Origin of the sequence: Streptomyces sp. NPDC087215 (genome assembly GCF_044744885.1) — a bacterium.
Classification (GTDB): Bacteria; Actinomycetota; Actinomycetes; order Streptomycetales; family Streptomycetaceae; genus Streptomyces.
Genome location: NZ_JBIUZD010000006.1, coordinates 229,678 through 345,020, shown reverse-complemented (window position 1 = coordinate 345,020; position 115,343 = coordinate 229,678). Strand labels below are relative to the sequence as shown.

Genomic DNA, 115,343 nt, shown 5'->3' with positions numbered 1-115,343 from the left:
CAGGAGCCGGGCGTCCACCCACGCCGTCCAGCCGTTGGAGCAGAGGACGCGCCCCCAGTCACCGGCCCGCTCCTCCAGGCGCACGGGCAGGAACGCGTCCAGGGGTGCCGTCGGAGCCCCCGGGTCCGGGGCCTCCCACGCGTCGAGCCCTTCGCGCGGCACGACATGAGTGGGCCGGAAGTCCGGCTCGTACGCGGGTACGGGGACGTTCACGGCCCTACCTCCGCATCACGACCGGCTCGTGGCGGCGCAGCAGCCGGGCGACCACGAGTCCGAGGACGAGACAGAGCACGACCAACATGCCCATGTCGAACAGCCAGGCCTCCGCCGTGTGCCGCATCAGGGGGTCGGCCGTCCGTTCGCCGGGCACGAGCCGTGCGATGCCGACGGTCGCGCCCATCGCCGCGAACGCCCACCGGGAGGGCACCAGCCAGGCCAGCTGTTCCAGGACGGGCGTGCCCCGCACGGTCAGGAGGGCCCCGCAGAACACCACCTGCACGATGGCGAGGAGGACGAGCAGCGGCATCGTCACCTCCTCCTTGCTGACGAGCGCCGACACGAACAGGCCGAGCATCATCGCGGTGAAGGCGAGCAGGGCGACGGCGAGGGTGATCTCGACCAGCGGTGGCATGAGCACGCCCTTGCCGCCGGGTGCGTTCAGGGGCACGCCGATCAGGGCGACCAGGGTCAGGACGACCGCCTGCACCACGGTGACGGCGCCGAGGACGACCACCTTGGAGGCGAGGTACGCGGAGCGGGACAGGCCGACGGCCCTCTCGCGCCGGTAGATGGTGCGTTCCTTGACCAGTTCGCGCACGGCGTTCGCCGCACCCGTGAGGACTCCGCCGACACAGAGGAGGAGCAGGACGTTCATGGTCGACTCGGGGTTGAGGCGGCCCTCGGAGAGGGCACGGGCCATCGCTCCCATCACGAACGGCAGCGCGATCATGATGACGAGGAAGGTGCGGTCGGCGGAGAGCGCCGCCGCGTAGCGGCGCACCAGGGTCCGCAGTTGCGACGACCAGCTCTGGGGTTTCGGCGGCGGTCCGGGCCGCCGCTCCGCCGGGCCGGGCGAGGGGCCGGGCCCCGGGAGGTCCCGGGGTCCGGGGGCCGTCGCCTCGGTGACGTACCGGTGGTGGAACCGGGAGGCGGCGTACTGGCCCGCCCAGTCGCGGTCCCGGTCGTTCTCGAAGGCTTCGAACGCCTCGGGCCACTGGGCGAATCCGAAGAAGCCGAGGGCGTCCTCCGGGGGTCCGTAGTAGGCGATCCGGCCGCCGGGCGCGAGTACGAGCAGCCGGTCGCACACGTCGAGGCTGAGCACGCTGTGGGTGACGACCACGACCGTCCGGCCGTCGTCGGCGAGCCCGCGCAGCATGTGCATCACGGAGCGGTCCATGCCGGGGTCGAGGCCGGAGGTCGGTTCGTCGAGGAAGAGCAGCGAGGGCTTGGTGAGCAGTTCGAGGGCGACGCTCACCCGTTTGCGCTGGCCGCCGGAGAGGCTGTGGATCGACTGGTCGGCGCGGTCCGCGAGCCCGAGTTCATGGATCACCTCGTCCACCCGTGCCCGGCGTTCGGCGGGGGCGGTGTCCTGGGGGAAGCGCAGTTCGGCGGCGTATCCGAGGGCGCGGCGCACGGTGAGCTGGAGGTGCAGGATGTCGTCCTGGGGTACGAGCCCGATGCGCTGCCGCAGCTCGGCGTAGTCCCGGTACAGGTCGCGGCCGTCGTAGAGGACGGTGCCCCGGTCGGCGGGCCGCTGGCCGGTGAGCGCGCCGAGGAGGGTCGACTTCCCCGCGCCGGACGGGCCGACGACCGCGAGCAGGCACTTCTCGCCCACGGGGAACGACACGTCGTCGAGGAGCGTGCGCCGACCGTGGTCGACGGTGACGGCGAGCGACCGCACGTCGAGGGAGACCTCGCCGGTGTCGGTGAACTCGACGAGCTGTCCGCCGACGAGGCAGAACGCGTGGTGGCCGATGCCGACGATGTCCTCGGGCGTCACCCTCGCCTCGACGACGGGACGCCCGTTGAGGAAGGTGCCGTTGTGGCTGCCGAGGTCGTGGATCGCGTAGGTGCCGTCCGGGTGGGCGCGGAGTTCGGCGTGGTGCCGGGAGACGGTGAGATCGGCGACGACGACGTCGTTGTCGGTGGCCCGGCCGATCCGCACACCGCGCGCGGGCAGCGGGCGCACGGAGGTGGGCCGCCGGAAGGTCCCGGTGGCGGCGGGCCGGGAGACGGCGGAGGGCGCGGGGGAGGACCGCGCCGGGGGTGGTTCCCCCGGCGGTGGGGTCAGGGGCACGGGTACGGGTTCCACCGGCGGTGGTGCGACGGACGCGGGTACGGGTTCCACCGGGCCCACGGGCTTCTCCGGCTCCCCGGTCCGCGCGCGCCCCGCCGGTCCGTCGGGTCCCCCGGGCCCGGCCGGTGCGGCGGGTCCGGCCCGTACGGGGGTCACGGGCTCCGCCGGGCGTCCGGACGCCTCCGGCTGCCGCGGTTCCGGCGGCTCGGCGGGAGGGGCCGCGCCGGGGGCGGCGGACTCCGCCGGTTCGCCGGGGGGCTCCGGCTCCCGTACTTCCGGGGCTTCGGCCGGGTCCGGGTCCGGGCCCGGGCGTACGGGCTCCGCAGGGTCCCCGGACGCCTTCGGTGCCTCCGGCGGCGAGGGTTCCGCCAGGGCCGGGGCCACGGGTACGGGCTCCGCCGCGCCTCCGGGTTCCCCGGGCCGTACCGGTGCGGGGGCGTCCCCCGTATCCGGCCGTACCGGTGACGGCGTCGGCCCGGGGGCGGGAACCGGCCGCGCCGACAGGAGCCCGAGCGGGCCGTCGGCCGGATGGGCGAACCGTACGACCGTCCCGGGGCCCACCTCCCGTGGCCCGGTCATCCGAGAGCCGTCGGTGAACGTGCCGTTCGTACTGCCCTCGTCCGTCAGGGTCCAGCACCCGTCGACGACGGCGAGCACCGCGTGGTGCCAGGACGCCCGCGCGTCCGCGAGGACGATCTCACCGGCGGGGTCCCGTCCGACGTGGTACTCGCGGCCCGGACGCAGCAGGGTCTCGTCCCCGTCGATGTCGAGGACGAACTCGGGCGTCGCGGGTGCGACGGGCCGCTCTCCCATGGCTGAATTTTATCCGCCGGGGCTCGACCCCGCCCGGGACGGGGCCGCCGGTAGGGTGGGCGTCCGCCGTGGGGACGCGGCCAGGACGAGGGAGGACCACCGTGCCCAGAGGCGTCACCGGGCGGCGGCCCCGTACCCGCGCGGCGCTGCTGGGGGCGGCCCTGGAGACCTTCGCCGAGCACGGCTTCCACGCGACGACGATCGAGCAGATCTGCGAGCGCGCCGGGTACACGCGGGGCGCGTACTACTCGAACTTCGCCAGCAAGGAAGAGCTCTTCCTCGCGCTCTTCGAGGAGCACGGGGAGCGGACCGTGCGGAGGCTCGCCGAGGCGATCGACGGGCTGACCGCCGAGGAGCACACGCTGACCCGGATCGCGGAGCTCGCCGCGCGCGTGGAGCCGGACGAGCGGGACTGGTACCTGGTCACCACCGAGTTCACCCTGCACGCCATCCGGGACCGGCAGGCCGCGTGGGTGCTCGCCCGGTACGACGAGCGGCTGCGGGCGGAGATCGCCCGTGGGCTCACGCTGGTGCTGCGCAGGGCGGGACGGGAGCTGACGGTGGAACCGGACAGGTTCGCCCGGCTCCTCATCGCCCTGCGCGAGGGCGGACTCGCGCAGAGCTATGTGGAGCCGGTGGCGCTGCCGCCGGGCAGTCTCGAACTCCAGTTCCTCGCCCCGCTCCTGGAGGTGTCGACCCGGGAGGTGTCCGGGGCGGGAGCGGGGGATCAGCCGCAGGGGCCGGGGTCCGACGCGGCGATCTGATCCCGGAGGGGGACGCGCCCGGACCCGGCCGCTGAGGTGACCGCCGATCCGGCCCCGGGCGAGGAGGGTCGTCTCGCGCTCGATGCCGGGGCGGGGCGCCCCCGCCGCCGCGAGGAACCGGCCTGGCGGGAGCGCTCCCCGGTGACGAACCACCGGAGAGCTCCGGCGGCGGCGCGGCCGACGTGGGCAGGCCGTGGCCCTCGGGGAACTTCCTTGTGGCGGCCGAGGGCCACCGAAGCGGTGGAAGGAAGCCGCTGCGGGCGAACGCGGGCTTGCGGCCCCGTGGCACCCCCGCTACGGTCGCACCGCCGATCCAGAAAGCGCTTTCCCCGCTGTCGTGGCCCATGAACCGGAGACCGCCGAGTGCCGACCGCCCCCGACGTACTGATCTACACCCGCACCACGGGCTACCGTCACGCCTCGATCCCCGACGCGGCCGCCGCGCTCACCGAGCTGGCGGCGGAGCTGGGCCTCGCGGCCGAGGTCACCGAGGACCCGGAGGCCTTCACCCCCGGTGGTCTCGCGGGGCGCGCCGCCGTCGTCCTGCTGTCCACGACGGGCAACGTCCTCGAACCGGCGGGGCGGGTCGCGTTCGAGGCGTACCTGAGGGGCGGCGGCGCCCTCCTCGCCGTGCACGCGGCGGCCAACGCCGAGCCCGACTGGCCCTTCTACGGGGAACTGCTCGGCACCCGCTTCGCCGGACATCCGGAGATCCAGCCCGGTACGGTCCTCGTCGACGACCGGACCCATCCGGCGACGGCTCCGCTGCCGGAGCGCTGGGAGTGGACGGACGAGTGGTACGACTTCACCTCCCTGCCCGAAGGGCCCGTGCGGGTCCTCGCCCGCGTCGACGAATCCACCTACCGGGGCGGCACGCACGGCGCCGACCACCCGCTGGTCTGGTGCCGGTCCGTCGACCGAGGCCGGGTCTTCCTCACGGCCCTGGGCCACGCCCCGGAAACCTACCGATCGCCCCTCTTCCGGGCCCACTTGAGCGGCGCGCTGACCTGGCTGACGGACGACCGACCGGACCCCGCCTGAGCCCCATGGCGCCTCCCGGGTCCCCCAGGTCCGGGAACGCCCTCCGGCGGGGCCGATGCCTTCCGGTCACCCCACCGCCCCGCCCCTGTTGCGAGGCCCCCCGCTTCGCGGAAGGTTACGGACGGGGGACCACGGCAGGAGCAGGAGGAAGCAGGCCATGGGCATCGCCACCGTGAACCCCGCGACCGGCGAGACGCTGCGCACCTACGAGGCCCACGGGCCCGAGGAGGTCGAGCGCCGGATCGCCGCCGCCCACGACGCGTACCGCCAGTACCGCACCACCTCCTTCGCCGACCGCGCCCGGCTGCTCCGCGCCGCCGCCGCCCTCCTCGACGAGGACAACGAGGACATCGCCCGCACGATGACCCTGGAGATGGGCAAACCGATCGCCGCCGCCCGCGCCGAGGCCGCCAAGTGCGCCAAGGCGATGCGCTGGTACGCGCGGCACGCCGAGGAACTCCTCGCCGACGAGCACCCCGCCGAGAGCGACGTCCAGGACTCCGGCGCGGACGTGGCCCGCGTCCACTACCGGCCCCTCGGCCCGGTCCTCGCCGTCATGCCGTGGAACTTCCCGCTCTGGCAGGTCGTCCGCTTCGCCGCGCCCGCGCTGATGGCGGGCAACACCGGCCTCCTCAAACACGCCTCCAACGTGCCGAGGACCGCGCTCTACCTCGGGGACCTGTTCCGCCGCGCCGGATATCCCGAGGGCTGCTTCCAGGCCCTGCTGATCGGCTCCCGCGAGGTCGAGGCCGTGCTGCGGGACCCCCGGGTCGTCGCCGCCACGCTCACCGGCAGCGAGGCCGCCGGACGCGCGGTCGCGGCCGTCGCGGGCGACGAGGTGAAGAAGACCGTCCTGGAACTCGGCGGCAGCGACCCGTTCGTCGTCATGCCCTCCGCCGACGTCGTCGCCGCCGTGAAGACCGCCGTCACCGCGCGCGTGCAGAACAACGGCCAGTCCTGCATCGCCGCCAAGCGGTTCATCGTCCACCAGGACGTGTACGACGACTTCTCCGAGCGCTTCACCGCCGCCATGAACGCCCTCGCGGTCGGCGACCCCTTCGACGAGTCCACCGACGTCGGGCCCCTCGCCACCGAGCAGGGCCGAAGCGAGCTGGAAGCGCTCGTCGACGACGCGGTACGGCGGGGCGCCACCGTCCTGTGCGGCGGGCACCGGCCCGAGGAGCCGGAACTGCGCAACGGCTGGTACTACCGGCCCACCGTGCTCACCGGGATCACCCCCGAGATGCGCGTCCACCGGGAGGAGGCCTTCGGACCGGTCGCCACGGTCTACCCGGTGAGCGACGCCGAGGAGGCCGTGACCCTCGCCAACGACTCCCCGTTCGGGCTGAGTTCCAGCGTCTGGACCCGATCCCCCGAGGACGTCGCGCTCTTCGTCCGCGACCTGGAGGCCGGAGGGGTCTTCGTCAACGGCATGACCGCCTCGCACCCCGCGCTCCCCTTCGGCGGGATCAAACGCTCGGGATACGGCCGCGAGCTCTCCGGCCACGGCATCCGGGAGTTCTGCAACGTGACCACGGTCTGGCAGCGCGCCTGACGGGCCTCGCGTCTCCGGCGGCGCGCCCGTCGGGCGGGCCCGGAGGCCTGCGGAACGGGGGCGTCCTCGGACGGCGCCCCTGCCGGAAGGCGCCCCTTCCGGTGGCGTGCGCGTCTGCGGGACCCGCCCCCTGGCGATGCCTGCCGGAAGGCCCCGTCCCGATGGCGCGCGGATCGGCGAGAGCCGTCTCGCGGTGCGTCCGCCGGAGTGCTCGCGTCTCCGCCGACGTGCCCGACGGAGCTTCCCCGCGGCGCACTTCCCGGCTGCGGGCCCGCTCCCCGCCCGCCCGGCGGCTGCGGGGCCCCACCCTCCCCCGCGGTGTGCCCGGCGACCGGGCAGGCCCGCGTCCGGCGGCGGAAAGGTCCTCCCGCACAGCGCGCCCGCCCGCCGGGGGAGGACCCGCCCTCACCCCCGCGTCCACTCCAACAACCGCTCCACCGTCCAGGTGTTGACCACCCGGGCCTCCGGTACCCCGCACTCCTCGGCCCTCGCACAGCCCAGGATCTGCCATTCCAACTGGCCCGGCGCGTGCGCGTCCGTGTCCACGGCGACGTACGCGCCCGCCGCCACCGCGAGCCGCAGCAGCCGACGCGGCGGATCGAGCCGCTCCGGACGACTGTTGACCTCCACGGCCGTCCCCGACTCGGCGCACGCGGCGAACACCCGCCCGGCGTCGAACTCCGACTCGGGCCGCAGCTTTCCCCCCGCCACAAGACGCCCCGTGCAGTGCCCGAGGACGTCGAGGCGCGGATCGCGCACCGCCCGCTCCAGACGGCGGGTCATCGGCCCCGCCGCCATCCGCAGCTTCGAATGGACCGAACCCACCACCAGATCGAGCCGGTCCAGCAGCTCGGGTTCCTGGTCGAGCGAACCGTCCTCCAGGATGTCCACCTCGATCCCGGTCAGCAGCCGGAACGGCGCCCACTCCTCGTTCAGCCGTGCCACCACGTCCAGTTGCTCCCGCAGCCGCTCCGGCGACAGACCGCGCGCCACCGTCAGCCGGGGCGAATGGTCCGTGAGCACGGCCCACTCGTGCCCCAGACCCGCCGCCGCACGGCCCATGTCCTCGATCGACGCCCCGCCGTCCGACCAGTCCGAGTGCAGATGGCAGTCGCCGCGCAGTGCCGCCCGCAGTGTCTCGCCCCCGCCCGTGGGACCTGCGCCGGTCCCCAAGGACTCCTCCAGCTCGGCCTCGAGGCGCGCCAGATACTCCGGCACGTGACCGCCGAGGGCCTCGCTCACCACCGCCGCCGTCTTCGGCCCGAGCCCCTTGACCGCCTCCAGGGTCCCCGCCGCCGCCCGCCGCTCCGCCTCGCCCGGAGGCAGCGCGTCGAGCACGGCCGCGGCGGTCCGGAAGGCCCGCGCCCGGTACGTCGGGGCCTGGGCGCGCTCCAGCAGGAACGCGATGCGCCGCAGCGCTGCCACCGGATCCACCGTCCAACCTCCTCAGCAACCGCCCGCGAGGACGCCTCGCGGCCACCGTCCCGGGCCCGCTCCCCGGCCGCCGCCGGTGGAGACGTATCCCGGCCACCGCCGGTGAGCCCGCTCCTCGGACCGCCGCCGGAGACGCTCCTCGGACCGCCGTCCCCCAGGGGGACGCCCTTCAGCCACTGCCTTCCACGCCTTCCACGCGCACACTGCCCGGCACCGGTACCGGCAGCGCGATCGGTCCGATCTCGCACCACACCGCCTTGCCCTCGCCGCGCGGTTCCACCCCCCACCGCGAGGCCACGGCGTCGAGCAGCAGCAGGCCCCGTCCCGAGGTCGCCGCCTCGCCGGGGGTACGCCGACGGGGCCACACGCTCGACCGGTCCTGCACCGAGAGCCGTACCCGCCGCACCGGCTCGGGCAGCACCTCCAGGGTCAGTACCGCGCCGCCCTCGGTGTGGAGCAGCACGTTGACGAGCAGTTCACCGGTCAACAGCTCGGCGTCGTCGGAGAGTTCCGGCATTCCCCAGTCCCGCAGGGCCTGCCCCACGGCCGCGCGCGCGTCGGACAGGCCCTGCGGATCGGCCTGGTGGATGTACTGGTGGATGCGGGGCGCCCGGTGCGTGCCCGGGTCCGGGCTCCGCCGCAGCACGAGGAGGGCCACGTCGTCGCCCGAACCCCAGCGCTCCCACAACTGCTCGGACAGATGGTCGGCGAGCGCCTCCGCCTGCGGAGGACCGCTGCTCACCGCCTCCGACAGGGCGGCGATACCGGTGTCGATGTCCGCACCGGGCTGTTCGACGAGCCCGTCCGTGCACAGGACCAGCGTCTCCCCGGGCACCAGGTCCAGCCTGGTCTCGGGGAACTCCTCGTCGCCGAACACGGTGGCGAGACCCAGCGGAAGCCCGCCCCGCAGCTTGGGCTGCCCGACCCGGCCGTCGGTGTGCCGGATCAGCGGCCCGAGGTGCCCGGCCCGTACCGCGCGCAGGGTGCCCCCGGCCAGGTCCACCTGCGCGTACGTACAGGTGGCGAAGCGGTTGGTGTCGAGGTCGGCGAGGAACCGCGAGGCGCGCGCCAGGACCGTGGACGGGGCGTGGCCCTCGCCCGCGTACGCGCGCAGGGCGATCCGCAGCTGCCCCATGATGGCGGCGGCGTGCGTGTCGTGGCCCTGGACGTCGCCGACCACGATCCCGATCCGGCCGCGCGGCAGCGTGATCACGTCGTACCAGTCGCCGCCGACCTGCCGCCCGCTCCACGCCGCGTGGTAGCGCACCGCGATCTCGCCCCCGGAGATCTCCGGGATGCGGCGCGGCAGCATGGTCTCCTGGAGGCCCGTCGCCAGCTCCCGCTCCTCGTCGAAGAGGATGGCCCGCTGGAGGGACTGGGCGACGATCGCCGCGAGACCGAGCGCGAGATTGCGCTCGTCGGGGTTGAAGGACGTACGGCCCCGGTAGAAGAGGGCCATTCCGCCGAGGGACCGGGCCTGCGCGACCAACGGCAGGTAGCAGGCGGACCGGAACTCCAGCCGTTCCAGGTACGGGGCCAGCTCCGGGAAGTCCAGCCCGAGCGAGGGGAACGACGACACGAACCGGGGCCGTCCGCTCAGCACCGCCTCCGCCAGCGGCATCCCCCGGTCGAGGCGGCGGAGGCGCAGGTCGTCGAGGACGTCGAGGGAACCACCGCTGAGCGCGATGATGTCGAGCGCGCCGTTCTCGACGAGCCCCAGCGCGAGACCGTCCGCGCCGAGCCGGGCCAGCCCGCCGGGGCCGGTGAGGGCGGCCGTCACGTCGTCCACCGTCACCGCCCGCGACAGCGCGTTCGTCGTCCGCTCGACGATGCTGGTCTGGAGCTCGCGCTGCTTCTCCAGCTCCCGCACGAAGGCGAACCGGGTGACCTCCGCGGTCGTGTCCCGCACGACACCCACGATCCGGCGGGCCCGCCCGTCCGGCGAGCGCAGGATGCGTGCCTGGACGTGCGTCCAATGGGGTGAGCCGTCGCTCTGCGGGATGGGGAAGTGCGCGGTGTACGAGACCTCCCCGCCGGTCACGGCCACCCGGATGATCTCTTCGAGACGGATGCGTTCGGCGGGGGTCAGCCGGGCCAGGAGCGACACCGGGCGCCCGTCGAAGGCGCACGGGTCCACCCCGAAGACCAGCAGCCCGGACTCGTCGACGTCGATGGTGCGCCGGTCGAGGTCCCAGTCGAAGCTGCCGGTCCTGTTCATGGCGAGCCATTCGGCGGGCTCGATCACGCCCCTGCGCGTGCGCCGGTCTTCCTCGGTCATCCCCCCCATTGTCGAACCCGGGCCCCGCCGACGCCATGGCGACGGCCCGGCGTGGCGCGAGTTCGCCGCGCGGGCGCCGGCGGTCGTGGTCCGCCCCGGACCCGTTCGGGCCCCGCCCCCTCGTCCGTCTACGGGCCCGGCGCCTGCGGGCGGTCCGCGGTGGTGCCGTCGGGCTTCCGGCCGAACGCGGCCTCCAGGACGGCGGGCAGGTCCGCCTCGGCGACCGTGGCGCGCACCTCCGCCAGCACCCGGCGAAAGTCCTCGTCGGCGATGACGCCCAGGTGCTCCTGGCGGAGCCGGTGGACGATCGTGACCAGATCGGGTCTCAGCCCCATCCAGGCACGGGAGGTACGGATCTCCTCGTCGACCTGACGCATGAACCAGCGTATGACCTCGTAGGGGACGTCCGTGTGCTCCGCGTGCTGGTTGAAGCACACCGTCGGCTCCCGGGCCGGATCTTCGTCGGGGACGATCGCGGTCATGAGGGTCCGTCGCCCGGAGACGAGGTCCAGTTCCAGGTACCAGGCGTCATCGGGCACGGAGTACGTCACGGTGATCGCGAAGTCGTGGTCGGGGTGTCGCAGGGCCATCGGCGCATGTTGCCACGCCGGACAGGGGAGCCGCCTCCCCTTATCGTGCGGCTCGATGCGGCTCGATGCGGCTCGATGCGGCTCGATGCGGCTCGATGCGGCCAGGTGCGGCCCGTGGGCGGCGCCCCCTTCCCCCGGCGCCGGGGGCGGGCCCGGTCGGCCCGGAGGGCGCGCGGACCACGGACACCGTCCGGAGGGAAGTCAGCCCAGCCGCCCCCCCCCGCTCGCCCTCCCCGCCCGCCGCGCGCCCTCCGCGAGGCAGAATGGCCCGGTGCAGCCGCCCTACCGCGTCCTCGGCCCCAGTCAGGTCCTCCGTGCCGACGACGGGACGGAGGCGCCCCTGAAGGGGGCCAGGCTCCGGGCGCTGCTGGCCGCGCTGGCCGCGACGGGCGGCCGGGCGGTCGGTGTCCGCGCGCTCGGCGCCCAGATATGGGCCGACGACGACCCGGGCGCCTCCTCCGGGCAGGACCGCACGGCGGCGCTCCAGGCCCTCGTCGGACGGTTGCGCCGGGCTCTCGGCCGGGACGCCGTCCTCTCCGGGCCCGGCGGCTACCGGCTCGCGGCCGAACCGGACGACATCGACCTGTACCGCTTCGAACGGCTGGCCTCCGAGGGGGCCGGGGCCCTCGCCGCCGGGTGCCCGGAGCGGGCCGCCGTCCTGCTGGACGAGGCCCTGGGGCTGTGGCGCGGGCCCGCCCTCGCCGACCTCCCGGGCCGGGACACCGACCCCCTGGTCGTACGGGTCGAGCAACGGCACCGGCAGGCCCGGCGCGACCGGCTCGCCGCCGAAGTGGCCCTCGGCCGGTCCGCCGGGGCCCTCGCGCCCCTGGCCGCCCTCGCCGCCGGACAGCCGCTCGACGAACCCCTCCAGGCCCTGCGGATGAGAGCGCTGCGGGCCGCGGGCCGACCGGCGCAAGCCCTGGCGGCGTACGAACGGGTCCGCGCCGACCTCGCGGAGCGCCTCGGCACCGACCCGGGGCCCGAACTGCGCGCCCTGTACACCGAACTCCTGGCCGCCGGGGCCCCCGGGCCCGACGCCTCCCCGCCGCCTGCCCCCGGCGCCCCGCCCCGGCAGAGCCTGCCCGCCCCGCTCACCTCGTTCATCGGACGCGACGAGGAACGCGCGGAGCTCGCCGCCGCGTGGGACGGCACCCGGCTCGTCACCCTCACCGGTCCCGGAGGGGTGGGCAAGACCCGGCTCGCCCTGGAGGCGGCGGGGACGTACGCGGGCCCGGCGCACCTCGCCGAACTCGCCTCCGTACGGGAGGAGTCCGGTGTCGCCGCCGCCGTCCTCACCGCGCTCGGCGGGCACGAGACCCTGCTCCGGCACGGCCCGCCCGTTCCCGGGACCGCGCGGAAGGGACCGTACGCCGAACTGGTGGAGAGGTGTGCGGGGCGGCGGATGCTGCTCGTCCTCGACAACTGCGAGCACGTGGTGGGCGCCGTCGCCCCCCTCGTCCACACCTTGCTGGCGCACTGCCCCGGGGTGACCGTCCTCGCCACGAGCCGGGAGCCGTTGGGGGTGCCGGGCGAGGTGGTACGGCCGCTGGGGCCGCTGCCGCCGGACGCGGCGCTGCGGCTCCTGGGCGAGCGGGGCACGGCGGCCCGGCCGGGCTTCTCGGTGGAGGAGGACCGGGTGGCCGCCGAGGAGGTGTGCCGACGGCTCGACGGGCTGCCGCTCGCCCTCGAACTGGCCGCGGCGCGGCTGCGGGTGCTGTCGTTGGGGCAGATCGCCGAACGTCTGGACGACCGGTTCCGCCTGCTGACCTCGGGGGCGCGTACGGCACTGCCGAGGCAGCGGACCCTGCGGGCGGTGGTGGACTGGTCGTGGGACCTCCTGGACGCGCCCGAGCGCGCGGTGCTGCGACGCCTCGCGGTGTTCACGGGCGGCGCGGACCTGACGGCGGCGGAAGCGGTGTGCGGGGGCGTCGGTACGGTCCCGGCGGCGGAAACGGGATCCGGGACGGGCGTGAGCCTCGCTCCGGACACCGTCGGCGGCGTATCGGCAGCCCCCGGCGCACGGGGAACGGGCGGAGTGCCGACCGGGTTCGAGGTGCCCGGGGCGTCGTCCGAGGCGCCGGAGGCGTCCGATGGCCGGGCGGCGCACGGCGTACCGGAGACGTCCGGCCCACCGGCGGGTCACGAGTCGCCCGAGCTTCCCGGCGTACCGGTGGCGTCCGGCGTACGGAAGGCACTCGACGCGACGGACACGCCCCGGGTCCCCGAGCTCTCGGGCGTATCGGCGCTGGAGGGTCCCGCTGCCGGAATCCCGGAGGGCGACGGGCCCGGGGCGTCCGGTGTGCTGGACGTCCTCGCCGCGCTGGTCGACAAGTCGCTGGTGGTCGCGGGACCGGCCCGTGACGGCGGCGGAACGCGGTACTCCCTCCTGGAGACGATCGCCGAGTACGCGCGCGAGCGGCTGGCCGGGTCCGGCGAGCGCGCGGCGGTGGAGCGCGGGCACCTGACCCACTACCGGGAACTGGCCCGACGCGCCGAACCCGCGCTGCGCGGACCGGAACAGCTCGCCGCCATCGAGCTGCTGGAGCGCGAGCACGGCAATCTGCGGGGCGCCCTGCGGACCGCCGTCGCCCTCGGCGACGAGCAGGAGGCGCTCTGCCTGGTCCACTCGCTCAGCTGGTTCTGGCAACTGCGCAACCACCGCACGGACGCCAGGACATGGGCGGCGGAGGCGGCCCGGCTCGGCCCCGACCCCTTCGCGGAGCCCGTACGACCGGCCGGACCGCTGCACGGGCGCTGCGTGGACGTGCCACCGCCCTGGTCGGGGGAGCGCCTGCGGGAAGCCCGGCGCGGCGGACACCTGTACGCCCTCGCGACCCAGAGCGACGGGGCCACCACCGCCCTCGAACGCCCCGGGGCCCGCGACCGGCTGGCCGCGCTCGTCACCGCGTACCGCCCGGGACTTCCGCAGACCTGCCGCCAGCCGGGCACCATGTGGTACTCGGCCCGGCTCATGACCGGCGAGTTCGCCGGTCTCGACGAGACCCTCGCGGCCGTCGTCCGGGACTGCCGCGACCACGCCCCCGGCTGGGACCTGGCCTTCGCCCTCCTCACCCGCGCCAGACTCGGCGGCCACGGTCCCGACGCGGCCGAGGCGCTCGCCCTCTTCGAGGCGGCGGGCGACTCCTGGGGCGTCGCGGAGTCCCTCGCCGCCCGGGGCGAGGCCCACGAGCGCGACGGACGGACGGCCGAGGCCGCCGCCGACTTCGCGCGCGCCGCGGACGCCGCCGCCCGCGTCGGCGCGCGGTCCCAGGTCCCCGTCTTCACCGCCAGGCTCGCCGCCGTACGCCTCCGGCTCCGCCCGGACGGCGACCCGGCGGCCGAACGCCTCCTCGCCGAGGCCGCCGAAGCGGCGGGGGAGTGGGGCGCCGAAGCGGCGGGCTCCGCCCGGCTGCTCCTCGCCCAGCACTACGGAAGCACCGGGCGAACCGCTCTCGCCAGGACTCAACTCACTTACCTGGAAAGGGAGTTCGGTGAGGTGACCCCGGCGCTCTTCTGGGGCCTCGTCGGCGGGACGTGGGCCTGGCTGGACTGTACGGACGGGGCGTACGACCGTGCGCTGGAGCGGCTCGCCCGCGCGGTCCGGGACGTGGAGACCCTCGCCCACCAGGTGGCCCCCCGTCTGGTCGTGGCCCCGTGCGCGACAGCCGCGTGGGCCCTGGCCGGGCGAGGCGGCCCCGGTGACGCCGAGACCGGGGCGCGGCTCCTCGGCGCGTACGACGCCCACGCCGACTCCGGGCGGGACGGCGGCTTCCGGCCCTTCACGCCCGACACCGAGGCACTGATCAGGGCCCGCGCCGAGGAACACCTCAGGGGCGCACTGACCCCGGAGGCGTACGGGCGCGGCCGGGAGGCGGGCGCGGCACTCACGCTCAGGGCCGCGGCGCGGCTCGTCCGGGGCGCGGGAGGCGGGTCCCGGTCGGAGGAGCGCTCGCCTTGACCGGAGCGGTCGCCCCGGCCTGATCCGTCGCCTCGGTCCGAGCGGTCGTGTCGGTCCGGGCGATCGTTTCTGTGGGAGCGCCCGCCTCGGCCGGAGCCCCGGTGGGGGCGGAACCCCTGGTCCCTGACGGGCCCGGTCGGCCCGCTGCGCTCCGGGCCGGACGGTCCGTCCCCCCCTCCTGGGCCCGTCCGGTTCGGCTCATCCGGCTCATCCGGCCGAAAGTCGTTCCCGGGCCTCCGCCAGGTCCTCGGGGGTGGGCGCGTCGTCCTGGGTGAGCCTGCGGCGCCAGTATCCGGAGAAGTGGACCGAGCCTCGCTCGACGCCCCGCTCCTCCACCAGGTGCCGACGCATCGCCCGTACGGCCGAGGCCTCGCTCGCGAGCCAGGCGTACGGGCGGCCGTCCGGCCACGGGTCGGCCCGCAGGGCGTCCACCGGCGACGCGGCGGCGGGCAGCGGGCGCACGGTCAGGTCGGCGGCCGTCGGCAGGGCCTGTTCCTCGGCCGGGTCGGGGAGGTGGAGGTAGGCGACGGCCCGGCGACCGGGCGGGAGGGCGGCCACGACCGTGGCGAGCGCGGGCAGGGCGCAGGCGTCGGCGTACAGGAGGGTCCAGTCGCCCGCGGCGGTGTCGACGGGCACCGCGAAGGCCGGGGAGGGCCCGAACATGCCCAGCACGTCCCCGGGCCGCGCGGCCCGCGCCCAGCGGGTGGCGGGCCCCTCGGCCCCCGCCCTCTCCTCGGCCCCCGCCCCCTCTGCGGTCCCTGCCCTCTCTTCGGCCCCCGTCCTCTCCTCGGCCGCGTTCCCGTGCAGGAAGAAGTCGACGTCGACCGTCCCGGCGGCCGGGTCGTGGGCCCGGAGGGTGTAGCTCCGCATCCAGGGGCGCCGGTGCTCGTGGAGCGCCGCGTAGGCCGCGTACCAGCGCATGACGTCCCCGTCCGGCCCGGCGTCGGGCAGTACCGGACCGGACTGGCCGGGCCGTGGGAAGAACAGCTTCACCTGCTGGTCGGGCCCGGCGAGCGCGAACCCGTCGAGATCGGGGCCGCCGAGGGTGATCCGGCGCGTACGGGGGGTGAGGGACCGGGCGGCGGTCACGTGGAGCCGGCGGAGGGGGAGTGGTTCGGGCACGGATGCTCCTCAGGAAGTACGGGTCGGGTGGACCGGGCGCGCATCGGCCACGCGCCCCACTGTCCCCACCCCTGTCGACACGGCACCGACACGCCGCCGACACCGGGACGGCCCGGCGGTGGCGGTGGCGGACCGGGTGGCGGGCGCGGTCTCCGCCCGACGGCGGACGGACGGCCGCACGGGGCCGGTGCCGGGCCGGTCCCGGATGCGCCGTGCGGGGCCGGACACCAGAATGGCGAGTGCCGGAAGAACTCGTAGGAGGCGGCATGAACGCTGAGCCCGACAAGACGTCCCCGGGGGAGCACCCGACGCCCGACCGGCTGCTGCACGCCGGGTCGGAGGGCGAATTCACGGCGGAGGACCTGGTCCTCGCCTCCGGGCGGGACGTGAACCCGAAGAACCTGGCCTGGGCGGAACGACGGATGGCGGAGAAGGGACGCGCCTCCATGGACGAGCTGCTGCCCTGAGGCGGCGGGCGGATCCGCGTCACCCGGAGAACCAGGCACTCCCCGGAGAACCAGTCACCCGGAGGGCCCGGCGTCATCCGGCGGCTACCGCCCGGTGGTCCTGACCACCGGGCGGTAGCGGCTCGGCGCCGCCCGGCCCCGGGTGTCACCCTCCCCCGGAGGCCCCGGTGCGGCACGACCGTGCCGGGGTCCCGGGCCGTCCGGGGCCGCCCCGAGGCTTCCGCATTTGTGGAACACGTTCTACCGTGGCCGCCGTCGCGCGTCGCACCGCACGGAGGACGCCGCAGGACCGCGCCCCGGGAGGCCCCCATGCACCTCGAATACACGCCCGCCCAGAACAGCCTGCGCGCCGAACTGCGGGCCTACTTCGCCGAGCTGGTCCCGGAGGACGTCCACACCCGGTACGGGGACCCGGCCGCGCAGAAGCGCTTCTACCGCGAGACCGTGCGACGGCTCGGCACGGACGGCTGGCTCGGGGTGGGCTGGCCGACCGAGTACGGCGGGCGCGGGCTGACCCCGATGGAGCAGTTCATCTTCTTCGACGAGGCGGCCCAGGCGGGCGTACCGCTGCCGCTGATGGCGCTGAACACGGTCGGCCCCACCATCATGACGTTCGGCACCGACGAGCAGAAGGCGTACTTCCTGCCGCGCATCCTCTCGGGCGAGCTCGACTTCGCGATCGGGTACAGCGAACCGGACGCGGGGACCGACCTGGCCGCCCTGAAGACCCGCGCGGTCCGGGAGGGCGACACGACGACCGGGACGTACACCGTGAACGGCCAGAAGATCTGGACCACGAACGGCGACACCGCCGACTGGGTCTGGCTCGCCGTCCGCACCGACCCGGACGCCCCGCCGCACAAGGGCATCACGATGCTGCTCGTGCCGACCGGCGACCCCGGCTACTCCTGCACCATCATCAACACCCTCGCCTCCCACGACACCACCGCGAGCTACTACGACGACGTGAAGGTCCCCGCCTCGCACCGCGTCGGCGAGGAGAACAAGGGCTGGCGCCTCATCACCAACCAGCTCAACCACGAGCGCGTCACCCTCGCCGCGCACGGCACGATGGCGATCCGCGCGCTCCACGACGTCCAGCGCTGGGCCGCCGGGACCCTCCTCACCGACGGACGGCGGGTCATCGACCTTCCGTGGGTCCGCCGCACCCTGGCCCGCACCCACGCCCGCCTCGACGCGATGAAACTCCTCAACTGGCAGATGGTGAGCGCCGTCCAGCGCGGCACGCTCACCCCCCAGGACGCCTCGGCGGTCAAGGTCTACGGCTCCGAGGCCCGCCGCGACGCGTACGCGGCCCTGATGGAGGTCGTGGCGGCGGCGGGCGCCCTCAAGGAGGGCTCGGCGGGCACGGTCCTCCACGGCGAACTGGAACGCGGCTACCGCTCGGCGGTCATCTTCACCTTCGGCGGCGGCAACAACGAGATCCAGCGCGAGATCATCTCCTGGATCGGCCTCGGAATGCCGAGGGTCCGCCGCTGAGGCGGTGGGGCGGGGCTTCGCGGTCGGCACGGACGCGGGACGACCGGCACCGGCCGGATCCCGCCGGGGGCGTTCTTCCAGGGTGCTGACTCGTGGGACTCCAGGGTCGTCACGGGTTCTCCGCGCTCTACGATGCGGCCACGCCTGATGGACGAGGGTCGACCGAGGGGGAGATCGTTGTGACTGGCCGTGTGAGGGTGCGTCGGGTACTGATGGTCAACGCGGCTCTGGCCGGGGTGGTCTGGCTGGTCTGGGCCCTGGTGTGGGGTGCGGAATACTTCGACGTCCTCGCGGAGAACTGGCGCGTGGCGGTGACGATGGTCTTCGGCTCCCTGGTGGGCGGCGGGACCAGTGAGGGCGGGGGCGCGGTCGCCTTCCCGGTGATGACCAAGGTCCTGGTCGTTCCGCCGGACCAGGCCAGGATCTTCACCTTCGCCATCCAGTCGATCGGCATGTCGGCCGCGTCGCTGTCGATCCTGCTGTGCCGGATTCCCGTCGAGAAGAAGGTCATCCTGTACGGCTCGGTCTCCGGGGTGGTGGGAGTCGTGCTGAGCGCCACGCTGATCGCCCCGAACGTGCCGCTCCCGGTCGTACGGGCGCTGTTCACCATGCTGCTCGTGGCGCTGGCCCTCGCCCTGGCGGTGCAGCTGAAGCAGCGCGGCTACCGGCGCAATGCGAGGATCCCGGCCTGGAGGCCCCGCGAGAAGGGCGTGGTCCTGGGAGCGGGCTTCTCGGGCGGGCTGCTCAGCGGTGTGGCGGGCGTGGGCGAGAACTGCGTGATGTTCCTCCTGCTGGTGCTGCTCTTCCGGGTCTCCGAGAAGGTCGCCACCCCGACCACCGTGATCATGATGACGGTCGTGTCCATCGCCGCCTTCCTCACCCATGTCCTGGTGCTCCGCGACTTCACCGGACCGGTCGTCGGGTACTGGACGGCGGCGGCTCCGGTGGTGGCGGTGGGCGCTCCGCTCGGGGCGTGGATCTGCACGCGGCTGTCGCCGCTCACCATCAGGGCCGTTCTCTTCGTCCTGATCGCGGCCGAACTGATCAGCACCGTACTGCTGGTCCCGTTCACCCCGTTCATGGTCGTGGCCAGCGTCGTCCTGCTGGTGCTGTTCACCGCCGGGTGCGTGGCCCTCGTCCGTATCGAGCGCTACGCCGCCCCGTCGCCGGAGCCCGAACAGGAGCTGGCTCCGGCGAGGGTGTGAGCCCCGAGAGGACGCCGCGGGCACCCGGCCGGCTCGACCGGGTGCCCGCCCCGCCCTTCACCGTCCTTCAGCCGGGCAGGGGCCGAAGACCCCGTGCGACCCGCACGGTCCGGGACGGCGCTGGACGGCTCGGGACCGCTCTGGACACGGCTTCCCGGCCGAGGCGCGGATCGCGCTCAGCCGGTGCGCAGGACCGCGTGCATCGCCCCGGCTTCGAAGGCGTGCGGGTTGGTGTGGCTGGCATCCGACATCAGGTGCGCCTTGAGCGCCTCGCGCGCGGCGGCGATGTCGCTCTTGCTCGCCAGCTCGTCCACGACCAGACAAGGCAGCCCCGAGGTCTCCCTGAGCCGCGCCGGGTCGGCGTCAAGACCGGCCCGGACCAGCGCCGCGTGGCGATCGCCCTTGAACAGTTCGCGGAACGCGTCGTCGGTCGCGAGCAGCTGGAGCAGCCGGTCGGCGACCTCGGGCGGGATCCGCAGCTTGGTGTCGGACACGGTCGGTGGCATGGTGTTTCCCCCTGACGGGTCGTCACGGAAGGTCAGTTGAGGCGCAGTACCGCGTGCGTCGCCCCGGACTCCAGGGCGTGCGGGTTGCTGTACGCCGCGTCGGCCAGGAGGTGCGCGCGCAGTTCCTCGCGAGCACCGGCGATGACTTCCTTGCTGGCCAGCCGGTCCACGGCCAGACAACTGAACGGCGAAGCCGCGCGCAGTCGTTCTTCGGACAGGGCGCAACCGGCCTCGACCAGGGCCGCGTGGCGGTTCCGCGCGAACAGACGGCGGAAGCGGTCGTCGGTGCTCAGCAGATCGAGCAGACGATCGACGACATCGGCCGGAAGGTGCAGCTTCTCGTTCCCCACTACCTGAGTCGGCATGATAAAAACCATAGCCGACCATCGTGTGGCACGGGAGCCTTGCCGTGGCGCCGTCGACACCGGATCCCGCACTCCGGATCCGCCATCAGCCGAACGGATCCCGATGCGCATTCGCCGTTGTGCCGTGCTGTTCCTGGAGCCCCGCGAAGACGTGCGCTTCGACCTGGACTCCCTGCTGACCGGAGGCGCCGGACTGAGCCGCACCCGGCGCTGGCTGGCCCTGGCCGCGCATCTCGACGCGGAGGTCGAGGTCGACGCGCCGCACCGCGAGCTGCTCGGCAGGCTGAGCCCCGGCGCGTGGCACGAGACCGACGCACTGGACGCCGAGGAATCGGCCCTGGTCCCCGAGTTGATCGACAGCGGCCTGGTGATCTCCGACGACGAACGCCACACCGCCCACCGCGAACGCGACGACGCACTGCGCGCCGGTCACTGGTGGCCGCCCGCGGCGATGATGCACCGGCTCGCACGGTGGGAGGGCCTGGACAGCGTCAGCAGCATGGAAGCCAACGAGATGACCACCGCCGCCGATCTGCGGCGCAAGCTCGGCCCGCCGCCCACGCACGCGCTCGGTCGCGGGGACGCGGCGGACCGGGTGCCACTGCCCCGCATCGACGGCAACGAGTTCGACGCGATGCTGGCGCGGCGCGCGACCTGCCGGAACTTCGACGGCGAGCGGGCGTTGCCGCTGGCGTTGTGCGCGCACATGCTGCAGCGCGTGTTTGCCGCGCGGTCGCAGGTGCGCATCGACGACGACACCGTGTTCCTGAAGAAGCACACGCCCTCCGGGGGCGGTCTGCATCCGACCGAGGCGTATCTGATCGTGCAGAACGTCGAGGGTCTCGCGCCAGGGCTGTACCACTACCACGCGGTCGATCACGCTCTGGAGCCCCTGCCCGCCCCGGACGAACCGCTGGAGCGGTTCGCGCGCCGCGCCCTGGCCGGTCAGCACTGGTTCTCCGACGCACCCGTGCTGGCGGTCCTGGCACCGCGATACGCGCGCAGCTTCTGGAAGTACCGCCACCATGCCAAGGCCTACCGCGCCCTGGTGCTCGACAGCGGGCACCTGTCCCAGACCCTCTGTCTGAGCGCGACCGAACTCGGTCTCGGCGCCTTCGTGACCTCGGCGATCAACGAGATCGACATCGAGAACGGATTCGGCCTGGACCCGCTGGCCGAAGGGCCGTTGGCGATCTGCGGCTTCGGCTGGCGCGCGCACAGGATGACCACCAGCGAGTTCGATCCGGCCGGGGAGGTCTGGCTGCGAACGGCGGACGAGGCCGAGGAGGGCTGAGTCCGGGATCTTCGACGGGCCGCTCCCCCCGGGGTGTCCGACCGCACCCGCCCCCTGACATGCTGGGCCGTACGGCCCCCGCCGCGCCCGCCGCCGTTCGTCCTTCCGGCGAGGACCGGAGCCACCGTGGTCGGTGCCGCGTGCGGCGCGGAGCCGCACCGGGCGCCGGGAGCTGTCGAACGAGCAGGCGCCCGAACCACCCCCGGCACATGTCCGTCCACGACGGCCTCGGGCCGGGACGGCCGATCAGCGAACGTCGCCCCTGGAGGAGTCAGCCGGATGACCGACAAGACCGATGGACTGTTACCGGAAGCCGTCCACCACCTCACCTACCGCGCCTGCCGGGAGAACATCACCCGGCTCGTCACCCCGGACCCCCAGGTCGCGGAGCTCCTCGTCCCGGCGTGTCCCGGCTGGAGCGTGCGCGATCTGGTCGGACACCTCGTCGAGGTCTGCCGGATGGCCGTCGACGAGGACCCGGGTGAGATCAGCGAGCCACCGGCCCCGCCGCCCGGCATACCCCTCGACGAACTCCTCGCCACCTGGGCCGAGTTGGATGATCAGCTGCCACGGGTGCTGCCGGGCATGGACTGGCTGCGCCGCCGTGTCCTCCCGCTGGACGCGCTCTCGCACGAGCTGGACATCCGTGCCGCCCTCGGCATCCCCCTGCCCGATCGCCACCCCGCCCTCGCCGACGCGCTGGATCTCGCCGTCATGGGCTTCACCCTGTCGCTGGACGAGCACGGACTTTCGGCGTTGCGCGTGGAGACGCCCGATCGGGTGTGGTCGGCCGGGCAGGGCGAACCGGCCGTCACGCTGAGCGGAGAGAGCCCGGAGATCTTCCGCGCGCTGACCGGGCGGCGTACGGTCCGGCAGCTCGGCGAGCTGTCCTGGAGCGTCTCACCGGCGACCTGGCTGCCCGCTTTCACCTGGGGCCCGTTCGCCCCGCCGGCGCAGCCCGTGGAGAGGGCGGCGCCCACCGGCCCGGCGCTCCCGTGACGACGGTCGTCGCCGCCCGGGACGCCGGGTGGCGACGACCGCCGGAGCGGGCCGTGTCCGCTCCGGTCTCCGCTCAGACCGCCGTCTCCAGCCGACGGCGGCGCTCACCGGCGGGGCGGCCCGACGCCGCACGGAAGACGATGGGGCGGGCGATGGCCTGGAAGTCCACGTCGGGGTCGAGGCGGCGCACCGTCTGTTCCACCATGAGCAGGGCGAGGAGCGGGAACACGAACTCCGACGAGGCGTAGATGCGGTGGCGCCGCTGGCTGGCGAACAGTTCGGTGGAGAACGCGATCAGGTCGAAGTCCCGGGCGGTGGTGCCGCCGAAGCGGTCGACGAGACGGGTCATGTCCGCGGTGAAGGCGGCGGTGTCGCTGTGCCGGTCGACCTGTTCCGCGCTGGCCAGGACCGCCTCGGCGCAGCGGGGGCCGTTGCGGAAGCCGAGGTTGAGGAAGAACAGGGCCAGGTTCTCCCGCACGACGTCGGGGACGCGGTAGACGAATCCGGCGTCGAGCACGACGACGGAGCCGGTGGGGGTGAGGCGCAGGTTCCCCGGGTGCAGGTCGCAGTGGACCAGGCCGGTGCAGAAGAGCATCTCGAAGACGGCTCGGAGCGTCTGGTCGGCGAGTGCCCGGCGGCGCTCGGGGCTCAGCCGGGTGACCTCGACGTGGGTGCGTACCTCGGGGACGAAGTCCATGACGACACAGGACTCTCCGCACAGTGCCGGTACGGGGGCGGGCACGGTGATGAATTCGAGGGTGGAGAGGTCCTCGTGCAGAAGCGCGAGGTTCCGCGCTTCGATGTCCAGGTCGAGCTGACGGAGCACGCTCGCGCCGACGGCCCGCGCCATCTCGGCCAGGGGGGCTCCGCGCAGGCCCGGCAGGCGGCCCGCGAGCGCGAAGACCGTGCACAGGATGGCGACGTCACGGCGGACCGTGTCGGTGAGCCGGGGGCGACGGAGCTTGACGGCCACCTGACGGCCGTCCCGCAGACGGGCCGGGTACACGCAGGCGATGCTTCCCGAGCCGAGGGGTTCGGTGCGCAGGTCCGGCAGCGACTCCGCCCAGTCGGGGCCGAAATGCTCCACCAGGGCCTGGTGGACGTCCCGCGGCCGCATGGGTTCGACGCTGTCGTGGAGGCGTCCGAGCGCGGCGCAGGCGCGTGGCGGCAGGACGTCCTCGCGGGTGCTCGCGATCTGCGCGAACTTGATGAACGCCGGGCCCAGCCGCTCGATGATCCGGGAGAGCTCCTCGGGCCACTCCTCGGCGGTGGCCCGACGGCCCCTCAGACGCTGCCAGTTGCGCCGGGCCAGGTGGCGGGCGGTGCCCGTGGTGACGGTCGACAGGATCCGGCCGAGACGCAGCAGGGCGGCCGTGGTGGTCACGGGCAGATCAGCGGGATGGGCTCGTTCCATATGACCACACGTTCCTTAAGTAGACGATCTAGTTCTCTGTCTCCAGTCAGGGTTTCACGGCGGCACCCTGCTTGACAGGGTCCATCTTGCTTAGTTTTTATATAACTACCTCGCATGGGGTGCACAACCTAACTGCGGAGGAAACATGACGCAATCGATCGAATCCAGGCTGCAGGAAGGCCTGGTGGCGCTCACGCCGCCGCCCCCGAGCCGGTACAACGACCCGGCGGAGTACCTGGACTTCGCCCGGCCGATCACCGAGAAGTTCCTGCCGTACGACACCCGGAGCGACAGCGAGCTGCGCGAGGTCTCCGAGGGTCACGAGAGCCCCCTGGAGCGCGAGCGCGCGCTGTGGGAGCTCGCGGACCGCAGCCCGGAGGAGAGCCTGGCGTTCATCGACCAGGTGATCGGCACCGAGACGGACCGAACGGTCCGCTCGGGCGCGCTGTGGCTGGCCCTGCGGTCGGCCGGCCCCAGGGCCCTGAACGTGTTCGAGAAGTACGCGACGGACGAGGACCGCGAGGTCGCCGACTGGGCCCGCGTGCTCACGGGTGACATCACGGGCGCGAAGCCGCGGCGCCTCTACGACGAGGCGGAGGTCGAGGAGACCGGGTACTTCGACCAGACGGTGCCGCTCATCATCGGCGGCCGGGTCGTCATCGTGACGCCGGGCGTCGGCGCGGTGCGCGCGGTGCTCTCGCCGCTGTGGTTCGACTCGATCCTCGGCCGTGTGCTGGCGAGCACCAACGTCTCGACGATCCGGACCGACCTCACCGTCGAGAAGGAGCTGAAGGGCCTCAACGCGGACGGCTCGAACCACTACGAGATCTTCCCGTTCCGCGGGCTGAGCGTCGAGTACGACGGGCGCAACCTGGAGCACAACTACCTCTCCGAGACGCTGCGTCCGTTCTACCCGAGCGGCTTCGTCGGCAAGGGCGAGATGGTCGAGGTGCCCGTGTCGCTCGGCCGTATCGCGCTCACCTCACTCGCGCACAAGGGCGAGGTGGCCATCCACGGCGACGGTCCGCGCGCGCAGCGCCTGCGCGAGGCCGACATGCCGTTCGTCCAGAGCGTGCGCGGCCGGTACTACGGCTGGGCCGCCGTCAACCTGGACCGCACCTTCGACCGTGGCATCGTCGGCGCCGGCGACGTGCAGCTGTCGAACCCGACGGACCCGATCGCGGGCCCGATGACCAACGCGAAGCTGTACGGAACGTTCCGCGGCAAGTCCGGCGACTACAGCGGCGCGGGCCGTTACACGCTCAACTCGATCAAGTGCCACGGTCGCCCCGACGGCAAGATCGACGTGGTCGGGAACGGCGCCGAACTGGCCGCCGAGTGATCTGACCCCCTGATACGGCGGTGCACCCCCACGACCCGTGGGGGTGCACCGTTCGTCGTCGCCCCCTGGTCCAGGCCGGGCGTCGCCGCCTCGGATCGAGCCGAACGTGGTGGTCGCCGCCTCAGCTCAGGCCGAGCATCAGGGAGCAGCGGAGCACGGCCCCCGGATCGCCCTTGACCCGGACGTCACCGGTGGCGATGGCCTGGAACGGGGACAGGATCCGTGCGCCCACCCGGACGAACGTGCCCGCGTCGCAGGAGATGGTCAGCGCGGGTTCGGCCACCGAGCCCCGCTCGAAGGACACCTTGCCGTCGCGCACCAGGATCTGGAAGATCTGGTCACCGACCTCGAACTCGTAGGTCTCGTCCACCTCGGGGACGGCCTCGTCGATGACCAGCGCCTGCACGGCGAGGAAGCCCCACTCGGCGCGGGTGGCCCCGGCGGTGTCCGACTCGTCGAGGAACTTCAACCCCCAGCGGGCGAGCGCGAGGACGGACTCCCGGAGCTCCTGCCCGGCCTCGGTGAGACGGTAGAGCCGGGCGCGTCCGTCGTCGGCCACGGACGTCTGCTCCACCAGGCCGTGCTCGCCCAGCATCCGCAGCCGGTCCGTGAGCAGGTTGGGGCCGATCCCGGGAAGGTTCTCCAGCAGGCTCTTGAAGCGCGCGGGGCCGATCAGCAGCTCGCGCACGATGAGGAGCGTCCACCGTTCGCCGATGACGTCCAGACCGACCGCGAGGCCGCAGAACTGTCCGTACTCACGCTTCATTTCGGCCTCCTTCACTCTCTTTCTCGATAGTAACATTCGCACTGCTATGCGGAGATCGAGAGGCTGGCACGAGCGGTGGCGGCGCGGGGCCTAGCGGGCCCGGCGGGCGGCAGGCGGGTGCCAGGAGATCGCTGAGGTCGCTGCGGGCGTGGTGGCGGGGCCGGACGTGTGGGGCGAGGTGTCGTCGGAGCCCGCATCCGCGGACGTCGTCGCCGTCCTATCCGGCAAGGTCGGTTTCACGTCATCTCGGCTGCTCCGCATGGCGGTTCAGGGAACATCCGGAGCGCCGTGGGTCCCGATGGCCGGTGCTCCCGGCGTCGAGTCGTGGAGCCGGGACGGCGGCCCGGGTCGTACCGAGGGTCAGGGCCGCGCGATGGCGCCGCTTCGACCCGATGTGCCGGGTCGTCGCGGTCGTGCCGCCGTGACAAGGGGCGGGGTATCTGCGCGGATCTTGCCAAGTTACTATGCAATCCTATAGCCTCCCCACGGTCAGCTCGATTCGCAGGCCCCTTTCCGGGGCTCAATCTCGCTGGAATGGTGGATTCTCGTGTATCTCATCTGGTTCCTGCATCGAGTGCCCAAATCGCGCGAAGAGGAATTCCTCACCGTCGTCCACGACGCCATCGAGGTCTTCCGGCGGAACGGAGCCATCGGCGGAACCGTGATGGAGGTCAGCGACCCGGCGGCCAAGTACGGCTGCTCGGACATCGCCTCCGGGGTCGACGTGGCACCGGACGAGGTGCTCTACGCCGAACTCACCTACTTCCACGACCGTACGCACTACGACGAGGTCATGCCGAGGGTCGACGCCGACCCCGAGCTGATGGACCTCTACGAGAAGCTCGTGCGGACGGTCGACATCTCGCGAATTCTGCGCGCCGAATTCAGCACGGTGTACGAGCTGTTGAACACCGAGGAGCACGCCCGGTACCGGCGGACTCCGCACAGGCAATGGCATCCGGCACACCGGGAGACAGCGTGACGACTGAACGACAGAGCGGGAACGAGCCGGCGGCCGCCGAGCCCTCATGGAACTTACGGGCCGTCACCTGGCTGTCCGGTGCCCAGTTCTTCATGTTCGGCATCGCCATCGGAGTCATGACGGTCGCCTGGGCGGAAGTCATCCGCTCCCTGGACCTGAGTGACGGGTTCTTCGGCACCGCTCATCTGCTCCTGCCGGTCGTCGGCCTGCTGACCCTGCTCTCGGCCAAGCGGCTCTACCGCCACCTCGACCACCGCCACATCGGCATCTACGGCCAGCTCTCCCTCATCGGGCTCCTCGTGATGCTGGCCGTGAGCCGGCACTTCGTGGCCCTCCTCGTGGCCTTCGTCCTCGCCGGTCTCGGGTCCGCGCTGGTCGACACCGCCACCAACAGCGTGTTCATGGAGATCCAGGCCCGCAGCGGCCGCGAAGTGATGAACATGATGTACGCGATCAACAGCGGCGGCACGGTCATCAGCGCCCTCGGCGCGGGCGCGCTGATCAGCCTGGGCATGGACTACCGCTGGGTCGCCGTGCTGTTCGCCGTCGTCATGGCGCCCGTGCTCATCGCCTCGTTCGCGATCAGGTACCCGCCGGTGAGCCCGGAGGAGCCCGAGGAGGCGCCGGGCGGAGCGGCGGCCGAGGACGACATCGGCATCATCAAGCTGATGCGCAACCCGCTGTTCCGCGTGGTCTTCGTGATGACCGTGCTCGGCATCGCGGTCGAGAGCATCGTGCAGGTCTGGTCGGTGATCTACGTCGACCAGCTCCTCAACGCCCCCATCGTCTACGGCGGCGCGGCGTTCGCCCTGTTCAGCCTCACGATGATGATCGGACGGATGATCAACGCCGGTCTGGTCGCCGCACTCGGCATCCGCAAGTCCTTCCTGATCTCCGCGGTCGGGACCGCGATCTCCGGGGCGCTGCTGATGGCCGGCACCCATCTGTGGCTGTCCGTCTTCGCCTTCCTCCTGATGGGCATCGCCATCGCCGGTGTACAGCCCACCTGCCTCAGTGCCGCGGCCCGGGTGGCGCCGAGCCGGGTCAACATCGTCGCGGCAGCCATGATGGTCCCCGCGTACGCCGCCTTCATCGGGACGCCGACCGCCTACGGCTGGCTCTCCGACGCCACCTCGCTGAACACCGCCATGGTGATCGTCGTGATCGCGGGCGTCGGGATCGGGGTGCTCGCCCTCGGCCGCCCGGTCGCCGAGGCCGATCGGGCGGCCGAGCCGACCGAGCCCGAAGGGACCGAGCTCACCGCCCAGTCCTGACCGCCCCCTTCGCGTACCTCCCCACCACGCCCGGCCCCGCGCACCGCCCGCCCCCGTCCTCGCACAGAAGCGGAGTTCATGATGAGCGGATCGCTCAGCGCCCTCGGAACGGCCTCGCGCACGGCACGCACCGCCCGGCTGGACCGGGTCATCGAGGCACCGCCCGCCGACGTGTGGCGGGCCCTGACCGAACCGGAGCTGCTGCCCCACTGGTTCGGCCCGGTCCTGCTGGGCGTGCCGGGACCCGGGGAGGAGTACGTCCTCGAAGGGCGCGGCGCGCACGGGGACACCATCGTCTGCCGCGTCCTCGCCTGGGAGCCGTCCGCGCGGCTGCGGGTGACCTGGCGCTACACCGGCGAGACCGACTCCGAACTGTCCCTGACCCTGTCGCCCACGGACGACGGCACCCGGCTGGTCCTGGAACACACGGGATTCGGACCGGAAGCCGACCCGGTCGACTACGCGGCGGGCTGGCACATGTACACCGACAACCTGGAAGCGCACCTCACCGGAAAGCCCGGTGTGGCGGACTCCGACGCGCGCTGGATGGAACTGATGCCGGTGTACGCCGCTGCCGCCGTCGACTGAGCCCACGAAACGGGCCGAGGAGAGAGCACGGCGTGAGCATCACCGAAGCGAACGGCGGCCGGGACGCCGTTCCGGTCCCCGACATCCTGCACTCCACCCTGGTCCGCGCGGCCCCCGGGGACGTGTTCGCCCTCCTGTCCAGCGGTACGGGCTGGGACACCTGGTTCACGGACGGCTCGGCCTTCGAGCCGTCCGTGGGCAGCCCGGTGCGTCTGCTCTGGCGTCGCCCGAGCGAGGACGGCGGGGACGTCACCGACGAAGGGGTGGTCACGGAGTGCGTACCGGGCGAGCGCTTCGCCTTCACCTGGGGCTCGCCGCCCTCACTGGTCACCTTCACCACCGCCGGGCACCCCGAGGGGACCTGGCTCACGGTGCTGGAGACCGGGCTGCCGCAGACCACGGACGGGCTCGCCCGGTTCGGGGACCGCGCGCCCGGATGGGGCGAGGCCCTCACCCTCGTCCGCTGCTACGCCGAACACGGAATCCGTCTGTCCACCTGAGCGGGCACCCTCCCGCCGACACAGGAGCTGATGTTCCATGACGAACCCCCTCAGACCCTCGCGCGTCGCTCTGCTCACCGGCGCGAGTACGGGGCTCGGCGAGACCCTCGCCGAGTTCCTCGGCGATGCCGGCTGGCGCCTCGTCCTCACCGCACGCACCGAGAGCGATCTGACGGCGGTCGCCGAGCGGCTCACCGGCCGGGGCGTCGTCGTCCGCGCGGTGGCGGGGGACGTCGGCGAGGCCGCGCACCGAGCGCGGCTGATCACGGAGGCGAGCTCACTCGGCCGCCTCGACTGGCTGGTGAACAACGCCTCCCAGATGGGGGTCAGCCCCATCCGCCCGCTCCTCGACCATCCCGTGGACGTGTTCGAGAAGGTGCTCCGCACCAATGTGATCGCCCCCGTGGCGCTGGCGCAGCTCGCGCTGCCCCTGCTGCGGGAGACCGACGGTCTGGTGGTCAACGTGTCCAGCGAGGCGGCCGTGGACGTGTTCCCGTGCGCGGGCATCTACGGCGCCAGCAAGGCGGCGCTCGACCAGGCGTCGCGCATCATCGCGGCCGAGCTGGCCGACACCGGTGTGGGCGTCACCTCCGTCGACCCGGGCGGGATGCGCACCCGCGGCTACGCCGAGGCCGAGCCCGGCTTCGACCTGTCGACCGTGCCCGCCCCGGACGTGACCCTGCCGTTCTGGAAGTGGCTCGCGGAGGTGTCGTCCCGCGAGGTCTCCGGTCGGCGGTATCTGGCACAGTCCGGGCCCTGGGACACCGAATGAGCCCCCGGCCGGGAGCGGAGAGCGGGTACGGGGCCCCGTACAGCGCGCTCGCCCGGGTCTACGACCAGTGGATGGCCGCGGACCGCATCCCGTACGACCAATGGATCGCCTTCACGGAGAAACGATTCCACGAGGCCGGATTCGAGGTGCGGACCGTACTCGACGTCTGCTGCGGCACCGGCATGGGGATACGGACCCTCCAGGAGCACGGCTACGAGGTCACCGGGGTCGACGCGTCCGAGCAGATGCTGGACATCGCCCGCGCGCGCACCGGCCCCGGGACCGAACTGCTGTGCCTCGCCCTGCCGGACGAACGGATCTCGGCCCTGGGCCCCTTCGACGCGGTCCTCATCTGCTTCGACGGGGCGAACTACCTGGCGGGCGACGGCGCACTGGCCACCACGCTCCACCAGCTCGCCCGGACGCTCCGGCCCGGCGGCCTGCTCCTGTTCGACCTGAGCACCCGGCTGAGCTTCGAAGCCATCGCCGCACTCGGCGAGTTCGGCGAGGACTTCGGTGACTTCGCCTACATATGGAACACCCGGCACGAACCGGACACCTCCTCGTACGAGTACCTCGTGTCGCTGTTCGTGCCCGAGGGAGAGCTGTACCGGAGGTCGGTCGAGCGACACCCGCAGCGCTGCTTCACCCGTGACGAGGTCGAGAACGCGCTGCGCGGCGCCGGGTTCACCGGCATCGCCGTCTCGGACAACTACGCCGAACGCGGCGTGACCGACGACACCCGGCGGGAGACCTGGACCGCCCGCCTCACGACCGGTTCCCTTCCACGATGACGCCCAGGGGGCTTTGATGCTGCGCCGTCTGTACACCGCCACGCTCGCCACCGCCGTGCTCTGCGGACTGATGACCGCCGCCGCCTCGCCGTCCGCGTCGGACACGCGGCTCGACGTGGTCGTGGAGAACCTGGTGACCCCGCGCGGGCTCACCTGGGACGCCCGTGCCGGGCGCGTCCTGGTCACCGAGGCCGGCAGGGGCGGACCCGCCCCGTGCGCGCCCGGTGTGGGAGGGTATCCCGCCTGCTTCGGCGCCAGCGGGGCCATCACCTCGTACACCCCGGGCAGCGGCAGGACCGAACGGATCGCCACCGGACTGCCTTCGGTGATCAACGAGTTCAGTGTGCTCGGACTGCACGACATCGACGCGAGCCACGGACGCGTCTCCGTGGTATTCGGCCTCGGCGGGCAGATGTCCACGCGCGACGGTCTGGGCACGGCGGCGCGCGGTCTCGCGCAGACCGGCACCATCGACCGCCACGGCAGGCTCCGCCCGGTCGGGGACCTCCTCGCCTTCGAGGAGCGGTACAACCCGCACCGGGCGGACGTCAACGCCAACGCGTACGGGATCGCACGCGTGCCGGGCGGAACCCTGGTGGCGGAGGCCGGCGGCAACGACATCCTCATGGTGTCCGACAGCGGTGCGGTCCGCATGGTCGCCCTGCTGCCCGACCAGATCGTCGACGGCAGCCCGTCCGAGGCCGTGCCGACGACCATCGTGCGCGGGCCCGACGGCGCCTTCTACATCAGTGAGTACGGCGGCGAGCCGACGCGGATCGGGAAGGCCCGGATCTGGCGCCTCGTGCCCGGGAAGACGCCGACCGTCGTGACGAGCGGGTTCACCGGCGTCATCGATCTCGCCTTCGACCGCCAGGGGCGGATGCTGGTGCTCGAACTGGCCGAGCGGGGCTTCGACTCGCCCGACCGGACCGGGCGGCTGGTCCGCGTCGAACACGACGGGCAGCGTACGGTCCTGGCCCGCGAGGGCCTGGAACACCCCGGTGGGGTCACCGTCGCTCCGAACGGCGACATCTACCTGACCAACCGGACGACCTCGCTCGGCGAGGCGAACGGGCAGCTCCTGCGGCTGCGTCCGGGCCGGTCGTGAACCAGGGGCCGCCGGGGACGCGTGAGGCGTCCGCGACGGCCCCCGGGCCCGGCCCGTGTCAGGTGCCGCAGTGGCCGCAGCCGTCGTCCCCGCTCCGGCCGTCGCGGTCCCCGTAGTCGTCGTGATGACGGACCCAGTTCATGATCCCGGCCTCCTCCTGGCGCCCCAGAGGGGTCAGGTCCAGGTAATTGAAGGAGCCGTTGAGGAGATCGGTGCCACGCGAGTACGTCGAGTAGGTGTGGAAAACGCGGGTGCCCTCGCGGAGGAAGACGCTCAGACCGTGTTGTTCGCCGCTCAGGGCCCAGGAGCCGATTCCGGCATCCTGCAGTTCTTCCTTCGTGCGGAAGTTGAAGAGGACGGGTGCCACGGATTCGTCCATGGTGACATGGAAGTCGTAGTTGAACGACGTGTCGTGGGAGGAGAACCAGGGAAAGGTCCACCCCATGCGTTCACGGAATTTCGCGATGTTCGCGAACGGTGCGCGCGAGACCACGGCGAAAGACGTCCGGGCCGCGTGCAGGTGCGCCAAGTGCCCTACGTTGTCGGCGAGGAGCGAGCAGCCGGTGCAGCCCGCGTCCCAGTCGGGGTCCAGCATGAAGTGATAGACGATGAGTTGACGGCGGCCGTCGAACAGGTCGACGAGGGATGCCGGTCCGTCCGGTCCCTCGAAGACGTACGGCTCGGTGACCTCGACCATCGGCAGGGCCCGGCGCCGCGCGCTGAGCGCGTCCCGTTCCCGGTCGAACTGCTTCTCCCGCACCAGCAGTTCCTTCCGGGCCGCTAACCACTCTTCCCTCGACACAATCGCAGGAACGTTCATTTCCGGGCCTCGCCTTCGCCGTGCCTTCCCAGCAGTCGGAACCCTACCGGAAGGGGGCAGGCCGCAGTGGACGGCGCGCGACCCATTCACGCCCGCGCCCGGCACCGGAATCACGTTCCCGAGACCCGTCGAACGGAACCGGAATGGGGGAGCGCACATTTCGAGTGGACAACGGCCCGGAAGCTCCCGGTACATTCGGCATGGCTTTGCAGTACAACCCGAATCACTTGACGAGGGGATACCGCACGGTGACGGCTGGATTACGTGCGCTCCGGCGCCGCATACTGACCCCCGCGTCCTCCAGCACCAGTCTGGAAGTACGCGGATTCCACAGGAAGAACGCGACGGCACAGGAACTGCTCGAAACCATCGGGCACACTTTCCTCGAAGGATACGGGCAGTTCGTCGAGGCGCCGGACCAGCACACCGCCGAGTCCCGACTGGAGCGCATTCCACCGCAGTTCCGGGGGTTCGCCTATGAGGGCGCCGCCATGGCCTGCTCCGTCCTGGACGCGCTGCCCGGCAGCAAGGGGCAACGCCTGAGCGGGCTGCTGGCCGGACGCGGCGCCGCCCACGCGTACATGGCCTACGTGGGGCTCGGCTGGGCCATGGCACGGCTGCCCCGGATGCTGCGCCCGGACACGACGGGCGCGGACCCGCTCCTGAGGTGGCTCGTCCTCGACGGATACGGCTTCCACCAGGCGTACTTCCACACCGACCGCTATGTCCACCGGCAGTACCGCGACCCGAGACTGGCGTGGCCGCGCGACCCGGCCTCCTACGCGCACCGCGCGGTGGACCAGGGGATCGGCCGGGCGCTGTGGTTCGTCGGCGGCACCGACGTCGACGCGGTCCTCGCCCTGGTCGGGGCCTTCCCCCCGGCCCGGCGGGGCGACCTGTTCGGCGGGGTGGGCCTGGCCGCGACCTACGCGGGCGGGGCCGACGCGGACGAGCTCACCCGTCTGCGGGAGAGCGCGGGGGAGTACCGACCGCAGCTCCTGCAGGGTTCGGCGTTCGCCGCGGAGGCGCGGGAGCGGGCCGGTCTGACGGTGGAGCACACCGAACTCGCCACCGAGGTGCTGTGCGGCCTGGACCCGCAGGGCGCGGCCCGCGTCTGCCGGGAACTGCGGCCGACCGCGCCCGACCGCGCGGACACGCCCGCGTACGAGACATGGCGGCAGAGCATAGCCGGAGCACTCGTTTCCGAAGGAGGGCGTTGACCCCGTGACGACCACGCGATCCAGGCTCTACCCCAAGCTCCCGGGAATCATCGCCGTCCTGCTCATGGCGGTCACCTACGTGGTGGTCCGCCCGGCGTCACCGTCCGCCGCGCAGACGGCCGAACTGGCGAACTCCTTCGCGTTCACCCCGAAGACCATCGCCATGCCCGCCGGTTTCGACCAGCAGGAGATCCGCCGGGTCAACAAGGACTACCAGCACATCGAGGCGTGGATCTCCTCGGTGGGCGCCGGAATCGCGATGAACGACGTCGACGGCGACGGCCTCCCCAACGACCTGTGCGTCACGGACCCCCGGATCGACCAGGTCGTCATGACCCCCGTGCCCGACGAACGGGGCGGCCGCTACGCGCCGTTCGCCCTCGACCCCGCCCCGCTCCCCATGGACGACAAGATGGCCCCGATGGGCTGTGTCGCCGGTGACTTCAACGAGGACGGGCGCATCGACCTCCTCGTCTACTACTGGGGGCGCACACCGGTCGTCTTCCAGGCCAGGACCGGCCAGGACACCATGACCGCCGCCTCCTTCGAGCCCGTCGAGCTGGTCGCCGGGGTCGGGCAGGCGCGCTACACCGGCCCCCGGTGGCACAGCAACGCGGTGACCGTCGCGGACTTCGACGGCGACGGCCACGAGGACGTCTTCATCGGCAACTACTTCCCGGACAGTCCCGTCCTCGACCCCTCCGTGCGGGGCGGAGTGGTCATGAACGACTCGCTGTCCAACGCCCTCAACGGCGGCGAGGACCACATCCTGCGATGGACCCCGAAGGGATTCGTGCAGGCCGAGAACGTCATGCCCCACGACATGCGCGTCGGATGGACACTGGGCGCCGCCGCCACCGACCTCGACGGCGACCACCTGCCCGAGCTGTACGTCGCCCACGACTTCGGGACCTCTCGGATGCTGCACAACAGGTCGAAGCCCGGCGAGATCAAGTTCGCCGAGGTGAAGGGCGCGCACAGCCCGCTGGTGCCCAAGTCCAAGCGCGTCGGGGCCAGTTCCTTCAAGGGCATGGGGATCGACTTCGGGGACCTCGACCAGGACGGTCTCTTCGACATGTTCGTCTCCAACATCACCACCTCGTTCGGCCTGCAGGAGAGCAACTTCGCCTTCCTGAGCACCGCCGACGGCGTGGACGACGTGCGCGCCCGGATGAGCAGGGGCGAGGCGCCGTACGTGGACCGCAGCGCTCCCCTCGGGCTCGCCTGGTCGGGCTGGGGCTGGGACGTGAAGATGGGCGACTTCGACAACGACAGCCGACTGGAGATCACCCAGGCCACCGGCTTCGTCAAGGGCCGCAACAACCGATGGGCCCAGCTGCAGGAACTGGCCACCGCCAACGACGGGCTGGTCGCCGACCCCGGCTGGTGGCCCCACGTCAGGAAGGGCGACGACCTGGCCGGTGACCAGACCATGCGGTTCTTCGCCAGGACCCCGGACGGGAGTTACGCGAACCTGTCGGACCGGCTCGGCCTGGCCGTGCCCATCCCCACCCGCGGCCTGGCCGTCGGGGACGCGAACGGCGACGGCAGGCTCGACCTGGCGGTGGCACGGCAGTGGGGCGAGCCGGCCTTCTACCAGAACGACAGCCCCGCCACCGGCGACTTCCTGGGCCTGAAACTGACCCACCCCTCCGGATCACCGGTCGTCGACGCCCAGGTGACCGTGACCCTGGCCGACGGCACCCGCCGGATCAGCCGGGTCGACGGGGGCGGCGGACACTCCGGCAAGCGCAGCCACGAGGTGCACATCGGTCTCGGCGAGCAGGGCGACACGCCCGTACAGGTACGGCTGAAGTGGCGTGACCGCTCCGGCCAGACCCACGAGAAGGACCTGAGGCTGGCCCCCGGCCGGCACGCGCTGGAGCTTTCCTCCGACGTCAAGGAGAAGTGACGGAGATGACCGAGGCCCCCCTCGCACCCCGACGGCACGACCCGAAGATCGTCACGGCGCTGCGCCGGTTCGCCATCTCGATCACGATCCTCAACATCGCCGGATACACCCTGCTCGGATTCGAACAGCCCTGGCTGTGGCCCTTCATCGCGGTCGCCGTCGGCTACGCCGTCGAAACGGTCCTGGAGTACGTCGGGGCCCGGGTCGAGGGACGCGGACCGCGCTACGCCGGGGGCGGAGCGAAAGGCGTCCTGGAGTTCCTCTACCCCAGCCACATCACCGCGCTCGCCGTCAACATGCTGCTCTACGTGAACGACCGGCTGTGGGTGATGGTCTTCGGGGTCGTCGTCGCGGTCGCCACCAAATGGGTCCTGCGCGCACCGGTACGGGGCAGGCAGCGCCACTTCATGAACCCGTCGAACTTCGGCATCGCGGTCGTGCTGCTGCTGTTCCCCTGGGCCAGCATCGCCCCTCCGTACCAGTTCACGGAGTACGTCGACGGCCCCGTCGACTGGATCATCCCCGCGGTGATCGTCGTCCTGGGCACCCTGATCAACGCCAAGCTCACCGGGCGGATGTGGCTGATCGGGGGGCTGCTGAGCGTCTTCGTGCTCCAGGGCGTGCTGCGGGGGGTGCTCTTCGACACCGCGATCCCGCCGGCCCTGGGCATGATGACCGGCGTCGCCTTCGTCCTGTTCACGAACTACATGGTCACGGACCCCGGCACCACGCCGTCCCGGCCCGTCGCCCAGTTCGCCTTCGGCGGCGGGGTCGCCCTCACCTACGGCGTCCTCACCGCCGCGGGCATCGCGTACGGCCTGTTCTTCGCCACCGCCGTGGTCTGCCTGGTCCGAGGCTGCTACCTCTGGCTGGTGCACCTGCGTGCCGCAGAGGAGACGGCGGGCCCGGCGCGGACACCGGCCACCAGTGCCAGGGACGCCTCCTCCGAGACCGGGAAGGAACCGGTGGCGGCATGACCCGCGTGGCGATCGTCGGCATGGCCTGCCGCTTCCCCGACGCGGCGAGCCCCCGCGAACTGTGGGAGAACGCGGTCGCCGGCCGACGTGCCTTCCGCCGCATCCCCGACGTACGGATGCGCCTGGAGGACTACTGGGACCCCGACCCGGCCGCCCCCGACCGGTTCTACGCGCGTACGGCCGCCGTACTGGAGGGCTACGCCTTCGACCGCGTCGCGCACCGGATCTCCGGCAGCACCTACCGCTCCACCGACCTCACACACTGGCTCGCCCTGGAGACCGCCGCCCGCGCACTGGCCGACGCCGGTTTCCCCGAGGGCGGCGGACTGCCGCGAGCCCGTACCGGTGTCGTCGTCGGCAACACCCTCACCGGCGAGTTCACCCGCGCGGCCGGAATGCGACTGCGCTGGCCGTACGTCCGCCGGGTGCTCGCGGCGGCGCTGCGCGACCAGGGCTGGGACGACGACCGGCTCGCCGCGTTCCTCGACGGCGTGGAGAAGTCCTACAAGCAGCCGTTCCCCGCGATCGACGAGGACTCGCTCGCGGGCGCCCTGTCGAACACCATCGCGGGCCGCATCTGCAACCACTTCGGACTGGGCGGCGGCGGCTACAGCGTCGACGGCGCCTGCTCCTCCTCACTGCTCTCGGTCACCACCGCGGCGGGCTCACTGCTCAACGGAGACCTCGACGTCGCGGTCGCCGGTGGTGTCGACCTGTCCATCGACCCGTTCGAGATCATCGGATTCGCCAAGACCGGCGCCCTCGCCCGGTCCGAGATGCGCGTGTACGACCGAGGATCCAACGGGTTCTGGCCCGGCGAGGGCTGCGGCATGGTCGTGCTGATGCGCGAGGAGGACGCGCGCGCGGCCGGCCTGCGCGTCTACACGACGATCGCGGGCTGGGGCATCTCCTCGGACGGACAGGGGAGCATCACCCGCCCCGAGCCGGGCGGCTACCGGCTCGCCCTGGCACGGGCCTACGAGCGGGCCGGGTTCGGGATCGAGACGGTGCCGTTCTTCGAGGGACACGGCACCGGCACCCCGGTGGGCGACGCCAACGAACTCGGCGCGCTCACCGAGGCCCGCGCGGCGGCCGACCCCGCCGCCCCGACGGCCGCCATCGGCTCGGTCAAGGCGATGATCGGACACACCAAGGCCGCCGCCGGGATCGCCGGCCTCATCAAGGCCGTGATGGCCGTCGACACGAGCCTGCTGCCCCCCACCATCGGCTGCGTCGAACCGCACGAAGCACTCAGCGGCCCCGGAGCGAGACTGCGCACACTGCGCACCGCCGAGCCCTGGCCGCGGGACATGCCGCTGCGCGCCGGGATCACCGCGATGGGCTTCGGCGGCATCAACACCCATGTCGTACTCGACAAGGAGACGCCCCCGCGCCACCGGCCGCCCAGCCGACGCCACCTCGCCCTGGCCGGTTCCCTCCAGGACTGCGAACTGCTGCTCCTGGACGGCGACTCACCGGCCGCGCTGCGGGACCGCCTGACGCGGGTGGCCGCTCTCGCACCCCGGCTCTCCTACGCCCAACTCGCCGACCTCGCCCACACGCTCCAGCGCGACCTGCGGGAACTGCCCTGGCGCGCCGCCGTGGTGGTGTCCTCCCCGGACGACGCGGAACGACGGCTGCGACAGCTGACCGACGCCCTGGAGCGGGACGAGGGCCCGCTGGTCTCGATCGACGACCGGGCGTTCGCCGGACGCGCGGGAGACGAGGGCGGGCGCATCGGCTTCCTCTTCCCCGGCCAGGGGTCCGGCCGGGGCACCGACGGCGGTGCGCTCCGACGCCGCTTCGCCCAGGCCGCCGACGTCTACGAGCGGGCCGGGCTGCCCACCGACGGCGACCCGGTGGCGACCGACGTGGCCCAGCCGAGGATCGTCACCGCGACCGCCGCCGGACTGCGCGTCCTCGACTGGCTCGGCGTGGAGGCCGAGGTGTCGCTCGGACACAGCCTGGGGGAACTCTCCGCCCTGCACTGGGCGGGAGCCCTCGACGAGGCGCGCCTCTCGGAGGCGGCCCGGGTGCGCGGCGCGGCCATGGCCGCGCACGCCGAGCCGGGCGGCGCGATGGCCTCCCTGTCGGCGGACCCCGAGCGGGTACGGGGGCTGACGGACGGCCTCGACGTGGTCGTCGCCGGGTACAACGGCCCCCGGCGGACGGTCGTCGCCGGACGGGACGACGCCGTGCTCGCCCTGCTGGAGCGGGCGGCCCGAGCGGGCGTCGGAGGTACGCGGCTCGCCGTGTCCCACGCCTTCCACTCCCCGCTGGTCGCACCCGCCGCCGACGTGTTCGGGGGCTGGCTGGCCGACACCCGGTTCGGGCCGGTACGGGGCAGGGTGCTGTCCACCGTGACCGGGCGGGAACTGGCCGAGGACACCGACGTGTGCAAGCTGCTGCACCGGCAGATCACCGATCCGGTGCTCTTCGCCCCGGCGGTGGAGACGGCGGCCCGGGACGTCGACCTGTTCGTCGAGGTCGGTCCCGGCCAGGTGCTCTCCACGCTCGCCACCGGGGCGACCGGCGTGCCGTCCGTGGCGCTGGACACGGACGAGGAGTCCCTGCGCGGTCTGCTCCGGGTCGTCGGAGCCGCGTACGTGATCGGCGCTCCGCTGATGCACGAGCGGCTGTTCGCGGACCGGCTCACCCGGCCCCTGGACCTCGACGCCCAGTTCGACTTCCTGGCGAGCCCCTGCGAGAACGTCGCGCCGGACGGGCTGTCGGCGCTCTCGGCGCTCTCGTCTCCGGGACCGTGGGCCGCCCGGCAGGACAGCCCCGTGCGGTCGTCCGGGAGCGAGGATCCGTCCGTCGGCGGGGACGCGCGCGCGACCGGTGACGAGACGGCCGGGGGCGCTGAACCGGAGGGCGGCGAGCGGCGGGAGGCCGCGAAGTCGGCCCTGGAGGTGCTGCGCGAGCTGGTGGCGGAGCGGGCCGAACTCCCCGTGGACCTGGTGCGGGACGACTGCAGCCTCCTGGACGACCTGCACATGAGCTCCATCACCGTGGGACAGATCGTCAACCAGGCGGCCACCCGCCTCGGTCTGGCCACGGCCCACGCCCCGGCCAACTTCGCCACCGCCACCCTGGCCGAACTCGGCGAAGCCCTGGAGTCGTTGGCGCTCACCCACCCGGAAGACGGTACGGTCACGACGCCCGCCGTCCTCGGCGCGGCCCCGTGGGTACGGGCCTTCTCCGTGGACCTGGAGGAGGAGCCCCCGCCATCGGCCCGGTCCGAACCCGAGGACGGGGCATGGGAGTTGTTCGCGGAGGACGCCCACCCGTTCGCCGGGGCGCTGCGGCGCGCGCTGGAGAGCGCCCGGGTGGGGCCCGGAGTCCTCGTGTGCCTTCCGCCGCGATGCCCCCGTGACCGGCTGGCACTGGTCCTCGACGGCGCGCGCGGGGCCCTCGCGGGCACCGGGCGACGGTTCGTCCTGGTCCAGGAAGGACTCGGCGCGGCCGGTCTCGCCAAGTCCCTTCATCTGGAGGCCCCTCAGCTGCGGACGACCGTCGTGGACACCCCGGCCGGGGACGGCGTCGTCGACCGGGTCGTCGCCGAGGTGGCGGCGACCGTCCGGTTCACGGAGGCGCGCTACGACGCGGCCGGGACCCGCAGGACACCCGTACTGCGCGCGCTGCCGGTACGCGGCGAGCGCACCGACGAGGTGCTGGACTCCTCCGACGTCCTCCTGGTGACCGGAGGCGGCAAGGGGATCACCGCCGAGTGCGCGCTGGAAGTGGCCGCCCGGAGCGGGGCCGCCGTGGCGGTCGTGGGCCGCTCCGATCCCGCCCTGGACACCGGCCTCGCCGCGAACCTGCGGCGGATGGCCGACCGGGGCGTGCGCGTGCGGTACGCCCGCGCGGACGTCACGGACCCGGAGCGGGTCCGCGCGGCGGTCGCCGAGCTCACCGCCGCACTCGGCTCCGTCACGGCGGTGCTGCACGGCGCCGGTCGCAACGAACCGGCCGCACTGACCGACCTGACCATGGCCGACTTCGACCGTACCCTCGGGCCGAAGGTCGACGGGCTGCATGCCGTCCTCGCGGCGGTCGACCCGAGCGCCCTGAAACTGCTGGTCTGCTTCGGCAGCGTGATCGGCCGTACCGGACTGCGCGGTGAGGCGCACTACGCCACCGCCAACGAACGGCTCACCGATCTCGCCGAGCGGTTCGCCGACGCGTCGCCGCACTGCCGTGTGCGCTGCGTGGAGTGGTCGGTGTGGTCCGGCGTCGGCATGGGCGAGAAGCTGTCCGTCGTCGAGTCCCTGGCCCGCGAGGGCATCACCCCGATCTCCCCGGACCAGGGCGTGGAGGTGCTGCTGCGCCTGATCGCGGATCCGGACGCCCCGCCGGTCGCCGTCGTCACCGGCCGTACGGGGGAGATCGACACGCTGCGCCGGGAGCGGCCACCGCTGCCCCTGCACCGGTTCACCACCGCACCCCTGGTCCGCTACCACGGTGTCGAACTCGTCACGGAGGCCGAGCTGAACGTGGGCACCGACCCCTACCTCGGCGACCACCTCCTCGACGGCAACCTGCTGCTCCCCGCCGTGATCGGCATGGAGGCGATGTGCCAGGTGGCGGCCGCGGCCACCGGGTGGGGCGGTGTCCCGGTCCTGGAGGACGTACGGTTCCCGAGACCGGTGGTGGTGCCCCCCGACGGCACGGCGCGGGTGCGGATCGCCGCCACCGTCACGGGCCCGGACACGGTGGAGGTCGCCCTGCGCGCCGAGGAGTCCGGCTTCGTCGCCGAGCACTTCGGGGCACGGCTGGTCTTCTCCGGCGCACCGGTGCCCGAAGGGCCGCCCGCACCGTGCGGGCCGGGCCTCGGGGACGTGCCGCTGGACCCGGCGGCCGACCTCTACGGCGAGGTGCTCTTCCAGGGCGACCGCTTCCGGCGGCTGCGCCGCTTCCACCGCGTCTCGGCGCGGCACGTGGACGCGGACCTGTCGGTCGCCGAGGCGACGGACTGGTTCGCGCCCTACCTCCCGGGCGGGCTGCTGCTGGCCGATCCGGGGATGCGGGACGCGCTGATGCACGGCAACCAGGTGTGCGTGCCGGACGCCACCCTGCTGCCGTCGGGCATCGAGCGGCTGTACCCGCTCGCCGCCGGCCCCGGAGTCCCCGAGGAGGTCCGCTACTCGGCGGTCGAGCGGGAACGCGAGGGCGACACGTACGTGTACGACGTCGCCGCCTGCGCCCCGGACGGCCGCGTCGTGGAACGGTGGGAGGGGCTGCGTCTGACGGCGGTGCGCAAGGGCGTCGGCGGCGGCCCGTGGGCCGCGCCCCTGCTCGCGTCCCACCTGGAACGAACCGTCGAGGAGCTGACCGGGCGGCGGGCGGCCGTCGCCCTGGAACCGGACGGGGGGCAGGAACCGGGCGGGGCGTCGGCGGAGGGCTCGGACCGGCGTTCGGCGACGGCGCGGGCCGCGAGCCGTGCGCTGGGCGCGCCCGCCGTCGTCACCTACCGGCCGGACGGGCGGCCCGAGCTTCCCGGGGGCCTGGCCGTGTCCGCCTCGCACGCCGCCGGATGGACGCTGTGCGCGGTGGCCGACGCCGCCGCCGTGGGCTGCGACATCGAACGCGTCGTGGCCCGGCCGACAGCCGAGTGGGAGGGGCTGCTCGGCGATCACGCGCCGCTGGCCGCGACGGCCGCCAAGGAGACCGGGGACAGCTACGACACCGCGGCCACCGCCGTGTGGAGCGCCCTGGAATGCCTGCAGAAGGCCGGTCGGACCACGCACGCCCCGCTGTCCCTGACACCGCGCACCGTCGAGGACTGGACGGTGTTCGCCTCGGGAGGGCTGCGCGTCGCGGTCCTGGCGACCCGGCTCAAGGGCACGGCGGACCCGGTGGTGATCGCGGTCCTCGTCGCGGCGGAGCCGGACTCGTGACGGCCGCCCCACGTCCCCGCGTGCCGCCGCGCCCGCGCGGTCGGCTGCGCCCCGCTCCGTCTGGGAGGACCGTGTCCATGGCAGACCATTTCGAGTACCGGCATGTGGTCGGCTTCGAGGAGACCAACCTCGTCGGGAACGTCTACTACGTCAACTACCTCAGCTGGCAGGGGAGATGCCGTGAGATGTTCCTGAGGGCCCACGCGCCGGAGGTGCTGGCCGACGTCCTCGGGGATCTCAAGCTGTTCACGCTGAAGGTCGACTGCGAGTTCTTCGCCGAGATCGGCGCCTTCGACGAACTGTCCATCAGGATGCGGCTGACCGAACTCCACCAGACGCAGTTGGAGTTCACCTTCGACTACGTCCGGCTCGACCCGGAGGGACCCGAGCGGCTGGTGGCCCGGGGCAGACAGCGGGTCGCGTGCATGAGGGGTCCCAACACGGCCACGGTCCCGACTCCCGTGCCCGAGTCCCTGGTCCGGGCGCTGGAGCCGTACGCTCCACCGGCCCTCGCGCGGACCCGGTGGAGCGCGTGACCGGCCCGCGCGAGGCAGCCCTCCCGTCGCCGGTGCGCCGCGACTCGGACGGGAGGGAACTGCGGCGCGCTTTCGCGGAGTTCGCCACCGGGGTCACCGTGGTGACGGTCGGCGGGCCCTCGCCGCGCGGAATGACGGCGAACTCCTTCACCTCCGTGTCCATGGATCCGCCGCTGCTGCTCGTCTGCGTCCACAACGACGCCGTCATGCGGCGGACGCTCCACCCCGCGCGTCACTTCGGGGTGTCGGTGCTCAGCGCCGACCAGGAGGGCGTGGCCCGGTGCTTCGCCGACGACTCCCGCCCCGCGGGCCTGCCGCAGTTCGACGCGGTGGGCTGGACCCCCGGCGCCACCACCTCGGTCCCCCTGATCGACGGCGCGCTGGCTCGCTTCGAATGCGAGAAGTGGCGTGTGTACGACGGCGGCGATCACACGATCGTCGTCGGTGCGGTGCTCGACTGGGACCGGCGGCCGGTGGCGGACGCCGGGTCCACGGCGTCGGGGACGGCCGAGGACGCCCTGCTGTTCTTCCGGGGCCGGTTCCGGGAGCGGGGCCCGCGGCCGAGGGTGCCGCCCCGGTGAAGCGAAGTCCGGGGCGGTCCGTGCCGCGCACCGGCCAGGGGCCGGTGCGCGGCCCTCAGCCGGACACCGAGCAGAGCCGGAGGGCGGCCCGGTCCGCCCGGTGCAAGCGGATCACGACCGGCTCCAGCGGACGGCCCGCCGACGCGGTGATCGGCCCGAAGCCGCCGACCACCGGTGTGGGACCGGCCTGACGCCCCCCCTGCGCGTCCTGTGCCACGGAGCGTGCCAGTACGTGCCAGTTCCCCGTCGGCACGTCGTCGAGGACGAAGGCCCCGGGGCGGGGCAGCACCGTGCAACGCACCGGGTGCCCCTGCGGGAAGGGGCCGGGGAAGAGCCCCACGAAGACGAATCCGGAGCGGTCCGTGGCGGGTGCCTGCACGTGCCCGTGAAGCGGCGTCGGCGTCGGCGAGGGCGGAGCGCCGACGTCCTGCCGCTGATCCGCTGCCGTGACGCCGTCCGCCGAGTGGAGCCGCCGGTACGCGGACGGCGTGATGCCCGTACACGCCTTGAAGCACGAGCTGAAGGTCCCGACGCTGCTGTACCCGATGGTGTGGCTGATCTCCGCCACGTTGAGCGGGGAATCCGAGAGGAGCCGCTTCGCCTCCTCGAACCGGATGGCTCTGAGGAAACGTCTGGGAGACACCCCCGTCAGGTGGGTGAACTCCCGGGTGAAGTGGAATCTGCTGAATCCGGCTACCTGGGCCATGTCGTCTATGGTCAGGTTCTCCCTGAAGTTGTGGTGCATGTCGGCGATCACGTGAACCACGGCTCGCGTAATTGCAGTCTCCATAACCTCTCCCTCATCAGGAATCGCAGTCGTCGAAGAACTCGGTGCGCGGGCAAAGGGGTTGCGCGAGCGGGTGTACGACCGGAGTCCGCCGGTCGCACCGGAGTCGGCGCCGGGTCACGGCCGGCCGGCCGCCCCGCCATCCACGGGTGAGAGAAGAGAAGGGTGAATGCCCGCTCCTCGGCTCGAAAGAGACGGAGAGTTTCCAGCCGATACCCATCTCCGCATCGCGGCTCCATCGGCCTGCATCGACGTGATCACTCGAATGCCCTGACATCGTGACCGGATCTGATCGTCGGCGACAGTCCGCCCCTTGTCCGTCGGCTGGTTCTGACAGGTTCTGTGCCCGTCTCGCCCCGATGCATGTCGTAAATCGGCTGGAAATAACCGTGATGGAAGGGTCACGAAAGCTCTGTGCCGATGTGTCAGGAGTGGCCGATGTGATAGGTGGGGAAGAGGGGAAAGGAGGAGCCGAAGCGGACCGCCGGGCCTTCCCGGGCCGACGAGCAGACGGCCCCGGCCCCGGTGGCCCGCTCGGCCGAAGCGTTCGAGCCGACGACAGCTCCGCGGAAGGGTGGAACGGAAACGACCGATGACGTCCGGAGGAGGTCCCGAGGAGGCCGGAACGGACCGGAAGCGGAACGGAAACGGACCAGAAGCGGACCAGAAACGGACCGGAAGCGGAAATGGATCGGAAAGCGGATCGACGACGAGATGTACGCGACCGCCACCCACCGCCGCACGTGCGGCAGCGGCCGGGCCCGCCTCCCCGGGGTGCCGTCACTCACCGGCCCGGCCACGCGCGAGCGGGTCCTGCGCCTGGACCCAGGCCTGTGGGCGACGGCGGACTGCCTTCGCGGGCGGCCCCTCATGGAACCGGCCGTGGTGCGGGCGTGTGCGCCCCCCGGCGGAACAGGTCTCCCCGGAGACGGTCACCGCGCGCACCACCGCCTCGCGCGAAGAACACGAAGAACGCGAAGAGCGCGAAGAACCCGTGTGCACCGCCCGCCTCGCGCGGAGCCCCGCCCGTCGTAGCCTGGGGCCCCACGAGGGAGGAGCCGGATGGCAACGGAACGAGACGCCGACCCCGGGCTGTTCGGGCCCCGCTCCGTGACCTGGCAGCTCCACAGCGACCCCGTCATGTGGATCGCGGGCGTACGGGCCCTCTGGCTCCAGGCGCTGCACCCCGTCGCCGTACGCGGTGTCATGATCAACAGCGGTTTCCGGCAGGACCCCTGGGGCCGTCTCCTGCGGACCGCGGACTTCGTCGGGACCCTCAGCTACGGGACGACCGGGGCCGCGGAGGCGGCGGGCGCGCGCGTGCGGGGCATCCACCGCAGACTCGGCGTGGACGATCCGGAACTCCTCCTCTGGGTGCACTGCGCCGAGACCGACTCCTACCTCACGGTCGCCCGCCGCTCCGGCATCCCGCTCAGCGACGCCCTCGCCGACCGGTACGTCGAAGAGCACCGGACCTCGGCCCGTCTCGTCGGTCTCGACCCGGCGGAGGTCCCCGGCTCCGTCGCCGGACTCGCCGCCTACTTCGACGCGGTCCGCCCCTCGCTCGCCGCCGGACCCGACGCCCGGACCGTCGAGGACTTCCTGCGCCGACCGCCCGTCAAACCCGTTCTCGTACCGGCGCGCGAAGTGATCTGGCGGCGCGTGACGGCGCTCGCGTACGACACTCTGCCCCCTTACGCCCATGCGCTCTACGGGCGTCCCGCGCCTCCCCCGGACGAGGTGACCCACCGGCTCGTCGCCATGGCCAACCTGCTGCGGTGCGTCCCGGCCCGTCTGCGCTGGCGGCTGCCGCCCCGGCACATCCTGCGCGCCATGGACCGGCTCGGCCGCGGGACCCGGCCCGACCCGTACGCGTACCCCGCCCCGTACCCACTGTCAGCACCGGCGTCCATACTGGAGGGGCCGGGGAAGGCATAGGAAATCGACGGGGGCGACAGCACACGATGGGGGAATCCAGACTCATCCAGGGCCGGTACCGCCTGCACGAGGTCATCGGCCGAGGGGGCATGGGCGAGGTGTGGCGCGCCACCGACGAGGCACTCGGGCGCGGCGTCGCCGTCAAGTGCCTCAAGCCGCTCGGACCGCAGCAGGACCCACAGGTCTTCACCGTGGTCCGGGAACGGTTCCGGCGCGAGGCACGGGTGGCCGCCGCGCTCCAGCACCGGGGCATCACCGTGGTCCACGACTTCGGCGAGTACGACGGGGTGCTCTTCCTCGTCATGGAACTGCTCGAAGGACGCAATCTGAGCCAGCTCCTCGCCGCCAACGAACAGGAGCCGCTGCCCGTCCACGACCTCGTCGAGATCGCCGACCAGGTCGCCGACGCCCTCGCGTACACCCACGGCCACGGGATCGTGCACCGCGACCTGAAGCCCGCGAACATCATGCGGCTCAAGGACGGGACGGTGAAGATCTGCGACTTCGGGATCGCGCGCCTCGGCGCCGACATGGGCTTCACGTCCAAGCTCACCGGCACCGGCATCGCCATGGGCACCCCCCACTACATGTCGCCCGAGCAGATCGGCGGCGGCGAGATCGACCACCGCAGCGACCTCTACTCGCTCGGCTGCGTGCTGTACGAACTGGCCACCGGCGTCCCGCCGTTCGACCTGGGCGACTCCTGGGCGATCCTCATCGGCCACCGGGACACCGTGCCCCGTCCACCGCGCGCGCACCGCGCGGAACTCCCCGACTACTTCGACCGCATGGTCGTCGACCTGCTCGCCAAGGTGCCCGAGGAGCGTCCCGCCGACGCGGGCGACCTGCGCCGCCGCATCGGGACGGGCCGGGTCCCGCCGACGCCCTTCCCGCCCACCGTCGTCCCGGGCCCCGGACCGGCGCCCGCCGCGCCGCCCGGGTGGGTCCGGGGGATGACCGGCGGTCACCGGCCCGCCACGGCCACGCCCCGCACGGTCGCCCACGACCCCGCCGCCGTGGTCCTCACCACGGAGTGGACCACCGCGACCCGGCCCACCACCCCCGTCGACGCGCCCGCCACCGGCCGGACCACCGTCCCCGGACCGGGCGCGCCCCACGCCACCGCGCGCGCCTGGGCGTCCGCCGTCCCGGGAGCGGAGCCCGGACCGGCGCGGCCCCTCGCGGCCCCCTCCGCCGAACTGATCGCGGTCCTCGCCGGGCGGTACCGGGCGGGCATGGGCCTCGGCCGCCTCGGCCGCTGGGACGAGGCCGAGGCCGTGCACCGTTCCGTCGCCGAGCACCGTACGGCCGTCCTGGGCGACGACCACCCCGACACCCTGGCCAGCCACTACGAGGTCGGCTTCGCCCTCGCCCGGCTCGACCGGCCCGCCGACGCCCTGCACGTCTTCGACCGGGTCGCCGCCGCCCGCGCCCGCGTCCTCGGCGACGACCACCCCGACACGCTCGCCGCCCGGCAGGAACGGGCGTACGCGCTGGGCCGCCTCGGCCGCCACTCCGAGGCGTACGACGGCTATCTCGCGGTGCTCGCCGCCCGCGAGCGGACGGTGGGCCCCGACCACCCCGACACCCTGCGCTGCCGTCACAACCTGGCGTTCACGCTCGGCCGCCTCGGCCGCCTGGAGGAGTCGTACCGCACGGCCCACGAGGTCGCGGAGGCCCGCGCCCGGCTGCTCGGCGAGGACCATCCCGACACCCTCCTCACCCGGCACGAGGTGGCGTACGCCCTCGGACGGCTCGGGCGCGGCCGGGAGGCGCTCGCCGAGTACAGCGCCCTCGCCGCCGCGCGCGCCGCCGCCCTGGGGCCCGACCACCCGGACACCCTCGCCGCCCGCTACGAGACCGGTGTCCACCTCGGGCGCCTGGGCCAGGCGGCCGACGCCCTCGACGTCTGCCGTGACCTCGTCGCCGCCCGTACGCGCGCCCAGGGCGCCGACGGGCCGGAGACCCTCCGCGCCCGCCACGCGCTCGCCGTCAACCTCGGCAGGCTCGGCCGGTGGGCGGAGGCGCTCCGTGAGTCCGAGGGCGTCCGCGCCGACCGGGCGCGGGTCCTGGGGCCGGACCACCCGGACACCCTGCTGAGCCGCCGTGAGACGGCCGTCGCCCTCGGGCGCCTGGACCGCGAGGAGGAGGCCCTGGGGGCGTACCGGGCCATCGCCGCCGCCCGTACCCGGGTCCTCGGCGCGGCCCACCCCGACACCCTCGCCGCCCTGGACGACGAGGCCCACTGCCTGGAGCGCCTCGACCGCCCCGCCGAAGCCGCCGCCCTCCACCTGAGAGCGGCCATGCCGACGGAACTCTGAGAGCCGACGCCCCGGCGGACCCGCCCACCGTGCGGCGGCCTGTCCCCACCGCCTCGGCGGGGCCGCGCCGACGCTCATCCGACGCGGGCCTCGGACCTTGGTTCTCCGCCTTCGGCCGGGGCCGTCCGCCGGGTGCGGGATCTCGGACGCCGTTCCGCCGCACAAGCCCCGCCGGTTCGTTTCCGTTGTCGGCTCCCTCGGCTCCCTCGGCTCCCTCGGCTCCCTCGGCTCCCTCGGCTCCCTCGGCTCCCTCGGCTCCCTGCCCCACCGGTCCGCCCGGCCGCCCGGTGGGGCAGCCGGAGCCGTTTCCGCCGCACGCGAGCCCCGTGCGGCGGCCCGCCCGCCCTCGTACGCGGGCTTCCCCCGGTACCGGAGCCGTGTGAGCATGAGCCATGACCGAGCCCGCGCCGCAGCCCCGCGTTCCCGGACCCTCCGCCTCCTACGACGCCGTGATCGTCGGCGGCGGCCACAACGGGCTGGTCGCCGCCGCCTATCTGGCGCGCGCCGGGCGGAGCGTGCTCGTGCTCGAACGGCTCGGTGCCACGGGCGGCGCCGCCGTCTCCACCCGTCCCTTCGCCGGGGTGGACGCCCGTCTCTCCCGGTACTCGTACCTCGTCTCGCTCCTCCCGGAGAAGATCGTGCGCGAGCTGGGACTGCGCTTCGCCGTCCGCAAGCGGTCCGTCTCCTCGTACACCCCCAGAGGTGACGGAGGGCTCCTCGTCGGCGGCGGGCCCGAGCGGACCCGGGCCTCCTTCGCCGCGCTCACCGGCTCCGACCGCGAGTACGAGGCCTGGCGGGACTTCTACGGCCGGACCGGCCGCCTGGCGCGGCGGATCTTCCCCACCCTCACCGAGCCGCTGCCCACCCGCGACGAACTGCGGGCCCGCGTGGACGACGCCGAGACCTGGCGGGCGCTCTTCGAGGAGCCCCTGGGCCTCGCCGTCGAGCGGACGTTCGCCGACGACCTCGTGCGCGGGGTCGTCCTCACGGACGGCCTCATCGGCACCTTCGCCGACGCCCACGACCCCGCGCTCCCGCAGAACCGCTGCTTCCTCTACCACGTGATCGGCGGCGGCACCGGCGACTGGGACGTGCCCGTGGGAGGCATGGGCGCCCTCACCGACGCCCTGGCGGGTGCGGCCCGCGCCGCCGGAGCCCGGCTCCGCACCGGCCACGAGGTCACCGGGATCGAGACCGACGGGCGCCGTGCCGAGGTCCGCTACCGCACCGCCGAGGGCGAGGGCACCGTCGAGGCGGGCCACGTCCTCGTCAACGCCTCCCCGAGCGACCTCGCCGCTCTCCTCGGCGAGACGCCCCCGCCCGCCCCCGAGGGCGCCCAGCTCAAGGTCAACATGGTGCTGACCAGGCTGCCGAAGCTCCGCGACCGCTCCGTGGACCCGCACGAGGCCTTCGCGGGCACCTTCCACGTCTCGGAGGGGTACGGGCAACTGGCCACCGCCCACGCCGAGGCGGCGGCGGGCCGCCCGCCGTCCGCGCCGCCCTCCGAGATCTACTGCCACTCACTGACCGACCCCGGCATCCTCGGCCCCGGACTCGCCGCCACGGGCCACCACACCCTCACCCTGTTCGGCCTGCACACCCCCGCCCGGCTGTTCGCCGCCGACAACGACGGCACCCGCGCCGCACTCCTCGCCGCCACCCTCGAACAGTTCGACACCCACCTGGACGAGCCGATCGCGGACTGCCTCGCCCTCGACGCGGACGGCAGACCCTGCGTCGAGGCGAAGACCCCGCTCGACCTGGCCCGCGACCTGCGCCTGCCGGGCGGCCACATCTTCCACCGCGACCTGTCCTTCCCGTACGCGGAGGAGGGCGGGGGCCGCTGGGGAGTGGGGACCGGGCACGCCAACGTGCTGCTGTGCGGCGCGGGCGCCGTCCGGGGCGGGGGAGTCAGCGGCATCCCCGGCCACAACGCGGCGATGGCCGTCCTCGGACGCTGACGGTCCGCCCGCGCCGAAAAGGGTTCCCGCGTACCGGTCGGGTCCCCGCGTACCGAGGGAGTCCGCGCGGTGGATCTCCGGGCGCCCGCTTCGCCGCTCCCCGTGCGGACGCGTTGACGTCGCCGTGCCCCCACCGGCGGTGTGAAGCTGATCTGCGAGCGCGCTTAAGAAAACCTCGATGGACCGCGAGCGCTCCGTAAGGAAGATTTCGTTCCAGGGATCTTGGGCGCTGAGCCGTGCCCGCAAGCCCACATCACAGGACACGCACGTCGGGAGCCATTGCATTGAAGGCGCTGGTCAAGCTGAAGGCGGAGCCGGGACTCTGGCTCACGGACGTGCCCGAGCCGGAGGCCGGCCCCGGGGACGTACTGATCAAGGTCAAGCGGACCGGCATCTGCGGGACCGACCTGCACATCCGCTCCTGGGACGGCTGGGCGCAGAAGACCATCGCCACGCCGATGACCGTGGGACACGAGTTCGTCGGCGAGGTCGCCTCCGTCGGCCGTGACGTCACCGACATCGCCGTCGGCGACCTGGTCAGCGGCGAGGGCCACCTCGTCTGCGGCAAGTGCCGCAACTGTCTCGCCGGGCGCCGCCACCTCTGCCGCGCCACCATCGGCCTCGGGGTCGGACGCGACGGCGCGTTCGCCGAGTACGTGGTCCTGCCCGCGTCCAACGTGTGGGTGCACCGCGTCCCCGTGGACCTGGACGTCGCCGCCATCTTCGACCCGTTCGGCAACGCCGTGCACACGGCCCTCTCCTTCCCGCTCGTCGGCGAGGACGTCCTCGTCACCGGCGCCGGCCCGATCGGCATCATGGCCGCCGCCGTCGCCAAGCACGCGGGCGCCCGGCACGTCGTCATCACCGACGTCAGCGAGGAGCGCCTCGCCCTGGCCCGCAAGACCGGCGTCACCCTCGCCCTCAACGTCGCCGAGCAGACCATCGCCGACGGCCAGCGCACCCTCGGACTCAAGGAGGGCTTCGACGTCGGCCTGGAGATGTCCGGCAACCCGCAGGCCATGCGCGACATGGTCGCCAACATGACCCACGGCGGCAAGATCGCCATGCTGGGCCTGCCCAGCGAGGACTTCGCCGTCGACTGGTCGAAGATCGTCACCTCGATGATCACGGTCAAGGGCATCTACGGCCGCGAGATGTTCGAGACCTGGTACGCGATGTCCGTGCTCCTGGAGGGCGGCCTCGACCTCGCCCCGGTGATCACCGGCCGGTACGCGTACACCGACTTCGAGGCCGCGTTCGACGACGCGGCCTCCGGCAAGAGCGGCAAGATCATCCTCGACTGGACTGCGGGAGCCTGACCCATGTTCGATTCCGTACGCGACGACGTCCGCGCCACCCTCGACGAGATCAGGGCGGCCGGACTCCACAAGCCCGAGCGGGTCATCGGCACCCCCCAGTCGGCCACGGTCGAGGTCACCTCGGGCGGCCGCCCCGGCGAGGTCCTCAACTTCTGCGCCAACAACTACCTGGGCCTCGCCGACCACCCCGAGGTGGTCGCCGCCGCCCACGAGGCCCTGGACCGCTGGGGCTACGGCATGGCGTCCGTCCGCTTCATCTGCGGCACGCAGGAGGTCCACAAGGAACTGGAGGCGCGCCTCTCCTCCTTCCTCGGCCAGGAGGACACGATCCTCTACTCCTCCTGCTTCGACGCCAACGGCGGTGTCTTCGAGACGCTCCTCGGCCCCGAGGACGCCGTCATCTCCGACGCCCTCAACCACGCCTCCATCATCGACGGCATCCGCCTCTCCAAGGCCCGCCGCCTCCGCTACGCCAACCGTGACATGGCCGACCTGGAGCAGCGCCTGAAGGAAGCCGCCGAGGGCGGAGCCCGGCGCAAGCTCGTCGTCACCGACGGCGTCTTCTCCATGGACGGCTACGTCGCCCCGCTCGCCGAGATCTGCGACCTGGCCGAGCGCTACGACGCCATGGTCATGGTCGACGACTCGCACGCCGTCGGCTTCGTCGGCCCCGGCGGTCGCGGCACCCCCGAGCTGCACGGCGTCATGGACCGCGTCGACATCATCACCGGCACCCTCGGCAAGGCCCTCGGCGGCGCCTCCGGCGGCTATGTCGCGGCCCGCGCCGAGATCGTCGCCCTGCTCCGCCAGCGCTCCCGCCCGTACCTCTTCTCGAACACCCTCGCCCCGGTGATCGCCGCCGCCTCCCTCAAGGTCCTCGACCTGCTGGAGTCCGCCGGTGACCTGCGGGACCGGCTGCGCGCCAACACCGAACTGTTCCGCACCCGGATGACGGCGGAGGGCTTCGACATCCTTCCCGGCGACCACGCCATCGCCCCCGTCATGATCGGCGACGCGTCCGAGGCCGGACGCATGGCCGAACTGCTCCTGGAGCGCGGGGTGTACGTGATCGGCTTCTCGTACCCGGTGGTCCCGCAGGGCCAGGCCCGTATCCGCGTCCAGCTCTCCGCCGCGCACTCCACGGAGGACGTGAACCGGGCCGTGGACGCGTTCGTCGAGGCCCGCGCCGCCCTGAACGCCTGACCGGCGGGGACGGGCCGCGCGGCCTGCGAGACTAGGAGCATGATCGAAGCGCGGCGGTTGCACATCCTCCGTGCGGTGGCCGACCACCGCACGGTCACGGCGGCGGCCGCCGCGCTGTACCTCACCCCCTCCGCCGTCTCCCAGCAGCTGGCCGCCCTGGAGCAGGAGACCGGCCACCGGCTGGTGGACCGCAGCGCCCGGGGCGCCCGCCTCACCCCGGCGGGCGAGATCCTGCTCAGCCACGCCAACGCCGTCCTCGCCCAGCTGGAGCGCGCCGAGTCCGAGCTGGCCGCGTACGGCTCCGGCGAGGCGGGCACGGTCACGGTCGCCGCCTTCGCCACCGGCATCGGCCTGGTCGTCGCCCCCGCCCTCACGGCCCTGGCCCGTACGGCGCCTGGCATCCGGGTCCGGGTACGGGACGCCGAGGGCGACGAGAGCCTCCTCATGGTCCTCGACCGGCAGGTGGACGTCGCCGTCGCCGTCGAATACCGGGGCGCGCCCGGCGAGGACGACGCCCGCCTCACCCGCGTCCCGCTCTACGCGGAGCCCTTCGACGTGGTCCTGCCCCCCGGCCATCCGCTCGCCGGGAGCGAGCGGATCGCGCTGGGCGACCTCGCCAAGGACACCTGGATCGGGCAGTCCACCGGCAACCCCTGCCATGACGTGACCGTCCTGGCCTGCGAATACGCCGGATTCGCGCCCCGCTTCGCCCATGTCTCCGACGACTTCAGGGCCGTCGTCGCGCTCGCCTCGGCCGCCGCCGGGGTCGCCCTCGTACCGCGCTCGGCACTGCGCGGGGCGGACCTCGGCGGGGTCGAGGTCCGCCCCGTGGACGGCGTCGCGCCGACCCGCAGGGTCTTCGCGGCGGTACGCAGGGGAGCCGAGGAACACCCACTGATCAGCCCGCTCCTCCTGGAACTCCGCACCGCCGCAGAACCGGAACGCGCGGACGCGCGGGGCTGAGGACACCGGACCGCGCGGGGCCCGAAGAGGACGGGCGCGAGGATCCGACCGGCGGAGGGCCGGACGCGGAGGGCCGGACGCGGAGGGCCGGACGCTGAGGGCCGCGCCGGACCGCGCGACGCGGTGACGGGCGGGCCGGATGCCGGGGGAGAGACGCTGATCCTCCCGCAGGTGGGGCCCGCCGGGTTCGGGTACGGACCGCCGGGGCCCGCCCGGCACGGGTCGGTCCACCCTGCCCGTCCGGGTCCGCTCCGTCCCGCCCCGGCCGGGGCGGGACGCTCCCCGTCTCAGTCCGCCGACCGGCTCCACCCCGTCGCCCCGATCCGGGTCCCGTCCAGGGGCCGCGTCTCGTCGAAGAGGGGGCGGCCCGCCGTGTCCAGGACCCGCATCCCGGTCACGTACACCCCCCGGCCGACGTACCGCTCGTCCGTCGTGTACCGCCAGCGGAGCCGTACGGCTCCGTCGGCCCGGCCGGGCAGCTCGGCCGTCAGCCGGTGCCAGACCCGGCCCGACCAGCCTTCGACCGTTCCGGACGGGTGCCGGACCCGGCCCGACCGGTCCTCGGCCACCCCGGACGGACGGCGGTCCCGGGCCGACCCGGTACGGAAGGTCGTGAACGGCACCGGTTCCCAGCCGCCCGTCCCGCCCTCCGCGCGGGCCTCCAGGAAGGCGCGGCCCGCGCCGGGCACGGTGTCCCACCACAGCGCGCACTCGAAGCGCGCCGCGCCCGCCACCGGGGGCAGGGCGAGAGTCCCCGTCGCGCCGGGCGTCATACCGGAGAACCAGGCGGTACGGCCCCGGGGCGGCCGGACGGGAACGGCCCTGGCCAGCCGGTTCGCGGCGGCGGCGCGGGGCGCGGAGCCGGAGCGCCAGGAGCGGACCGGGTGCACCGAGTTGCCGAGGACGACGAGGAAGGTGTCGGTCGTCGGGTCCAGGACGAGGCTGGTGCCGGTGAAACCGGTGTGCCCGGCCGTCCGGGGCGTCGCCAGGGCGCCCATGTACCAGCGCTGGTCCAGTTCGAAGCCGAGTCCGTGCCCGTCGCCGGGGAAGGCCGTGTTGAAGTCGGTGAACAGCAGCTCGACCGAGGCGGGGGAGAGGACGCGGGTCCGGCCGTACGCGCCGCCGTTGAGCAGGGTGCGGGCCAGGACGGCCAGGTCCCAGGCGCGGGAGAAGACCCCGGCGTGGCCCGCGACCCCACCCAGGGCATGGGCGTTCTCGTCATGGACCGTGCCGTGCACCATGCCACGGTCGAGCCCCGACCACGGCGGCCGGGCGTCCTCGGTGGCGGCGATGCCCTGGCGCCACGAGAGCGGTGGTGCGAACCGAGTGCGGTGCATTCCGAGTGGAGCGGTGATCTCGTCGTGGAGCAGGACATCCAGACCGAGACCGGTGATCTCCTCCAGGAGCAGTTGGAGCGCGATCAGATTCAGGTCCGAGTAGAGATACGCGGAGCCGGGCGGGTGCAGCGGCTCCTCCTCCCGGAGCCGTCGGCGCTCGCCCTCCCGCGTCGGCTCCTCGTACAGCGGGATCCAGGACCGCAGCCCGGACGTGTGCGTCAGCAGCTGTCGGACCGTCACCTCCCGCTTCCCGTCGCCGCCGAACTCCGGCAGGTACACCGCCACCCGCGCGTCCAGGACCAGTCTCCCGCGCTCGATCTGCTGCACCGCGAGGAGCGAGGTGAACAGCTTGGAGACCGACGCCAGGTCGAAGACGGTGTCCCTCGTCATGGGGACCCGCCGTCCGGGCGGCAGCTCCACCCCGGTGTCCGTCGTGGCGTCGTACGCCGCGTACCGCACGGCCGAACCGATGGCCCGGTGCAGGGCGACCGTCCCGCCGCGCCCGGCGAGCAGCACGGCGCCCGCGTACCAGGGACGGACGGGGGAGGGGCCGAGGAAGCACTCGGCCTCCGCGACCAGCCGTTCGAGGGGGCCGGGGAGCAGCCCGGCCCGCCGCGCCGACCCGCGCCGCAACGTGGTCCTGCGCGCCGCGCCCGCGCCCGTACCGCTCGTCACCACCACACCTCCCCGAGCCGCGCCGTTTCCGGCCCCCGTCCACCTTCTCGTACGGCCGCCACCGGCGGAACCACGACAGGCGAGGCGGTGACCGGGCAAAGAATCTGACGATGCATCAGAAAAGCTCTTCCCTCCGCCGCGCCGCTGCGGCATCCTGCCGCCCATGGAGACGGAGCTGAGTCGCACACTGGGGATCGAGCACGCCATCTTCGGCTTCACGCCCTTCCCCGCGGTGGCCGCCGCGCTCACCAGAGCGGGCGGCCTCGGAGTCCTCGGCGCGGTCCGCTACACCGCCCCCGACGACCTCGCACGTGACCTCGACTGGATGCAGGAACACACCGACGGCCTGCCCTACGGCCTCGACGTCGTGATGCCCGCCAAGAAGGTCGAAGGGGTCACCGAGGCCGAGGTCGAGGCCATGATCCCGGAGGAACACCGGGCGTTCGTCCGGGCCACCCTCGCCAAGCACGGGGTGCCCGGACTGCCCGAGGGCGAGGCCTCCGGCTGGCGCATCACCGGCTGGATGGAGCAGGTCGCCCGGGGCCAGCTCGACGTGGCCTTCGACTACCCGATCAAACTCCTCGCCAACGCCCTCGGCTCCCCGCCCCCCGACGTCGTCGCCCGCGCCCATGACCACGGCGTCCTCGTCGCCGCCCTCGCCGGAAGCGCCCGGCACGCCCGGCGCCACGCCGAGGCGGGCATCGACATCGTCGTCGCCCAGGGGTACGAGGCGGGGGGTCACACGGGAGAGATCGCCTCCATGGTCCTCACCCCCGAGGTGGTCGACGCCGTGTCCCCGCTGCCCGTCCTCGCCGCGGGCGGCATCGGCAGCGGGGAGCAGATCGCCGCCGGACTCGCCCTCGGCGCGCAGGGGGTGTGGCTCGGCTCGGTCTGGCTCACCACCACCGAGGCGGAGCTGCACTCCCGCGCCCTCACCGCCAAACTCCTCGCGGCGGGCTCGGGCGACACGGTCCGCTCCCGCGCGCTCACCGGCAAACCCGCCCGGCAGCTCCGTACCGAGTGGACCGACGCCTGGGACGACCCGGCCGGCCCCGGCCCCCTGCCGATGCCCCTCCAGGGACTCCTGGTCGCCGAGGCGGTCTCCCGCATCCAGCGCCACGAGGTCGAGCCCCTCCTCGGCACCCCCGTCGGCCAGATCGTCGGCCGGATGAACTCCGAGCGCAGCGTCCAGCAGGTCGTCGACGACCTGACCCGGGGCTTCGAGAAGGCCGTGGACCGCGTCAACCGGATCGCCGGACGGAGCACGTCATGAGCGAACGACGGGACGGGGCCGCGGAGACCGGTACCGACACGGGCTCCGCTACCGGGCCGGGCGGGGGCACCCGCTCCGGCAAGGGCACGGCCCCAGGCACCGGCACCGGACCTGGCATCGGCACCAGCACTGGATCCGGCACCAGCACTGGACCTGGCACCGGAACCAGCACCGGCTCCGGCGGGCCCGGCGCCCGCGCGGCCGGGCAGTCGCCGCCCGGCTTCTGGGCGCAGGCCGCCGCCGACCCCGGCCGTACGGTCCTGGTCGCCCCCGACGGCGAGGAGTGGAGCGCGGGCCGACTGCACGCGGCGGCGAACCGGCTCGTCCACGGACTGCGCGCCGCCGGGCTCGAACGCGGCGACGCCTTCGCCGTCGTCCTCCCCAACGGCCCCGAGTTCTTCACCGCCCATCTCGCCGCCACCCAGGCCGGGTTCTACCTGGTCCCGGTCAACCACCACTTCGTCGGCGCCGAGATCGCCTGGATCGTCGCCGACTCCGGCGCCAAGGTCCTGCTCGCCCACGAACGGTTCGCCGAAGCGGTGACCCTGGCCGCAGACGGGGCGGGCCTCGCCGCCACCCACCGGTACGCCGTCGGTACGGTCCCGGGCTTCCGCCCGTACGCCGAACTGCTCGCGGGCCAGGACGACACCGCACCCGCGGACCGGACCCTCGGCTGGGTCATGAACTACACCTCGGGCACCACCGGAAGGCCCCGGGGCATCCGGCGTCCGCTGCCCGGGAAGCTCCCCGAGGAGACCCACCTCGGGGGCTTCCTCGGCATCTTCGGCATCCGCCCGGCCGACGGCAACACCCATCTGGTGTGTTCGCCGCTGTACCACACGGCCGTCCTCCAGTTCGCCGCCGCGGCCCTCCACATCGGGCACCCGCTGGTCCTGATGGACCGGTGGACGCCCGAGGAGATGCTCCGGCTGATCGACCGGCACGGCTGCACCCACACCCATATGGTCCCCACCCAGTTCCACCGGCTGCTCTCCCTCCCCGAGGAGGTGCGGGGACGGTACGACGTCTCCTCGATGCGCCACGCCATCCACGGCGCCGCGCCGTGCCCCGAGCACGTCAAACGGGCGATGATCGACTGGTGGGGCCGGTGCGTCGAGGAGTACTACGCGGCCAGCGAGGGCGGCGGCGCCTTCGCCACCGCGGAGGAGTGGCTGAAGAGGCCGGGCACGGTCGGCCGCGCCTGGCCGATCAGCGAACTCGCGGTCTTCGACGACGACGGCGTCCGGCTGGGTCCCGGCGAACTCGGCACCGTGTACCTGAGGATGAACACGGGCGGCTTCCAGTACCACAAGGACGAGGCCAAGACCGCGAAGAACCGCATCGGGGACTTCTTCACCGTCGGTGACCTGGGCGTCCTCGACGAGGACGGCTATCTCTTCCTCCGCGACCGCAAGATCGACATGATCATCTCGGGTGGGGTGAACATCTACCCCGCCGAGATCGAGGCGGCGCTGCTCGCCCACCCGGCGGTCGCGGACGCCGCCGCCTTCGGCATCCCGGACGCCGACTGGGGCGAGGAGGTCAAGGCGGTCGTGGAGGCGGCCGAGGGGCACGCACCCGGACCGGTGCTCGCCGCGGAGATCCTGGCGCACTGCGCGGACCGGCTCGCCGGGTTCAAACGCCCGAAGTCGGTCGACTTCATCGAGGTCATGCCCCGCGACCCCAACGGCAAGCTGTACAAGCGGCGTCTGCGCGACCCGTACTGGGAGGGCCGCGAACGCCCCCTCTAGACCCTGCCGGTTCCCCCGGTGTGCCCGGTTCCAGGTGCGGCTGGAACCGGGCACACCGCTGTCTTCGGGTAGGATCACCTCCGTAGATCTCTTTGCTTTGAAAGCAAATCAAATGGGGAGGGCGGATGCCGACCGCGCACAGGGAAGACGGGACCGACGACCGGCCGGAAGCCGGTGAGACCGAGGACGAACCGGAGCACGAACCCGAGGGTCACGACGGACCCGAGGACGAGAACGGGCCCCAGGTCGACGAGGCCGTCCGGACGCTGCTGCTGCTCATGCCCCGTATGGTCGGGCGCATCCGGCGGATGAGCGTTCCCGACGAGCTCCAGTCGCTCACGCTCGCACCGCGTCACCTCTCCCTCCTCGCCTACCTCCTGTTCGACGGGCCGCTGAGCGTGAACGAGCTCGCCGCCCGCCTGGAGGTGGCCCCCACCACCGTGAGTCTGATGGTGGGCGACCTGGTGAAGAAGGACGTGCTGGAGCGGGTCGAGGACCCCGTCGACCGGCGGCGGAAGATCCTTTCCCTCGCCGAGGCGCACCGCGCCGAGATCGACGGCTGGCTCGGCCGCAGCGCCGCCGCCTGGCGCGCCGCCCTCGCTCCGCTGAACGCGTCCGAACGGCGCGTGTTCGTCGAGACCCTCACCGCGTACGAGCGCGGCCTCAGCGGCCCCATGGATTGACCGAATCGGGCGAAAGCCCCCTTTGTGGCAGGATGCGGATCATGAGTTCGAGTACGAAATCGATCGCGAAACAGTGGACGACCTGGGCACCGGTGATCGCGGCGCTCGACCTCACCGTGGCCTGGGGCCGCGACCTGCAGGGCGTGGCCGTCGTACTCATCGCGCTCTGTCTCGTCGCCGCCGTCCTCGCGGCGGTCCACCACGCCGAGGTCGTCGCCCACCGGGTCGGCGAACCCTACGGCTCGCTGGTCCTCGCCGTGGCCGTCACCATCATCGAGGTCGGACTCATCGTCACCCTGATGGCGGGAGGCGGCGAAGGGACCTCCACCTACGCCAGGGACACCGTCTTCGCCGCGGTGATGATCACCTGCAACGGCATCGTCGGCCTCTCCCTGCTCGTCGGGGCGATCCGCAACCGCGTCGCGGTCTTCAACGCCGAGGGGTCGGGCGGCGCGCTCGCCATCGTCTGCACCCTCGCCACGATGACACTGGTCCTGCCGACCTTCACCACCAGCCACCCGGGCCCCGAGTTCTCCACCGCCCAACTGGCCTTCGCCGCCGCCGCCTCCATCTGTCTGTACGGCCTGTTCGTCGCCGTCCAGACCGTCCGGCACCGCGACTACTTCCTCCCCGTGCCCCGGCCCGACCAGGACTCGGCGGACGACCACGCCGACCCGCCGACCGACCGGCAGACCTGGTTCAGCCTCGGCCTGCTTCTCCTCGCGCTCGTCGCCGTCGTCGGCAACGCGAAGCTGATCTCGCCCACCATCGAGAACGGCGTCGAGTCCGCCGGCCTGCCCAAGGCCGTCGTGGGCGTCATCATCGCCCTCATGGTGCTGCTGCCCGAGACCCTCGCCGCCGTCCGAGCGGCCCGCCGGGACCGTATGCAGACCAGCCTCAACCTCGCCTACGGCTCCGCCATCGCCAGCATCGGCCTCACCATCCCGGCCATCGCGCTCGCCTCCATCTGGCTGTCCGGACCCCTCGTGCTCGGCCTGGGCCCGATCCACATGGTCCTGCTCGTCCTCACCGGTGTGGTGAGCGCCCTGACCCTGGTGCCCGGACGGGCCACGCTCCTCCAGGGCGGCGTCCACCTCTCCATCTTCGCCGCCTTCGTGTTCCTGTCGTTCAGCCCCTGACACCGGGCCCGGAGAACCGCCCGCCCCGTGGGGCGTGACCGAAGAACCCTTCGGTCACGCCCCACGGGGCTTTCCGCCGCTCAGCCCCTGACCACCACCACCCGCAGCGCGGGCGAGCTCAGGATGTCCTTCTCGCAGAACCGGGACGTCACCCAGCGCCCGCCCGCGTACAGCCGGGTCTGGTCGGCGTGGTGCGGCGACGCCGGGTTCGACGACTGCGAGTACGAGAGCAGGGTCCGGGCCACCGGGCACCGGCCGCCGTCCCAGCCGACCGCCTGCACATGACTGGTCCCGTGCGCGACCTCGGTGTAACCGCCGCCCGCCGCGTTCCACACGGGCTCCGTCTTGTTCCAGACGCCCAGCGACTCCGTGCCGCCGCCCACCGGGATCCGCTGCCCGTTCCGCACGACGAACTGGTGCGCGCCGAGCGGCGCGTCCAGCGCGATGCCCGCCGCGCGCAACTCCGCCACCGCGTCGCCGAGCGCCTTCGCGAAGCCCGCCGCCCCCGTGTTCACGGTGTGAGGGGTACGGACGGGGTCGGCCGCCGAGAACGGCACCTGCCACTGCTGAGCCGACGGCACCGTCGCCGTGAACCTGCGCCAGAAGCGGTCGAAGAGCAACGCCCCCCGGCTGTCCGTGTTCATCGTGCGGTCCCAGGCGCCGATCACCCGGCACGCCTCCGTGTCGTCCGGAAGCGCCGCGGGACAGGCCCGTGCCACGTCCGCCGCCGCCAGGTCACCGATCGGTGCCCGGTTGGCGAACTGCTGCCGCTGGAGGTCGGCCACCCTCAGACCGCCGCGCGCCGCCATGGCCGCCACGTCCTCGACACCGCCCCGGGTGCGCGGCGAACGCTGGGTCCCGATCGTCCCGAAGACCCGCTCGTAGCCGGTCAACGGCCGCTCGGCATGGGTCAGCCAGGCACTGTCGTTGGAGTTCACCACGTACGGGGTGTCCCGGAGCACCGGCATCCTCGCCGGGCCGAACACACCCGGCTGCACCGCGTCCGGATCGGAGCCGAGACCGCACTCGGCGCGCGAACCGTCGAGCACCGCGACCCCCGAGGCCGGATAGGTCACCCGGCCGAGCGGGGTCGAACAGCGCGCCGCGAGATCGTCGGTGATCCGGGGCAGCACCTGCGCCTGGGTGAACAGGGAGCGGCCCGCCGAGTCCGCCGCGACCGTGTTGACCCAGGGCAGCCCCTGGGTCCTGCGCAGCACCTCCGACAGGTCCCGGGTGGAACGCGCCTTCCCGAAGCCCAGCGCGGTGTCGGAGCCGCGCAGGTTCGCCGCGTTGGGGTCGTTGAGCGCGTACGCCGTGGTCGTCGTCCACGGCAGCGGCAGCTGCGGCCCGAGCCCGCCGACCACCGGTCCGTACCGGGTCCACCACTGGGTACGGGAGACCGGCGTCCCGTCCTTCACGGCCACCGTCACCCGGCGCTCGGTCATCCGCTCGGGACGGCCGTCCACCAGATACGCGGTGGGGTCGCCCGGCACGAGCGCCAACTGGTGCAGATTGAGCGGGACGCCGGTGGCGACGGTGTGGCTCCAGGCGACCCTGTCGTTGAAGCCGATGTTGACGACGGCGGTGCCGAGGAGCGAGGCACCCGAGACGTTCAGCTCGCCGGGAATGGTCTGCTGCGACTGCCAGAAGCGGCGTCCGCCCTGCCAGGGGTAGTGCGGGTTGCCCAGGAGCAGCCCGCGCCCGTTCGCCGTCGTGGCGCCCGAGAAGGCGACGGCGTTGGAACCCATGGTGGCGTTCTCGGGGGCGAACAGGGCCCGTGCGGCCTCGGCGGTCCGCTCCGGGTCCGGCCCCTCGCCGGACCCGCCCGCCTCGCCCGCGCCCGGTGCCGTCCCGGCGCCCGCGGCTGCGGGCGGCCGGGCGGCGGTGATGCCGTCGACGGCCCGGCCCTGTCCGCCGAGGACGGAGACGGCGAAGCTCCGCCGGGCGACGTCCAGCGCGGTCACCGGACGGACCCAGTCGGCCCCCGCGCAGGCCGGGTCCGTGATCCGGTTCCCGCGCAGCCAGGCGTTGTACCCGGCGGCCCAGCCCCGCATCAGCTCCTTGACGTCATGGCCCGGCCCGGCGGGCGCCGGGGTCGCGAGCAGGCCCTCGACCGTCCCCGCGTCCTTGACGCCCCGGAAGTACAGGTCGCTGGAGAGGTTCGTGGCGGCCGAGGAGAGCGAGCCGTCCGGGGCGGCCTCCGGGCCGAAGTGACGGGAACGGTCCCCGTTCACGGTGAGGAAACCGTCCGCGAGCACACAGACCTGGTCGGCGGCCTGTGCCCACCCCGTGCCGAAGCCGAGGTCCGGGTAGCTCCGGGCCACGATGTGCGGGATGCCGTATTCGGTGTACCGGATGACGGCCGACAGGCCCCGGTCGGACGGCCGGTGGTCCCGGCCTCCGGGATCGGCGACGGCGGAGCCGGGAGCCGTGGCCGTGACCACGGCGACGGCGGCGCAGGCGAGCGCCAGATGTTTCAGACGCGTGCGGAGGTGCAACGTGCCTCCCAACGGAAGGATGAACACTGCCGGTCGGCCCCATGCACCCAGCCCCGCGCCCCCCGTGTCAACAGGACGTCCGGCGTCCGAGGCGTGACGTCCGAGGAACGATGCCGGAAGCACGGCCGGGCGGTTCCTTCCGGATGACGCCGGTCGGGCCCGCCGCACCCGGTGCGGTGCGGTGCGGTGCGGTGCGTCGGGTGCGGCGGGCCCCACGGATCACTCAGGAGTCGGCGACGACGGTCCGGTCGTGGCGTGCCGCAACCCACTTGACCTTCCGTCCGCCACCCGCCGAGGATCAGCGCATGGACCGACTCATCAGCCGTACCGTCGACGGTTTCGTGCGGGCCAGCGCCCGGCGCGTACCCGACCGCGTCGCCGTCCGGTACGCCGACCGGAGCTGGACGTACGCCGAGCTCGACGCGGCCGTCTCCACCGCCGCGGCCGTCCTGCGGGAACCGGAGCACGGCCACGGACTGCCCGAGTACGCGAGGGTCGCCACCTACGGCCACAACTCGGACGTCTACCTCGTGGCGTTCCTCGCCTGTGCGCGGGCGGGCCTGATCCATGTGCCGGTCAACCACCACCTGGTGGGCGAGGACCTCGCCTACCTCCTGGAACAGTCGGACACCTCCCTCGTCCTCGCCGATCCGGCCCTCGCCGACCGGATTCCGGACGGCTTCCCGGTCAAGGCACTGCGGGACGCGCCCGGTTCGCTGCTCGACGCACTCGCCGAACCGGAGCCGTTCTCCACCGACCGGGACGCCCGGGACCTGGCCCAGCTGCTCTACACCTCGGGCACGACCGCACGGCCCAAGGGCGCGATGATGACCCACCTCGCCCTCGCCCACGAGTACGCGAGCGCGATCGAGGCCCTCGACCTCAGCGAGGACGACCGGCCGGTGCACGCGCTGCCGCTCTACCACTCCGCCCAGATCCATGTCTTCCTCCTCCCGTACCTCGCCGTCGGCGCGGAGAACACGATCATCGACGGGCCCGACCCGGCGGTCCTGTTCGACCTGATCGAGGCGGGCCGCGCCGACAGCCTCTTCGCCCCGCCCACCGTGTGGATCGGCCTCGCCGACCACCCCGGCTTCGCGGAACGCGACCTGTCCGCCCTGCGCAAGGCCTACTACGGCGCGTCGATCATGCCCGTGCCCGTCCTGGAACGGCTCCGCGCCCGGCTGCCCGCACTGCGGTTCTACAACTGCTTCGGCCAGTCCGAGATAGGCCCCCTGGCCACCGTCCTCGGCCCCGACGAGCACGAGGGCCGGATGGACTCCTGCGGCCGTCCCGTCCGGCACGTCGAGGCCCGGATCGTCGGTGAGGACGGCGAGGACGTCCCCGACGGCACACCCGGCGAGATCGTCTACCGCTCCCCGCAACTGTGCTCGGGCTACTGGCGCAAGCACGAGGAGACGAAGGCGGCCTTCCGGGGCGGCTGGTTCCACTCCGGCGATCTCGCGGTCCGCGACGCCGAGGGCTACCTCACCGTCGTGGACCGGGTGAAGGACGTCATCAAATCCGGGGGAGTCCTGGTCGCCTCCCGCCAGGTCGAGGACGTGCTCCACACCCATCCCGCCGTCGCCGAGGTGGCGGTCGTCGGCCTGCCCGACGACCGCTGGGTCGAAGCCGTCACGGCGGTGGTCGTCCCGCGCGGCGAGGTCACCGAGGCGGAACTCCTCGCCCACGCCCGGGAACGGCTCGCGGGCTTCAAGACCCCGAAGCGCGTCCACTTCCTGTCCGAACTGCCCCGCAACGCGAGCGGCAAGATCCTCAAACGCGAACTCAGGAACCGCTTCGCTCCCCACCCCCCGACCTGACCTCCACCCCCACCACCGGGGGAAAACCCTCCGCGCGACGGCCTGCCGCCCCTCCGCGCGACGGTCGGCCGCCCTCCGCGCGGCGGGCGGACCGATCTTCCCCGGACCCTCGCCCGCGGGTGCTCCCCGAGGGTGGAGACGGCCCACCAGCCGGACCAGTGCCCAGGCCCCCGTGCCCCTCGCTCGTCGTGACCGGCCGTTCCTCCGCGTGGTCGTCCGCAGGAGGCGTCCCCGGGCTCCCCCGATGGCGGTCTCCGGAGGGAGGAGCCGGGGGAGGCACCCTTCCCGGGCTTCTCCCGAAGCCGCCACCGCCGCCCCGCCACCGCCGCCCCGAAGCCGCCCCCGCCGCCCCGCGCCGCTGTCCCCGCCGTCTCCCTCCGCCGCCCCGCGAGGAGTGCGTCCCATCCGCTTCGGCAGCTCCTCCCGCGCCCTCCCGCTCACTCCCTCCGCAGGTCCACGATCCGCTTGATCTTGCCCACCGACCGCTCCAGCGTCTCGGGGTCCACCACCTCGACCCCCACCGACACCCCGACGTCGTCCTTGACCGCCGCCGCGATCCCCCGGGCCGCCTCCGCCCGCTCCTCCGGCGTGGCCCCGCGCCGGGCCTCGGCCCGTACCGTCAGGGCGTCGAGGCGCCCTTCCCTCGTCAGCCGCAACTGGAAGTGCGGGGCCACCCCCGGTGTGTGCAGCACGATCTCCTCGATCTGGGTGGGGAAGAGGTTCACCCCCCGCAGGATGATCATGTCGTCGCTGCGCCCGGTGATCTTCTCCATCCGCCGGAACACCCGTGCCGTCCCCGGAAGCAGCCGGGTGAGGTCCCGGGTCCGGTAGCGCACGACCGGCATGGCCTCCTTGGTGAGCGAGGTGAAGACCAGCTCGCCCTCCTCCCCGTCGGGCAGGACCTCGCCGGTGAACGGGTCCACCACCTCCGGGTAGAAGTGGTCCTCCCAGATGTGCAGCCCGTCCTTGGTCTCGACGCACTCCTGGGCCACACCGGGGCCGATGACCTCCGACAGGCCGTAGATGTCGACCGCGTCGATCGCGAAGGCCTCCTCGATCTCCTTCCGCATCGCCTCCGTCCACGGCTCCGCACCGAACACCCCCACCTTCAGGGACGTCGAGCGGGGGTCCACGCCCTGCCGCTCGAACTCGTCGAGGAGGGTCAGCATGTACGAGGGGGTCACCATGATGATCTCGGGCCGGAAGTCCTGGATCAGCCGCACCTGCCGGGCCGTCATGCCGCCCGACGCGGGGATCACCGTACAGCCGAGGCGCTCCGCGCCGTAGTGGGCGCCGAGCCCGCCGGTGAACAGGCCGTAGCCGTACGCCACGTGGACCTTGTGGCCGGGGCGGGCCCCGGCGGCGCGCAACGAGCGGGCCACGACATCGGCCCACATGCCGAGGTCGTTCTCCGTGTAGCCGACGACGGTGGGCCTGCCGGTGGTCCCGCTGGAGGCGTGCAGCCGCCGTATGCGGGACTGGTCGACGGCGAACATCCCGAAGGGGTAGTGGTCGCGGAGGTCGGCCTTGGTGGTGAACGGGAACCGGGCCAGGTCCGCGAGGGTGCGGCAGTCGTCGGGCGTGACCCCGGCGGCGTCGAAGGCGCGCCGGTGGAAGTCCACGTTCGCGTAGACGTGACGCAGGGTCGCCCGCAGCCGCTCCAGTTGGAGGGCCGCCAGCTCCTCGCGTCCGAGCCGTTCGCCGCTGTCCAGCAGTTCCGTCATCACGTCACTCCTCCACGGTCGTAAAACGGGCGACCGATCATTCGGTAGATGCGCTCACGGCCAGTAAATCCGGAGGTACCGGGGGGTTGGCAAGGGGTCACGACCCTGATCTGCGCCGGGGGAACCCCGACAGGGGCGCGCGAACACCCGTGCGACCCGTTCTTTTCGCTTCCGGATCACACCTTTGTGTGCTTTCCGTGCCGAGCAGGCGTCGGCCGCGGAGCACGGGGGGAAGACCTCGAACGCATCCAACAACGGAGACAGGTCCCCCCCTTCATGCTCGACACACACGTCCCCGGCGCGGCGGACACCCCGCACGTCCACTTCTGGGCCGTGCCCGATCTCACCGGGCTCGACTTCGACCCCCTGCTGGCCAAGCTGCTCCACGAGGACCCCGTCACCCGGGTCCGGCTGCCGCACGGCGAGGGTCACGCCTGGCTCGTCACCCGCTACGAGGACGTCAAGTTCGTCTCCGTCGATCCCCGCTTCAGCCGCCAGGCCGTGTGGGGCCGCTCGGTCACCCGCGTCGCCCCCCACTTCATCCCGATGGAGGGCGCCGTCGGGTTCGCCGACCCGCCCGACCACACCCGGATGCGGCGGGTCGTGGCCCGTGCCTTCGGCGCCCGCTCCCTGCGGTCCCTCCGCGACCACGCCCAGAACGTCATGGACGGTCTCCTGGACCGCGTCGAGGAGGAGGGCGCCCCCGCCGACCTGGTGGAACTGGTCAACCGGCCGTTCCCGCTCGCCGTGGTCAGCGAACTCATGGGCGTTCCCGGGGGCGACCGGCCGCTGATGGCCCACTGGTCCGACACGATCATCTCGGCCGCCGCCGGGCGTGAGGCCAGCGAGCGGGCCAAGTCCGACATGGGCCGCTACTTCACCGAGCTGGTCGGCCGCAGCCACGGCACCGGCAAGGAAACTCTCGCGGCCGTCCTCGCCGACGCCGTCGACGAGGACACCCTCACCGAGCACGAGGCCGTCGGACTCGCCGTACTCATCCAGATCGGCGGCGCCCACGCCGTCCGCAACAACAGCGCCAACATGGTGTACGCGCTGCTCACCCACCCCGAGCACCTCGCCCGGCTGCGCGCCGACCCCGGACTCGTCCCGCACGCCGTCGACGAACTCCTCCGCTACATCCCCCACTGCAACGCCGTCGGGCTCTCCCGGATCACCCTGGAGGACGTCGACGTCGGTGGCGTCACCATCCCCGCCGACGAGCCGGTCTACGTCTCCTACCTCACCGCCAACCGCGACCCCGACGTCTTCCCCGACCCCGACCGGCTCGACTTCGACCGCGGCTACAACCCGCACGTCGCCTTCGGGCACGGCCCCCACTACTGCCCAGGCTCCGCGCTCGCCCGCATCGAGGCCGAGATCCTCGTCGAGTCCCTGTGGGACCGCTTCCCGGACCTGCGGCTCGCCGTCCCCGAGGACCAGATCCGCTGGCAGCGCGGAGCCCTCATCCGCGGCCCCGAGACCCTTCCGGTCACCTGGTGAGAGGAACACACACCCCGTGACAGCCACCGCGATCGGACCGGGCGGAGGCCTCATCGTGCCGCCCGGCCACGGCAAGACGCTGACGACCGCCGCCCAGCACGTCACCTTCAAGGTGACGGGCGAGCACTCCCGTGCCGCCTCCACCTTCGAAGTCGTCGTGCCCCCGGGCTTCGACGTCGGCGCCCACGCGCACGGACGCAGCGAGGAACTGTTCTACGTCCTGGAGGGGGAGCTCGACGTCCTCGCCTTCGAACCGCTCGTCCGCACCAAGGACAGCTGGCGGGAATGGGAGTCCGCGTCCGGACAGCGAGCCGTGCGCGCGGCCCCCGGCACCCTGATCCTGGTCCCGCCGGGCTGCCCCCACGCCTTCGCCAACCCCACCGGAGAACCCGTCCGCATGTTGTTCCAGGCCTCGCCGCCGCCCGACCACGAACGCTACTTCGAGGAACTCATGGACATCCTCGGCTCCGGCGGCGAGGTCGACCACGCCGCCGTCGAAGCGCTGCGCGTCCGCTACGACATCGACCAGATCACCCCGCTGCGGCACGACGCGGGCCGGAGCGCCGCACCACCGGCCCCCGCGACGACGGCCCCCGTCCCATGAGCCCGCCCGACCGCCCCGGCCCGCCGGACCCTTCCGGCCCACGCGACCGTCCCGGCCAGGCCGACCCGCACGGTCCGCCCGGCCGCGCCGACCGGCCCGACCGGCCCGGCCCTCCCCGCCCGCCCGACCGTCCCGCTCCACAGGGCCGACCCGACCCGTACGACCGCCCCCACCCACCCGACCGGAAGGGCCCTCCCGGCTGCCCCGTTCCGTACGACCCTCCCGTTCCGTACGACCGTCCCGGTGCGGTCGTCCACGACTGGGCCGTGGACCCGCTCCCCGGCACGGTCTTCGACCCCTTGCCGCACCGGCTCCTGCGCGAGGAGCCGGTCGCCCGGGTCCGGCTCCGTCACGGCGAGGGCGACGCCTGGCTGGTGACCCGCTACGAACACGTGAAGCAGATCGCGGCCGACCCGCGCATGAGCCGTGCCCTCACCGTCGGGCGGCCCGTCACCAGCATGACCCCGCACACCCTCGCCCCGGCCGGTGGAGTCGGCCGCGCCGACCCGCCCGAGCACACCCGGCTCCGCAGGCTGATCGCCCCCACCTTCGGACGCCGCCGTATGCGCGCCCTGCGCGACCACACCCGTGAGCAGGCCACCGAACTCGCCCGCCGCACCGCCGAGGCGGGCCCGCCCGCCGACCTCGCCGAGACCTTCATCGGCCCGCTCTCCTCGACCGTCGTCGCCGAACTCCTCGGCGTCCCGCCCGCCGACCTCGACCGGGTCGAACAGTGGCGCGCGGGCATCCTGTCCAGCGACACCACCGCGGCCGAGGGAGAGGCCGTCAAGAAGGAGATCGCCGGATACTTCGCGGACCTCGCCCGACAGCGCGCCGACCGTCCCGTCGACGACCTGCTCAGCGAGCTGGCCGGAGCCCGCGAGACCGGCGGACTCAGCACCCAGGAACTGGTCTCGACGGCCGTCATGCTCACCCTCAACGGACTCGACGCCGTCCGGAACATCGTCGCCACCATGGTCTACGTGCTCCTCACCCACCCCGAGGAGACGGCCAGGCTCCGCGCCGACCCGCGCCGCCTGCCGCTCGCCGTCGACGAACTCCTCCGCTACATCCCGCAGCGCAACGGCGTCGGGATGCCCCGGATCGCCACCGCCGACATCGAGGTCGGCGGCGTCACCATCCGCGAGGGCGAGGCGGTCTACGTCTTCTACCCCGCGGCGAACCGCGACCCCACCGTCTACACCGACCCCGACCGGCTCGACCTCGAACGGAACGAGGCCCCGAACCTCGCCTTCGGCCACGGCGTCCACTACTGCGCCGGAGCCCAACTCGCCCGGATGGAAGCGGAAGTGATGCTCGAAACCCTCCTCGACCGCTTCCCCCGGCTCGACACCGCCGTGCCGCCCGAGCAGATCGCCTGGCGCACCGGAACCGTCAACAGAGGGCCCGTCACCCTGCCCGTGACCTGGTGAGACGAGAGCGGGGAGCCGGGGGCGAAACCCGTTGCGGCGCTCCCCGCCCGGATGCTGGAGTGACACCATGGACCCCCAGCACCTCCTCGGCCTGTACGACCGGCAGCTCCGCCGCGAAGCCCGCCCGGACGGCCCCGGCTGCCGTGTCGAGCACATCGACGGCGTCGTGCGCCAGACCGGACCGGAGCACGCCTGGAACGGTGTGCTCTGGTCCGGTCTCGACGCCCGGACCGCCGACGCCGCCGTCGCCGCGCAGATCGCCCACTACCGCGCCGCCGGGCTCCCCTTCGAATGGAAGCTCTACGGCCACGACACCCCCGCCGACCTCGGCGACCGTCTCCGCGCCGCGGGCTTCCCCCCCGAGGACCCCGAGACCCTGATGGTCGCCGAGGCCGACGCCCTGCCGGACGTCCCCGTGCCCGACGGCGTGGAACTCCGCGAGGTCACCGACGAGACCGGTGTGCGCCAGGTCGTCGAGATCCACACCCGTGCCTTCGGCACCGACAGCGGCCATCTCGGACCGCGCCTCCTGGAACAGCTCGCCGCCGACCCCACGACCCCGCCCGCCGTCGTCGCCCTCGCTGACGGCGAACCCGTCAGCGCCGCCCGGCTCGAACTCACCCCCGGCACCGATTTCGCGGGCCTGTGGGGCGGCGGCACCGTCGAAGGCTGGCGGGGACGCGGCCTCTACCGCGCGCTCGTCACCCACCGCGCCCGGATCGCGGCCGCGCACGGCCACCGCTACGTCCAGGTCGACGCGGCCGACACGAGCCGCCCGATCCTGCGGCGCCTCGGATTCCTCACCCTGTCCACCACCACCCCGTACACGTACGACCCCCGCGCCGGACACGGGCAGGACGGCACGGACGCCCCGTGACGTCAGGGCGTCCAGTGCGCCGGACGCTCGAAACCTGCCGGGAGGACGGTCCCCGCATCCCCGCGCGCCGCGTTCAACTGGGGCTGGGTGAGGAACAGGGCGCCCGTGAGATCCGCCCCCGACAGCTCGGCGTCCCGCAGGTCGGCGCCGATCAGGTCCGTGAGCGACAGATCCGCCCCGGTCAGATCGGCGGCTATGAGCAGCGCCCCGCGCAGATCGGTGCCCCGCAGCTTCGCCCCGCGCAGCCGCTTCCCGATCAGGTCCGCCCCGCGCCTGCTCCTCGGCCTCCCGCCGACCGTGGCGCGGACCAGTTCGCTGGTGCGCAGCAGCAGCCGGTTCACCTCGGCGCGCACCTCGGACACGTCCAACCGCTCCAGCCGGTCCGCCGGGGCCCCGGCCAGCTCCTCGACGCGGGCGAGCGCCGTCCGCAGCCCGGAGTGCACCGGCCGCGCCGCCGGACGGTCCAGGGCCTCCGTGAGATAGCGCAGCAGCTCGTGGAGCTGGCGCACCACGTGGAAGACGTCGTACATCTGCCGGGCGGTCCCCGGGGCCTCCCGCCAGGACACGCCGCCGAAAGTGACCTGGGAGACCCGCTGACCGGCGCCGAAGCAGTCGTACACGGTGCAGCCCTGGAAGCCGCTCGGCCGCAGCCGGGTGTGGATGCCGCAGCGGAAGTCGTCCCGGAGGTTCCGGCAGGGCTCGCCCGACGCCTTGTCCACGGCGAAATCGGCCGATTTCGCGAAGGGCAGCGCCACACAGCACAGACCGAAGCAGTTGGCGCAGTCTCCGCGCAGCGCGGACTCCCGGGTGTCGGGCACGATGAAACGATTCCTTCGCTGGTCGGGACGATCCGCCCACCGTATCGCGCCCGTCGAAATCGCTTGCGAGGATTCTCGCGGGGCGGTGAGGATCGGCCCCATGCCGCACTTCACGACGTACGACGGGACCGAACTCGCCCATCGGGTCGTGGGGGAGGGGGAACCGCTGGTGTGCCTGGCGGGCGGGCCGATGCGCGACGCCGACCACCTCGCCCCCCTGTAGGCCGCCGCGCACCCCGAGCGGGTCCGGTCCCTCGTCCTCGTCACCTCCGTCGGCCGCGCGCTCGGCATCGGCACCACGGACGAGGAGCGGGACGCGGTGGTGGAGGGCTTCGCCGACCGGCCCTAATACCCGGAGGCCCGCGCGGCCCTCGACGCGATCGGCCCGGACGGACACCCCGTCGTCCCGCGTCCGCGAGGCCGTCGCCCCCTTCACGTACGGCCGCTGGGACGAGCCCGCCCGGGAGCACGCGGCGACCGAGGCGGCACAGACACATCAGGAGGCCGCCTCCGCCCATCACGGCGAAGGGGCGTACGACCCGGAGCCCACCCGCCGGGCGCTGGCCACGCTCACGGCACCGGTCCTGGTCCTGGCGGGGGAGCGCGACGCGGGCCCCACCCCGGCCACGGCGGCCGAGGGCGCGGCCCGCTTCCCGTCGGCGGAACTCGTCGTCCTGCCGGGCGCCGGGCACTACCCGTGGGTGGACGACGGCCCCGCGTTCGTCCGCGAGGTCGCCGCCTTCCTCGACCCGCAGGTGCGTACGGTCACGGCGGACGGCGTCCGCCTCGCCCACCGGGTGAGCGGCCCCGAGGGCGCCCCGCCGGTCGTCCCGGTCCACGGGCGCGGCGAGAACGCCACCACCTGGGACCGGATCGCCGCCGAACTCGCCGCCGACCGCCGGGTGTACGCGGTCGACCTGCGCGGCCACGGCCTCAGCGACCGGCCCGGCGGCTACGGCTTCGACGCCTTCCGCGACGAACTGGGCGGCTTCCTGAAGGCCCTCGGGCTCATCGGCGCCACCGTCGTCGCGCACTCGATGGGTGCCGGAGCGGCGTGTCTGCTCGCCGCGCGCGAGCCCGGACTCATCGGCGGGCTCGTCCTGGAGGAGCCCCCGGTCTTCCTCCCGCTGGACCCGCCGCGCCCGCCCGCCGTACGCCCGGCGGGCGCCCTCGGCTTCGACCGGGAGATCGTCCCGGCCACCGACACCCAGCTGAACGATCCGGAACCGTCCTGGTGCGAGGGGCTGTCCGCGATCACCGCCGACACCCTCGTCGTGGCGGGCGGACCGGCCGGCCATGTGCCGCAGGACCAGCTCTCCCGGCTGGCCGGGAGCGTCCCCGGCGCCCGGCTGCTCACGATCGCGGCGGGCCACCTGGTGCACACGGAGCGGCCGGAGGAGTTCCTCGCGGCGCTGCGGGAGTCCGGCGTCTGACGGACGAGCACCCGGGCGGGGCCGGGGGCCGTACCGCGGCACCGGACCGTAGGAACGACCGCACGCCCGAGGACGCCGGGCCGGTCCGGGGTGACCGGCGGGGGCGGAAGGGCGCTTGAGGATCAGAGCATCGCGAGGCCCACCAGCGCCGTCACCACGAGCACCACGACGGCCAGGACGTTGACCGTCACGTCGGTCTCCTCGGAGCGGTGCTCGGCCGCGCGGTCCAGTGTGAACTCGGCGGGATCGGACGGCGTGTAGTGGATCGTCACGTCACGGCCGTAGGCGTCGGCGGGGTCCGGAAGGTTCGCGGCGCAGTGGGCGACGACGTTCGTGCCCGCGCGGGTCGTGAACGACACGACCGGGGTGACGGTCGTACGGGTGTGGCCGTCGTCCTCGTCGACGCTGACGTCCTTGAGGACCGCGACGACCCGCCCCCGGACGCTCTCCATCGCGGCCAGTCTTTCCAGGCGCCGGTTCTTGGCGCGGACGGTTCCGGGCAGATGGGCGGCGGCGGTGACCGCCCACGGCCAGCCGAAGCCGATCAGCGTCCACGGCCACCCCCAGGCGAGCGCGGCGAGGACCACCAGACCGGCGTAGACGAGGAAGAGGGCGGTCATCGGCCACCCGAGCCCACGGCCCGCTTCCTCCGGGGCGGGGGAGAACCGGTAGGCGTGCGGCGCGCCCCGGGGATGGCTGACCCCGATCTCCCGGCCCTCCCAGGCAGCGGTGATCGTCTCACCGCGGTCCCCGTCGTTCGTCACGACGACGTCCTGCCCGGTCACCGGGTCGCGGTAGGAGACGACCACCGATATCCCGCCGTGCCGGGATCCGCCGTGCCGGGGCTCCCGCACCCGGGTGATCCGCCCCGCGAGCCGGACCGTCCGCTGTGCCTTCGTCACCCCGGCCAGTGATCTGATGAGCCCGACCACGGCCGTCGCGGCCCACCCCGCGCACCACAGCACCACGAACTCGTCCCACCCCATGAGCCCTCGTCCTCCCGTTCGTCCCACCGCCGCGCCGCCATCGTGCCCCGCCGCCGGTCATCGCGGCCCGAGGTCCGTGGACAACGACGAGACGGACCGCCCGGGGGTTCCTTCGTCGCCGGGTGGGCCGAAGAGGTCGGCGCGGAACAGCAGGAGTACGGCGGCCACGCCGAGCAGCAGCCCGAGGAAGGGGAGGAGGGAGCCGAGGCAGCCGTTCGGGACCTCGTGCCGCAGGACCGGACCGGGCGCCGGGTCCACTCGCGCCACGGCCGCCCGTTCCTCCCACCACGGTGTCGGCCGCCGTACGATCCGGGTCTTCCAGGGCCGCCGCGACGGGTGCTCCACGACCACCACCCCGCGCGGCCGGTAGCCCGGCAGCTCCGAGAGGTGGACGTCCTGCCGCATCTCCACGCGGAACGGGGGCGCGTCGTCCGGCGCCACCGACAGCACGAACCGCACCGGTACGTCGCTGGCCTCGCCCTCGGCGGCTTCGAACTCCTCGATCGCGGCGAGCGAGGTGCGCGGCACGTCGGCCGCCTCCCGGGCCGCGCGCGGACGGGTGACGAGGAGGAAGAACAGCCCGAAGAGCGCGAGCAGCACAAGACCCGTGACGACCAGGGGAGTCACGCCGACGACGAAGCCGCCGACGAGGGCGGTCAGCGACGCGCCGGTCACCCCGCCCGCCAGGAACCCCGGGGCGAGGTCGGCGGGCGGGTGGCGCGGGGTCGGCGCGGTCGGCATGGGCCGATTGTGCCCGCGCCGGACGACGACGGACAGCCCCGGGAGCGCCCGGCGGTCCGGCGGTCCCGGGGCGGGGTCTTCACTCCCGGTGCTCCGACCAGCCCGGCGGCGGGGTTCCGGTCCCGGTCGTCCGACCGCCTGGCCGTGGGCCTCAAGTCCGGCGGCCGAGCAACCACGGGGGTCGCCGCCCCTGCGGTCCGGCCGCCACGCGCGGGCCCCGGTCCCGGCCGTCCGGCCCCTCCGGCGGGGGCTCCTCAGCCCCGGGGCCCCTCCGCCGCGTCGGCGTCCACCGCCACCGTACGGGCCCAGCGGTAGTCCGCCTTGCCGCTGGGGGAGCGCTGGACGCGGTCGGTGAGGACCAGCTGGCGCGGGACCTTGTAGCCCGCCAGGCGCGCCCGGCAGTGGTCCTGGAGGGACGCCAGGTCCAGCGGCGGGGCGTCCGCGCGGAGCTGGACGACGGCGGCGACGTGGTTGCCCCAACGCGCGTCGGGCACCCCGGCGACGAGTGCGTCGTACACGTCGGGGTGGGCCTTCAGAGCCTGCTCCACCTCCTCCGGATAGACCTTCTCGCCGCCCGTGTTGATGCACTGGGAACCCCGCCCCAGGACGGTGACCACACCGGACGCGTCCACGGTCGCCATGTCCCCGAGGAGGACCCACCGCAGCCCGTCCCGCTCGAAGAAGGTCTCGGCGGTCTTGGCCGGGTCGTTGTAGTAGCCGAGCGGTACGTGGCCGCGCTGCGCCAGACGGCCGGTCTCACCGGGGGCGACCGGGGCGAGCGTCGCCGGATCGACGACCTGCGTGCGCTCGTTGACGTGCAGCCGGAAGCCCTTCGCGGGGCCCGAGTCGTCGGTCGCGCGCCCGTTGGAACCGGACTCCGTGGAGCCGAAGTTGTTGAGGAGCAGGACGTGCGGCATCAGCTCCTGGAGCTGCGCCCGTACGGTCTCCGACATGATCGCCCCGGACGAGGAGAGGCTGAACAGGGCGGACAGGTCGGTGTCCTTCAGCGGGCCGCGCAGCGCGTCCACCAGCGGCCGCAGCATCGCGTCCCCGACCAGGGAGATGCTGGACACCTTCTCCTTCGCCAGGGTGCGCAGCACCTCCTCGGGGACGTACTTGCGGTGCAGGACGACCCGCTGCCCGTAGTCGAAGGCGATGAACGCGGTCAGCGTGGACGTGCCGTGCATCAGGGGAGGCGCGGGGAAGAAGGTGATGCCCGCGCCCCCGGTGGCGACCCGTTCGGCCAGTTCCTCGGGGCGCTTCACGGGCTCCCCCGAGGGATCGCCGCCGAACAGCCCCGCGAAGAACAGGTCCTCCTGGCGCCACAGCACGCCCTTGGGCATCCCCGTCGTCCCACCGGTGTAGATGATGAAGAGGTCGTCGCCGGAGCGGGGCCCGAAGCCGCGTCCGGGCGAGCCCGAGGACTCCGCCTCGGTGTACGCCACGCAGTCGAGCGGCGGGGCGTCCCCGGGCGGGGTCCCCACCCGCACGAGGTGCCGCAGCTTCTCCGTCTGCGGCAGCGCCGCCGCGACCCGCTCGGTGAACTCGGCGTCGAAGACGAGGGCGGCGAGGTCGGCGTCCCGGTAGAGGTAGACCAGTTCCTCCTCCACGTACCGGTAGTTCACGTTCACCGGCACGATCCGCGCCTTCAGGCAGGCGAGGACGGTCTGGAGGTACTCGATCCCGTTGTAGAGGTGGAGCCCCAGGTGTTCGCCGGGCCGCACGCCCGCGTCGAGGAGGTGGTGGGCGACGCGGTTGGCCGCCGCGTCCAGCTCCGCGTAGGTGAGCCGGCGCTCCTCGCCCGTGCCGGGGTGGTCGACGTACACCAGCGCCTCGCGGTCGGGGACCACGTCGACGACCGATTCGAACAGGTCGGCAAGGTTGTACTCCACCGTTCCTCCTGACCCCGGCTCGTGCTGACTGATGCGGGTGCGCACTGGCTCGGCGGTCATTAGAGCGCCGACCGCCCGAGGGTGGAAGGGGGTGCGCAGAAGAATCTGACTGACTGTCAGAAAACTATTGAACTGGACCCCCGGCTCCTGCAACCTGTTCCAGAACTGGAGACGGGAGGCCCCCATGGGCGGCACCGAACACCTCAGCGTCCGGCGCGAAGGCGCCACGCTCGTCCTCACCCTGAACAGGCCCGAGGCCAAGAACGCCCTGTCGCTGCCGATGCTCGTCGGCCTGTACGACGGCTGGCTGGAGGCCGACGCGGACGACGGCGTCCGCTCGGTCGTCCTCACCGGCGCGGGCGGCGCGTTCTGCGCGGGCATGGACCTCAAGGCCCTGGCCGGAAAGGGCATGGAGGGAGAGCGGTACCGGGACCGGCTCAAGGCCGACCCCGACCTCCACTGGAAGGCGATGCTGCGCCACCACCGGCCCCGCAAACCCGTCATCGCCGCCGTCGAGGGGCACTGCGTCGCGGGCGGCACCGAGATCCTCCAGGGGACCGACATCCGGGTCGCGGGCGCCTCCGCCACCTTCGGTCTCTACGAGGTCCGGCGCGGGCTCTTCCCCATCGGCGGCTCCACCGTGCGGCTGCCCCGGCAGATCGCCCGTACCCACGCGCTCGAAATGCTCCTCACCGGCCGCCCGTACGGCGCGGAGGAAGCCGCCCGCATCGGACTCGTCGGCCGGGTCGTCCCCGACGGCACCGCCCTGGACACCGCACTCGACCTCGCCGAACGCGTCAACGCCTGCGGTCCGCTCGCGGTCGAGGCCGTCAAGGCCTCCGTCTACGAGACGGCCGAACTGACCGAGACGGAGGGGCTGGCCGCCGAACTCGGGCGCGGCTGGCCGATCTTCGACACGGCGGACGCGAAGGAGGGGGCACGGGCGTTCGCGGAGAAACGGACACCGGAGTTCCGCCGGGAGTGACGGCGGCGGCCCGCCCCGGGGCCGGATCCCGTCGTGCACGACGCCCGCCCCCGCGGTCCCGGGGTCCCGTCGGGCGGGACGTTCCCGTCACCCGCCCGAGATCCCGGCGGCTCATCGAGAACGAACCTCCCGGCCTCCGCCCGGAGTCCCGGAAGACCGGTCAGGAACAGCGTCCCCGGTCCGCTCCCGGCAGGGAAGTCCGGGCGAGCGGCCCCCCTCCCCGGAGCCGGAGCCGGGCCGGGAGCGGCGTTCCCCGTCCCTCTCCGCCGCGTCCGGGGCGGAGCCCGTACCGACGAGCCCGTACCGACGAGCCGAGCCCGTACCGACGAGCCGAGCCCGTACCGGCGAGCCCGCGCGGCGGCCCCCGGCCGGACCCCGCCCCACCCCCACGCCGCCCCTCCCGACACAGGAGCCCGCACATGACCGTCACCCCACCGCCGGAGACCCTCCGAGCCCCCCTCGTCGTCGAGTTCCCCTTCACCCGCTCCCTCGGCCCCGTCCAGTCCGCCTTCCTCACCGGACTCCGCGAGCGGACCGTGCTCGGCGTCCGGACCACGACCGGCGAGGTCCTCGTCCCGCCCGTCGAGTACGACCCCGCCACCGCCGAGGAACTCTCCGACCTCGTCGAGGTCGCCCCCACCGGCACCGTCACCACCTGGGCCTGGAACCCCCGCCCCCGCCCCCACCAGCCCCTCGGCACCCCCTTCGCCTGGGTGCTCGTCCGGCTCGACGGAGCCGACACCGCCCTCCTGCACGCCCTGGACGCCCCCGGTCCGGAAGCCGTCCGCACCGGCGCCCGGGTCCGGATCCGCTGGGCCGCCGAACGCACCGGCGCCATCACCGACATCGCCTGCTTCGAGCCGTACGACAGCGACCCCGGCGGCGCGGCGAGCCCCCACGACGGACGCTTCGACACCCCCGTCACCGGCATCGTCGCCCCCGCCCGCCTCGACTACACCTACAGCCCCGGCCGCGCCCAGACCCGCTACCTCGAAGCCCTCACCGAACGCCGTACCGTCGGCGAACGCTGCCCCGTCTGCACCAAGGTGTACGTGCCGCCCCGAGGCGCCTGCCCCACCTGCGGGGTCGCCACCACCGACCGGGTCGAGGTCGGCCCCAGCGGCACCGTCACCACCTTCTGCATCGTCAACATCAAGGCACGCAACGCCGACATCGAAGTCCCCTACGTCTACGCCCACATCGCCCTCGACGGCGCCGGGCTCGCCCTCCACGGACGCATCGGCGGCATCCCCTACGACGAGGTCCGCATGGGCCTGCGGGTCGAGCCCGTCTGGACCGACGGCGGCCGGTACCCCGACCACTACCGGCCCACCGGCGAACCCGACGCCGACTACGACACCTACAAGGAGCTGCTGTGAGGCCCGACCGAGAGGTGGCGATCGTCGCCTTCGCCCAGAGCGACCACCGACGGCGCACCGACGACCTCTCCGAGGTCGAGATGGTCATGCCCGTCCTCCACGACGTCCTGCGGCAGACCGGCCTGAAGACCGCCGACATCGGCTTCACCTGCTCCGGCTCGTCCGACTACCTCGCCGGACGCGCCTTCTCCTTCACCATGGCCCTCGACGGCGTCGGCGCCTGGCCGCCGATCTCCGAGTCCCACGTCGAGGCCGACGGCGCCTGGGCCCTGTACGAGGCCTGGGTCAAGCTCCTCACCGGACAGGCCGACACCGCGCTGGTCTACGCGTACGGCAAGTCCTCGCCCGGCTCCGTCCGCGACGTCCTCACCCGCCAGCTCGACCCCTACTACCTGGCCCCCCTCTGGCCCGACTCCGTGGCCCTCGCCGCCCTCCAGGCGCAGGCCCTCATCGACGCGGGCGACACCGACGAGGAGGCCCTCGCGGGCATCGCGGCCCGCAGCCGCGCCGACGCCACCGGCAACCCGCACGCCCAGCTGCGCGGCGCCCGCCCCCGGGGCGACCGGCTCGTCGGCCCCCTCCGCACCGGCGACTGCCCGCCCATCGGCGACGGGGCCGCCGCCGTGATCCTCGCCGCCGGTGACCGCGCCCGCGAACTGTGCGCCCGCCCCGCCTGGATCCGGGGCATGGACCACCGGATCGAAGCCCACTCCCTCGGCGTCCGCGACCTCACCAGGTCACCCTCCACCCGCCTCGCCGCCGAACACGCCGGAGCCTTCGAACGGCCCGTCGACACCGCCGAACTCCACGCCCCCTTCACCTCCCAGGAAGTCGTGCTGCGCAAGGCCCTCGACCTCGACGACGGCGTGCTGATCAACCCGTCCGGCGGAGCGCTCGCCGCCAACCCCGTCATGGCCGCCGGGCTCATCCGGCTCGGCGAGGCCGCCGCCCGCGTCCACCGGGGCGCGTCCGACCGGGCCCTCGCCCACGCCACCTCGGGACCGTGCCTCCAGCAGAACCTGGTGGCCGTCCTGGAAGGAGAACCCCATGTCCGCTGAGCCCGTGGCCGTCGTCGGCATCGGCCAGACCAAACACGTCGCCGCCCGCCGGGACGTCTCCCTCGCCGGACTCGTCCGCGAAGCCGCCGTCCGCGCCCTGGCGGACGCGGAACTGACCTGGGCGGACATCGACGCCGTCGTCATCGGGAAGGCACCGGACTTCTTCGAGGGCGTGATGATGCCGGAGCTGTACCTCGCCGACGCGCTCGGTGCGGTCGGCAAACCCATGCTCCGCGTGCACACCGCCGGATCCGTCGGCGGCTCCACCGCCCTCGTCGCCGCCAACCTGATCGCCGCCCGCGTCCACCGCACCGTCCTCACCCTCGCCTTCGAGAAGCAGTCCGAGTCCAACGCCATGTGGGGCCTCTCCCTGCCCGTCCCCTTCCAGCAGCCGCTGCTCGCGGGCGCCGGGGGCTTCTTCGCCCCGCACGTCCGCGCCTACATGCGCCGCACCGGCGCCCCCGACGCGATCGGCTCCCTCGTCGCGTACAAGGACCGGCGCAACGCGCTCAAGAACCCCTACGCCCACCTCCACGAGCACGACCTCACCCTGGAGAAGGTCCGGTCCTCCCCGATGCTCTGGGACCCCATCCGCTACTCCGAGACCTGCCCCTCCTCGGACGGCGCCTGCGCCATGGTCCTCACCGACCGCACCGGCGCGGCACGCGCGCCCCGCCCGCCCGCCTGGATGCACGGCGGGGCGATGCGCAGCGAACCCACCCTCTTCGCGGGGAAGGACTTCGTCTCGCCCAGGGCGGGCCGGGACTGCGCCGCCGACGTCTACCGGCAGGCGGGCATCACCGACCCGAGGCGCCAGATCGACGCCGTCGAGATGTACGTGCCGTTCTCCTGGTACGAGCCGATGTGGCTGGAGAACCTCGGCTTCGCGGAGGAGGGCGAGGGCTGGAAGCTCACCGAGGCGGGAGTCACCGAACTCGACGGCGACCTGCCCGTGAACCCCTCCGGCGGAGTCCTCTCCACCAACCCCATCGGAGCCTCCGGAATGATCCGCTTCGCCGAGGCGGCGCTCCAGGTACGGGGAGAGGCGGGAGAGCACCAGGTGGAAGGCGCCCGCAGGGCCCTCGGCCACGCCTACGGGGGAGGCGCGCAGTTCTTCGCCATGTGGCTCGTGGGAGACACACCGCCCACCGGCTGAGCCCGGCGGAAGCCCCTGCCGGAGCCGGTACGGAACCGGAGCGGGACCGTCCCCGGGACGGTCCCGCTCCGGGCGGGCCGGACGGCCGACCGGCGCACACCGGACCGGCCGGGCGGCCGACAATCGGGGGAGGCCGCCTCCACGTTTGCCCGGCACGGGGCCCACCAACCGGCGTACGCTGGGGTTTTCGCGGGGCTACCCGCCGGGCATCCCGATCGTGCGCCCGGCGCACGCCCCCGGTGGTGGGGGTGGAACGTGGCACAGCGGAACGGTCGGACGGCCCGTCGTGGGCTCGGCCTCTTCGAACGGGAAGCGGCGCTCAACGCGGCCGAGGAGGCCCTCGACCTGCTGACCGGCCTCGTCGGCGACCCGCCCTGGCCCGACCGCGCCCCCGCTCTCCGCCCGCACCTCGTCGCCCTGCCCGGACTCGGACACGAGGAGGCCAGGTCCCGTACCGGAAGCACCCCCGCCACCGACGAGGGGACCACGGCCGGCCCCCGCCCCGGCATCCCCGCCACCGAGGCGGGCGAACACCCGCCGGGAGCCCGGCGCGGCGGCATCCTCGCCTACGCCGCACCCGCCGGACTCGGCAAGACCACCCTGCTGACCGAGATACGGCGCCGCGCCGCCGCCCGCGGCTGCACCGTGCTCTCCGCCCGGGGCGGCGACCAGGAACAGCAGGTCGCCTTCCACGTCGCCCGGCAGCTCCTCCAGCCCCAACTGGCCCACGCCACCGACACCGAGCTGCGCGAACGGCTCGGCTCCTGGTACGACATCGTCGGCCCCGCCCTCGGCCTGCGCGCCTCCGACGAAGGGTCGCCGCCCGACCCGCAGGGCCTGCGCGACGGACTCGACTGGGTCCTCACCCACCTCGCCGTCCGCCGCGCGCCCCTCGTCGTCGTCCTCGACGACGCCCACTGGGCCGACCCCGAGTCCCTGGGCTGGCTCGCCGCGTTCGCACCGCGCGCCGAAGAGCTGCCCATGCTCCTCGTCGTCGCCTACCGGCCCGACGAACTCCCCGACGAAGGAGTCGAATTCACCGGCCGCAGGTCCGGACAGCGCCCGCTCGGACTCGCCCCGCTCACCTCCGACGCCGTCACCCGGCTCATCCGCGACCAGGTGGGCGCCCACGCCGACGAGGTCTTCTGCCACGACTTCTGGACCGTCACCTCGGGCAACCCCTTCGAGGCGGTGGAGCTCGCCGCCAAGGTCCGCGACCACGGACTCACGCCCACCGCCGACTCCGCACCCGCGCTCCGCGACCTCGCCGCCGCCCTCAAGGGCACCGGACTCGTCACCCGCCTCGAACGGCTCGGCACCGCCACCGTCCGCCTCGCCTGGGCCTGCGCCGTCCTCGGCACCGAGATCTCGCCCCAGCTCGCCGGCTCCGTCGCCGGGCTCGGCGGCGAAGCGGTCGCCGACTGCGCCGCCCGGCTCCGCGAGGCCCGCGTCCTCGCCGAGGCGGAGCACCCCGACGACCCCCTCCAGTTCGTCCACCCGCTCATCGCCAGCACCGTCTACCGCTCCATCCCCGACGGCCTGCGCGTCGCCCTGCACGGCCAGGCCGCCTGGTGCGTCGTCGACGCGGGCCTCGGCCCCACCGCCGCCGCCCGCCACCTCCTGGAGACCCACCCCGAGGGCGACTCCGGGGTCGTGCACCAGCTGCGCGCCGCCGCGAGCGAGACCCTGCGCGCGGGCGCCCCCGACGCGGCCCGCCGCTACCTCGCCCGCGCCCTGCGGGAACCGCCCGCCCCCGCCGACCGGGCCGCCGTCCTCTTCGAACTGGGCTGCTCCTCGCTCCTCACCGAACCCGCCACCACCGTCAACCATCTGCGCGCCGCACTGGAGGAGCCCGTGGCCGACCCGGCGCTGCGCCACGGCATCGTCTACCGGCTGGCCCAGGTCCTCGCCCACAGCGACCGGCTCGTCGAGGCGTCCGACCTCCTCGGCTGCGAGGCCCGGCAGGCCACCGACGCCCGCAGCCGCCTGCGGATGCAGGCCGAGAAGTTCATGTGGGACGCGCTGCGCGCCGACGAACCCGAATCACCCGCCCGGTCCCGGCGCCTCGCGGCCCTCGCCGACCGGCTCACCGGCCGGGACGTCACCGAGCGGTACATCATCGGACTCCGCGCCTGGGACGCCACCCTGCGCGCCGAACCCTCCTCCATCGCCCTCAAACACGCCGAGCGCGCCCTCGAAGGCGGCCTGACCTGGGCCGACGAGAGCAGAGGCTTCGAAGTGCCCGTCCTCGTGGCCCTCCTCCACCTGTACGCCGACCGGCCCGGCCGCGCCGAGGAGCTGTTCGCCGCCGGAACCGCCGAGTTCGAGAAGCAGGGCTGGCGCGGGGCGCACCTCGCCTTCGCGTACACCCTCATCGGCTACATCCGCTTCCGTCGCGGCCGGCTGATGGAGGCCGAGGACTTCGCCCGCGCCGGACTCCGCCTCGCCGAGCGCGTCGGCGCCCGCACCCCGGCCCTCTGGTACGCCACCGGTGTCATGATCGAGGTCCTCATCGCCCGGGGCCGTACGGACGAGGCCGAGCGGGTCGCCCGCGAGCACGACTTCGGCGAACCGTTCCCCGCCGCCGTCACCATCCCCGACTGCGAGACCGTCCACGCCGAACTGCTGCTGGCCACCGGCCGCACCCAGGAGGCCGCCGAGGAACTGGCCGCCGTCGGCAGACGCCTCGACCCGCGCGGCAAACGCAACCCCTCCTGCTGCCCCTGGCAGCTCCACCTCGCCCTCGCCGAGGCGGCGACCTCCCCGGCGAAGGGCCTCGCCACCGCCCACGAGGCCGTCGCCCGCGCCCGCCAGTACGGCGCGCCGTCCGCGATCGGCCAGGCACTCCGGGTGGCCGCCGAGGTCTCCGAGGGACCCGAGCGGATCAAGCTCCTGGAGGAGTCCGTCGACTGGCTCGACCAGTCCCCGGCCGCCTACGAGCTGGCCCGCTCCCTGGTCGCGCTCGGAGCGGCCCTGCGCCGCACCGAGCGCGCCGCGGAGGCGGCCGAGCACCTCTACCGGGGCCTGGAGACCGCCCAGGACTGCGGTGCCGACGCCCTCGTCGAGACGGCACGGGCCGAGCTGGCGGCGGCCGGACTGCGCCCCCGCGCGCTCCATCCGGCGGGCACCCACAGCCTCACCGCCCGTGAGCGGGCCGCCGCCAACCTCACCGTCCGCGACCAGGACGCGGCCACCGTCCTCGGCACCGACCCGACCGCCGTCGCCCACCTCCTCTCGGCCGTCTACCGCAAGCTCGGCACCGACCGGACAGGACTCGACCAGGCCCTGCGGAACACCGGAGGAGACCCCTCCGAATCCGCTGGACGGGAGTGAGCGCCGGGAGCCGCCCGGCGCGTCGCGTCGCGCGCCGGGGCACGTACCATGGCCGTATGTCCTTCCTCCGCCGCCGCAGCGCCGCCACACCCGCGGGCCCGGACTTCGACGTCCTGGCCATGGATCCGGGAGACTGGCCCGGTAACCTCGGCGCCGGTCTGCTGCCCGCTCCCGACGGCTCCTGCCAGGGCGTCTTCCTCCGGTACGACCTCTTCGGCGGCCGCGGCCCCGCGATGATCATCGGCAATCTGCCGCAGGGCTCCCCGGCGCGGGAGCTCGCGGACGGCCAGATCCCCTTCGAGGTGGCCCAACTGCTCGACGCCCTGGAGAACGACGAGCCGATCGAGGTCCTCGACACCGAGGACGTACCGGTGATGCAGGGGGACAACCTCCTCATCGTGCGCCGTGTCAAGCTCTCCGAGAGCCGCATCTCCTGCGTCCAGTTCGACCGCAGCGACAACGTCCTGGTGACGATCGCCAGTTGGGACCGGCCGATCACCGACGACCTGTACGCGCTGCTCAAGCCGCTGCCCGCCGAGCTGTTCCAGCAGGGCTGACGGGGAGCGGGGCCGATGAGCGCGCGCGTCGACAGCTGGATCTGGGCGGTCCGCCTCACCAAGACCCGCCCGCAGGCCGCCGCGGCCTGCCGGGCCGGGCACGTCAAGGTCAACGGGGAGCGGGTCAAGCCCGCCCAGCCGGTGAAGCCGGGCGACGAGGTCCGGGTCCTGCACGGGGGCCGGGAGCGGATCGTCGAGGTGAAGGAACTCCACACCAAGCGGGTCGGCCCGCCGGTCGCCGCCGAGGCCTTCGTCGACAACAGCCCGCCCCCGCCGCCGCGCGAGCAGGTCGCCGTCGCCGCGGTCCGCGACCGGGGCGCGGGACGCCCCACCAAGCGGGACCGCCGCGAGCTGGACCAGCTGCGCGGCCGCGACGCCTGAGCGCGGAGACCCGGCCCGTGGGCCGCCCCCCGGAACCGTGCGGGGAGCGGCCCACCGCCGTGTCAGCGGCGCACCGTGGACCCGATGAGCGCGCCGATCCGGACGGCCGACGTGCCCAACCCTGTCGGACCGTGTCCCAGCAGCGGGGTGCCACTGCCCGCGTGAACGTCCTCGGCGCCGTAACGGCTCACCTTCCGGTGCCAGTTGAGGATGCCCGCCAGCCAGTCCTCCAGCTCGCGCAGATACGCCTCGAAGGCCGCCCGGCCCGCCGCGTCGAGGCCGAACTCGGTGTAGAGCATGGGGATCTCACGCTGCTTCAGATGCTCGTACTGGCTCAGCCTGCCCCGCATCAGGTCGTGGAGCATCGCCATGGCCGTCGGGTAGTCGCAGTCGAAGAACTTCTGCAGCACCAGGATCCCGTTGTGCACTTCGCCCTCGACCTCGACCTCCTTCTGGTAGGAGAAGAGGTCGTTGATCAGTGCCCCGTAGTCCATCACCGCGTTCTCCAGGGCCCGCACGGTCCCCGACCGGTACAGCTCCGGCGGCAGCTCGCCGGAGTGCCGCAACCGGCAGAGCAGCATGGTCAGTTCGGAGCCGAAGGTGCTGCGGCGCATCTCGATGTAGTCGACCGGGTCGGGCACCCGGTGCTGCGCCTGGTTGTGCAGCTCCCACATCCAGCTCTCCAGCATGACGTCGAGGGCGTACCGCAGCTGGGTGCGGGCCTCCGGCGGCATGGGGCCCGCGGTCCGGGACCAGAGGTCCGCCAGGGACCGCTCCATCGGGTTCACGGCGTGCGCCGCCCCGGTGGCCGGATCGTCGGTCGGCAGGCAGGCCTTGAACCGTTCGGTCTGCTCCCGTGCCCCGGCGAGGTCGCGCGGCCGTCCGAAGACGAACGGGTAGTAGTCGTCCCCGTAGGTGCCCCAGGTCAGCCACTCGGCGCTGAGTTCCAGCTCCTCCAGGGTGGCGTCCGGGTCCAGCCCCGCCGAGCACAGCGCCAGGTCGAAACCCTCCGCGAGCGGCCGGTCCCAGAGGTCGTCCAGGAGTCCGAAGCCCTCGGCCCAGTCCAGGGAGCGCCGCCGGGCCTCCGCGTGGTGCGGGCTGAGCGTCAGCGGGTACGGCAGCTCGAAGTCGGGCAGGAGCGAGGGCCCGACGGGCTGGTGCGGCACATGGGTGAGGGTCCGCAGCCGGGCCGCGGCCGGGCGGCCGAAGAGTGTGCGGACGTCGAACGCGGACGTGCCGATGACACCGCCGAGGTAGGACGGTGCGCCGACCATGCCCTCGTTCATGTAACGGCTGGAGCGCATGTGCCATTCGTGGCCGCCGGACTGCCAGTCCTGGAGTCCCTTGGCGTACGCGGCGACGGCCGCGCATTCGGCCGGGTCGAGCCCCTTCTCGGCGGCGAGCGGCGGGACCTCGGTCAGCGCGGTGTTCTCGAACTGCTGGAGCCGGGAGGTCAGCAGGTCGTTGACGGCTTCGGCCGCCTGCTGGGTGGTGCAGCCGAGGAAGCGTTCCAGCACGAGCACGCCGTTGCTGTTCTCGCCCTCCTCCTCCACCTCGCGCTGGTACGAGAAGAGGTCGTTGCGCAGGTGGACGGCGTCCGAGAAGGAGTCCCTGAGCACCCGCAGCGGCCGGGAGTGAGCGACTCGGGCGGGGACCTCGGCGCCCGCCGCGTACTCGACGAGCCCGGCGGACCAGGGAGCGCCGCCCACCTTGCGTCGCATCTCGATGTACTCGACGGGGTTGGCCACCCGCCCGTCGTTGATGTTGTCGAGCTCCCAGAGGGACTCGTACAGCAGGTGCTCGGTGGCCTCCGCGAACCGGACGCGCCAGCCCTCGGACATCGAGGGAACGGTTCGCCGCCAGAGGTCGGCGAGCCCCGCCTCGACGGGGTTGGTCGGCTCGGGCATGTCGACGGCGGGGTCGGCGGGCATGAACGACGGCAGCCGGTCCAGGTACTCCTTGCCGCCCGTCCGGTCCTGGGGACGCTTGAAGACCTCCAGGAAGTGGTCGTCGAAGAAGAACACCCACGTGTACCAGTCGGTGACGAGGTCGAGCGCCCCGGCGTCGCAGTCGGGGTGGGTGTAGGAGCAGAGCAGCGCGTAGTCGTGGGAGTCGAGGTCCTCCTGCTCCCAGACGCCCGAGCCCTCCAGCATCCCCATCGTCCGTGCCCACTCCCGGGTGTGGGTGCGGGCGGTCTCCAGATGGGGGTTGAGCCGTGCCGGATACGGAACATAGAAATCCGGCATAACGAAGGGCTGTGGCATGTGCGGAAGTGCCTTCCGGTGAAAGGGCGCTGGTTGTCCGGCCCACCTTTACCCGTCGCCCGTACGGCGCACGTGATCTCTTGAATAGTCCTATGAACGCCAGTGGGGTGGCGCTGGATCAGGAGTCCGGCACCACCCCGCGCCTTTCGGTCAGCCTCTCGTCAGGCTCGGGAAACCCGCACGTCAGCGGCTTTCACAAAGGCCACGCGATGGCCGAACTGGATCAGGTAGTACTCCTCCTGACCCCGGACGACCTTGTGCCCGCCAGTGTCGAACGTAGGAGCGAAGAAGTACTCGCCCGGGTTACGGTCGCCCACCACGTACCGCTGCCCCGCGAGCAGCTTGTACGGCAACGGCGACACCGCCTGCACGGGCACCCCCGCCGGATACGCCGACGCCTCCGGGTACGCCCTCCCGTACACCGGCACTTCCGCGAGCCCCTTCCTGGGCGTCAGGACGAGCCCCCGGGAGTTCACCGCCGTCGGCTCCTTCCGCGGGTTGGGGAACCACGCCTTCTGCCCGAGGTACCAGATCGCCGTCCAGTCGCCCCGGCGCTCCGCCACCGCGTAGCTCTGCCCCGTCGAGGCGCGCGCCCCGGTGTCGCCGATCTCCGTGGTGGAGTCCTGCCCGCCCGGCCGCAGCCCGATGTCCCGCACCAGGGGCGCGTCGGAGCTCGGCGCGGTGCGCAGGCGCACGGCCCCGCTCCCGTGCGGCGCGCACGCCTCGCCCGCCGTCGCACAGCCCGTGTAGACCGGCCGGTGGGACGTGTAGTCGGGCCGGATCGTCACCACCCCGGCGTCCGGACCCGCGCTCGGGGTGAACGGACGGCCGAGCAGCCGGAAGTAGTGGGCCCAGTCCCAGTACGGCCCCGGGTCCGTGTGCATGTTCTTGATCGTGGACGTCACCGTCCCCGGCACGTTGTCGTGGCCCAGGATGTGCCGCCGGTCGAGGGGGATGTCGTACCGGGCGGCCAGATACCGCACGAGCCGCGCCGACGAACGGTACATCGCCTCCGTGTACCAGGAGTCCGGCGAGGTCAGGAAGCCCTCGTGTTCGAGCCCCACCGACTTGGCGTTCACGAACCAGTTGCCCGCGTGCCAGCCCACGTCCTTGAGCGGCAGGTGCTGGGCCACATGCCCGTCCGAGGAGCGCAGGGAGTACTGCCACGACACGTACGTCGGGTCCTGCACCAGCTTCAGGGTGGTGTCCCAGGTGGCCTCGGTGTCATGGATGACGATGTAGTCGACCGACTGCGACACCGGCCGGTCCGCCTTGTCGTGGTTGCCGTAGTCGCCGTCGCCGAACTCCTCGTACGGCGCGGGCACCCACTCGCACGCCACCGTGCGGGGACACTCCACCGGACCGTCGGCCGGACGGCGCAGCCCGAGCGCCGCGAGCTGACCGGTGACCGGCGCCACCCCGGGCGCCGCCGCCAGCCGCACCGCCTGCCCGCTGTCCGTCGTCCGTGACTCCCCGGTCCTGATCACGTCGAACACGTCGTCCGCGTAGGTCGCCGCCGTCGCCGAGTCGTCCGCGCCCGAGTACCGGGCCACCGCCCCGTACCAGTCGGCCGGGTCCGCGCTCGCCGGGAGCCCGGCCTCGCGCTGCGCGGCGGCCAGCAGGGCCGCCCCGCCCTCGATGTTCGCCGCCGTGCCGGTCCGCAGCTCCTCCGCCGGGATGCCCGACAGGGCCGAGGCCCGGTCGAGGGTCCGCAGCCGGGGAGGCGGCGACGAGCGGTCCGGCACGGCCGCCGGGACCCGCGCGCCGGTGCGCACGGCGCGCGAGGAGTCGCCGCGCGCGTCCTCCGCGCCGTCCGAGTGGTGCGGGACCTCCCCGGCCAGCGCCGTCACCGCGTCCGTCAGGTGCATCGGCCCGTATCCCCCGGTCACGCTGGGAGCACCGTCGTGGGCGTCCCAGCGCGACTGGAGGTACGAGACGGCCAGCAGCACGCTCTCGGGTACGCCGTGCCGCGCGGCGGCTCGGGCGAACTGCCCCTGGAGGACCCCCGCCCCGGGCGTCTCGGCGCCCGCCGGAGGCGCGGCGGACAGCAGGGGCAGCAGCAGGGCGGCCGACGCGAGCGCGCCCACCGCCCTGGGGACACGTGGTGCCGGGGTACGTCCCGGGGACGTGGAACGGAGCAAGGCAGCCTCCTGAGGTGGGGTGACACGGGGGCGTGCGGGACCGAACCCGTACAGGGGTATCGGCTCCCGGACGATCCGTCAATCACACCTCGCGTCCAGAAAGTTCCCACGTCAGAGCGGGAACGGAGGCCATCCGGAGGAGTTTCGCGGCGCCGGGGCCCCGGGCCTGGGACGCGTCAGAGGCGTGGACCAATGGCCGCGCGGCACCGCCTCACGGGCAGGACCCCGGGGTCCGGACGCGCCGATGCGCCGCGTCCCGGTGTGTCGGCACCGGGCGCACGGCGCACCCCCCGTTGTCGTCGACCGGACCGGCGCCTCAGCGCGTCCCGACCGCCGCGCGCACGGCCCGCCGTGCCATGGCGCAGTCGTCGTGCAGCCGCCTCAGGAGCAGCCGCTGTTCCTCCCCGGGAGCGAGCGCCCCCGTGGGCACGGGTACCGAACCGGCCGGCGGAGCCTCCTTCATCGTGCGCTGCACCGCCGTCTCGTAGGTCCGGATCTCCCGTGTCAGGACGATCATCAGGTTCACCAGGAACGCGTCCCGGGACGCGGGCCCGGCCTGCTGGGCGAGCTGGCTGATCTGGCGCCGGGCCAGCGGCGCGTCGGCGAGCACCGTCCACAGGGTCGCCAGGTCGTACCCCGGGAGGTACCAGCCCGCGTGCTCCCAGTCGACGAGCACCGGACCCGCCGGGGAGAGGAGGATGTTGGAGAGCAGGGCGTCCCCGTGACAGAACTGCCCCATGCCCTGACGCCCGCCCGCGTGCGCCAGACCGCGCATCAGCTTCTGCAGGTCGTCCCGGTCCCGGTCGGTCAGCAGCCCCAGCTGGTGGAAGCGCGCGATCCGCCTGCCGTAGTCCAGGGGCGCGTCGAACGTCCCGGCCGGCGGACGCCACGCGTTGAGCCGGGCGACCGCGCCCAGCGCGGCCCGCACGTCCGCCCGGGGCGGTGCCTCGACGGGGTGGCGGGAGAGCGCCGCGGCCCGCCCCGGCATCCGCTCGATCACCAGCGTGCAGTCCTCCGGGTCCGCCGCGATCAGCCGCGGCGCCCGCACCGGCGGACGGTGCCGGACGAAGGAGCGGTAGGAAGCTATCTCGTGCCGGAACCGCTCGACCCACGCGGAGGAATGGTCCAGTAAGCACTTCGCGACCGCCGTGGTCCGCCCGGTCGTCCCGACGACGAGTACGGAACGCCCGCTGCGACGCAGCACCTGCACCGGCCGGAACTCCGGACAGATCCGGTGCACCGAGGCGATGGCCGTCTTCAGCTGGGCCCCCTGGGGGCCGGACAGGTCGATCCGTCCGCTGACCGGCTGGGTCCCCGCGCCGACCCAGCGCCGTGGCCGCAGGGCCTGCGGGGCGGGGGCGAGATAGGGACCCGTGCCGGACGGGACGGTGCGGTGCTGGGGCCGGGGCGGGGCGGACACGGAGGACGATGCTGTGTACATGGGGGGTGACAGATCCCTTCGTGTGCCGACGAGTTGCGTGCGTCGCCCCGCCCGCCGCCGGTCCGCACCCTGGGGAATGAGGGCCGGTCGGCGGGGCGGGGTGGCGCGTTCCTACCTGACACCCGGGCGCGGGTGGCGGAACATCGAGCGCACCCTGGCGAACCCTGGCGAATTGTCGCCAGGCCTATGACAGAGGGCTACTGTCAACTCAGCCGAGAACCTGGGGGCTTAGACGTGACCGGACAAACCAACACCCGCCTGTCAGACCTGTTCGGCCTGGCCGGATGGTCCAAGGGCGAACTCGCGAGACTGGTCAACCGGCAGGCGGCGGCCATGGGCCACCCCCAGCTGGCGACCGACACCTCGCGGGTGCGGAGGTGGATCGACCGGGGCGAGACCCCGCGCGATCCCGTCCCCCGGGTGCTGGCAGCACTGTTCACCGAGCGACTCGGCCGTGTCGTGACCATCGAGGACCTCGGGTTCGTACGGCGCGGGCGCAGTGGCAGACGGCAGGACGTCAGGGCGACGGAGAACCCTGACGGGCTGCCCTGGGCGCCCGACCGAACGGCGGCGGTCCTCACCGAATTCACGGGAATGGACCTCATGCTCAACCGACGCGGCCTGGTGGGCGCGGGTGCCGCGCTTGCCGCCGGCTCCGCACTCAGCAACGCCATGCACGACTGGCTGCGGAACGACCCCGCACGCCTGCCCGGCCCCCAGCGGGCCGTCGATCCCCTGCACGCCGACCCGGCGGGCTTCGACCGCTACGAGGCCGCCCCCATCGGCTCGGAGGAGATCGAGGCCCTGGAGCACTCGGTGGAGGTGTTCCGCGCCTGGGACGCCTCCCGGGGCGGTGGCCTCCAGCGCAAGGCGGTGGTCGGCCAGCTCAACGAGGTGGGCGGGATGCTCGCCTACCGGCACGCCGACCACCTCCAGCGGCGCCTGTGGGGCGTCGCCGCCAATCTGGCCGTCCTGGCCGGCTGGATGTCCCACGACGTGGGTCTCGAACCCACGGCCCAGAAGTACTTCGTGATCGCCGCGCACGCGGCCCGCGAGGGCGGCGACCGGCCCCGGGCCGGGGAGGCGCTGTCCCGGGCGGCCCGTCAGATGGTGCACCTGGGCCGTCCCGACGAGGCCCTCGACCTGATGAAACTCGCGCAGGTCGGCTCCGGTGAGCGGGTGCTGCCCCGCACTCGGGCGATGTTCCACACGATCGAGGCCTGGGCGCAGGCGTCGATGGGCCGGGGACAGGCGATGCGCCGCACCCTCGGCGAGGCCGAGGAACTGTTCGTGTCGGACCGGCACGACGAGAAGACCCCGAGCTGGATGCAGAACTTCGACGAGGCCGACATGCACGGTATGCAGGCCCTCGCCTACCGGACCCTCGCCGACCACGACCCGTCGGCGGCGGTGCCCGCCCAGCGCCACGCCAAGCTCGCCCTGGAACTACGGCGCGGCGGCCACGACCGGTCGAAGCTCTTCGACCACATCTCCCTGGCCTCGGCCTGCTTCATCGGCGACGACCCCGAGCAGGCCGACCGCTACGCCCGGCTCGCCCTGATGTCGATGGGGGAGACCTCGTCCCACCGCACCTGGGACCGGCTCCGCGAGATGTACCGGCTCACCGGCCAGTACGCGGGCCACACCAGGATCGAGCACCTGCGCGAGGAGATCGCGGATGCCCTGCCGAGGTCCCCGGTCAACCACCCGAGGACGGGGCAGGCCTGAGCGAAGCTCCCGAGGCGCGGGACGCCGACGGACCGACGGTCTACGGAGATACGACGGGTCCACGACGGACGACGACCGCCTTTCGGGGTGCGCCGGGTCTTCACCGTGCGACGGCCCCCCGCCGTGCGCGGCTCCGCGAGGGGTACGGGGGTCAGCTGCCGACCCTGACCACCATCACGCAGGCGTCGTCCTCGCGCTGCTCCTCGCCGAACTCCCCGACGACCGCGCGCAGCGCCTCCTGGGCGTCGCGCGCCGCGACGAGCCGGTCGCCGAGGGCCAGCAGCCGCCGGGCCCCCGTGTCGTCGTCCGTGGCGCCACCGCCACGGTTCAGTCCGTCGGTGTGCAGCACGAGGACGTCGCCCGGCAGCAGCCGGGTCTCGGTCTCGCCGTACACCGCACCGGTCGTGGCCCCGAGGAGGACACCCTCGGGCCTGCGGAGCACGTGCCCCGTCCCGTCGCGGAACAGCAGCGGGGCGGGGTGACCGGCCTGCGCCCAGGTCAGGGCGTGGGTCACCGGGTCGTACCGGCAGCACATCGCACTGCCGAGGGCGGGCTGCGCGGAGGATTCCAGGAGCTGGTTCAGGTGCCCCATCAGCGCGGCCGGGCGGATGCCCGCGACGGCCATGCCGCGCAGCGCGCCGAGGAGCATCGCCATCGAGGAGGTCGCGGCGACCCCGTGCCCGGTCAGGTCGCCGACGCTGAGCAGCGCGTCTCCGTCGGGCAGGGTCAGCGCGTCGTACCAGTCGCCGCCGATGAGGTCGGGGCTGGCGGCGGGGAAGTAGTGGGCCGCCACGTCCAGCGGGGCGGGACCGTCGTGCGCGAAGCGGAGCGAGCCGCGCCACGGCGGCAGCACGGCCTCCTGGAGCTCGACGGCGACCCGCCGCTCGGTCTGCTCGATGTGGCGGCTGCGCTCCAGACGGTCCCGGCTCTCCCGGACCGCGCGCTGGCTGCGCCGGAGCTCGCTGACGTCACGGAGGACGGCCCACATGGAGGCGGTGCAGCCGTCGGCGTCGAGGACGGGTTCGCCGGTCATGTGGACGGTGCGCAGGGACCCGTCCGTCCGGACGATCCGGAACTCGCCGTCGATCGGCCTTCCGTCGATCAGACAGTCCGTCACCAGGCTCTGCAGCAGCGCCTGGTCGTCCGCGAAGATCATCGTGGGCATGTCGTCCAGCGACATCGGACCGCTCTCGGGCGCGCGTCCGAAGATCTGGAACAGTTCCTCGGACCAGCTGACCTCGTCCGTCAGCAGGTTCCACTCGGCGCTGCCGACGCGGGAGAGCAGCGAACCGGTGCGCGGCGGGGCCGCCTGCCCGTAGGCGGTGCCGGGGTCGGTCGTGAAGCCGCCGCCACCGGCGCCGCCGTCCGGTCCGGTGCCGGCGTCCGTCCCGGGGGCGGGCCCTTCGGGGGCTCCGGCCCGGAGCTGGCCCAGATGGGACCCGAGGTCGTCGAGTTGATGGACGGCCAGGTCGCACAGGGCGCGCTGCCACCGCTGCCGGGGGTCGTCCTCGTCCGCCACGGCGTCCTGACGGACCGCGGCGAGCTCGCCGCGCAGACGGGCGGCCTGGGAGATCAGAGCGTCCACCGTGCCCGGCTCCGGCTGCTGGGCGGGGTGGTCCGCGGACAGGGGGGACGGCATGTCGTACTCCGATACAGGCGCGGTACGGCCAGGCCAAGTGGAAAGGGCAGGCCCGTACACGACTGTCGCACAGCGTGCGACGGGCCGTAAGGGATTTGGCAACACTCGATCCGGTGGTGCTCACGGCATATGCCAAAGGCTCGGCGATTATCGGCCAAGCCGCGACGCGTTACGGTGCGGGGGTGGTGGACGACGACGGGATCGGCACGGTGGGCACACGAGCGGACACGCCCGTGAAGGCGGTGGGGAACGTGACAACGGGCCCCGCGAGGGCGGTGGTTACGCCGATGACGGACGTGACGAGAGCGGTGGGACCGATGGACGTGACGGATGCGGGAGCAGGGGTGGCCGGGACGGTCGGAGCATCTCGAAACCCCGGAACGCCCGCGATAACAGGGCGAGTCGGAGCACCCGGAGCGCAGGCCGTGCCACCCGGCGCGCCGGTCGCGCCCCCCACGGCGGCCCCCGTCGGCGCCGCCGTCCTGCTCGCCGCCGCACCCGCCGGGCGCGGGCGGGTCATGGACGCCGCCTCCGTGCTGCCCGCCCTCGCGGCCGTCCCGCCCGGGGTCCTCACCGGCACCCCCACGGCCACCGTCGTCGAACTCGCCGACCCCCTGGACCCGCAGACCGTACTGACCCGGCTGCGCGCCGCCGCCGCGCACCCGGGGCCGCTGCTCGTCTGCCTCGCCGGTCAGCTCCACCTGGACCGCCGCCAGCGACTGCCGCACCTCGCGCTCGCCCGTACCACCACCGCGACCCTCCGCTACACCGCGCTGCCCTGGCACTGGCTCACCGGGGAACTCGGCGCGCGCGCCCCCGGCACCACGACCGTCGTCGCCGACCTCGCGGCCGACGCCGCCGTGTGGGAGCGGCTCGCCACCGCGCCCGAACTGCTGCACCTCGGGCCCGGCCCGACGCTCTACGCCCGGGTGACACCACCCCCGCGCCGGGGCGACAGCGCGAGCCCCGACTATCTGCGGGCCTGGGCGGAGTCGTGGCGCTCGGGGGCCCGGCTGCCGTACGCCACCCTGCACGCGGAGGCCGCCGTCCGGACGGCGGGGGCCGTACCCGCCCCGCTGTTCCTGGCGCCCGTGCCCGCGCCCGCGTCGGACCACGACCCGCACCCCACGATCCTGGCGGCGGCGACGGCCGGACGCCACGGGGAGGCGGCGGCGGTGGCCGCCGCCTGGGAGAGCGAGGCGCTGCGCCGCCACGGCCCCCGGTCGCCGGAGGCCGTGCACTGGACGGAGGTCCGGGCCGATCTGGCCCGTCTCGCCGGGGAACCGGCCCGCAGCTGCGAGCTGTGGCTGACCGCCGCCGAGGCCAGGCTGAGCCTGCGGCAGCCGACGGACGACCCGGACGTCGAGGGGGCCGTGGACCGGGCGCACCACCAGTGGGAGCAGATCGCCGACCCGGCGCGGGCCCGCGCGCTGGGGCCCGCGCTCGTCGCCCTGCGCCGCCGGGTCCCGGGCCGCCAGCCCGGCGCCCTGGCGGCACTGACCCGCCGTCTGGGCTGAGGGGCCCGCCCGTGGGACGCCCGGCCCGCGCGGTCAGCGATCGGGCGAAGGACTCGTCCAGCCACGGCGAGGCGAACTGGTCGTCGCCGACGATCCCGTAGAACCACTGGTGGGCGATCTCGTGCACCGCGGCCGATCCCTCCGGCTCGGTCCTGAGCAGGACGAGACCGGGGAACTCCATGCTGCCGAAGTCGTCCGGGTGGTCGCTCATGACCGGGTCGAGCTCGCCGTACGGACGGCGTCCGAACCGCGCGCCGAAGCCGGTGACCGGGCCGACGGCCTCGCGCAGGTCGACGGCGACGCCCTCGGGCGGGGTGGTGCCGGTCCAGAAGGCGTTGAGCCGGACCCCGTCCGGTGTGGTCACCGTCCGCGTACGGAACGGGCCCGCCGCCCGCGCGAAGCCCCGCACCCCGCGCGCGATCCCGGTGGTGACCGTACGGCCCGGGGCGCCCGCGCGCCGGGTGGTGGTGCCCGTCGAGGGGACGACGAGCGCGGTGGGATGGTCGAGGACGCCCCGGAAGTCACCGGCCAGGGTCAGGAAGCTCTCGCCGAAGCCGACGTCCGGATCGAGGTGCGGCCCCCGCGCGTCCCCCACGGGCAGGAGGGGCAGCGCGTTGCCGGGGAAGCGGTACGCGCCGTCCCCGCCGAAGCGGTGCACCCGGTCCGGGACGGCGATCGGGACGTCGAAGGAGACGCTCGCCCGCTTCCCGTACGCCGACGGGGCCGCCAGGTCGATGCGCAGCGCCGCGCGGCCGACGGTCGGCGTGCGCGGGGTTCCCCCGGCGACCGCGCGGACCCCGACCGGGGACGGCCGGGCGGGAGTCCCGCAGCCTTCGGTGCCGTTGCCCCAGAGACGTCCACCGAACGCAGCGGTCCGCGCGAGGAGTTGTGGAAGGACACCGTCTGACGCCCGGCCCGGTGGGAGCCGTCCTCGTAGGCCCGCAGCCCCACGTCGCACGAAGGGCGGTCGGGTGTCCCCGCCGGAGGGCCGCGCGGGGCGGTGCCGAGGGGGGAGGGCCCGGCCGTCGTCGGGCGCGACGGGGCCGGGGGACTCCCGGGGCCCGTGGGGCCCCGCACCGCGGCCGTCCACGGGGCGAGCAGGAGGACCGCCGCGAGGACGAGCGGTGGCACCCGTCCGTACCTGAACCTGAGAGAGGTCATGGCAGGCACGCTAGGACGGCCGTGCTGCCGAAGGGTGGATTCCCGGTCCGGTCGGGACGAGACCCGGTCAGGGGCGGGCCCGGCAGGAAGGCGGGCCCGAACGGTACGCCCCTGACCGCGCGGGGAGGTACCAGGAAGGTCATGGCGATGGCCCGTCGCGCCCCGCCCGCGAGGGGAAGTGCGGCGGGGTACGCGGCGGGGCCCTCTCCCGGGGGCACTCCGCCGTGTCTGTCTTCCCGGGGCGCGCGGGCCTGCCCCGCCCGGCCCGTCTCCCGGATACGTGGCCGGGCCTCCGTGCCACCGGTCGTACGGGTCACCCGGCGCGGCTGAGATGATCGGGGGCATGTCCGCCGCACCGCCCCCGTCCCCGACCCCCGCGCCCGGCTCCTTCGTCACCGAGCGGCTCGCGCTGCGGCCTGTGCGGGCCACCGACGTACCGGTCGTCACCCGGCTCTGGACGGACCCCGAGGTGCGGCGCCATCTGGGCGGGCCCGTGACCGAGCACGTCGTACGGATCAGGCAGCGGCGTGTCGTCGGGGCGCCGGGCGTCCACGCGGTGGTGCGGGCGGCCGACGGAGCGCTGCTCGGGATCGTGACGGTGGAGCCGGAGGCGCGGGACGGGGAGACGGAGGTCTCGTACCAGTTCCTGCCCGAGCACTGGGGGCACGGTTACGCGCGCGAGGCCGTCGCCGTCGTCCTCGACGCCGTGCTCCGCGAGGTGCCGAGCGTGGTCGCGCTGACCCAGCGGGCGAACCACCGCTCCCGGCGGCTCCTGGAGGACGTCGGCATGGAGCACGTCTCCTCCTTCGTCGAACACGAGGCCCACCAGGTCCTCTACCGGCGCCACCGCTGAGACCCCCCGCCGACCGCCGCAGCCCCGGCCCGGACCCGGGCCGTGCCCCCGACCGAGGAGACCGCCCCATGTCCTTCCTGGTGATCGGCGAGTGCGTCGCCGACATCGTCCGCGCCCCGGCAGGTTCCGGCGCCGCCGACCGGGTCCACCCGGGCGGCAGCCCCGCCAACGTCGCCCACGGTCTCGGACGGCTCGGCCGGGACGTCACCCTCCTCACCCAGCTCGCCGACGACCCCGCCGGGCGGCTCATCGCGGCGCACCTCGGGGCGGCGGGCGTCCGGGTGGAGGTCGGCGGAGCACCGCCGCGCACCCCTTCGGCCGTCGTCGGCCTCGACGCGCGGGGCGCCGCCACGTACACCTTCGACATCGCCTGGACCCTGGCGTCCGGGAGCCCGGCGGAGCTGACGCCCGCCCATGTCCACATCGGCTCGATCGCCGCCGTCACCGAACCCGGCGCCGCCACCGTCCTCGCCGAGACCGAACGGCTGCGCGGCCGGGCGACCGTGAGCTACGACCCCAACGTGCGGCCCGCGTTGATGGGGGAGCACGCGGTGGCCGTCGCCAGGGCCGAGCGCTGTGTCGCCCTCGCCGATCTGGTCAAGGCGAGCGACGAGGACCTGGCCTGGCTGTACCCGGACGAGGACCCGGAGGCCGTGGCCGCCCGCTGGCTGGCCCTCGGACCGGCCCTCGTCCTCGTCACCCGGGGCGCCGGGGGCTCGGCCGCCGTCACCCGGCGGCACACGGTCCGTTCCGCCGCGCCCAGGGTCGTCGTCGTGGACACCGTCGGTGCCGGGGACTCCTTCATGTCCGCCGTCCTCGACGCCCTCGCGGGCCGGGACGCGGCGGCGCTCGGCGCGCTCCCGGCCGACGCCCTCGCCGAATTGCTGGCGACGGCCGGGGCCGCAGCCGCCGTGACCGTCTCACGGGCGGGTTCCCAGCCGCCCGACCGGGCCGAACTGGACGCCGCCCGCGCCGCGTTCGCCCCCTAGCCCGGATGTGGAAGAGCCCCGGAAGGAATTCCTTCCGGGGCTCTTCCACATCCGGGCGGTGGCGGCGGGACCGTCAGTGGGCGGGAGCCAGCTTCGGGTTCGGGCCGTGCTCGTTCTCGTGCTGGTCGCCCTCGATGCAGGCGAAGACGACGAGCACGACGAAGCCGACGACCGGGACCAGACCGATGAGCACCCACCAGCCCGAGCGGTTGGTGTCGTGGAGCCGTCGGACCGTCACCGCGAGGGTGGGGACGATGACCGCGAGGGCGTAGATCAGGCCCAGCACCGTGATGTCCGTCGCGGAGCCGATGATGCCGAGCACGATCGACGCGATCACGTTGAACAGCTCGAACATCCAGAATTCCTGGCGACGGGCCCGACCGTTGAAGACGGCGTACTTCTTGAAGACTGCGAGGTACCAGTTCACTTTGTCCCCCCAAGGACTGGGTGTGAGAGCAGGAGCCTGTCCCTGTGGAGCAAGCTTTACGCAGAACTTAGGTGGCTGAAACCACATGGGTCAATTCGTTACCGGGCAGTGGCTGTTCCGAAGCGGAAAGCAGTGGAACGGCGGCACCTCGGGGGAGGGGCGCCGCCGTTCCGGTGGATGTGTCGGAATGTCACGTCCTTCGCTTGCTCATGAGAAGTCCGCCCGCCGTGAGCGAGAACAGGCAGACACAGGCGCCGGTGATCACATTGCTGAGGACCGTGCCCACGTCGGGGCCGCGCGCGACCACCCACGGGGAGACGATCAGCCACGCGCCCATCAGCAGGACGACGAAGTTCAGGTCCTGCGACCGCTCGGGGACCATCGACATGCACAGGCCGAGGACCGCGAGCGCGATGCCCACGACCAGGTTGCTGACGGCGAGTTGGGGATGGGTGGCGGAGAAGTGGACCGTCCACGCCGAGATCGCGGCGTAGACGCCGGCGAGGATCACCAGCTCCTCGACCGCCGCCACGCCTCGGGTCTGGAGCATACGGGCATATCGGTCCCGCATTTCCGGAGCGTCGGGGTGCCCGGCGATATCACCGGGACGGTGAGAGACGTCGGCCATACGACTCGCCTCCTTCTGGCGTCCTGCACGTCTGGCCGTACTCGCGGCACATGATGCCGCTGCTCCATTGTGCACTTATCTGGACTTTATGTACAGATATGTCCGGTGAGTGGAGTGCACAGAATTCAGGTGGTGAATGTGCGGGGAACTGCCAAATGAAGGTCTGCGTTCAGTAAAAATTCAACGTGAAGGAGGATCGATTCCTCGTCGATCTCATGTGAGGTGGCCTTGGCATCCCCGGCGTAGCCTGGAAGAGGACTCGGGGAAAACGGATTGTCCCCATCGCCGGGAGCGAGTGATGACCGGCATCGTACGAAGAAGCTTCGACGCGGCGGACGAGAGCCGCCCGTTCGAGGAAGGCAAGGGCAGGCTGGACCTGCTCACCACCGAGCGCGGGCCGGTGGGGCGTGCTCTGTTCGAGCCGGGCTGGAAGTGGTCGCTGCACGTCAAGCCGATCGCGGGCACCGAGAGTTGCCTCGCGGGGCACGCCGGGTACATGGTCAGCGGCAGGCTGATGGTCGTCATGGACGACGGTGAGTCGATGGAGTTCGGCCCCGGTGACTACATGGAGATCGCCCCCGGCCACGACGCGTGGGTCGTCGGCGACGAACAGGTGGCGTTGGTGGACTGGGTCGGATACGGCGACTACGCCAAGCCGTCCTCCGGCTGACGGTCTTCTCGGGTCTGCCTCCCCGGCCCGGCCCGCGCCCTCCTCCCGTCCCGCTCTCCCCTCCTCTTCCGGCCGACGTGCCGATTCCCCCTCCTCAGGCCGTCGCCGGGGGCGGCCGCGCGGGCGGCCGGGGCGACCCGGACCGCCCGCCGTGGTCGGAGACGTACCGGCCCGTCCCGGTCGGCCGCCGCGGAAGCCGGGGCGGCGCACGGACACCGGCCGCGGTGGCCCCCGTGCCCGGTCCCGTGCCCGGTCCCGTGCCCGGAAAACCGGAGGCCGCGTACCGAGGGCGGCGGCAGAATGCGCGCATGACGCTTCGGAGCGGACAGGACCAGGACCCGCAGGTCCGGGAGGTCCAGCGGGACCACGTGCGGCAGGACCGGCCGGACGGACAGGACCGGAACCAGTGGGACGGCCGGGACCGGCAGGACGGCCGGGACCAGCAGGACCAGCGGGACCAGCGGGATCAGCGGGACCAGCGGGATCAGCGGGACCCGGACCCGCGTACGGCCGTGCCGCGCACCGCCGATGAACGCACCACGCTCACCGCCATGCAACGTCCTGGCCGGTGAGGACAGCCGAAGTCCCTGGACCCTGCCGGGTGGGACGGTGCGGGTCTCCTTCACGACGCCGACCAGCCCCCCCCGCATCCGTGCCACCGGTTTGCCCCCGTACGGCACTGGCCACTGACCTTCTCGGCGGCCGGTGCCGAGCCCCCCGTCAGGTGTTTCCGGCCCCGGCCGTCGAAGGCTCGGGGCCGTTTTCTTCGGACGCCCGGGGTGCCGGAGAGGGTTCGGGGCAGGTGCCGGGGAGGGAATTCGGGTGGGGACCAGTCCGGCGGGGGCGCGGTTCCGAATCAGGGGTGAGGTCGCAGCCGCTTCCGGGTCAGGGAGCGAAAGCCCTGGACCGGTAGTGGTGCGACCCGGTGCAAGCCGTCGTCCGAGGGATGACCGTATCCGCGAAGCGGATGGTCCGGGGGCGCGCTTGTCCCGTCGGCGGATCGGTCGAGCCGCGGGGGACGCGATCGGCGTGTGTGGGTCTGAGCCACCGGTAGAAGTGGCGCCCGCACCGGTCGTGTTCCGTGACCCCGGCCCGTCCGTCCCGCCACCGGCCGCTTCGGCCGTCGTTCGTTCCCCGGCCCGTCCGCCGTACCTTGCCTTTCGGCGGACCGGCCCGCCTCCTGGAGGAGGAACCGGCATGACCACCACCCGTATCCGCCGCTCCGCGCTGTTCGCGGCGGCCGCGTTCATCCTGCCCGTCACGCTCGGCGTGGCTGGTCCGGCCTTCGCCGACTCGTCCCAGCCCGCCCCCTACGGTCCGGCCTGCGCGTCGGTGCCGACGCAGGGGGCCGGGAGTTTCGACGGCATGGCCAAGGACCCGGTCGCCACCGCCGCCTCCCACAACCCCGACCTGTCCACCCTGGTCGCCGCGGTGAAGAAGGCCGGACTCGTCGACACGCTCAACAACGCGCAGAACATCACGGTGTTCGCGCCGACCAACAAGGCGTTCGCGAAGATCCCGAAGGCAGACCTGGCCAAGATCCTCGCCAACAAGACCGAGCTGACGAAGATCCTCACCTACCACGTCGTGGGGGAGAGGCTCACCCCGAAGCAGATGGAGAACGGCACGTTCAAGACCCTTGAGGGCGGCACGCTCACCACCAAGGGGTCCGGATCGTCGTTCACCGTCAACAAGACCGCGAAGGTCGTCTGCGGGGGCGTCCAGACCTCCAACGCCACCGTCAACATCATCGACACCGTCCTGACCCCGCCCATGTAGGCCCTCCGGCCACCCACCGTGGCGCCGCCGACCGCCCGCGAGCGACCGGCGGCGCCACGGCACTGCCGGGAGCTGCGGGAGCGGCCCCGGGACGGCCGGCAGGGTGAATCCCGGCGGGGCTGCCCGGACCGTACCCGCGCGGCACGCCATCCGCGGGGTCTGATCAGTGGCATGAGCACCTCCCCGAACCCGTGGGTACGTCGTCTTCTCGGCGCCCTGAGCGGACTGCTGGCCGGATTCGCCGCCCTGGCCGTCGCCGAACTCGTCGCGGCGGCGGTGCGGCCCCAGGCGAGCCCGGTCGTCGCGGTGGGCGGCGCGGCGATCGACCGGACCCCCACGCCGGTCAAGGACTTCGCGATCCGGCACTTCGGCGAGAACGACAAGCTCGTCCTCCAGCTCGGTATCCTCGCCACCCTCGCTGCCCTCGCCGTCGTCCTCGGACTGATCGCCCTGCGGCACCGCAGGACCGGCTCGGCGGGCGTCCTGCTGTTCGGGGTGGTCGGCGCCGCCGCCGCGCTCAGCCGTCCGGGCTCGGGCGTCGCCGACGCGCTGCCCTCGCTCGTCGGGGCCGTCGCCGGAGCGGGAGTCCTGTACTGGCTGACCGGCCGACTCACCGGACCCGTCGCCCACGGCGAAGCGGAGCGTGAGGAGGGCTGGGACCGGCGCGGTTTCCTCGTCGCCGCGTCCGCCGCCGCACTCGCCTCCGCCGGTACGGGCGCCCTCGGCCGCTACCTCAATTCGATGAGCGGCCAGGACGCCGTCGCCTCCCGCAACGCGGTCAGGCTCCCGCGCGCCGCCTCCCCCGCGGCACCGGTCCCTGCCGGGGCGCGCCTCGGCATCCCCGGGATCTCCTCCTTCTTCACTCCGAACGGCGACTTCTACCGGGTCGACACCGCCCTCGTCGTCCCCAAGGTCGACGCCACCACCTGGCGGCTGCGTATCCACGGGCAGGGCGTCGCACGGCCACTCAGCCTCTCGTTCGAGGACCTGCTGAGAAGGGAGCTGATCGAGCGGGACATCACCCTGACCTGCGTGTCGAACGAGGTCGGAGGTCCCTACGTCGGCAACGCCCGCTGGATCGGGGTCCGCCTCGCCGACCTCCTGCGCGAGGCGGGTGTGAAGCCGCCCTCCCTCGGTGGGCCCGCCGATCAGCTGGTGGCCCGCTCCGTGGACGCCATGACGATCGGGAGCCCGGTCGAGACCGTGATGGACGGCCGCGACGCGATGCTCGCCGTCGGCATGAACGGGCAGCCCCTGCCCTTCGAGCACGGCTTCCCCGTGCGCATGGTCGTCCCCGGGCTGTACGGGTACGTGTCGGCGTGCAAGTGGATCCAGGACATCGAACTCACCACCTTCGACGCCTACGACCCCTACTGGGTCCAGCGGGGGTGGGCCCGGAGGGGGCCGATCAAGACCGAGTCCCGTATCGACACCCCCAAACCCTTCGCCAACCCCCCGGCGGGCACCGTCATGGTCGCGGGCGTCGCCTGGGCCCAGCACCGAGGCGTCGAGCGCGTCGAGGTACGCGTCGACGACGGCCCCTGGAACCCGGCCGACCTCGCCGCCCAGGACACCCCCGACACCTGGCGCCAGTGGTCGTACCGCTGGAACGCCACCCCCGGCACCCACAGCCTCGCCGTCCGCGCCACCGACGGCACCGGACAGACCCAGACCAGCACACGCACCGACACCTTCCCCGACGGCGCCAGCGGATGGCACTCCGTCGTCGTCACCGTCACCTGACCCACACCCGAAGGGGGCGAACCCGGCCCGGAACGACGACACCGGAGCAGCAGGGAGGGCCCGCACGGGTGCCCTCGGGAGCCGTACGAGATCCCCGGCGGCGGCCCGCTTCAGCGGCCGGGGCGGCGGCGGCCACCAGGCCCCTCCCGGCCGGTCAGGTGGGCATGTTCATGAGGAGCAGGGGGGCCGTGGTGGGCTGGGGGGAACCTCCGGCGGGTTCGAGGGTGAGGCCGAGCGCGGTGGCGTCGGCGGGATCGCCCGTGAGGGCGACCGTACCGTCCTGGTGGATGAGTCCGGCGGGGCGCATGGTGCCGTCCTGCTGGAGCCAGAGCTGATAGGTCCTGCCAGGGGCGGGTGCGGACAGGCCGCTCGCGGTGAACACGGCCCGGTTCTGGTGCGCGGAGGTGACGACCGTGGCGAGCGCGCCGCCGGTGGTCGTACCGTGGGCGGTCCGGGCGTCGGGGGCCGCCAGGACACCACTGACCGCGTCGAGGTTCTGCTGGGTCTGCCGCGTCTGCTCCTGCGCCTGCTGGACTTCCTGGCTCTGCCAGGCGGCGAGACCGCCGAAGGACACGGCGGCGGCCAGGCTGGCGGCGAGGCCCAGGTGCAGGGCCCGGCGGCGCAGCCACTTTCCGGGCGCGGCGGGCACGGGCGCGGGGGCGAGCCGCGGGGGGAGCTGGCGGACGCCGTCCACGGCGTCGAGGGTGCGCTGTCTCATGGCGGGCGGGGGGTTCCGGGACGCGGCGGAGGCCAGGCGCGCGGTGGTCGCCCGGAATTCCGCGACCTCTCCCATGCAGGTCTCGCACTGCGCGAGGTGGTGGGTGAACGTCTCGGTCTCGTCGGGATCGAGGGCGTCGAGGACGTAGGCGCCGACGAGGCCGTGGAGGTCGGGTGCGTGCTGGTTCATGTGGTCACCCCCATGCAGTCGCGGAGCCGGATGAGCCCGTCGCGCATACGTGTCTTGATCGTGGAGAGCGGAGTGCTCAGGGTTTCGGCGACCTCACGGTAGGTGAGGCCCCCGTAGTAGGCGAGGGTCACGGCCTGGCGCTGGAGTTCGGTCAGCCCGCGCAGGCAGCGGCGGACCTGTTCGCTCTCCAGCCGGGTCTCGACCTGCTCGGCGACCTCGTCGAAGGCGGTCCGGTGCTCACGGGCGGCCTGGGCGTGTTCGCGGTCCGTGGCGGCCTGGACGGAACGGACCCGGTCCACCGCCCGCCGGTGGGCGATGGTGGCGGCCCACGCGGTCACCGGGCCGAGGTCGCCCCGGTAGCGGGCGGCCTGGCTCCACAGGTCGATCATGGCCTCCTGGGCGACTTCCTCGGCCTGGGCCTGGTTGCGCACGACCCTGATCACGATGCCGAAGACCATCGGCACGAGCGCGTCGTACAGCTCGGAGAAGGCGTCCTTGTCTCCCTGGGCGACCTGCCGCATGACGGCGGAGAGATCGGGACGGGACGGCTTCGCGCCGCCGCCGTCGAAGGGGAAGGGCCGGTTCACCGGCCGCTGTCCGGAGGGTGTGACCGGACGGAAGGGTGTGACCGGACGGAGACGCCGGATGGCGCCGGTCGGGGGCGGGGTGTCCATCGCATGTCGGTCCTTGTCGCTGGAACGGTGTCCGGGGTACGGCCGGGGCCGGACGGTCCGGGCGAGGTGGCGGGCGGGGTGGTGAGGTGGGCCTGAAAGGTCTTCGTAGCGGACAGGCGTGCGGATAGGGGGCGGTTTCGTCAGCACGGGGCCCGATACTGCCCCGATCGGGTGAACAAGATGCACCCGGCCCGTCCAGCGGCCCCGGCCGTCACGAAGGAGCGGCGAGGAGGGACGGTCACCCCGTCTCCCTCACCGTCCGTGTGATCCGCACCCGGACGGTACGGAACTTCCTCGGAGACAGCGCGATGACCGGTGTGCGCGGCGGTGTGACGGTTGCCCTGGCGGTCGGCGGCGCGGTGACGGGCGGGGCCTCGACCGCGGTGGCCCGCACGGGAGCGCGGGGCCCGGCCGCCCGTTCGACCGGCGTGGGCTGGGGCGATCCGATCCAGGTCCCCGTCCGCGCCCCGGTCGACTCCCGCGGGAGGACCCTCGGTGCCGTCGGAGTGCTGGACTCCGCCTCCGGCGACACCCTCGTCGACGCCTGACCGGCGGCGACAGACTCCGGCCCGTTCACCATGGGGATGGCGCGGGCCGGTGACCCCCACCGGGGTGGGCAGGGACAGTACGGGCCTGTCCCGAACGCAGAGCCGTGCCCGGTGGAGGTCGGTCGCGGGTGGCCGGGGCATCAGCCCCGGCCACCCGCTTTCCTCTTCCCCCTGCTCCGTGCATCACGGCATGTGTCCCGGCGTCACGGCACGTTTCCCGTAATTACGGCGGCCAGGTGAGGACGGCCATGACCTCCTTGCCCCAGCGGGACCTGCTGACGCGCACCTCGGCCCCGAGGGCCTCGACGATCTCCAGGCCCCTCTTGTGCGGGGACAGGTCCCCATGGACCCGCGGTCGCCCCGGGCCCCACCGGGAATGGTCGCTGACGGTGACACCGGCGCGTCCCTCCTCCACGGTCACGGTGAGCGCGTAGGGAGGAGCGGCGTGGAGGAAGGCGTTGGTGGCGAGCTCGGAGACCACGAGCAGGAAATCCGCCGCGACACCTTCCGGGCAGGACCGGCCGTACGAGCTGAGGACCCTGTCGGCGGTCCGCCGGGCCTGTCCCACGGCGGACGGGTCCGCCGGGAGAGGGCGGTGCACGGTGCGCGGCGATCTGGGAGGTGCGCGGGTGGTCCCCGTCGTGGACGGCGCAGAGATGATCTTCATGGCGAATCCCTCATGGTCCGAGATGAAATCCGAGATGCTCCGAGGCGGTCGGCTCGATGAGAAGCCTCACCCGGGATTCGGAGCGGAACCCCCGATGGACGGGCTCTGCCCGGACGGCGCGGGCCCAGGTCGCGGGCCCGGCGGTCCGCCCTCCCCCCCCAGGTCGGCCGAGGCGCTGAGGGTCCGTCGGGTCGAACACCCGGTGCCGTCACCGCGACAGCGGCTCTCACTCGTTCGGATGACCGGCCCATCCGCCGTGCGGGCGGCGCCGAATGCCCGTCGTGATCAGCTTCCGCACCATCATCAGCAGGGCGTGGCCCGGGGCTCTGGCCGGTCTGGCCGCCGCGTTCTGCGCGCTGGCCGTGGCCGAACTGGTCGCGGGGCTCGTGCGTCCGGCGGCCGGACCGGTCACGGTGGTGGGCGGGGCCGCGATCGACCGGACACCGCCCGCGCTCAAGGACTTCGCGGTCCGCACCTTCGGGGAGAACGACAAGACGGTCCTCCAGCTCGGCATCCTCGCCGTCCTGGCCCTGTTCGCCATGGGCCTGGGCGTCGTGGCCCTGCGCCACAGGCGCACGGGCACCCTGTGCGTCCTGCTGTTCGGGCTGGTCGGAGCGGTCGCGGCACTGACCCGGCCGGACGCGGGTCCGGTGGACGCACTGCCGTCCCTGGCCGGAGCGCTGGCCGGCGCCGCCGTGCTCCATCTGCTGGTGTCCAGGGCCGGATTCCGGCCGTCCGGCGGCGCGCACCCGACGCCGGACGGCGGTGGGAGCAGTGGCTGGAACAGGCGGAGCTTCCTCACGGCCACCGCCGCGACGGTCACCACGGCCGCCGGAGCCGGAATCCTCGGACGGTTCCTGGGCGACCGGCGCTCGCAGAGTGCCGTGGCCTCCCGCAACGGTCTCGTCCTGCCCGCCCCGGCGTCCCCCGCCCCGCCCGTCCCGCGCGGCGCGGGCCTGAGAATCCCCGGGAGCAGCCCGTTCACCACACCGAACCGTGATTTCTACCGGGTGGACACCGCCCTCGTCGTCCCGAAGGTCGACGCCTCCACCTGGCGACTGCGGGTCCACGGGCGGGGCGTCACCCGCGCCCGTACGTTCACCCTGGCCGACCTGCTGGCCCGGCCGCTGATCGAACGGGACGTCACGCTCACCTGCGTGTCGAACGAGGTCGGCGGACCGTACGTCGGCAACGCCCGCTGGCTCGGCGTCCCCCTCGCCGCCCTCCTCGCCGAATGCGGCGTGAAGCCCCCCTCGCGAGGCGGCCCTGCCGATCAGCTCGTGGCCCGGTCCGTCGACGGCATGACGCTGGGAAGTCCCGTCGAGGACGTCATGGACGGGCGGGACGCCATGCTCGCCGTCGGCATGAACGGCGAACCGCTGCCCTTCGACCACGGCTTCCCGGTCCGCATGGTCGTCCCGGGGCTGTACGGGTACGTGTCGGCGTGCAAGTGGATCGAGGACATCGAGCTCACGACCTTCGACGCGTACGACGCCTACTGGGTGAAGAGGAGCTGGGCGCGCCGGGCCCCGATCAAGACCCAGTCCCGCATCGACACCCCCAAGCCGTTCGCCCGCCCGGCCACCGGCACCGTCATGGTCGCCGGAGTCGCGTGGGCCCAGCGCCGCGGCATCACCCGTGTCCAGGTCCGCGTCGACGACGGTCCCTGGCGGGACGCCGACCTCGCCGCCCAGGACACCACCGACACCTGGCGCCAGTGGTCCTACCCCTGGCGGGCCACGTCCGGCGGACACACCCTCACCGTCCGCGCCACCGACGGCACCGGCCGGGTCCAGACGGAGAAGCGCACCCGCACCGTCCCCGACGGAGCGAGCGGCTGGCACGGCGTCTTCGTGACCGTCACCTAGACCACCGGCCCGACGCCCCCTGCCGGGCCGGACAGCACCACCACCCCGACCACCCCGACCGCACGACCACGCAGACCAGCACCACAGATCAGCACCACTCAACCCCGACCAGCACCACCACACTCATCACGACCCACCGAGGAGCACCGCCCATGAACACCCTGCGCATCCGCCGCACCGCGATCGCCGTCGCCGCCGCAGCCGTCCTTCCCTTCGCGCTGACCGCCTGTTCCGACTCCGACAGCGGCACCACCGGAGCCGCGGCGAAGAGCGAGGCGGCCGACCAGGCCAGGACCGACCAGACGCCCTCGGGCGACCCGATGACGACGGACCAGCCCTTCGGCCCCGCCTGCGCCTCCGTCCCGAAGAACGGCGCCGGGTCCTTCGACGGCATGGCCCAGGACCCGGTGGCCACCGCCGCCTCGAACAACCCGGCCCTGTCCACCCTGGTCACCGCAGTGAAGCAGGCCGGTCTGGTCGACACCCTCAACAACGCCAAGGACATCACGGTGTTCGCGCCGACCAACGAGGCGTTCGCGAAGATCCCGAAGGCCGACCTCGACAAGGTCCTCGCCGACAAGGACACGCTCACCAAGATCCTCACGTACCACGTCGTCGGCCAGAAGCTCACCCCGAAGCAGCTGGAGAACGGCTCCTTCGAAACCCTCCAGAAGGGCATGATCACCACGAAGGGCTCGGGCGAGAGCTACACCGTCAACGACACCGCCAAGGTCGTCTGCGGCAACGTCAAGACCTCCAACGCCAACGTCTACATCATCGACACCGTCCTCATGCCCAAGTAACCGGCCCGGCAGTACGCGTACACGGCCCGCTCACGTCGGCGAGACGGCGGACGGGCCGTCACCGCGTCCCTCCGGCCGTCCGTGGAGTCCACCGACGACGACCGGGGACCGGGCGCGGTGACCCGTCGGGCCGGTGGGCGAGGCACTGCGGATGTACTGCCACCAGGCCGCGTCCGTCCCCGCCGAAGGGGCTCAGCCGTAGGCGTCGGTCACACAGTCGGCGGCGCACCGCCAGTGTTCGAAGCGCCTGCGCAGCGCCGCCGCCGCGTGGCAGCGTTCCACGTCCGGATAGCCGTACCGCTCCCGGGTCGTGCGCACCACGTCCTCGACCGTGACGATCGCCGGTTCGCCCTCGCCCGCCGCCCGGCGGGCCGCCGCGATGACCTGGTCGGCCGCCCGCTGGAGGTCCCGCGCGTACTCCCGCTGGGCCACGGACCGCGCCCGTGAGGCGGCGAACGGACGCACCGCGCGCCCCTTCCAGAGCACCCCGGCGGTGATCAGTCCCACTCCGCACAGGGCGATGAGCACCCCCACCACGGCACCGTCCAGCCCCATCACGGCCGCCCTTCTCCCCGCACGGCGCCCCGCGCGCGCGTCCCCGAATTCTAGGGCGGCGTCCGGGACCTGCTCCTCTCCGTGCCGGGACCCGCCGCTCCCCGTGCCGAGGCGGGCAGGGGAAGGCGGGGGAAGGCAGGGGAAAGAGGGGCGGGGGAGGGGGAGGGTGGGGAGGGCAGGGAGGGGAACGCCCGGCAGCGGAGCCGTCGCGGGCGGTCTCGGCGGTGTCAGTCATGTCGTTGACACGTGTAACTATCCGGTGGCAGGCTCGTTCCCAGGCCCGTGTGCCCCGCGCAGAAGGAGCAGCACCCCATGAGCACCACCGTCACGACCGTCCGTGGTCCCGTCCGAGGGGAGCGACGCGCCGACGGCAGCCTCCGCTTCCTCGGCATCCCGTACGCGCGACCGCCCGTGGGCGACCTGAGGTTCGCCGCGCCCGTACCGCCCGAGCCGTGGACGGAGCCCCTGGACGCCACCGCGTACGGGCCGACCGCGCAGCGCCGCCCCTTCGCCGAGGTCACCACCGTCCCCGAGCCCTCCGTGCCGGGCGCCGGGGTCCTCAACCTCAACGTCTTCACCCCCGCCGCCGACCCCGGGGCCGCCCTGCCCGTCCTCGTCTGGATCCACGGCGGCGGCTACGTCGCCGGTTCGGCGGCCAGCCCCTGGTACGACGGGGCCGCCTTCAACCGTGACGGCGTCGTCCTCGTCTCCCTCGGCTACCGGCTCGGCATCGAGGGCTTCCTGCACCTGGAGGACGCCCCCGACAACCGGGGCGTCCTGGACTGGATCGCCGCACTGGAGTGGGTGCGGGACAACATCGCGGCCTTCGGCGGCGACCCCGCCAAGGTGACCGTCGCCGGACAGTCGGCGGGCGGCGGCGCCGTCCAGACCCTGCTCGCCGTCCCCCGCGCGAAGGGCCTCTTCCGGGGCGCCCTCTCCGTCTCCGGCGCCCTCCCGAGCCCGGACGGCCCCGAGGTCGCGCGGGCCGCCTCCCGCCTCCTCACCGCCCGCACCGGCCTGCCCGCCACCGCCGCCGCCCTCCGCGACCTCGGCGACGACGAGATCCTCGCCCTCCAGGACCGGCTGTCCGAGCCGGGGCCCGACCGCGCGGGCCTGCCGCCGATGCTCTCCCTCGCCCCCTTCGCCGACGGCGAGTTGATCCCGGAGCCCGCCCAGGAGGCGCTGACCGGCGGGGCGGCGGGCGACGAGGTCCCCCTGATGCTCGGCTTCACCGCCGACGAGTTCTCGATGGTCCCGGGCCCCGACGGCCTGCCGGTCGAAGCCGTGCTCGGCGCTCTCGGCCTCGACCCGGCCAGGACCGGCGCGTTCACGGAGGCGTACGCGGACACCGCACCCGAGCGGCTCTTCGGCCGGGCACTCACCGACGTCATGTTCCGCGCCCCGTCCCTCGCCCTCGCGGAGGCCCGCGCCGGACGGGGACGCCCCACCTGGCTCTACGAGTTCGCCTGGCGCTCCCCCGAGTCGGGGCTCGCCTTCCACTGCCTCGACCTGCCCTTCGCCTTCGACCTCCTCGACGCCGAGGGTGTCCGCGCCGTCGCGGGGGACGCGCCGCCGCGCGCGCTCGCCGACGCCGTCCACCGCGCCTGGGTCGCCTTCGTCACCCACCAGGATCCCGGCGCCGACTGGCCCCGCTACACCACCGAGGACCGCGCCACCCGGATCTGGGACGCCGAACCCCGCACGGCCCACGACCCGTTGGGTCACGTCCGCGCCCTCTGGCTGGACTGACCGCAGGACGCGGGAAGCCCGGCGGACCCGAGCGGGAAGCCGGACGGTCCGTGCCCGCTCCGCCCGGTAGCATCGCGCGGTCAGCGCCCGCACCCGCTACGGAACGGAACGCCCGATGCCGAAGGACCTCGCCGGATTCGCCGGACTCTCCACGCCCCTGGTGGCCGACGCCTGCGTGCGCCTCGGGGAACCCCTGCGGGCCGCGCCCGCCGGAATCCTGCCCGTCGTCGACGGACAGCGCGTCGCCGGACGGGCCCTGCCCGCCCGGCACCACGGCAGCGTCGACGTCTTCCTGGAGGCCTTCACCCGCGCCGAACCCGGTGACGTCCTGGTCATCGACAACGCGGGCCGCCTCGACGAGGCCTGCGTCGGTGACCTCGCGGTCCTGGAGGCCGGGGCGGCGGGCGTCGCCGGGGTCGTCGTCTGGGGCCTGCACCGCGACACCCCGGACCTCGTCGGGATCGGGCTGCCGGTCTTCTCGTACGGACGCCACGCGCCCGGCCCGGTACGCGTCGACCCCCGTGACCCGGACTCGCTGGACACCGCCCGGTTCGGCGCGCACGAAGTCACCTCCGACGACGTCGTCTTCGCGGACGACGACGGCGTCCTCTTCGTCTCCGCCGCCCGCGCGGACGCCGTCCTGGAGACGGCCCACGGCATCTTCCGCACGGAACGCGAACAGGCCCGCCGCATCAGGGCGGGGGAGACGCTCCGCGCGCAGACCGGGTTCGACGCCTATCTCGCGGCGCGGGCCGAGGACCCCTCGTACACCTTCCGGCGGCATCTGCGCCGGACCGGCGGCGCGATCGAGGAGTGACGGCCGGGCCCGGGATCCCCGGGCCCGGGGATCCCGGGCCCGGGTCACGGCTTCCGGCGGCTCCGCGCGTCGGGGCGGGCGGGGCCTCAGCCTTCGAAGCCGACCGTGCCGTCCGGCAGGACGGCCTCCACGCGCGCGCCGTGCTCCACGGTCCGGCTGACCGTGCAGAACTTCTCGTGGGTGAGGCGCACCCCGCGCGCGAAGACCTCGGCCGCCCGGGGGTTGTTGTCCGGCAGCTCGAACTCGTAGCTGACCCGGATACGGCCCACCCGGCCGTCGTCCTCGGGCCCCGAGACCGACTCCACCACGATCCGGAGGTCGTCGTGGTCCACGGCCCTCGCCGTCCGGTCCACGACGAGCCCGCCGCAGCCGCCCATCGCGGCGAGCAGCAGTTCGACCGGCGTGAACGACGGCTGGGCGTCCGCGTCGTCGGCCGCGGCCATCCGGACCTCCGCGCCCCGGTCGTTGCGGGCGGTCCAGTTCCGGTACCCGGTGCGGACGGTCTCGATCCGGTAGTCGGCCATGACGGCGGTCTCCTTCGCTCACGAATGCTCCCCGTACGGTACGGGCGCCCGCCCACGCAACCCCACCGGCCCCACCCGTCCAAGCGGACGCGCCGACCACAGGACACGCCGAGAGCGGGCGACCCGTCGAGCCGAGGGGGCGGGAGGCGTCGGCCACGGGCCACCCCCGTACCCCGGGGCATCGCTCACGGGGCCTGCCGAGAGCGGGAAGCGCCGGTCACGGGACCTGTCGACGGGACCTGCTGACGTTCGGAGGCGTACCGGTCACAGGAATCGACGACACCGGGAAGCACCGACCGTACGGGCCACGCCGACCACCGAGCGCCTCGGCCCGGCCCCGGCCGAACGTGTGACAGAAGGAGCGGTCGGGGAGCACCGCGGCCGGTGCTCCCCCCTCACCTCCGGCTCACCGGTCGTTCGACAGCGGCCCGTACGGCTCGGCGAACGGCCCGCCCGCCCGGACCGGTTCCTCGAAGGAGCCGTCCTCGCTGATCCGGCCCCGCTCGGACGACCAGGACCGACAGTGCCGTGGACGCCGTCTGCAGCGCGACGAGCGCGGCCCCGGCCGCCGCCATCTCCATCCACCCCGACACCACCAGCGCGCCCAGCGCCGCCCACGTTCCTATGAGGAACACCCCGCTCAGCGAAGCGGCGACCACCGAGACCGTATATACAAGGGGGGCGCCCCTATGAGCCTGCTGTCGATCTCCTCGCACTCCCGCGTACCAGCCCCGCAGGTGCCCTCCGCATCGTGTTCGCGCGGACCTCGCTCACCCGCTCACTGACCGTCGGGTGCCCGCGCATCATCCCCCTGATGTTCCGCGGCGCCAGGTTCTGGTTGTGCAGCCGGTGGTCGAGCCGGGCCGCGACCACCACCCCCGGCCCGCGCGGCAGCACGGACGTCACCAGCACCACCACCAGCGGGTGGACCACCGCGAGCACCGACGCCACCACCGGAGCATCACGCGGGCCAGGTCGGTGCCGGAGGGGCCGGTGTCGGTGGTGTCCGGCGGCGCGAGGGTGACGCGCGACGCCCTCCGGGTCCAGGCG

At 73.4% G+C, this 115,343-nt stretch carries 91 protein-coding genes and 1 pseudogene (1 of these 92 running past the window's edge); 61 read left to right on the top strand and 31 right to left on the bottom strand.

Going from position 1 to position 115,343, the window contains the following annotated elements; genetic code table 11:
* Positions 1-213 carry the 5' portion of a hypothetical protein gene (locus ACIO92_RS19015; protein WP_402281969.1) on the bottom strand. Its footprint begins 651 nt before the window's first position, so 213 of the gene's 864 nt are visible here — the first part of the coding sequence; the start codon lies at positions 211-213; its stop codon lies beyond the left edge, outside the window.
* A 4-nt stretch (positions 214-217) separates the two neighbouring features.
* The gene (locus ACIO92_RS19010) at positions 218-3,109 is read right to left on the bottom strand and encodes an FHA domain-containing protein (protein WP_402281971.1); all 2,892 of its coding nucleotides are present in this window, start codon (positions 3,107-3,109) and stop codon (positions 218-220) included.
* Positions 3,110-3,210: 101 nt separating this feature from the next.
* Here ACIO92_RS19010 and ACIO92_RS19005 point away from each other — a divergent pair, with 101 nt between their 5' ends.
* The 3 genes from ACIO92_RS19005 (at position 3,211) to ACIO92_RS18995 (ending at position 6,469) form a co-directional block, all read left to right on the top strand.
* Entirely contained in the window at positions 3,211-3,873 is a 663-nt protein-coding gene (locus tag ACIO92_RS19005) for a TetR/AcrR family transcriptional regulator (protein ID WP_402281973.1), read from the top strand.
* Between the two features lie 363 nt (positions 3,874-4,236).
* Positions 4,237-4,914 (top strand): ThuA domain-containing protein, encoded by a 678-nt coding sequence (locus ACIO92_RS19000; protein WP_401237135.1) that lies wholly within the window; start codon positions 4,237-4,239, stop codon positions 4,912-4,914.
* Positions 4,915-5,071: 157 nt separating this feature from the next.
* Positions 5,072-6,469, top strand: coding sequence for an NADP-dependent succinic semialdehyde dehydrogenase (locus tag ACIO92_RS18995; protein ID WP_366444519.1), 1,398 nt, complete (start codon positions 5,072-5,074; stop codon positions 6,467-6,469).
* Between the two features lie 405 nt (positions 6,470-6,874).
* Here ACIO92_RS18995 and ACIO92_RS18990 read toward each other — a convergent pair whose 3' ends face one another.
* The 3 genes from ACIO92_RS18990 to ACIO92_RS18980 form a co-directional block, all read right to left on the bottom strand.
* Complete coding sequence (locus ACIO92_RS18990) at positions 6,875-7,903, bottom strand: PHP domain-containing protein (protein WP_402281976.1); 1,029 nt, start codon at positions 7,901-7,903, stop codon at positions 6,875-6,877.
* Positions 7,904-8,072: 169 nt separating this feature from the next.
* Positions 8,073-10,181 (bottom strand): SpoIIE family protein phosphatase, encoded by a 2,109-nt coding sequence (locus ACIO92_RS18985; RefSeq protein WP_402281978.1) that lies wholly within the window; start codon positions 10,179-10,181, stop codon positions 8,073-8,075.
* Positions 10,182-10,309: 128 nt separating this feature from the next.
* Positions 10,310-10,771, bottom strand: coding sequence for a hypothetical protein (locus ACIO92_RS18980; protein WP_366444522.1), 462 nt, complete (start codon positions 10,769-10,771; stop codon positions 10,310-10,312).
* Between the two features lie 271 nt (positions 10,772-11,042).
* Between ACIO92_RS18980 and ACIO92_RS18975 the strand changes: the two genes are divergently transcribed.
* Positions 11,043-14,729, top strand: coding sequence for an ATP-binding protein (locus tag ACIO92_RS18975; protein WP_402281980.1), 3,687 nt, complete (start codon positions 11,043-11,045; stop codon positions 14,727-14,729).
* Between the two features lie 207 nt (positions 14,730-14,936).
* On the opposite strand, the gene ACIO92_RS18970 is transcribed toward ACIO92_RS18975, so the two are convergent.
* Positions 14,937-15,851 (bottom strand): siderophore-interacting protein, encoded by a 915-nt coding sequence (locus tag ACIO92_RS18970; protein WP_402281982.1) that lies wholly within the window; start codon positions 15,849-15,851, stop codon positions 14,937-14,939.
* Between the two features lie 266 nt (positions 15,852-16,117).
* Here ACIO92_RS18970 and ACIO92_RS18965 point away from each other — a divergent pair, with 266 nt between their 5' ends.
* The 3 genes from ACIO92_RS18965 to ACIO92_RS18955 all read left to right on the top strand — a co-directional run bounded on the left by ACIO92_RS18965 (position 16,118) and on the right by ACIO92_RS18955 (position 19,023).
* On the top strand, positions 16,118-16,318 hold the full coding sequence (locus tag ACIO92_RS18965; protein WP_366444525.1) for a hypothetical protein: 201 nt from the start codon (positions 16,118-16,120) through the stop codon (positions 16,316-16,318).
* A gap of 309 nt (positions 16,319-16,627) precedes the next feature.
* Positions 16,628-17,818, top strand: coding sequence for an acyl-CoA dehydrogenase family protein (locus ACIO92_RS18960; RefSeq protein ID WP_402281985.1), 1,191 nt, complete (start codon positions 16,628-16,630; stop codon positions 17,816-17,818).
* A 212-nt stretch (positions 17,819-18,030) separates the two neighbouring features.
* Positions 18,031-19,023: a TSUP family transporter gene (locus ACIO92_RS18955; RefSeq protein WP_366444527.1), complete on the top strand. Its 993-nt coding sequence runs from the start codon at positions 18,031-18,033 to the stop codon at positions 19,021-19,023.
* Positions 19,024-19,199: 176 nt separating this feature from the next.
* Here ACIO92_RS18955 and ACIO92_RS18950 read toward each other — a convergent pair whose 3' ends face one another.
* Both ACIO92_RS18950 and ACIO92_RS18945 read right to left on the bottom strand, forming a co-directional pair.
* The gene (locus ACIO92_RS18950) at positions 19,200-19,529 is read right to left on the bottom strand and encodes an NHLP-related RiPP peptide (protein WP_401237139.1); all 330 of its coding nucleotides are present in this window, start codon (positions 19,527-19,529) and stop codon (positions 19,200-19,202) included.
* A gap of 32 nt (positions 19,530-19,561) precedes the next feature.
* Complete coding sequence (locus ACIO92_RS18945) at positions 19,562-19,894, bottom strand: NHLP-related RiPP peptide (protein ID WP_366444528.1); 333 nt, start codon at positions 19,892-19,894, stop codon at positions 19,562-19,564.
* 103 nt (positions 19,895-19,997) lie between these two features.
* Here ACIO92_RS18945 and ACIO92_RS18940 point away from each other — a divergent pair, with 103 nt between their 5' ends.
* On the top strand, positions 19,998-21,188 hold the full coding sequence (locus ACIO92_RS18940) for a putative peptide maturation dehydrogenase (RefSeq protein ID WP_402281988.1): 1,191 nt from the start codon (positions 19,998-20,000) through the stop codon (positions 21,186-21,188).
* 279 nt (positions 21,189-21,467) lie between these two features.
* Entirely contained in the window at positions 21,468-22,187 is a 720-nt protein-coding gene (locus ACIO92_RS18935) for a maleylpyruvate isomerase family mycothiol-dependent enzyme (protein WP_366444530.1), read from the top strand.
* 73 nt (positions 22,188-22,260) lie between these two features.
* On the opposite strand, the gene ACIO92_RS18930 is transcribed toward ACIO92_RS18935, so the two are convergent.
* On the bottom strand, positions 22,261-23,601 hold the full coding sequence (locus ACIO92_RS18930) for an AarF/UbiB family protein (protein WP_366444531.1): 1,341 nt from the start codon (positions 23,599-23,601) through the stop codon (positions 22,261-22,263).
* A 145-nt stretch (positions 23,602-23,746) separates the two neighbouring features.
* Between ACIO92_RS18930 and ACIO92_RS18925 the strand changes: the two genes are divergently transcribed.
* A complete protein-coding gene (locus ACIO92_RS18925) occupies positions 23,747-24,943 on the top strand; it encodes a HEAT repeat domain-containing protein (RefSeq protein WP_401237142.1) in 1,197 nt (398 codons plus the stop codon).
* Positions 24,944-25,064: 121 nt separating this feature from the next.
* On the opposite strand, the gene ACIO92_RS18920 is transcribed toward ACIO92_RS18925, so the two are convergent.
* Positions 25,065-25,709 (bottom strand): winged helix-turn-helix transcriptional regulator, encoded by a 645-nt coding sequence (locus ACIO92_RS18920; protein WP_366444533.1) that lies wholly within the window; start codon positions 25,707-25,709, stop codon positions 25,065-25,067.
* Between the two features lie 547 nt (positions 25,710-26,256).
* Between ACIO92_RS18920 and ACIO92_RS18915 the strand changes: the two genes are divergently transcribed.
* The 7 genes from ACIO92_RS18915 (at position 26,257) to ACIO92_RS18885 (ending at position 31,727) form a co-directional block, all read left to right on the top strand.
* Complete coding sequence (locus ACIO92_RS18915) at positions 26,257-26,691, top strand: DUF1428 family protein (protein ID WP_366444534.1); 435 nt, start codon at positions 26,257-26,259, stop codon at positions 26,689-26,691.
* The gene (locus ACIO92_RS18910) at positions 26,688-27,965 is read left to right on the top strand and encodes an MFS transporter (RefSeq protein ID WP_366444535.1); all 1,278 of its coding nucleotides are present in this window, start codon (positions 26,688-26,690) and stop codon (positions 27,963-27,965) included. Before ACIO92_RS18915 ends, ACIO92_RS18910 begins: the two co-directional genes overlap by 4 nt.
* 81 nt (positions 27,966-28,046) lie before the next feature.
* The gene (locus tag ACIO92_RS18905; RefSeq protein WP_366444536.1) at positions 28,047-28,553 is read left to right on the top strand and encodes an SRPBCC family protein; all 507 of its coding nucleotides are present in this window, start codon (positions 28,047-28,049) and stop codon (positions 28,551-28,553) included.
* A gap of 32 nt (positions 28,554-28,585) precedes the next feature.
* Complete coding sequence (locus tag ACIO92_RS18900) at positions 28,586-29,053, top strand: SRPBCC domain-containing protein (protein WP_366444537.1); 468 nt, start codon at positions 28,586-28,588, stop codon at positions 29,051-29,053.
* Between the two features lie 37 nt (positions 29,054-29,090).
* Complete coding sequence (locus ACIO92_RS18895) at positions 29,091-29,825, top strand: SDR family oxidoreductase (RefSeq protein ID WP_366444538.1); 735 nt, start codon at positions 29,091-29,093, stop codon at positions 29,823-29,825.
* Entirely contained in the window at positions 29,822-30,619 is a 798-nt protein-coding gene (locus tag ACIO92_RS18890) for a methyltransferase domain-containing protein (protein WP_366444539.1), read from the top strand. The genes ACIO92_RS18895 and ACIO92_RS18890 overlap by 4 nt, the downstream gene beginning before the upstream one ends.
* Before the next feature lie 16 nt (positions 30,620-30,635).
* The gene (locus ACIO92_RS18885; protein WP_402281993.1) at positions 30,636-31,727 is read left to right on the top strand and encodes a ScyD/ScyE family protein; all 1,092 of its coding nucleotides are present in this window, start codon (positions 30,636-30,638) and stop codon (positions 31,725-31,727) included.
* Between the two features lie 58 nt (positions 31,728-31,785).
* On the opposite strand, the gene ACIO92_RS18880 is transcribed toward ACIO92_RS18885, so the two are convergent.
* Positions 31,786-32,547, bottom strand: a complete 762-nt coding sequence (locus ACIO92_RS18880; protein WP_402057179.1) for a DUF899 domain-containing protein — start codon at positions 32,545-32,547, stop codon at positions 31,786-31,788.
* 248 nt (positions 32,548-32,795) lie between these two features.
* Between ACIO92_RS18880 and ACIO92_RS18875 the strand changes: the two genes are divergently transcribed.
* From ACIO92_RS18875 to ACIO92_RS18850, 6 genes are all read left to right on the top strand, one after another.
* Positions 32,796-33,767: a DUF1702 family protein gene (locus ACIO92_RS18875; protein ID WP_401237145.1), complete on the top strand. Its 972-nt coding sequence runs from the start codon at positions 32,796-32,798 to the stop codon at positions 33,765-33,767.
* A 64-nt stretch (positions 33,768-33,831) separates the two neighbouring features.
* Positions 33,832-35,679 (top strand): CRTAC1 family protein, encoded by a 1,848-nt coding sequence (locus tag ACIO92_RS18870; protein WP_366444552.1) that lies wholly within the window; start codon positions 33,832-33,834, stop codon positions 35,677-35,679.
* Entirely contained in the window at positions 35,676-36,656 is a 981-nt protein-coding gene (locus ACIO92_RS18865; protein WP_401237146.1) for an enediyne biosynthesis protein, read from the top strand. The genes ACIO92_RS18870 and ACIO92_RS18865 overlap by 4 nt, the downstream gene beginning before the upstream one ends.
* Positions 36,653-42,556, top strand: a complete 5,904-nt coding sequence (locus ACIO92_RS18860) for an SDR family NAD(P)-dependent oxidoreductase (protein ID WP_402281996.1) — start codon at positions 36,653-36,655, stop codon at positions 42,554-42,556. Before ACIO92_RS18865 ends, ACIO92_RS18860 begins: the two co-directional genes overlap by 4 nt.
* Before the next feature lie 77 nt (positions 42,557-42,633).
* Complete coding sequence (locus ACIO92_RS18855; RefSeq protein ID WP_366444545.1) at positions 42,634-43,092, top strand: acyl-CoA thioesterase; 459 nt, start codon at positions 42,634-42,636, stop codon at positions 43,090-43,092.
* Positions 43,089-43,673 carry a flavin reductase family protein gene (locus ACIO92_RS18850; protein ID WP_401237148.1) on the top strand — a complete coding sequence of 195 codons (585 nt, stop codon included), beginning with the start codon at positions 43,089-43,091 and terminating at the stop codon, positions 43,671-43,673. Before ACIO92_RS18855 ends, ACIO92_RS18850 begins: the two co-directional genes overlap by 4 nt.
* A 55-nt stretch (positions 43,674-43,728) precedes the next feature.
* On the opposite strand, the gene ACIO92_RS18845 is transcribed toward ACIO92_RS18850, so the two are convergent.
* Entirely contained in the window at positions 43,729-44,463 is a 735-nt protein-coding gene (locus ACIO92_RS18845; protein WP_366444546.1) for an AraC family transcriptional regulator, read from the bottom strand.
* A 1,059-nt stretch (positions 44,464-45,522) separates the two neighbouring features.
* Between ACIO92_RS18845 and ACIO92_RS18840 the strand changes: the two genes are divergently transcribed.
* The 6 genes from ACIO92_RS18840 to ACIO92_RS18815 all read left to right on the top strand — a co-directional run bounded on the left by ACIO92_RS18840 (position 45,523) and on the right by ACIO92_RS18815 (position 54,165).
* The gene (locus ACIO92_RS18840; RefSeq protein ID WP_401237150.1) at positions 45,523-46,398 is read left to right on the top strand and encodes an oxygenase MpaB family protein; all 876 of its coding nucleotides are present in this window, start codon (positions 45,523-45,525) and stop codon (positions 46,396-46,398) included.
* Positions 46,399-46,424: 26 nt separating this feature from the next.
* Positions 46,425-48,719, top strand: coding sequence for a tetratricopeptide repeat protein (locus tag ACIO92_RS18835; RefSeq protein ID WP_402281999.1), 2,295 nt, complete (start codon positions 46,425-46,427; stop codon positions 48,717-48,719).
* A gap of 392 nt (positions 48,720-49,111) precedes the next feature.
* Positions 49,112-50,680 carry a phytoene desaturase family protein gene (locus ACIO92_RS18830; RefSeq protein WP_402282001.1) on the top strand — a complete coding sequence of 523 codons (1,569 nt, stop codon included), beginning with the start codon at positions 49,112-49,114 and terminating at the stop codon, positions 50,678-50,680.
* A gap of 284 nt (positions 50,681-50,964) precedes the next feature.
* Positions 50,965-51,999, top strand: coding sequence for an L-threonine 3-dehydrogenase (gene tdh / locus ACIO92_RS18825; protein ID WP_366441888.1), 1,035 nt, complete (start codon positions 50,965-50,967; stop codon positions 51,997-51,999).
* A gap of 3 nt (positions 52,000-52,002) precedes the next feature.
* A complete protein-coding gene (locus ACIO92_RS18820) occupies positions 52,003-53,202 on the top strand; it encodes a glycine C-acetyltransferase (protein WP_402282003.1) in 1,200 nt (399 codons plus the stop codon).
* A 39-nt stretch (positions 53,203-53,241) separates the two neighbouring features.
* Entirely contained in the window at positions 53,242-54,165 is a 924-nt protein-coding gene (locus ACIO92_RS18815) for a LysR family transcriptional regulator (RefSeq protein WP_402057199.1), read from the top strand.
* A gap of 287 nt (positions 54,166-54,452) precedes the next feature.
* Here the strand turns inward: ACIO92_RS18815 and ACIO92_RS18810 are convergent, their stop codons facing one another.
* Positions 54,453-56,342, bottom strand: a complete 1,890-nt coding sequence (locus ACIO92_RS18810) for a serine hydrolase (protein WP_401237243.1) — start codon at positions 56,340-56,342, stop codon at positions 54,453-54,455.
* Here ACIO92_RS18810 and ACIO92_RS18805 point away from each other — a divergent pair.
* The 4 genes from ACIO92_RS18805 (at position 56,341) to ACIO92_RS18790 (ending at position 61,023) form a co-directional block, all read left to right on the top strand.
* Positions 56,341-57,450, top strand: coding sequence for a nitronate monooxygenase family protein (locus tag ACIO92_RS18805; RefSeq protein ID WP_366441885.1), 1,110 nt, complete (start codon positions 56,341-56,343; stop codon positions 57,448-57,450). The two genes, ACIO92_RS18810 and ACIO92_RS18805, sit on opposite strands and share 2 nt — an antisense overlap.
* Positions 57,447-59,201, top strand: a complete 1,755-nt coding sequence (locus ACIO92_RS18800; protein ID WP_366441884.1) for an acyl-CoA synthetase — start codon at positions 57,447-57,449, stop codon at positions 59,199-59,201. Before ACIO92_RS18805 ends, ACIO92_RS18800 begins: the two co-directional genes overlap by 4 nt.
* A 278-nt stretch (positions 59,202-59,479) precedes the next feature.
* Complete coding sequence (locus ACIO92_RS18795; protein WP_366441904.1) at positions 59,480-59,884, top strand: MarR family winged helix-turn-helix transcriptional regulator; 405 nt, start codon at positions 59,480-59,482, stop codon at positions 59,882-59,884.
* A 41-nt stretch (positions 59,885-59,925) separates the two neighbouring features.
* On the top strand, positions 59,926-61,023 hold the full coding sequence (locus tag ACIO92_RS18790; protein WP_366441883.1) for an ionic transporter y4hA: 1,098 nt from the start codon (positions 59,926-59,928) through the stop codon (positions 61,021-61,023).
* Positions 61,024-61,103: 80 nt separating this feature from the next.
* On the opposite strand, the gene ACIO92_RS18785 is transcribed toward ACIO92_RS18790, so the two are convergent.
* The gene (locus tag ACIO92_RS18785) at positions 61,104-63,521 is read right to left on the bottom strand and encodes a penicillin acylase family protein (protein WP_402282006.1); all 2,418 of its coding nucleotides are present in this window, start codon (positions 63,519-63,521) and stop codon (positions 61,104-61,106) included.
* Positions 63,522-63,826: 305 nt separating this feature from the next.
* On the opposite strand from ACIO92_RS18785, the gene ACIO92_RS18780 reads away from it, so the two are divergent.
* Complete coding sequence (locus ACIO92_RS18780) at positions 63,827-65,344, top strand: fatty acyl-CoA synthetase (RefSeq protein WP_366441881.1); 1,518 nt, start codon at positions 63,827-63,829, stop codon at positions 65,342-65,344.
* Between the two features lie 437 nt (positions 65,345-65,781).
* Here the strand turns inward: ACIO92_RS18780 and paaK are convergent, their stop codons facing one another.
* The gene (gene paaK / locus ACIO92_RS18775) at positions 65,782-67,068 is read right to left on the bottom strand and encodes a phenylacetate--CoA ligase PaaK (RefSeq protein ID WP_402282009.1); all 1,287 of its coding nucleotides are present in this window, start codon (positions 67,066-67,068) and stop codon (positions 65,782-65,784) included.
* Positions 67,069-67,344: 276 nt separating this feature from the next.
* Here paaK and ACIO92_RS18770 point away from each other — a divergent pair, with 276 nt between their 5' ends.
* The 4 genes from ACIO92_RS18770 (at position 67,345) to ACIO92_RS18755 (ending at position 71,482) form a co-directional block, all read left to right on the top strand.
* Positions 67,345-68,568 carry a cytochrome P450 gene (locus ACIO92_RS18770; RefSeq protein ID WP_402282011.1) on the top strand — a complete coding sequence of 408 codons (1,224 nt, stop codon included), beginning with the start codon at positions 67,345-67,347 and terminating at the stop codon, positions 68,566-68,568.
* 16 nt (positions 68,569-68,584) lie between these two features.
* The gene (locus ACIO92_RS18765) at positions 68,585-69,172 is read left to right on the top strand and encodes a cupin domain-containing protein (protein ID WP_366441878.1); all 588 of its coding nucleotides are present in this window, start codon (positions 68,585-68,587) and stop codon (positions 69,170-69,172) included.
* A 266-nt stretch (positions 69,173-69,438) separates the two neighbouring features.
* On the top strand, positions 69,439-70,605 hold the full coding sequence (locus ACIO92_RS18760) for a cytochrome P450 (RefSeq protein WP_401237158.1): 1,167 nt from the start codon (positions 69,439-69,441) through the stop codon (positions 70,603-70,605).
* Positions 70,606-70,672: 67 nt separating this feature from the next.
* On the top strand, positions 70,673-71,482 hold the full coding sequence (locus tag ACIO92_RS18755) for a GNAT family N-acetyltransferase (protein ID WP_402282014.1): 810 nt from the start codon (positions 70,673-70,675) through the stop codon (positions 71,480-71,482).
* Between the two features lie 2 nt (positions 71,483-71,484).
* On the opposite strand, the gene ACIO92_RS18750 is transcribed toward ACIO92_RS18755, so the two are convergent.
* Positions 71,485-72,300 carry a pentapeptide repeat-containing protein gene (locus ACIO92_RS18750; protein ID WP_401237159.1) on the bottom strand — a complete coding sequence of 272 codons (816 nt, stop codon included), beginning with the start codon at positions 72,298-72,300 and terminating at the stop codon, positions 71,485-71,487.
* A gap of 100 nt (positions 72,301-72,400) precedes the next feature.
* Between ACIO92_RS18750 and ACIO92_RS18745 the strand changes: the two genes are divergently transcribed.
* From ACIO92_RS18745 to ACIO92_RS18735, 3 genes and pseudogenes are all read left to right on the top strand, one after another.
* Positions 72,401-72,523, top strand: coding sequence for a hypothetical protein (locus ACIO92_RS18745; protein WP_401237160.1), 123 nt, complete (start codon positions 72,401-72,403; stop codon positions 72,521-72,523).
* A 193-nt stretch (positions 72,524-72,716) separates the two neighbouring features.
* A pseudogene (locus ACIO92_RS18740) lies at positions 72,717-72,986 on the top strand (alpha/beta fold hydrolase); the annotation flags it as partial.
* Positions 72,987-73,001: 15 nt separating this feature from the next.
* Positions 73,002-73,733, top strand: coding sequence for an alpha/beta fold hydrolase (locus ACIO92_RS18735; RefSeq protein ID WP_402282016.1), 732 nt, complete (start codon positions 73,002-73,004; stop codon positions 73,731-73,733).
* A gap of 122 nt (positions 73,734-73,855) precedes the next feature.
* On the opposite strand, the gene ACIO92_RS18730 is transcribed toward ACIO92_RS18735, so the two are convergent.
* The 3 genes from ACIO92_RS18730 to ACIO92_RS18720 form a co-directional block, all read right to left on the bottom strand.
* Complete coding sequence (locus ACIO92_RS18730) at positions 73,856-74,719, bottom strand: DUF3592 domain-containing protein (RefSeq protein ID WP_402282018.1); 864 nt, start codon at positions 74,717-74,719, stop codon at positions 73,856-73,858.
* 57 nt (positions 74,720-74,776) lie between these two features.
* Positions 74,777-75,460, bottom strand: a complete 684-nt coding sequence (locus tag ACIO92_RS18725) for a hypothetical protein (protein ID WP_402282020.1) — start codon at positions 75,458-75,460, stop codon at positions 74,777-74,779.
* Positions 75,461-75,714: 254 nt separating this feature from the next.
* Positions 75,715-77,352 carry an acyl-CoA synthetase gene (locus ACIO92_RS18720; protein ID WP_402282022.1) on the bottom strand — a complete coding sequence of 546 codons (1,638 nt, stop codon included), beginning with the start codon at positions 77,350-77,352 and terminating at the stop codon, positions 75,715-75,717.
* A 184-nt stretch (positions 77,353-77,536) separates the two neighbouring features.
* On the opposite strand from ACIO92_RS18720, the gene ACIO92_RS18715 reads away from it, so the two are divergent.
* From ACIO92_RS18715 to ACIO92_RS18685, 7 genes are all read left to right on the top strand, one after another.
* Positions 77,537-78,337 carry a crotonase/enoyl-CoA hydratase family protein gene (locus tag ACIO92_RS18715; protein WP_366441902.1) on the top strand — a complete coding sequence of 267 codons (801 nt, stop codon included), beginning with the start codon at positions 77,537-77,539 and terminating at the stop codon, positions 78,335-78,337.
* Positions 78,338-78,756: 419 nt separating this feature from the next.
* The gene (locus ACIO92_RS18710) at positions 78,757-79,716 is read left to right on the top strand and encodes an OB-fold domain-containing protein (protein ID WP_366441870.1); all 960 of its coding nucleotides are present in this window, start codon (positions 78,757-78,759) and stop codon (positions 79,714-79,716) included.
* A complete protein-coding gene (locus ACIO92_RS18705) occupies positions 79,713-80,774 on the top strand; it encodes a thiolase domain-containing protein (protein ID WP_401237163.1) in 1,062 nt (353 codons plus the stop codon). Before ACIO92_RS18710 ends, ACIO92_RS18705 begins: the two co-directional genes overlap by 4 nt.
* Positions 80,764-81,930, top strand: coding sequence for a thiolase domain-containing protein (locus ACIO92_RS18700; RefSeq protein WP_366441868.1), 1,167 nt, complete (start codon positions 80,764-80,766; stop codon positions 81,928-81,930). Before ACIO92_RS18705 ends, ACIO92_RS18700 begins: the two co-directional genes overlap by 11 nt.
* Before the next feature lie 507 nt (positions 81,931-82,437).
* Complete coding sequence (locus ACIO92_RS18695; RefSeq protein ID WP_401237244.1) at positions 82,438-85,263, top strand: ATP-binding protein; 2,826 nt, start codon at positions 82,438-82,440, stop codon at positions 85,261-85,263.
* Positions 85,264-85,319: 56 nt separating this feature from the next.
* Positions 85,320-85,820 (top strand): hypothetical protein, encoded by a 501-nt coding sequence (locus ACIO92_RS18690; protein ID WP_351795943.1) that lies wholly within the window; start codon positions 85,320-85,322, stop codon positions 85,818-85,820.
* Between the two features lie 15 nt (positions 85,821-85,835).
* The gene (locus tag ACIO92_RS18685) at positions 85,836-86,201 is read left to right on the top strand and encodes an RNA-binding S4 domain-containing protein (protein ID WP_366441867.1); all 366 of its coding nucleotides are present in this window, start codon (positions 85,836-85,838) and stop codon (positions 86,199-86,201) included.
* 62 nt (positions 86,202-86,263) lie between these two features.
* On the opposite strand, the gene ACIO92_RS18680 is transcribed toward ACIO92_RS18685, so the two are convergent.
* The 3 genes from ACIO92_RS18680 to ACIO92_RS18670 form a co-directional block, all read right to left on the bottom strand.
* Positions 86,264-88,465, bottom strand: a complete 2,202-nt coding sequence (locus tag ACIO92_RS18680; RefSeq protein WP_366441866.1) for a germacradienol/geosmin synthase — start codon at positions 88,463-88,465, stop codon at positions 86,264-86,266.
* Between the two features lie 161 nt (positions 88,466-88,626).
* Positions 88,627-90,552, bottom strand: coding sequence for an N-acetylmuramoyl-L-alanine amidase (locus tag ACIO92_RS18675; RefSeq protein WP_402282026.1), 1,926 nt, complete (start codon positions 90,550-90,552; stop codon positions 88,627-88,629).
* 370 nt (positions 90,553-90,922) lie between these two features.
* Positions 90,923-92,047: an aminoglycoside phosphotransferase family protein gene (locus ACIO92_RS18670; protein ID WP_366441865.1), complete on the bottom strand. Its 1,125-nt coding sequence runs from the start codon at positions 92,045-92,047 to the stop codon at positions 90,923-90,925.
* Between the two features lie 234 nt (positions 92,048-92,281).
* Between ACIO92_RS18670 and ACIO92_RS18665 the strand changes: the two genes are divergently transcribed.
* Positions 92,282-93,775, top strand: coding sequence for a hypothetical protein (locus ACIO92_RS18665; RefSeq protein ID WP_401237165.1), 1,494 nt, complete (start codon positions 92,282-92,284; stop codon positions 93,773-93,775).
* A 151-nt stretch (positions 93,776-93,926) separates the two neighbouring features.
* On the opposite strand, the gene ACIO92_RS18660 is transcribed toward ACIO92_RS18665, so the two are convergent.
* Positions 93,927-95,414 (bottom strand): PP2C family protein-serine/threonine phosphatase, encoded by a 1,488-nt coding sequence (locus ACIO92_RS18660; RefSeq protein ID WP_402282029.1) that lies wholly within the window; start codon positions 95,412-95,414, stop codon positions 93,927-93,929.
* A 425-nt stretch (positions 95,415-95,839) separates the two neighbouring features.
* On the opposite strand from ACIO92_RS18660, the gene ACIO92_RS18655 reads away from it, so the two are divergent.
* The 3 genes from ACIO92_RS18655 (at position 95,840) to ACIO92_RS18645 (ending at position 99,934) form a co-directional block, all read left to right on the top strand.
* Positions 95,840-96,931: a hypothetical protein gene (locus ACIO92_RS18655; protein WP_402282031.1), complete on the top strand. Its 1,092-nt coding sequence runs from the start codon at positions 95,840-95,842 to the stop codon at positions 96,929-96,931.
* Between the two features lie 1,504 nt (positions 96,932-98,435).
* Entirely contained in the window at positions 98,436-98,945 is a 510-nt protein-coding gene (locus ACIO92_RS18650) for a GNAT family N-acetyltransferase (protein ID WP_366441862.1), read from the top strand.
* 68 nt (positions 98,946-99,013) lie between these two features.
* Entirely contained in the window at positions 99,014-99,934 is a 921-nt protein-coding gene (locus ACIO92_RS18645; protein ID WP_366441861.1) for a carbohydrate kinase, read from the top strand.
* Between the two features lie 73 nt (positions 99,935-100,007).
* Here the strand turns inward: ACIO92_RS18645 and ACIO92_RS18640 are convergent, their stop codons facing one another.
* Positions 100,008-100,361 (bottom strand): DUF805 domain-containing protein, encoded by a 354-nt coding sequence (locus ACIO92_RS18640; protein ID WP_366441860.1) that lies wholly within the window; start codon positions 100,359-100,361, stop codon positions 100,008-100,010.
* Positions 100,362-100,551: 190 nt separating this feature from the next.
* On the bottom strand, positions 100,552-100,932 hold the full coding sequence (locus tag ACIO92_RS18635; RefSeq protein WP_366441859.1) for an SPW repeat protein: 381 nt from the start codon (positions 100,930-100,932) through the stop codon (positions 100,552-100,554).
* Between the two features lie 355 nt (positions 100,933-101,287).
* Here ACIO92_RS18635 and ACIO92_RS18630 point away from each other — a divergent pair, with 355 nt between their 5' ends.
* From ACIO92_RS18630 to ACIO92_RS18615, 4 genes are all read left to right on the top strand, one after another.
* Positions 101,288-101,659, top strand: coding sequence for a cupin domain-containing protein (locus tag ACIO92_RS18630; RefSeq protein ID WP_366441858.1), 372 nt, complete (start codon positions 101,288-101,290; stop codon positions 101,657-101,659).
* Positions 101,660-101,967: 308 nt separating this feature from the next.
* The gene (locus tag ACIO92_RS18625; RefSeq protein WP_366441857.1) at positions 101,968-102,231 is read left to right on the top strand and encodes a hypothetical protein; all 264 of its coding nucleotides are present in this window, start codon (positions 101,968-101,970) and stop codon (positions 102,229-102,231) included.
* A 625-nt stretch (positions 102,232-102,856) separates the two neighbouring features.
* Positions 102,857-103,438, top strand: coding sequence for a fasciclin domain-containing protein (locus ACIO92_RS18620; protein WP_402282035.1), 582 nt, complete (start codon positions 102,857-102,859; stop codon positions 103,436-103,438).
* A 171-nt stretch (positions 103,439-103,609) separates the two neighbouring features.
* Positions 103,610-105,181: a molybdopterin-dependent oxidoreductase gene (locus ACIO92_RS18615; RefSeq protein ID WP_402282037.1), complete on the top strand. Its 1,572-nt coding sequence runs from the start codon at positions 103,610-103,612 to the stop codon at positions 105,179-105,181.
* 154 nt (positions 105,182-105,335) lie between these two features.
* Here ACIO92_RS18615 and ACIO92_RS18610 read toward each other — a convergent pair whose 3' ends face one another.
* Together ACIO92_RS18610 and sigK are read right to left on the bottom strand one after the other, a co-directional pair.
* The gene (locus ACIO92_RS18610) at positions 105,336-106,088 is read right to left on the bottom strand and encodes an anti-sigma factor domain-containing protein (RefSeq protein ID WP_402282039.1); all 753 of its coding nucleotides are present in this window, start codon (positions 106,086-106,088) and stop codon (positions 105,336-105,338) included.
* Entirely contained in the window at positions 106,085-106,675 is a 591-nt protein-coding gene (sigK, locus tag ACIO92_RS18605; protein ID WP_366441853.1) for an ECF RNA polymerase sigma factor SigK, read from the bottom strand. Before sigK ends, ACIO92_RS18610 begins: the two co-directional genes overlap by 4 nt.
* 350 nt (positions 106,676-107,025) lie before the next feature.
* Between sigK and ACIO92_RS18600 the strand changes: the two genes are divergently transcribed.
* The gene (locus ACIO92_RS18600; protein ID WP_402057256.1) at positions 107,026-107,310 is read left to right on the top strand and encodes a chaplin family protein; all 285 of its coding nucleotides are present in this window, start codon (positions 107,026-107,028) and stop codon (positions 107,308-107,310) included.
* A 223-nt stretch (positions 107,311-107,533) separates the two neighbouring features.
* Here ACIO92_RS18600 and ACIO92_RS18595 read toward each other — a convergent pair whose 3' ends face one another.
* Complete coding sequence (locus tag ACIO92_RS18595) at positions 107,534-107,977, bottom strand: ATP-binding protein (protein ID WP_401237173.1); 444 nt, start codon at positions 107,975-107,977, stop codon at positions 107,534-107,536.
* Between the two features lie 272 nt (positions 107,978-108,249).
* Here ACIO92_RS18595 and ACIO92_RS18590 point away from each other — a divergent pair, with 272 nt between their 5' ends.
* Positions 108,250-109,845, top strand: coding sequence for a sulfite oxidase (locus ACIO92_RS18590; protein ID WP_402282042.1), 1,596 nt, complete (start codon positions 108,250-108,252; stop codon positions 109,843-109,845).
* Positions 109,846-109,997: 152 nt separating this feature from the next.
* Entirely contained in the window at positions 109,998-110,648 is a 651-nt protein-coding gene (locus ACIO92_RS18585; RefSeq protein ID WP_366441849.1) for a fasciclin domain-containing protein, read from the top strand.
* A gap of 192 nt (positions 110,649-110,840) precedes the next feature.
* Here ACIO92_RS18585 and ACIO92_RS18580 read toward each other — a convergent pair whose 3' ends face one another.
* On the bottom strand, positions 110,841-111,203 hold the full coding sequence (locus tag ACIO92_RS18580) for a hypothetical protein (RefSeq protein ID WP_366441898.1): 363 nt from the start codon (positions 111,201-111,203) through the stop codon (positions 110,841-110,843).
* Between the two features lie 312 nt (positions 111,204-111,515).
* On the opposite strand from ACIO92_RS18580, the gene ACIO92_RS18575 reads away from it, so the two are divergent.
* Positions 111,516-112,952 carry a carboxylesterase family protein gene (locus ACIO92_RS18575; protein ID WP_366441848.1) on the top strand — a complete coding sequence of 479 codons (1,437 nt, stop codon included), beginning with the start codon at positions 111,516-111,518 and terminating at the stop codon, positions 112,950-112,952.
* A 115-nt stretch (positions 112,953-113,067) separates the two neighbouring features.
* Complete coding sequence (locus ACIO92_RS18570) at positions 113,068-113,769, top strand: RraA family protein (protein ID WP_366441847.1); 702 nt, start codon at positions 113,068-113,070, stop codon at positions 113,767-113,769.
* 86 nt (positions 113,770-113,855) lie between these two features.
* On the opposite strand, the gene ACIO92_RS18565 is transcribed toward ACIO92_RS18570, so the two are convergent.
* Together ACIO92_RS18565 and ACIO92_RS18560 are read right to left on the bottom strand one after the other, a co-directional pair.
* On the bottom strand, positions 113,856-114,293 hold the full coding sequence (locus tag ACIO92_RS18565) for an OsmC family protein (protein ID WP_351785088.1): 438 nt from the start codon (positions 114,291-114,293) through the stop codon (positions 113,856-113,858).
* Between the two features lie 687 nt (positions 114,294-114,980).
* Positions 114,981-115,244, bottom strand: coding sequence for a hypothetical protein (locus ACIO92_RS18560; RefSeq protein WP_402282045.1), 264 nt, complete (start codon positions 115,242-115,244; stop codon positions 114,981-114,983).
* Positions 115,245-115,343 lie beyond the last annotated feature (99 nt).

Excerpts from the sequence above, each read along its gene's own strand:
- ACIO92_RS18995 (WP_366444519.1), top strand. The coding sequence starts at position 5,072 with ATGGGCATCGCCACCGTGAACCCCGCGACCGGCGAGACGCTGCGCACC.
- ACIO92_RS18935 (WP_366444530.1), top strand. The coding sequence starts at position 21,468 with ATGACCGACAAGACCGATGGACTGTTACCGGAAGCCGTCCACCACCTC.
- ACIO92_RS18965 (WP_366444525.1), top strand. The coding sequence starts at position 16,118 with ATGAACGCTGAGCCCGACAAGACGTCCCCGGGGGAGCACCCGACGCCC.
- ACIO92_RS18895 (WP_366444538.1), top strand. The coding sequence starts at position 29,091 with ATGACGAACCCCCTCAGACCCTCGCGCGTCGCTCTGCTCACCGGCGCG.
- paaK (WP_402282009.1), bottom strand. The coding sequence starts at position 67,068 with ATGACGGAACTGCTGGACAGCGGCGAACGGCTCGGACGCGAGGAGCTG.
- ACIO92_RS18570 (WP_366441847.1), top strand. The coding sequence starts at position 113,068 with ATGCCGAAGGACCTCGCCGGATTCGCCGGACTCTCCACGCCCCTGGTG.
- ACIO92_RS18780 (WP_366441881.1), top strand. The coding sequence starts at position 63,827 with ATGGACCGACTCATCAGCCGTACCGTCGACGGTTTCGTGCGGGCCAGC.
- ACIO92_RS18745 (WP_401237160.1), top strand. The coding sequence starts at position 72,401 with ATGCCGCACTTCACGACGTACGACGGGACCGAACTCGCCCATCGGGTC.
- ACIO92_RS18580 (WP_366441898.1), bottom strand. The coding sequence starts at position 111,203 with ATGGGGCTGGACGGTGCCGTGGTGGGGGTGCTCATCGCCCTGTGCGGA.
- ACIO92_RS18710 (WP_366441870.1), top strand. The coding sequence starts at position 78,757 with ATGACCGTCACCCCACCGCCGGAGACCCTCCGAGCCCCCCTCGTCGTC.
- ACIO92_RS18905 (WP_366444536.1), top strand. The coding sequence starts at position 28,047 with ATGAGCGGATCGCTCAGCGCCCTCGGAACGGCCTCGCGCACGGCACGC.
- ACIO92_RS18610 (WP_402282039.1), bottom strand. The coding sequence starts at position 106,088 with ATGAACCAGCACGCACCCGACCTCCACGGCCTCGTCGGCGCCTACGTC.
- ACIO92_RS18715 (WP_366441902.1), top strand. The coding sequence starts at position 77,537 with ATGGGCGGCACCGAACACCTCAGCGTCCGGCGCGAAGGCGCCACGCTC.
- ACIO92_RS18730 (WP_402282018.1), bottom strand. The coding sequence starts at position 74,719 with ATGGGGTGGGACGAGTTCGTGGTGCTGTGGTGCGCGGGGTGGGCCGCG.
- ACIO92_RS18810 (WP_401237243.1), bottom strand. The coding sequence starts at position 56,342 with ATGGGCGGCAGGATGCCGCAGCGGCGCGGCGGAGGGAAGAGCTTTTCT.
- ACIO92_RS18660 (WP_402282029.1), bottom strand. The coding sequence starts at position 95,414 with ATGCCGTCCCCCCTGTCCGCGGACCACCCCGCCCAGCAGCCGGAGCCG.
- ACIO92_RS18795 (WP_366441904.1), top strand. The coding sequence starts at position 59,480 with ATGCCCCGTATGGTCGGGCGCATCCGGCGGATGAGCGTTCCCGACGAG.
- ACIO92_RS18860 (WP_402281996.1), top strand. The coding sequence starts at position 36,653 with ATGACCCGCGTGGCGATCGTCGGCATGGCCTGCCGCTTCCCCGACGCG.
- ACIO92_RS18800 (WP_366441884.1), top strand. The coding sequence starts at position 57,447 with ATGAGCGAACGACGGGACGGGGCCGCGGAGACCGGTACCGACACGGGC.
- ACIO92_RS18980 (WP_366444522.1), bottom strand. The coding sequence starts at position 10,771 with ATGGCCCTGCGACACCCCGACCACGACTTCGCGATCACCGTGACGTAC.
- ACIO92_RS18625 (WP_366441857.1), top strand. The coding sequence starts at position 101,968 with ATGACGCTTCGGAGCGGACAGGACCAGGACCCGCAGGTCCGGGAGGTC.
- ACIO92_RS18855 (WP_366444545.1), top strand. The coding sequence starts at position 42,634 with ATGGCAGACCATTTCGAGTACCGGCATGTGGTCGGCTTCGAGGAGACC.
- ACIO92_RS18820 (WP_402282003.1), top strand. The coding sequence starts at position 52,003 with ATGTTCGATTCCGTACGCGACGACGTCCGCGCCACCCTCGACGAGATC.
- ACIO92_RS18840 (WP_401237150.1), top strand. The coding sequence starts at position 45,523 with ATGGCAACGGAACGAGACGCCGACCCCGGGCTGTTCGGGCCCCGCTCC.
- ACIO92_RS18985 (WP_402281978.1), bottom strand. The coding sequence starts at position 10,181 with ATGACCGAGGAAGACCGGCGCACGCGCAGGGGCGTGATCGAGCCCGCC.
- ACIO92_RS18835 (WP_402281999.1), top strand. The coding sequence starts at position 46,425 with ATGGGGGAATCCAGACTCATCCAGGGCCGGTACCGCCTGCACGAGGTC.
- ACIO92_RS18615 (WP_402282037.1), top strand. The coding sequence starts at position 103,610 with ATGAGCACCTCCCCGAACCCGTGGGTACGTCGTCTTCTCGGCGCCCTG.
- ACIO92_RS18565 (WP_351785088.1), bottom strand. The coding sequence starts at position 114,293 with ATGGCCGACTACCGGATCGAGACCGTCCGCACCGGGTACCGGAACTGG.
- ACIO92_RS18595 (WP_401237173.1), bottom strand. The coding sequence starts at position 107,977 with ATGAAGATCATCTCTGCGCCGTCCACGACGGGGACCACCCGCGCACCT.
- ACIO92_RS18645 (WP_366441861.1), top strand. The coding sequence starts at position 99,014 with ATGTCCTTCCTGGTGATCGGCGAGTGCGTCGCCGACATCGTCCGCGCC.
- ACIO92_RS18930 (WP_366444531.1), bottom strand. The coding sequence starts at position 23,601 with ATGGAACGAGCCCATCCCGCTGATCTGCCCGTGACCACCACGGCCGCC.
- ACIO92_RS18770 (WP_402282011.1), top strand. The coding sequence starts at position 67,345 with ATGCTCGACACACACGTCCCCGGCGCGGCGGACACCCCGCACGTCCAC.
- ACIO92_RS18805 (WP_366441885.1), top strand. The coding sequence starts at position 56,341 with ATGGAGACGGAGCTGAGTCGCACACTGGGGATCGAGCACGCCATCTTC.
- ACIO92_RS18885 (WP_402281993.1), top strand. The coding sequence starts at position 30,636 with ATGCTGCGCCGTCTGTACACCGCCACGCTCGCCACCGCCGTGCTCTGC.
- ACIO92_RS18890 (WP_366444539.1), top strand. The coding sequence starts at position 29,822 with ATGAGCCCCCGGCCGGGAGCGGAGAGCGGGTACGGGGCCCCGTACAGC.
- ACIO92_RS18790 (WP_366441883.1), top strand. The coding sequence starts at position 59,926 with ATGAGTTCGAGTACGAAATCGATCGCGAAACAGTGGACGACCTGGGCA.
- ACIO92_RS18680 (WP_366441866.1), bottom strand. The coding sequence starts at position 88,465 with ATGCCACAGCCCTTCGTTATGCCGGATTTCTATGTTCCGTATCCGGCA.
- ACIO92_RS18950 (WP_401237139.1), bottom strand. The coding sequence starts at position 19,529 with ATGCCACCGACCGTGTCCGACACCAAGCTGCGGATCCCGCCCGAGGTC.
- ACIO92_RS18575 (WP_366441848.1), top strand. The coding sequence starts at position 111,516 with ATGAGCACCACCGTCACGACCGTCCGTGGTCCCGTCCGAGGGGAGCGA.
- ACIO92_RS18830 (WP_402282001.1), top strand. The coding sequence starts at position 49,112 with ATGACCGAGCCCGCGCCGCAGCCCCGCGTTCCCGGACCCTCCGCCTCC.
- ACIO92_RS18670 (WP_366441865.1), bottom strand. The coding sequence starts at position 92,047 with ATGTACACAGCATCGTCCTCCGTGTCCGCCCCGCCCCGGCCCCAGCAC.
- ACIO92_RS18920 (WP_366444533.1), bottom strand. The coding sequence starts at position 25,709 with ATGAAGCGTGAGTACGGACAGTTCTGCGGCCTCGCGGTCGGTCTGGAC.
- ACIO92_RS18620 (WP_402282035.1), top strand. The coding sequence starts at position 102,857 with ATGACCACCACCCGTATCCGCCGCTCCGCGCTGTTCGCGGCGGCCGCG.
- ACIO92_RS18650 (WP_366441862.1), top strand. The coding sequence starts at position 98,436 with ATGTCCGCCGCACCGCCCCCGTCCCCGACCCCCGCGCCCGGCTCCTTC.
- ACIO92_RS18960 (WP_402281985.1), top strand. The coding sequence starts at position 16,628 with ATGCACCTCGAATACACGCCCGCCCAGAACAGCCTGCGCGCCGAACTG.
- ACIO92_RS18940 (WP_402281988.1), top strand. The coding sequence starts at position 19,998 with ATGCGCATTCGCCGTTGTGCCGTGCTGTTCCTGGAGCCCCGCGAAGAC.
- ACIO92_RS18845 (WP_366444546.1), bottom strand. The coding sequence starts at position 44,463 with ATGGAGACTGCAATTACGCGAGCCGTGGTTCACGTGATCGCCGACATG.
- ACIO92_RS18945 (WP_366444528.1), bottom strand. The coding sequence starts at position 19,894 with ATGCCGACTCAGGTAGTGGGGAACGAGAAGCTGCACCTTCCGGCCGAT.
- ACIO92_RS18585 (WP_366441849.1), top strand. The coding sequence starts at position 109,998 with ATGAACACCCTGCGCATCCGCCGCACCGCGATCGCCGTCGCCGCCGCA.
- ACIO92_RS18635 (WP_366441859.1), bottom strand. The coding sequence starts at position 100,932 with ATGCGGGACCGATATGCCCGTATGCTCCAGACCCGAGGCGTGGCGGCG.
- ACIO92_RS18880 (WP_402057179.1), bottom strand. The coding sequence starts at position 32,547 with ATGAACGTTCCTGCGATTGTGTCGAGGGAAGAGTGGTTAGCGGCCCGG.
- ACIO92_RS18925 (WP_401237142.1), top strand. The coding sequence starts at position 23,747 with ATGACGCAATCGATCGAATCCAGGCTGCAGGAAGGCCTGGTGGCGCTC.
- ACIO92_RS18955 (WP_366444527.1), top strand. The coding sequence starts at position 18,031 with ATGGTCAACGCGGCTCTGGCCGGGGTGGTCTGGCTGGTCTGGGCCCTG.
- ACIO92_RS18815 (WP_402057199.1), top strand. The coding sequence starts at position 53,242 with ATGATCGAAGCGCGGCGGTTGCACATCCTCCGTGCGGTGGCCGACCAC.
- ACIO92_RS18630 (WP_366441858.1), top strand. The coding sequence starts at position 101,288 with ATGACCGGCATCGTACGAAGAAGCTTCGACGCGGCGGACGAGAGCCGC.
- ACIO92_RS18685 (WP_366441867.1), top strand. The coding sequence starts at position 85,836 with ATGAGCGCGCGCGTCGACAGCTGGATCTGGGCGGTCCGCCTCACCAAG.
- ACIO92_RS18590 (WP_402282042.1), top strand. The coding sequence starts at position 108,250 with ATGCCCGTCGTGATCAGCTTCCGCACCATCATCAGCAGGGCGTGGCCC.
- ACIO92_RS18690 (WP_351795943.1), top strand. The coding sequence starts at position 85,320 with ATGTCCTTCCTCCGCCGCCGCAGCGCCGCCACACCCGCGGGCCCGGAC.
- ACIO92_RS18700 (WP_366441868.1), top strand. The coding sequence starts at position 80,764 with ATGTCCGCTGAGCCCGTGGCCGTCGTCGGCATCGGCCAGACCAAACAC.
- ACIO92_RS18870 (WP_366444552.1), top strand. The coding sequence starts at position 33,832 with ATGGCGGTCACCTACGTGGTGGTCCGCCCGGCGTCACCGTCCGCCGCG.
- ACIO92_RS19010 (WP_402281971.1), bottom strand. The coding sequence starts at position 3,109 with ATGGGAGAGCGGCCCGTCGCACCCGCGACGCCCGAGTTCGTCCTCGAC.
- ACIO92_RS18755 (WP_402282014.1), top strand. The coding sequence starts at position 70,673 with ATGGACCCCCAGCACCTCCTCGGCCTGTACGACCGGCAGCTCCGCCGC.
- ACIO92_RS18725 (WP_402282020.1), bottom strand. The coding sequence starts at position 75,460 with ATGCCGACCGCGCCGACCCCGCGCCACCCGCCCGCCGACCTCGCCCCG.